This is a genomic window from Oceanibaculum indicum P24 (assembly GCF_000299935.1).
In the GTDB taxonomy this organism is placed as follows: Bacteria; Pseudomonadota; Alphaproteobacteria; order Oceanibaculales; family Oceanibaculaceae; genus Oceanibaculum; species Oceanibaculum indicum.
Genome location: NZ_AMRL01000010.1, coordinates 1 through 115,343 on the forward strand (window position 1 = coordinate 1; position 115,343 = coordinate 115,343).

At 67.2% G+C, this 115,343-nt stretch carries 82 protein-coding genes (1 of these 82 running past the window's edge); 32 read left to right on the top strand and 50 right to left on the bottom strand.

Features of this window, described 5'->3' with window-relative positions; genetic code table 11:
- The 6 genes from P24_RS20020 to P24_RS09460 form a co-directional block, all read right to left on the bottom strand.
- Window positions 1–11,400, bottom strand: an 11,400-nt coding sequence (locus P24_RS20020; RefSeq protein ID WP_008944484.1) for an SDR family NAD(P)-dependent oxidoreductase, incomplete at its 3' end; no start/stop codon positions are given.
- Window positions 11,397–12,731, bottom strand: a complete 1,335-nt coding sequence (locus P24_RS09440) for a flavin-containing monooxygenase (protein WP_008944485.1) — start codon at window positions 12,729–12,731, stop codon at window positions 11,397–11,399. The genes P24_RS09440 and P24_RS20020, both read right to left, overlap by 4 nt.
- Complete coding sequence (locus P24_RS20025; protein ID WP_008944486.1) at window positions 12,728–32,830, bottom strand: SDR family NAD(P)-dependent oxidoreductase; 20,103 nt, start codon at window positions 32,828–32,830, stop codon at window positions 12,728–12,730. Before P24_RS20025 ends, P24_RS09440 begins: the two co-directional genes overlap by 4 nt.
- Window positions 32,827–35,133: an ACP S-malonyltransferase gene (gene fabD / locus P24_RS09450; RefSeq protein WP_008944487.1), complete on the bottom strand. Its 2,307-nt coding sequence runs from the start codon at window positions 35,131–35,133 to the stop codon at window positions 32,827–32,829. Before fabD ends, P24_RS20025 begins: the two co-directional genes overlap by 4 nt.
- Window positions 35,130–36,782 (bottom strand): cyclic peptide export ABC transporter, encoded by a 1,653-nt coding sequence (locus P24_RS09455; RefSeq protein ID WP_008944488.1) that lies wholly within the window; start codon window positions 36,780–36,782, stop codon window positions 35,130–35,132. The genes fabD and P24_RS09455 overlap by 4 nt, the downstream gene beginning before the upstream one ends.
- On the bottom strand, window positions 36,782–38,431 hold the full coding sequence (locus P24_RS09460) for a cyclic peptide export ABC transporter (RefSeq protein WP_008944489.1): 1,650 nt from the start codon (window positions 38,429–38,431) through the stop codon (window positions 36,782–36,784). Before P24_RS09460 ends, P24_RS09455 begins: the two co-directional genes overlap by 1 nt.
- A 274-nt stretch (window positions 38,432–38,705) precedes the next feature.
- Here P24_RS09460 and P24_RS09465 point away from each other — a divergent pair, with 274 nt between their 5' ends.
- Both P24_RS09465 and asnB read left to right on the top strand, forming a co-directional pair.
- On the top strand, window positions 38,706–38,960 hold the full coding sequence (locus tag P24_RS09465; RefSeq protein ID WP_008944490.1) for an acyl carrier protein: 255 nt from the start codon (window positions 38,706–38,708) through the stop codon (window positions 38,958–38,960).
- Between the two features lie 2 nt (window positions 38,961–38,962).
- Window positions 38,963–40,933, top strand: coding sequence for an asparagine synthase (glutamine-hydrolyzing) (gene asnB / locus P24_RS09470; protein WP_008944491.1), 1,971 nt, complete (start codon window positions 38,963–38,965; stop codon window positions 40,931–40,933).
- A gap of 18 nt (window positions 40,934–40,951) precedes the next feature.
- On the opposite strand, the gene P24_RS09475 is transcribed toward asnB, so the two are convergent.
- The 7 genes from P24_RS09475 to P24_RS20630 form a co-directional block, all read right to left on the bottom strand.
- Window positions 40,952–41,701 carry an enoyl-CoA hydratase/isomerase gene (locus P24_RS09475; protein WP_008944492.1) on the bottom strand — a complete coding sequence of 250 codons (750 nt, stop codon included), beginning with the start codon at window positions 41,699–41,701 and terminating at the stop codon, window positions 40,952–40,954.
- Window positions 41,698–42,900 (bottom strand): beta-ketoacyl synthase N-terminal-like domain-containing protein, encoded by a 1,203-nt coding sequence (locus tag P24_RS09480; protein WP_008944493.1) that lies wholly within the window; start codon window positions 42,898–42,900, stop codon window positions 41,698–41,700. The genes P24_RS09475 and P24_RS09480 overlap by 4 nt, the downstream gene beginning before the upstream one ends.
- Window positions 42,881–43,126 carry an acyl carrier protein gene (locus P24_RS09485; RefSeq protein WP_008944494.1) on the bottom strand — a complete coding sequence of 82 codons (246 nt, stop codon included), beginning with the start codon at window positions 43,124–43,126 and terminating at the stop codon, window positions 42,881–42,883. The genes P24_RS09480 and P24_RS09485 overlap by 20 nt, the downstream gene beginning before the upstream one ends.
- 17 nt (window positions 43,127–43,143) lie before the next feature.
- Window positions 43,144–44,412, bottom strand: coding sequence for a hydroxymethylglutaryl-CoA synthase family protein (locus P24_RS09490; RefSeq protein ID WP_008944495.1), 1,269 nt, complete (start codon window positions 44,410–44,412; stop codon window positions 43,144–43,146).
- Window positions 44,409–45,656, bottom strand: a complete 1,248-nt coding sequence (locus P24_RS09495; protein ID WP_008944496.1) for a cytochrome P450 — start codon at window positions 45,654–45,656, stop codon at window positions 44,409–44,411. The genes P24_RS09490 and P24_RS09495 overlap by 4 nt, the downstream gene beginning before the upstream one ends.
- Window positions 45,653–46,486, bottom strand: coding sequence for an FkbM family methyltransferase (locus tag P24_RS09500; RefSeq protein WP_008944497.1), 834 nt, complete (start codon window positions 46,484–46,486; stop codon window positions 45,653–45,655). Before P24_RS09500 ends, P24_RS09495 begins: the two co-directional genes overlap by 4 nt.
- Before the next feature lie 82 nt (window positions 46,487–46,568).
- The gene (locus tag P24_RS20630) at window positions 46,569–49,061 is read right to left on the bottom strand and encodes an ABC transporter permease (protein ID WP_156816251.1); all 2,493 of its coding nucleotides are present in this window, start codon (window positions 49,059–49,061) and stop codon (window positions 46,569–46,571) included.
- A 156-nt stretch (window positions 49,062–49,217) separates the two neighbouring features.
- Here P24_RS20630 and P24_RS09510 point away from each other — a divergent pair, with 156 nt between their 5' ends.
- Window positions 49,218–50,285, top strand: a complete 1,068-nt coding sequence (locus P24_RS09510) for an SDR family oxidoreductase (RefSeq protein ID WP_008944499.1) — start codon at window positions 49,218–49,220, stop codon at window positions 50,283–50,285.
- A 1-nt stretch (window position 50,286) separates the two neighbouring features.
- On the opposite strand, the gene P24_RS09515 is transcribed toward P24_RS09510, so the two are convergent.
- The 4 genes from P24_RS09515 to P24_RS19220 form a co-directional block, all read right to left on the bottom strand.
- Window positions 50,287–51,597, bottom strand: coding sequence for a methyl-accepting chemotaxis protein (locus P24_RS09515; protein WP_008944500.1), 1,311 nt, complete (start codon window positions 51,595–51,597; stop codon window positions 50,287–50,289).
- Window positions 51,572–52,099 carry a PAS domain-containing protein gene (locus P24_RS09520; RefSeq protein WP_008944501.1) on the bottom strand — a complete coding sequence of 176 codons (528 nt, stop codon included), beginning with the start codon at window positions 52,097–52,099 and terminating at the stop codon, window positions 51,572–51,574. The genes P24_RS09515 and P24_RS09520 overlap by 26 nt, the downstream gene beginning before the upstream one ends.
- Window positions 52,100–52,305: 206 nt before the next feature.
- Entirely contained in the window at window positions 52,306–53,424 is a 1,119-nt protein-coding gene (locus P24_RS09525; protein ID WP_008944502.1) for a helix-turn-helix transcriptional regulator, read from the bottom strand.
- 451 nt (window positions 53,425–53,875) lie between these two features.
- On the bottom strand, window positions 53,876–56,104 hold the full coding sequence (locus tag P24_RS19220) for a PAS-domain containing protein (protein WP_008944503.1): 2,229 nt from the start codon (window positions 56,102–56,104) through the stop codon (window positions 53,876–53,878).
- 227 nt (window positions 56,105–56,331) lie between these two features.
- On the opposite strand from P24_RS19220, the gene P24_RS09535 reads away from it, so the two are divergent.
- The 4 genes from P24_RS09535 (at window position 56,332) to P24_RS09550 (ending at window position 58,442) form a co-directional block, all read left to right on the top strand.
- The gene (locus P24_RS09535) at window positions 56,332–56,856 is read left to right on the top strand and encodes a rhodanese family protein (protein WP_008944505.1); all 525 of its coding nucleotides are present in this window, start codon (window positions 56,332–56,334) and stop codon (window positions 56,854–56,856) included.
- A 37-nt stretch (window positions 56,857–56,893) separates the two neighbouring features.
- Window positions 56,894–57,757, top strand: coding sequence for an MBL fold metallo-hydrolase (locus P24_RS09540; protein WP_008944506.1), 864 nt, complete (start codon window positions 56,894–56,896; stop codon window positions 57,755–57,757).
- Window positions 57,758–57,840: 83 nt separating this feature from the next.
- Window positions 57,841–58,095, top strand: a complete 255-nt coding sequence (locus tag P24_RS09545; RefSeq protein ID WP_008944507.1) for a type II toxin-antitoxin system HicA family toxin — start codon at window positions 57,841–57,843, stop codon at window positions 58,093–58,095.
- Window positions 58,092–58,442 carry a type II toxin-antitoxin system HicB family antitoxin gene (locus tag P24_RS09550; protein WP_008944508.1) on the top strand — a complete coding sequence of 117 codons (351 nt, stop codon included), beginning with the start codon at window positions 58,092–58,094 and terminating at the stop codon, window positions 58,440–58,442. The genes P24_RS09545 and P24_RS09550 overlap by 4 nt, the downstream gene beginning before the upstream one ends.
- On the opposite strand, the gene P24_RS09555 is transcribed toward P24_RS09550, so the two are convergent.
- Window positions 58,412–58,984, bottom strand: a complete 573-nt coding sequence (locus tag P24_RS09555; RefSeq protein ID WP_008944509.1) for a DUF2478 domain-containing protein — start codon at window positions 58,982–58,984, stop codon at window positions 58,412–58,414. The two genes, P24_RS09550 and P24_RS09555, sit on opposite strands and share 31 nt — an antisense overlap.
- A gap of 195 nt (window positions 58,985–59,179) precedes the next feature.
- Here P24_RS09555 and P24_RS09560 point away from each other — a divergent pair, with 195 nt between their 5' ends.
- Window positions 59,180–59,590 carry a universal stress protein gene (locus P24_RS09560; RefSeq protein WP_008944510.1) on the top strand — a complete coding sequence of 137 codons (411 nt, stop codon included), beginning with the start codon at window positions 59,180–59,182 and terminating at the stop codon, window positions 59,588–59,590.
- A gap of 6 nt (window positions 59,591–59,596) precedes the next feature.
- On the opposite strand, the gene P24_RS09565 is transcribed toward P24_RS09560, so the two are convergent.
- The 3 genes from P24_RS09565 to P24_RS09575 all read right to left on the bottom strand — a co-directional run bounded on the left by P24_RS09565 (window position 59,597) and on the right by P24_RS09575 (window position 63,490).
- Window positions 59,597–60,838 carry an MFS transporter gene (locus P24_RS09565; protein WP_008944511.1) on the bottom strand — a complete coding sequence of 414 codons (1,242 nt, stop codon included), beginning with the start codon at window positions 60,836–60,838 and terminating at the stop codon, window positions 59,597–59,599.
- A 65-nt stretch (window positions 60,839–60,903) separates the two neighbouring features.
- Complete coding sequence (locus P24_RS09570; protein ID WP_008944512.1) at window positions 60,904–62,445, bottom strand: acetolactate synthase large subunit; 1,542 nt, start codon at window positions 62,443–62,445, stop codon at window positions 60,904–60,906.
- 103 nt (window positions 62,446–62,548) lie between these two features.
- On the bottom strand, window positions 62,549–63,490 hold the full coding sequence (locus tag P24_RS09575) for a DMT family transporter (protein ID WP_008944513.1): 942 nt from the start codon (window positions 63,488–63,490) through the stop codon (window positions 62,549–62,551).
- A gap of 142 nt (window positions 63,491–63,632) precedes the next feature.
- On the opposite strand from P24_RS09575, the gene P24_RS09580 reads away from it, so the two are divergent.
- Window positions 63,633–64,757: a DSD1 family PLP-dependent enzyme gene (locus tag P24_RS09580; RefSeq protein WP_008944514.1), complete on the top strand. Its 1,125-nt coding sequence runs from the start codon at window positions 63,633–63,635 to the stop codon at window positions 64,755–64,757.
- A 163-nt stretch (window positions 64,758–64,920) separates the two neighbouring features.
- Here P24_RS09580 and P24_RS09585 read toward each other — a convergent pair whose 3' ends face one another.
- Both P24_RS09585 and wrbA read right to left on the bottom strand, forming a co-directional pair.
- Window positions 64,921–65,637: a pirin family protein gene (locus P24_RS09585; protein WP_008944515.1), complete on the bottom strand. Its 717-nt coding sequence runs from the start codon at window positions 65,635–65,637 to the stop codon at window positions 64,921–64,923.
- A 59-nt stretch (window positions 65,638–65,696) separates the two neighbouring features.
- Window positions 65,697–66,293 (bottom strand): NAD(P)H:quinone oxidoreductase, encoded by a 597-nt coding sequence (wrbA, locus tag P24_RS09590; protein ID WP_008944516.1) that lies wholly within the window; start codon window positions 66,291–66,293, stop codon window positions 65,697–65,699.
- 137 nt (window positions 66,294–66,430) lie between these two features.
- On the opposite strand from wrbA, the gene P24_RS09595 reads away from it, so the two are divergent.
- The 5 genes from P24_RS09595 to grxD all read left to right on the top strand — a co-directional run bounded on the left by P24_RS09595 (window position 66,431) and on the right by grxD (window position 71,313).
- A complete protein-coding gene (locus P24_RS09595) occupies window positions 66,431–67,339 on the top strand; it encodes a LysR family transcriptional regulator (RefSeq protein ID WP_008944517.1) in 909 nt (302 codons plus the stop codon).
- 302 nt (window positions 67,340–67,641) lie between these two features.
- Window positions 67,642–68,331, top strand: coding sequence for a phosphoribosylformylglycinamidine synthase subunit PurQ (gene purQ, locus P24_RS09600; protein ID WP_008944518.1), 690 nt, complete (start codon window positions 67,642–67,644; stop codon window positions 68,329–68,331).
- A gap of 36 nt (window positions 68,332–68,367) precedes the next feature.
- Window positions 68,368–70,599, top strand: a complete 2,232-nt coding sequence (gene purL, locus P24_RS09605; RefSeq protein WP_008944519.1) for a phosphoribosylformylglycinamidine synthase subunit PurL — start codon at window positions 68,368–68,370, stop codon at window positions 70,597–70,599.
- A 43-nt stretch (window positions 70,600–70,642) separates the two neighbouring features.
- Window positions 70,643–70,879, top strand: coding sequence for a BolA family protein (locus P24_RS09610; protein WP_008944520.1), 237 nt, complete (start codon window positions 70,643–70,645; stop codon window positions 70,877–70,879).
- A 98-nt stretch (window positions 70,880–70,977) separates the two neighbouring features.
- Complete coding sequence (grxD, locus tag P24_RS09615; protein ID WP_008944521.1) at window positions 70,978–71,313, top strand: Grx4 family monothiol glutaredoxin; 336 nt, start codon at window positions 70,978–70,980, stop codon at window positions 71,311–71,313.
- A gap of 313 nt (window positions 71,314–71,626) precedes the next feature.
- Here grxD and rpsD read toward each other — a convergent pair whose 3' ends face one another.
- The 4 genes from rpsD to P24_RS09635 form a co-directional block, all read right to left on the bottom strand.
- Complete coding sequence (gene rpsD / locus P24_RS09620) at window positions 71,627–72,241, bottom strand: 30S ribosomal protein S4 (RefSeq protein WP_008944522.1); 615 nt, start codon at window positions 72,239–72,241, stop codon at window positions 71,627–71,629.
- A gap of 174 nt (window positions 72,242–72,415) precedes the next feature.
- The gene (locus P24_RS09625) at window positions 72,416–73,963 is read right to left on the bottom strand and encodes a DEAD/DEAH box helicase (RefSeq protein ID WP_008944523.1); all 1,548 of its coding nucleotides are present in this window, start codon (window positions 73,961–73,963) and stop codon (window positions 72,416–72,418) included.
- A 423-nt stretch (window positions 73,964–74,386) separates the two neighbouring features.
- The gene (locus P24_RS09630) at window positions 74,387–75,208 is read right to left on the bottom strand and encodes a universal stress protein (protein WP_008944524.1); all 822 of its coding nucleotides are present in this window, start codon (window positions 75,206–75,208) and stop codon (window positions 74,387–74,389) included.
- 166 nt (window positions 75,209–75,374) lie between these two features.
- Window positions 75,375–77,183 (bottom strand): ABC transporter transmembrane domain-containing protein, encoded by a 1,809-nt coding sequence (locus P24_RS09635; protein ID WP_408962316.1) that lies wholly within the window; start codon window positions 77,181–77,183, stop codon window positions 75,375–75,377.
- A gap of 192 nt (window positions 77,184–77,375) precedes the next feature.
- On the opposite strand from P24_RS09635, the gene rpmE reads away from it, so the two are divergent.
- Window positions 77,376–77,597: a 50S ribosomal protein L31 gene (gene rpmE, locus P24_RS09640; protein WP_008944526.1), complete on the top strand. Its 222-nt coding sequence runs from the start codon at window positions 77,376–77,378 to the stop codon at window positions 77,595–77,597.
- A gap of 102 nt (window positions 77,598–77,699) precedes the next feature.
- On the opposite strand, the gene P24_RS09645 is transcribed toward rpmE, so the two are convergent.
- Window positions 77,700–78,176: a DUF1465 family protein gene (locus P24_RS09645; protein WP_040707247.1), complete on the bottom strand. Its 477-nt coding sequence runs from the start codon at window positions 78,174–78,176 to the stop codon at window positions 77,700–77,702.
- Between the two features lie 325 nt (window positions 78,177–78,501).
- Between P24_RS09645 and P24_RS09650 the strand changes: the two genes are divergently transcribed.
- Entirely contained in the window at window positions 78,502–78,984 is a 483-nt protein-coding gene (locus tag P24_RS09650; RefSeq protein ID WP_008944528.1) for an Hsp20 family protein, read from the top strand.
- Window positions 78,985–79,304: 320 nt separating this feature from the next.
- Here the strand turns inward: P24_RS09650 and P24_RS09655 are convergent, their stop codons facing one another.
- The 12 genes from P24_RS09655 to P24_RS09705 all read right to left on the bottom strand — a co-directional run bounded on the left by P24_RS09655 (window position 79,305) and on the right by P24_RS09705 (window position 91,564).
- Entirely contained in the window at window positions 79,305–80,576 is a 1,272-nt protein-coding gene (locus P24_RS09655) for a M16 family metallopeptidase (protein ID WP_008944529.1), read from the bottom strand.
- A 3-nt stretch (window positions 80,577–80,579) separates the two neighbouring features.
- Window positions 80,580–81,986, bottom strand: a complete 1,407-nt coding sequence (thrC, locus tag P24_RS09660) for a threonine synthase (protein ID WP_008944530.1) — start codon at window positions 81,984–81,986, stop codon at window positions 80,580–80,582.
- 91 nt (window positions 81,987–82,077) lie between these two features.
- Window positions 82,078–83,580 (bottom strand): carboxypeptidase M32, encoded by a 1,503-nt coding sequence (locus tag P24_RS09665; protein ID WP_008944531.1) that lies wholly within the window; start codon window positions 83,578–83,580, stop codon window positions 82,078–82,080.
- On the bottom strand, window positions 83,577–84,335 hold the full coding sequence (locus P24_RS09670) for an SURF1 family protein (RefSeq protein WP_008944532.1): 759 nt from the start codon (window positions 84,333–84,335) through the stop codon (window positions 83,577–83,579). The genes P24_RS09665 and P24_RS09670 overlap by 4 nt, the downstream gene beginning before the upstream one ends.
- Complete coding sequence (locus P24_RS09675; RefSeq protein ID WP_040707225.1) at window positions 84,328–84,696, bottom strand: DUF983 domain-containing protein; 369 nt, start codon at window positions 84,694–84,696, stop codon at window positions 84,328–84,330. The genes P24_RS09670 and P24_RS09675 overlap by 8 nt, the downstream gene beginning before the upstream one ends.
- Before the next feature lie 31 nt (window positions 84,697–84,727).
- On the bottom strand, window positions 84,728–85,528 hold the full coding sequence (locus tag P24_RS09680; protein WP_008944534.1) for a cytochrome c oxidase subunit 3: 801 nt from the start codon (window positions 85,526–85,528) through the stop codon (window positions 84,728–84,730).
- A gap of 72 nt (window positions 85,529–85,600) precedes the next feature.
- Window positions 85,601–86,221 carry a cytochrome c oxidase assembly protein gene (locus P24_RS09685; RefSeq protein ID WP_051013121.1) on the bottom strand — a complete coding sequence of 207 codons (621 nt, stop codon included), beginning with the start codon at window positions 86,219–86,221 and terminating at the stop codon, window positions 85,601–85,603.
- 5 nt (window positions 86,222–86,226) lie between these two features.
- A complete protein-coding gene (locus tag P24_RS20030; protein ID WP_156816253.1) occupies window positions 86,227–86,370 on the bottom strand; it encodes a hypothetical protein in 144 nt (47 codons plus the stop codon).
- A complete protein-coding gene (locus P24_RS09690) occupies window positions 86,367–87,293 on the bottom strand; it encodes a heme o synthase (RefSeq protein ID WP_008944536.1) in 927 nt (308 codons plus the stop codon). Before P24_RS09690 ends, P24_RS20030 begins: the two co-directional genes overlap by 4 nt.
- An 84-nt stretch (window positions 87,294–87,377) precedes the next feature.
- Window positions 87,378–88,967: a cytochrome c oxidase subunit I gene (ctaD, locus tag P24_RS09695; protein ID WP_008944537.1), complete on the bottom strand. Its 1,590-nt coding sequence runs from the start codon at window positions 88,965–88,967 to the stop codon at window positions 87,378–87,380.
- A gap of 108 nt (window positions 88,968–89,075) precedes the next feature.
- Window positions 89,076–89,921 (bottom strand): cytochrome c oxidase subunit II, encoded by an 846-nt coding sequence (gene coxB / locus P24_RS09700; protein WP_008944538.1) that lies wholly within the window; start codon window positions 89,919–89,921, stop codon window positions 89,076–89,078.
- Between the two features lie 275 nt (window positions 89,922–90,196).
- Window positions 90,197–91,564, bottom strand: a complete 1,368-nt coding sequence (locus P24_RS09705) for a DUF3422 family protein (RefSeq protein ID WP_008944539.1) — start codon at window positions 91,562–91,564, stop codon at window positions 90,197–90,199.
- Window positions 91,565–91,672: 108 nt separating this feature from the next.
- Here P24_RS09705 and tldD point away from each other — a divergent pair, with 108 nt between their 5' ends.
- The 3 genes from tldD to P24_RS09720 all read left to right on the top strand — a co-directional run bounded on the left by tldD (window position 91,673) and on the right by P24_RS09720 (window position 94,799).
- Complete coding sequence (gene tldD, locus P24_RS09710; protein ID WP_008944540.1) at window positions 91,673–93,112, top strand: metalloprotease TldD; 1,440 nt, start codon at window positions 91,673–91,675, stop codon at window positions 93,110–93,112.
- A 90-nt stretch (window positions 93,113–93,202) separates the two neighbouring features.
- Window positions 93,203–93,505: a DUF1244 domain-containing protein gene (locus P24_RS09715; RefSeq protein WP_008944541.1), complete on the top strand. Its 303-nt coding sequence runs from the start codon at window positions 93,203–93,205 to the stop codon at window positions 93,503–93,505.
- A 136-nt stretch (window positions 93,506–93,641) separates the two neighbouring features.
- A complete protein-coding gene (locus P24_RS09720; protein WP_008944542.1) occupies window positions 93,642–94,799 on the top strand; it encodes a succinylglutamate desuccinylase/aspartoacylase family protein in 1,158 nt (385 codons plus the stop codon).
- Between the two features lie 76 nt (window positions 94,800–94,875).
- Here P24_RS09720 and P24_RS09725 read toward each other — a convergent pair whose 3' ends face one another.
- On the bottom strand, window positions 94,876–95,394 hold the full coding sequence (locus tag P24_RS09725) for a hypothetical protein (RefSeq protein ID WP_008944543.1): 519 nt from the start codon (window positions 95,392–95,394) through the stop codon (window positions 94,876–94,878).
- Window positions 95,395–95,646: 252 nt separating this feature from the next.
- On the opposite strand from P24_RS09725, the gene P24_RS09730 reads away from it, so the two are divergent.
- The gene (locus P24_RS09730; protein WP_008944544.1) at window positions 95,647–95,949 is read left to right on the top strand and encodes a DUF2312 domain-containing protein; all 303 of its coding nucleotides are present in this window, start codon (window positions 95,647–95,649) and stop codon (window positions 95,947–95,949) included.
- A gap of 203 nt (window positions 95,950–96,152) precedes the next feature.
- Here the strand turns inward: P24_RS09730 and pyk are convergent, their stop codons facing one another.
- Together pyk and P24_RS09740 are read right to left on the bottom strand one after the other, a co-directional pair.
- The gene (gene pyk / locus P24_RS09735; protein ID WP_008944545.1) at window positions 96,153–97,571 is read right to left on the bottom strand and encodes a pyruvate kinase; all 1,419 of its coding nucleotides are present in this window, start codon (window positions 97,569–97,571) and stop codon (window positions 96,153–96,155) included.
- Window positions 97,572–97,593: 22 nt separating this feature from the next.
- Window positions 97,594–98,877, bottom strand: a complete 1,284-nt coding sequence (locus tag P24_RS09740) for a glycerate kinase type-2 family protein (protein WP_008944546.1) — start codon at window positions 98,875–98,877, stop codon at window positions 97,594–97,596.
- A gap of 132 nt (window positions 98,878–99,009) precedes the next feature.
- Between P24_RS09740 and P24_RS09745 the strand changes: the two genes are divergently transcribed.
- From P24_RS09745 to P24_RS09755, 3 genes are all read left to right on the top strand, one after another.
- Window positions 99,010–99,855 carry an IclR family transcriptional regulator domain-containing protein gene (locus P24_RS09745; protein ID WP_008944547.1) on the top strand — a complete coding sequence of 282 codons (846 nt, stop codon included), beginning with the start codon at window positions 99,010–99,012 and terminating at the stop codon, window positions 99,853–99,855.
- A gap of 326 nt (window positions 99,856–100,181) precedes the next feature.
- Entirely contained in the window at window positions 100,182–101,543 is a 1,362-nt protein-coding gene (locus P24_RS09750; protein WP_008944548.1) for an amidase, read from the top strand.
- 127 nt (window positions 101,544–101,670) lie between these two features.
- Window positions 101,671–102,228, top strand: a complete 558-nt coding sequence (locus P24_RS09755; protein ID WP_008944549.1) for a PAS domain-containing protein — start codon at window positions 101,671–101,673, stop codon at window positions 102,226–102,228.
- A 22-nt stretch (window positions 102,229–102,250) separates the two neighbouring features.
- On the opposite strand, the gene P24_RS09760 is transcribed toward P24_RS09755, so the two are convergent.
- The 4 genes from P24_RS09760 to P24_RS09775 form a co-directional block, all read right to left on the bottom strand.
- Window positions 102,251–102,823 carry a cysteine hydrolase family protein gene (locus P24_RS09760; protein WP_008944550.1) on the bottom strand — a complete coding sequence of 191 codons (573 nt, stop codon included), beginning with the start codon at window positions 102,821–102,823 and terminating at the stop codon, window positions 102,251–102,253.
- Window positions 102,820–103,566, bottom strand: coding sequence for a FadR/GntR family transcriptional regulator (locus P24_RS09765; RefSeq protein WP_008944551.1), 747 nt, complete (start codon window positions 103,564–103,566; stop codon window positions 102,820–102,822). Before P24_RS09765 ends, P24_RS09760 begins: the two co-directional genes overlap by 4 nt.
- Window positions 103,567–103,685: 119 nt before the next feature.
- On the bottom strand, window positions 103,686–105,050 hold the full coding sequence (locus P24_RS09770; protein ID WP_008944552.1) for a glutamate--cysteine ligase: 1,365 nt from the start codon (window positions 105,048–105,050) through the stop codon (window positions 103,686–103,688).
- Between the two features lie 70 nt (window positions 105,051–105,120).
- Window positions 105,121–105,879 (bottom strand): 16S rRNA (uracil(1498)-N(3))-methyltransferase, encoded by a 759-nt coding sequence (locus P24_RS09775; protein ID WP_008944553.1) that lies wholly within the window; start codon window positions 105,877–105,879, stop codon window positions 105,121–105,123.
- Between the two features lie 49 nt (window positions 105,880–105,928).
- On the opposite strand from P24_RS09775, the gene ubiA reads away from it, so the two are divergent.
- The 6 genes from ubiA to P24_RS09805 all read left to right on the top strand — a co-directional run bounded on the left by ubiA (window position 105,929) and on the right by P24_RS09805 (window position 110,966).
- Window positions 105,929–106,873 carry a 4-hydroxybenzoate octaprenyltransferase gene (gene ubiA / locus P24_RS09780; RefSeq protein WP_008944554.1) on the top strand — a complete coding sequence of 315 codons (945 nt, stop codon included), beginning with the start codon at window positions 105,929–105,931 and terminating at the stop codon, window positions 106,871–106,873.
- On the top strand, window positions 106,870–107,523 hold the full coding sequence (locus P24_RS09785) for a class I SAM-dependent methyltransferase (RefSeq protein WP_008944555.1): 654 nt from the start codon (window positions 106,870–106,872) through the stop codon (window positions 107,521–107,523). Before ubiA ends, P24_RS09785 begins: the two co-directional genes overlap by 4 nt.
- A gap of 39 nt (window positions 107,524–107,562) precedes the next feature.
- On the top strand, window positions 107,563–108,255 hold the full coding sequence (locus P24_RS09790; protein ID WP_008944556.1) for a pyrimidine 5'-nucleotidase: 693 nt from the start codon (window positions 107,563–107,565) through the stop codon (window positions 108,253–108,255).
- A gap of 68 nt (window positions 108,256–108,323) precedes the next feature.
- Window positions 108,324–109,181, top strand: coding sequence for a 2,3,4,5-tetrahydropyridine-2,6-dicarboxylate N-succinyltransferase (dapD, locus tag P24_RS09795; RefSeq protein WP_008944557.1), 858 nt, complete (start codon window positions 108,324–108,326; stop codon window positions 109,179–109,181).
- An 11-nt stretch (window positions 109,182–109,192) separates the two neighbouring features.
- Window positions 109,193–110,389: a succinyl-diaminopimelate desuccinylase gene (gene dapE / locus P24_RS09800; protein WP_008944558.1), complete on the top strand. Its 1,197-nt coding sequence runs from the start codon at window positions 109,193–109,195 to the stop codon at window positions 110,387–110,389.
- Between the two features lies 1 nt (window position 110,390).
- Complete coding sequence (locus P24_RS09805; RefSeq protein ID WP_008944559.1) at window positions 110,391–110,966, top strand: hypothetical protein; 576 nt, start codon at window positions 110,391–110,393, stop codon at window positions 110,964–110,966.
- Here P24_RS09805 and truA read toward each other — a convergent pair.
- Window positions 110,952–111,716 carry a tRNA pseudouridine(38-40) synthase TruA gene (truA, locus tag P24_RS09810; RefSeq protein WP_008944560.1) on the bottom strand — a complete coding sequence of 255 codons (765 nt, stop codon included), beginning with the start codon at window positions 111,714–111,716 and terminating at the stop codon, window positions 110,952–110,954. The genes P24_RS09805 and truA overlap by 15 nt on opposite strands.
- 131 nt (window positions 111,717–111,847) lie before the next feature.
- On the opposite strand from truA, the gene P24_RS09815 reads away from it, so the two are divergent.
- Window positions 111,848–112,360, top strand: coding sequence for a PAS domain-containing protein (locus tag P24_RS09815; protein ID WP_008944561.1), 513 nt, complete (start codon window positions 111,848–111,850; stop codon window positions 112,358–112,360).
- Window positions 112,361–112,364: 4 nt separating this feature from the next.
- Here P24_RS09815 and fmt read toward each other — a convergent pair whose 3' ends face one another.
- Together fmt and def are read right to left on the bottom strand one after the other, a co-directional pair.
- Complete coding sequence (fmt, locus tag P24_RS09820) at window positions 112,365–113,288, bottom strand: methionyl-tRNA formyltransferase (RefSeq protein WP_008944562.1); 924 nt, start codon at window positions 113,286–113,288, stop codon at window positions 112,365–112,367.
- Window positions 113,288–113,815 carry a peptide deformylase gene (gene def / locus P24_RS09825; protein ID WP_008944563.1) on the bottom strand — a complete coding sequence of 176 codons (528 nt, stop codon included), beginning with the start codon at window positions 113,813–113,815 and terminating at the stop codon, window positions 113,288–113,290. Before def ends, fmt begins: the two co-directional genes overlap by 1 nt.
- A gap of 130 nt (window positions 113,816–113,945) precedes the next feature.
- Between def and P24_RS09830 the strand changes: the two genes are divergently transcribed.
- Together P24_RS09830 and P24_RS09835 are read left to right on the top strand one after the other, a co-directional pair.
- Window positions 113,946–115,118 carry a DNA recombination protein RmuC gene (locus P24_RS09830; RefSeq protein ID WP_008944564.1) on the top strand — a complete coding sequence of 391 codons (1,173 nt, stop codon included), beginning with the start codon at window positions 113,946–113,948 and terminating at the stop codon, window positions 115,116–115,118.
- Between the two features lie 4 nt (window positions 115,119–115,122).
- Window positions 115,123–115,343, top strand: the beginning of a protein-coding gene (locus P24_RS09835) for a YbaK/EbsC family protein (protein ID WP_008944565.1). 256 nt of this gene lie beyond the right edge of the window; only the first 221 of its 477 coding nucleotides appear in the window; the start codon lies at window positions 115,123–115,125; the stop codon falls past the right edge of the window.

Sequence of the window (115,343 nt, forward strand, 5' to 3'; positions counted from 1 at the left end):
GCCTTCCTGCAGCGTGCAGGCGACCGCCGCCATATCGCCCTCGACCAGCTTCTCCAGCGCCGCGCGATGGCGGGCCAGCAGCTCGGTCAGACGTTCGGGATCGCGGGCCGAGAAGGGGAAGATGGTTGGCCCTTCGAGCGGCACGCCCACGCGCTCCTGCCGGAATTCCTCGATCACCAGATGCGCGTTCGATCCGCCTGCCCCGAAGGAGCTGAGGCCGGCGAGGCGCGGCAGTTCCCGCCCGTCCACGACCGGCGCGCGCCAGGGAGCGAGGTCGCGCTGCACCCGGAACGGCGTCGCGGCGAAATCGATGCCCGGATTTAGTGTCGTCGAATGCAGCGACGGCACCAACCGCCCATGGCGCATCTGCAGCAGCAGCTTGGTGAGGCCGGCGATGCCGGCGGCACTCTCGCAATGGCCGATATTGGATTTCACCGAGCCGATGGCGCAGAAGCCAGTGTCGTCGGTTTCCTGCCGGTAGGCTTTGGTCAGCGCGGCGATCTCGATGGGGTCGCCCAGGCTGGTGCCGGTGCCATGCGCCTCGACATAGGAAATCGCGCGCGGCGACACCCCGGCGCGGTCCAGCGCGCGGCCGATCACATCCGCCTGCGCATTCGGATTCGGCACGGTATAGCCGTTGGTCTTGCCGCCATGGTTCAGCATGGAACCACGGATCACGCCATGGATGCGGTCGCCATCGGCCAGCGCGCGGTCCAGCGGCTTCAGCAGCACCGCGCCCACGCCCTCGCCCGGCACATAGCCGTCGCCGCCCGCCCCGAAGGATTCGCAGCGCCCCTTGCTGGACATGAAGCGGCCCTGCGACAGCGCCAGATACTTGTTCGGATGCAGCGTCAGATTCACGCCGCCGGCCAGCGCCACCGAACAGCCGCCACCGCGCAGGCTGTCGATGGCCAGATGGATCGCCGTCAGCGAGGAGGAGCACATGCTGTCCACCGCCAGGCTGGGGCCGTGGAAGTCGCAGAAATAGGAGACCCGGTTGGCGATGGTGGCGGCGGACCCGCCCAGCGCCATCGGCTGGCCCGCCTGGCTCTTCTCCGCGCCGTAGAGCTGATATTCCTCGTACATCACGCCGACGAAGACGCCGACATCCTGCCCGCCCAGGCTGGCGCGGGTATGGCCGGCATCCTCCAGCGTCTCCCAGGCGCATTGCAGGAACAGCCGCTCCTGCGGGTCCATGAACTCCGCCTCGCGCGGGGAGATGTTGAAGAACAGCGGGTCGAACTGGTCAAAACCGGAGAGGAAGCCGCCCCATTTGCTGTTGGTCTTTCCCGGCTTGCCCGGTGCGGGATCGTAGAAGCTTCTATGGTCCCAGCGTTCTGCCGGCACTTCGGTGATGCCGTCGCGCCCGGCGGCCAGATTGGCCCAGAATTCGTCCAGATCGCGGGCACCGGGGTAGCGCCCGGCCAGGCCGATGATGGCGATGGGCTGCTCGCCCGCCCCTTGCGCCAGCGGTTTGCCGCGCCGGACCGCCGGTTCCGCCCGCAAGGCTTGTGCCGGCCTGGCGGGCGAGGCTCCGGACAGCGCCGCCAGCCGCGCCGCGTGATGCTCAAGGAAATAACCGGCCAGCGCCGCCAGAGTCTGATGCTCGAAGAACAGGGTCTTCGGCAGCGGGCCGAAATCCGCCTCCAGCACATCGGTCAACCGCACGATCAGCATGGAATCGATGCCATAGGCCTCGAACGCGGCCTCCGGTTCGATCTGCGCCGCTTCCATGCCGATTTCGCGCGCCAGCACCCCAGCCAGATAGGTCTCCGCCGCCTGCCGCAGCGGAACGGCGGAGTCGGCCCTGGTCTCAGCCTCCGTCACGGGACGGGCCGCGACGCGCACGGTGAAGCCGCGCAGCCTTGCATAGAGACGGCCCTCGTCATCGGCGAGGTCGATATCGAATTTCAGCACGCTGCTGCTGCCGGGCCGCAGCCGCAGATACGCCCAGATGCCGTCGCCCGCCGCAGCGGGCAGCGGGCGCAGCAGTTCCAGCCGTTCCAGCACGAAGGGCAGGGCGGCCTTGGCTTCGCCACCTGCGCCACCAGCCAAAGCAATGCAGGCCTGGAAGGCGCCATCCAGCAGCGACGGGTGCAGCCCGAAGGCCTCACCCGATTGCGCCGCCGCTTCCGGCAGCACCAGATGCGCCAGCGCCTCATCCTTACCGCGCCGCAGCACGCGCACCGGCTGGAAGCTTGGCCCGTAGTCCAGCCCCAGCGACGCGTAGCTGTCATACAGCCAGCGCGGCGACAGTTCGTCCGGGCAGCGGGCGCGCAGGCCGGGCAGATCGAGCACCGGCGTCACGCCTTCCGCCAGCGGCCCGACCGTGCCGCGCACATGCAGAATCTCCTCCGGCCCGCTGGTCAACCGGAAGGCGCTGTCGCCACCCTCTGCCTGTGCCAGTGACACGGTGACGGTCAGCGGCGCCGTGACCATGACCGGCTGTTGCCACACCACCTGGCGCAGCAGCACCGACCGCTGAAGATCGTCACCGGCATAGGCGCGGCGGGCCAGTTCCAGGCTCATCGCGCCGGGCAGCACGCAGGCGCCCCGGAAGCGGTGATCGTGCAGGTAGAAGGACTCGGGATGCAGGGTCAGCGCATAGGGCGCGTCGGCAGTAACGGCCGGCGTCGCCGCGCCGGCGATGTTGTAGATATCCCGCGCGAAGGGATAGGTCGGCAGGTGCAGCCGCCGGCGCGGCCCGTTTTGCAGATTTTCCCAGGCAACGATCCCACCCGCGACCCAATGCCGGGCAATGTCCGCCAGCGTTGCGCTCTCCGGCAGCGTGCCGGCCGGTGATGCATCCCCGGCGGCAAGCCTGCCAGCAAAGACCCCGCTGCCCGACCCGGCAAGCCAGCCGGCCAGCCGCTCCCGAACTTCTGCCAGCGAGCCGGCGGTGAAGGCAAGGCGCTGGCGCATCGCCTCGCGCCCCACCTGCAGCGTATGGGCGATATCCGCAAGGTCGGCATCGCTGAATCGGCCCCCCTCCAGCGCCGCCAGCAGCTGTGCTGCCTGCTCGCGCAGCCGCACCTCGTCACGCGCCGACAGCACGATCAGCACCGGCCCCGCCTTCGCCTGAGCCGGTGCAGGCGGCACATCTTCCTCCAGCACGACATGCGCGTTCACGCCGCCGAAGCCGAAGGAGCTGATGCCGGCGCGGCGCGGCAGTTCGCGGCCCTGCGCATCGCGCAGCCGCGCCCAGGGCCGGGCCTCGCGCAGGATGCGGAACGGGCTGTCCGTGAGGTCGATATAGGGGTTCTGCTCGGCGCAATGCAGGCTGGCGGCCAGCGTGCCGTGGCGCATCTCCAGCAGCAGCTTGGCAAGCCCGGCAATGCCGGCGGCCAGTTCCAGATGGCCGATATTGCTCTTCACCGCGCCCAGCCAGCAGCCTTCATTCTCGTAAGACGCGTCGGGGCTTTCGGCATAGAGGTCGCGGAAGGCCGCTTTCAGCGCGTTCACCTCCACCGGGTCGCCCAGCGCCGTGCCGGTGCCGTGCGTCTCGATATGGGTGATGGTGCGCGGGTCGATGCCGGCGCGGCGATAGGCCTGCACCAGCAACGCCTTCTGCGCCGCCGTGTTCGGCGCGGTCAGCGAATTGGCGCGCCCGCCATGATTGACCGACGAGCCACGGACGATGGCATAGACCGCGTCGCCGTCGCGCCTTGCCTCGGACAGGCGTTTCAGGAAGATCATCCCGACGCCCTCGCCGCGGCCATAGCCATCGGCATCCTTCGAGAAGGTCTTGCAGCGCCCGTCCGGCGCCAGCATGCCGGCCTTGGCGAAATTGATGTGCGCCTCGGGCGTGACGATGCTGTTCACCCCGCCGACCAGCGCCATCTCGCAATCGCCGTTGCGCATCGCCTCCAGCGCGCGGTGCAGCGCAACCAGGGAGCTGGAGCAGGCGGTCTCCACCGGCTCGCTCGGGCCATGCCAGTCGAAGAAATAGCTGATCCGGTTCGGCCCGACCGAGGGCACCGCGCCGGTCGCCACATAGCCCTCGCCGCCGGTATCCTCGCCGATCATCTCGCGGTAGCCGCTGGAGGAGGTGCCGACGAACACGCCGACCGAGCGGCCCGCCAGGCTGCGCGGCGCGTGGCCGGCATCCTCGATGGCCTTCCAGGCATGCATCAGCATCAGCCGCTGCTGCGGGTCCATCAGCTTCGCCTCGCGCGGCGAGATGCCGAAGAACAGCGGATCGAACGCGAACACCCCGTCGATGAAGCCGCCCCAATGGATGTTGGTGCGGTTCGGCTCGCGCTTCGGATCGCCATCATAGGCGCGCCAGTCCCAGCGATCCGCCGGGATGCGCTCCATGCAATCGCGCCCGGCCAGCAGATTGGCCCAGAACTCATCGGCATCCGCCGCCTTCGGGAAGCGGCAGCTCAGCCCGACGATGGCGATGGGGTCGTCATCCCCGCCAAAGGACGGGGCCAAGGGCTGGACAACAGCCGGGGCGGGCGCGGGATCGGCAACGGGTTCTGCTGCTGGCATCTGCCCGGATATATGGTCCGCCAGCCGCGACAGGGTGGCGAACTCGAAGAAATCGGCCGGCGTCAACGACAGGCCAAGCGTCTCGTTCACCGCCGAGGCGAACACCGTCATGGTGATCGAATCGAAGCCGAACTCGCCCAGCTCCGTATCGGAATCGAGCACCGACGCCTCGACCTCCAGCACCCGCGCGGCCACCCCGGTCACCGCCGTCAGGGCGCGGGCGAGGCGCTCATCCTCACTCTCGGCGGCAGCGGCGGGCAGGGGCGGGGCAGGCGCCGGTTGCACCACAGGCGCGGCAGCCACCGGTATCGTCTGCGGGGCAGGCGCAGCCTGTGTGCCGACCCAATAGCGCGTGTGGTCGAACGGATAGCCCGGCAATGAGATACGGCGGGGCGGGCGGCCCTTGCGCAGGGCGCGCCAATCGACCGCCAGCCCGCCGGCCCAGAGCTGCAGCAGCGTGTCCGCCCGGCCGCGCTCCGCAAGCCCGGCGACGGCGGCGTTCAGTTCCGCATCGCTTTCCAGCACCGCCATCATCGCCCGGTTCGCTTTCACCTGCCCGACATGCAGGCCGGTTTCTTCGACGCGTCCGTCCAGATAGGCGGTCAGCCGGTCGAGCAGCGCCGGAACATCCGATGCCTGGAAGGCCAGCCGGTGCTCCATCGCGTCGCGCGCCACCTGCAGCGTCCAGGCGATGGCGGACAAATCGGCCGCCTCGCCCATTGCCGCCACGGCATCGCGCAGCAGCCGGGCGCTCTCGCGCAGCTGCTCCGGCGTGCGTGCCGACAGCACGATCAGCGCCGGGCTGCTTTCCTGGTCAACCGGCTGTTCGGGCGCGACATATTCCTCCAGCACCAGATGCGCGTTGGAACCGCCGAAGCCGAAGGAGCTGACCCCGGCACGGCGCGGGATCTCCCGTCTTGCAGCATCGAGCGTGCGCGGCCAGGGCCGGTTCTCGCGCACCACCTCGAACGGGCTGCCCGCCAGCTTCAGATAGGGGTTCAGCGCATCGCAATGCAGCGTCTTTACCAGCTGGCCGTGGCGCATCTGCAGCAGCAGCTTCAGCACGCCCGCCGCGCCGGCGGCCAGCTCCAGATGGCCGATATTCGACTTCACCGAACCGATTCCACAGGCCATCGAAACGCCCGGTCCGTACTCGGCTTCCGCCTCTTTCGCGAGATCGGCGAAGGCGGCCCGCAGCCCCTCCACCTCGATGGGGTCGCCCAGCTTCGTGCCGGTGCCATGCGCCTCGATATAGGAAACCGTGCGCGGATCGAATCCCGCCTGGCGATAGGCGGTGCGCAGCAGCTCGGCCTGCGCCTTCGGGTTCGGCGCGGTCAGCGAGCCGGCGCGGCCGCCATGGTTCTCCGCCGAGGCGCGCACCACGGCGAGGATACGGTCGCCATCGCGTTCCGCATCGGCCAGCCGCTTCAGGAACACCAGCCCCAGCCCCTCGCCGCGGGCATAGCCATTGGCCGCGTCCGAGAAGGGCTTGGAGCGCCCGTCCGGCGACAACATGCCGGCCCGGCTGAAGCCGATGAAGGAATCCGGCAGCAGCAGCGTGTTCACCCCGCCGGCAATGGCGGTGTCGCAGCCGCCGGAACGGATCGCCTCGACGGCGCGATGGATCGCCACCAGCGCGCTGGAACAGGCCGTCTCCACCGCCACACTTGGCCCGTGCAAATTCAGGAAATAGCTGATCCGGTTCGGCCCCAGCGACGGGGCGAGGCCGGTCATCGCATAGCCTTCGACCACAGCACCCGATGCCGCCGCCAGCCTGCCATAGCCGGTATCGGCGATGCCGACGAACACGCCGGTGCGGCTGCCCGACAGGCTGCGCGGGGCATAGCCGGCATCCTCGATGACGCGCCAGGCCTGGGTCAGCAGCAGGCGCTGCTGCGGGTCCATCATGCGCGCTTCCGGTGCCGACAGGCCGAAGAAGCCGGCGTCGAAAGCGCCGATGCCGTCGATGAAGCCGCCCCATTTCACATTGGTGCGGCCGGGCTCCTTCACCGGGTCGCCCCACACCGCGCGCCAGTCCCAGCGTTCAGGCGGGATCTCGCCGATGCAGTCGCGCCCCTCCACAAGGTTGCGCCAGAAGTCACCAACATCGGCAGCGCCGGGCAACACGCCGCTCATGCCGATGATGGCGATGGCATCGCGTGGCGTGTCGGACGCCATCGCCGGTTTCGGCGTGGGCTGGGGCTCCGGTTTCGAGGCTGGCGCTGCGGCTGGCGCCGCCACCGTCGCGGCCACGCCCAGCGCCGCAGCCATGCGGTCCGATTCGGCCGCCGCCAGATGCGCCGCCAGCCCGTCCAGCGTCGGATGCTCGAAGAACAGGGTCGGCGTCAGCTCCAGCGCGAACCGATCGTTCAGCGCATTGGCGAACTGGGTGAAGCTGATCGAATCGAAGCCATATTCGGTCAGCTCGATATCCGGCGCGAGGTCGTCCAGCCCGACCTTCAGCTGCGCCGAGACCATGCGCATCAGCGCGTCCAGCACCGCCGCGCGCAAGGCACCGCTATCGACCGAGGCGGCCGCCGGCTTTTGGAAGACGGGCGCCTCCGGTGCGTCGAGCAGGCGGCGGCGCAGCCGTGCAGCATCGCCCGGCGCCACCAGCAACCGCGCCTCATTTCCGGCCAGCGCGGCATGGATCGCCGCCAGTCCGTCCGCCGTCTCCAGCGGCACCAGCCCGGTGGTGCGGGTCATCAGCCGCTCGCTGGCCGCATCCATCTGCATGCCGCCCTCGCGCCAGAGCGGCCAGGCGATGGCGAGGGTGCGGCCCTGGCAGGCACCGGCGGCGCGGCGCGCCTCGCGCGCCTCCGCGAACCCATCGAGGAAGGCGTTGGCGGTGGCGTAATCGGCCTGTCCCGGATTGCCGAGCGCGCCGGACAGGGAGGAGAAGATCAGGAAGAAATCCAGCGGCTCCGCCCCGATGGCGCGGTCGAGATGGAACGTGCCGGCCAGCTTCGGCGCCAGCACCTCGGCCAGATCCTCCTGCGTCTTGCCGGCCAGCGCCTTGTCGCGCAGCAGCCCGGCGGCCTGGATCACCCCGTCTAGCCTGCCATGCTCGCGGCGGATGGCAGCAACCAGCGAGTCCACCGATGCGGCATCGGTCAGATCGACCGGCTGGAACGACACCCCGTCCGGCAAGGCCGCATCCGGCGCGCGCCGGCCCGCCAGCACGATGCGGGCGGCGGGCGCATGGGCGCGGATATCGTCTGCCAGCAGGCGCCCCAGCGCGCCCGCGCCGCCGGCAATCAGATAGACACCATTGTCGCGCCACGCGGGAGAGGCCTTGGCGGCAGCAACCTCGCGCCAGCCTTGCATGGAGGACACGCCGTCCCGGAAGCGCAGCAGCGCGTGTTGCGGCGTGCGGGCAGCCTGCGCCAGTCGTTCCGCCAACGCCGACGGGCTCAGCCCCGGCTCGACGCAGACCACCTGCCCCCAGAGATTACCATGCTCCAGATGTGCGCTGCGCAGCATGCCGGCCAGCGCCGCCAGCATCGGCGCCTCCGGCCCGTCCGGCAGCGCCAGTTGCACCAGCACCGGGGATTTCGCCGGCAGCAGCGCTTGCAGGAAACCAAGAAGCTGCCGGCTGTACGCCGCCAGCCCGTCGCCGGTGAGCGCCTGGCACTCCCAACCCGGTAGCGAAGGCGCTTCGAGGCCGATCAGCAGCGCATGGCGGGCAGCGAAGCCGGCGGGATCGAATGACGCCGCCGGCACGAGCAGCCAGTCCGGCGCGAAATGCAGCACGGAGCCCGTTGGCTGCGCCTGCAGGATGCGCGTGGCGAAACCGCGCAGCCGCACGCAGACCATACCCTCCGCATCCAGCAGGTCGAGATCGAGGGTGCGCACCCGCTCCCCCTGCCCTTCGGCGGCGGGACGGATGGCGACCCAGCAATCGGCGGGCACGGCGCGCAGCAGCTCGACCGACTCCAGCGCGAAGGGCAGTGCCGCCCCGCCTTCCGACGGCGTGCCATCCGGGTTCAGCGCCATGCCGATGGCCGCCTGGAAGGCGCCGTCCAGCAGGCTGGGATGCAACGCAAAGCCGCTTTGCGCCACCGAGTCCGCCACGGAAGCGGGCAATCGCAGCCGCGCCAGCACGCCTGCCTCACCGGTGGAGAGCGAGACCAGCGCCCGGTGCCCCGGGCCATACTCCAGCCCCAGTGCCACGAAGGCTTCATAGATGCGCGCCGCGTCATGGCTGTGCGGATACGCCGACCTTAGCGCCGTCAGGTCGGCGGGCTGGGGGGCATCGCCGGTAGACTCGGCCAGCAGCATCTGCGCGTGCAGGTCGCGCGCGTTCTCTTCGTTCAGGCTGGCGATCTCGATGCGGGTACCGCCCGACGCCCGATTCACCGCGACTTCGACCGTGACCGGTTCGGTCACGATCAGCGGCTTCAGCCAGACAATCTTGCGCAGATGCGTGGCGGGCAGGCCGGCCTTTTCGGCGGCGGCGCGCGCCAGCTCCAGATAGGCGACGCCGGGCAGCACCGGATTACCCTGCACGCGATGATCGGCGAGGAAGAATTCCGTGCCGGTGAAGCGCAACGTGTAGCGGTCCGCGCCGGCTCCGGTCAGCGTAAAGCCGCCGGTTTCCAGCTTTGCCTCCGCGACCTTGGCGTCACCCAGCGGCAGCCAGTATCGCTTGCGCTCGAACGGATAGGTCGGCAAGGCGAGCCGCCGCCTTGCCTGACCCTCATGCAGCGCCGCCCAGCCGATGGTCGCCCCCGCCGCCCAGCGCGACGCGATATCCGCCAAAGCCATACCGGCAGGATCGAGCGCCTCTCCCTTGCCGACGCGCGGCGCGGTGCCTCGGTGCGCGGCCTGCCCATCTTTCAGGAAATCATCGATCTGGCGCAGCAGGTCCGCACCGTTGCTGGCAACGAAGGCGACCCGCTCGCGCATCGCATCGCGGCCGATCTGAAGCGTGTAGGCGAGATCGGCCAGATCGGCGGTTTCGGCGAACGGCCGCAGCTGCTCCACCGAAACCCGCAGCGCGGTCGCGGTCCGCGCCGAGACGGGCAGCAGGAACGGCCCGGCAGCCTCAGCACGGGCCGGCGCGGCGGCGGGGATATATTCCTCCACCACCAGATGCGCGTTGGCGCCACCCGCCCCGAAGGAGCTGATGGCCGCGCGGCGCGGCTGCTCCACCCCGTTGATAGTGGCCCGCACCCACGGGCTTTCCTTGTCCAGCAGATGGAACGGCGTGCCCGTGAGGTCGATCAGCGGGTTCGGCGTCTCGCAATGCAGGCTGCGGTAGCGCGTGCCGTCGCGCAGCGCCAGCAGCACCTTGATGAGGCCAGCCACGCCCGCTGCCGTCTCGGCATGGCCGATATTGGACTTCACCGAGCCAAGGCCACACGACGCGACATCCGGCATCGGCAGGCCGCGCTCGCGATAGAGTTCGGCGAAGGCCAGCTTCAGCCCCTCGATCTCGATCGGGTCACCCAGCTTGGTGCCGGTGCCGTGGCATTCGATCAGGCCGATGCTGCGCGGATCGATGCCGGCGGCGCGGTGCGTCTCCACGATCAGCCTTGCCTGCGCCTGCGGATTCGGCGCGGTCAGCGAGGTGGCGCCGCCGCCATGATGCTCCGCCGAGGCCAGGATCACGCCGAGGATCGGGTCGCCGTCGCGTTCCGCCGCATCCAGCCGCTTCAGCAGCACAGCGCCCACGCCATCGGCGCGGGCATAGCCATTGGCGGCGGCGGAGAAGCTCTTGCAGCGCCCGTCCGGGCAGATCATCCCGACCTGCGAGAACATGATGTGCTGCATCGGCGACAGCATCAGGTTGGAGCCGCCGGCAATCGCCATCTCGCAGCCTTCATGGCGGATGCTCATCACCGCGCGGTGCACCGCCACCAGCGAGCTGGAGCAGGCGGTGTCGATCACCTGGCTGGGGCCGTGAATATCCAGCAGGAAGGACAGCCGGTTCGGGCAGAAGGCATGGCCGAGGCCGGTGAGCTGCTGCGCCTCCATCACCCCGGCGCGGTTCGCCATCTCGGTGTAGTCCAGCAGGTTGATGCCGAGGAACAGCCCGACCTTGCGCCCGGCCAGCGATCCGGGGGCATGGCCGGCCCCTTCGATCAGCTTCCACACGCATTCCATGAACAGCCGGTGCTGCGGGTCCATCAGCTCGGCTTCTTTCGGCGAGATGTTGAAGAAGCCGGCATCGAACAGATCGTGGCCCGGAACGAAGCCGCCATATTTCACATCAGTGAACGGCCCCTTGCGCGGGTCGCCATGAACGGCGCGCCAGTCCCAGCGGTTGGCCGGCACCTCCTCGATGCAATCCTCGCCGCGCCGCAGATGCTCGGCGAAGCGGTCGAGGTCCGGACTCTTCGGGAACATCCCCTCCATCGAGATGATGGCGATGGGGGCAGCGGCATCCGGAACCGATTGTTTCGGCTGGGCGGGAATGGCATCTGGTTTTGGCGCCTTCGCCACCGCGCGGTGCCGCGCCATCCAGCCGGCGACCTTCGCGGCTGGCTTTACTTCCGGCACGGATACAGGCGCGGGCGCAGTCTCGACCTTCGGCGCGTAATGGGCGGCGATGGCCTTGCCGTTGCGTTCCGCCAGGATACGCGCGAGATCGTTGAGGTTCTTCGCCTCGAAGAAGGTGGTCGGCGCGACCGAGATGCCGAAGCGCCGCGAGATCTGCACCATTACCTCGGTGATGGCGATGGAATCGATGCCGTAATTGGCCAGATTCTCGGTCGGGTCCAGCTTCTCTTCGGGGATGCGCAGCGCCGCCGCCGCGATGGCCAGCACGTCGCCAGCCAGCCGGCCGAGGCCGCCGCCAGAAGAAGCCGTTTCCGCTGCTGCTTCCGGCGCGGACGGCGCGATGCCGGCGCGGCGCATCAGCTCCTTTTCCAGCGTCTTGCGGATATCGGGACGGTCGGTCATGAGGCCATCGCCTCCCGCGCCCCGTCACCGGCCAGCATGTCGCGGTAGCGCCGCATCTGCGCCAGCAGTTTCCAAAGATCGGCCTCCCACAGATGTCGGTAGGACGGCACGAAATAGCCCTGGCCGATATCGGGATTATCGGTCTGTTTCGCCTTCAGGAAGGCCTCCAGCCCCCTGGTCCGCCCGAACAGCGCGCGGGCATAGGTCAGCGCGTACAGGCCTTGCGTCTTCAGCCCGTCGCCCAGACCGCCGGCGGCATTGATGAAGCCCATGAACAGCAGATTGTCGTGGTTGCGCGGCGTCGAATGCAGGAACAGGTCGGGGATGCCCGACTTCCATTCCAGCAGCGCCTTGTCCAGGAACGGGAAGTCGCGCTTGTAGCCGGTGGCGTAGAGGATGACATCGAACTCCGCCGTGCTGCCGTCAGTGAAGCGGACAGTGCGCCCCTCGAACGCCGCGACATCGCCCTTCGGCACCACATCGCCATGGCCGATATGATAGAGGATCTGCGAATTCATCACCGGATGCGCGGCATCCAGCGGATAGTCCGGCGCCGGCAACCCGTAGGCGGCGCCATCATAGCCGGCGAGGCGGAACACTTCCGCGATATAGGCCAGCGTATCCTCCTTGCGCGGGAACTTGTTGCCCAGCTCCATCATCCATTGCGGGGTCGGCTTCCCATCGATGAATTTCGGCTGGTAGTAATAGCCGCGCCGCGTGCTGTGATGGACGGAGGCCGCGTGATGCACCGCATCCACCGCAATGTCGCAGCCGGAATTGCCGCCGCCGATCACCAGCACCCGCTTGCCGGCGACCTGCCGGCCCGACTTGTAGTCCATCGAATGCAGCACCTCGCCCGCGAAGCTGCCGGGATAGGCCGGGTCCGGCAGATGCGGCACACGCTGCAGCCCGTTGCACACGATGACCAGCGGATAGAGCGCGTCATGCCCCGCCGCCGTGACCAGCCGCCACTGGTCGCCGACCGGCTCCAGCCGCTGCACCGGCGCCTCGAAGCGGGTGCGTTCGTACAGGCCGGAGGCGCGCGCGAAATCGCGAATATAGCGCAGCATCAGCCGGTGGTTCGGGTAGGGCGGGTAGTCTTCCGGCATCGGGAAGTCGGGCGCCTGGGTGTTGAATTTCGGCGAGATCAGATGCAGCGACTCATAGGCGCGCCCGCAGGCCGCATCGGCATTCCACACACCGCCGAAATCCGATTCCGCCTCGTAGAGATCGACCTCCACGCCGCCGGCCACCAGCTCGCGCGCCACGCCGATGCCGGTTGGCCCGCCGCCGATGATCGCGACCTTCGCGTTTCTCGTCACCGCCGTCATAGGGCATCCTCCTCAAACCGGATTTCCGCCAGCGCCTCGTGCGGCGCGGTCAGCACGCCATAGAATGTCAGCAGCGTCTGCCCCCCGGCGTCATGCAGCGACAGGGTCCAGCCCTCATCCGCCGCGCGACGCGACAGGCGCAGCCAGAGCGCTTCCGGCAGGCCGGCCTGCGCCGCCGGTTCCAGCGTGAGGCTTTCCAGCGCATAGGGGAAGGGCAGCGCGCCACTCTCCCCATTCTCCGCAAAAGCCAGCACCCGCCAGACCGCATCGAGGCAGAGCGGGTCCATGACCATGCCACCCGATCCGCCGGCGGCACGCGTCAGGCGCGCGGTCAGCATGTCTCCATCGCGGCGCAGCGCCTGCACGCTGGCGGCTTCCGGTGCCGGCGGGCCGGAATGGGCGGCGCAGCGCGCAGCGAACTCCCGGAAGGAAGGCAGCGTATCCTCGCCGGCCTGCATGCTGGCGGGATCGAGCGAAGGCGCGCGGAAGGCTTCGGCCTCCGGCGGCAGCGCCTCGCCCAGATGGCAGGGGGCCATCTCCTCGCCATCCGCCATCACCTGATAGAACAGCCCCGCCGCATCCTGCCGGATGGCAAGGCTGAGCCGGCGCGGATGGCCGTTCACCGCGACCGGTCGGCCCCAGACCAGATGGCGCAGTCCGGCCACACTAGCCCCTGTCTGGCGGGCCAGCGCGGCGCGCGCCAGCTCCGGCAGGAACAGGCCGAGCGACAGCCGCGTCTCGCCGGTGGCGTGGTGCGTCAGCCAGGGCTCCTCCGCGCGCAGGGTCAGGCCGACGTGCAACCCCTCCGGCGTCACAATCACCTCCTCCAGCAGCGGATGCCCAGCGGGAGCCAAAGCGGGTGCTGCCGGTTTTGCGGCGACCACCCAGTGCCGGTCCCGCGCGAAGGGATAGCCCGGCAGCCGGATGCGGCGGCCTTTCGGTAGGCGGTCCGGCGGCAATCCTGTGAAATCGACATCGCGGCCGGCGACCCACAGTCGCGCCAGACCGTCGAGCGTGCCGGCATCGGCATTCCCATCGGCATCGCGCTGATCGAAGTAAACGCCTTCCGCTGGTTGCCCGGCAGCGACGGAGGACAGCGCCCGCAGCAGTTCCGTCCGGTCGCGGAAAGTGAAGGCCAGCCTCGTGGTGAAGGCGCTGCGCGCGACCCGCAGCGTGTAGGCAAGGTCGCCAAGATCGAGCGCCGGATTGGCGGCGACAAAACGCTCCATCGTGGCGGCATAGTCGGTCAACCGTTCGCGGTCGCGCGCCGACAGCACGAACAGATAGGGGCCAGGCGCGCCACTGCCAGACCCGGCTGGCGGCGCTTCCTCCAGCACCAGATGCGCGTTGGTACCGCTGAAGCCGAAGGAGCTGACGGCCACGCGGCGCGGGGTACTGCCGGCCGGCCACGGCTTCAGGCTGGGATTCACCCGGAACGGCGCACCGGCCAGGCGGATATGCGGGTTGAGAGTCTGGAAATTCACCGCCGGCGGCAGTTCGGCCCGTTCCAGCGCCAGCATCGCCTTCATCGCCCCCGCCACCCCGGCAGAGGCCAGCAAATGCCCGACATTCGCCTTCACCGAGCCGATGACGGTGGCGCCTTCCGAAAGACCGCTGCCGGCGAAGGCGTCGCACAGCCCCTCGATCTCGATGGGGTCGCCCAGTGCTGTGCCAGTGCCGTGGCATTCGATCAGCCCGATACTGGCCGGGTCGATGCCGAACTTGCGGTGGACGGACTGCATCAGCCTCGTCTGCGCCTGCGGGTTGGGCGCGGTGATGCCGTTGGTGCGCCCATCCTGATTGGTGCCCCAGCCGCGGATCACCGCGCGTACCGGGTCGCCATCGGCCAGCGCATCCTCCAGCCGCTTCAGCAGCAGCACGCCCACACCCTCGCCCGGCACGAAGCCGTTGGCGCGCGCATCGAAGGTGAAGCAGCGCCCGTCCTTCGACAGCATGCCGACCTTGGCGGTGTCGATGAACATGGACGGGCCGATCAGCACGCAGGCGCCGCCGGCCAGCGCCAGGTCGCAATCGCCCAGCAGCAGGCTGTTGCAGGCCTCGGCAATCGCCACCAGCGAGCTGGAGCAGGCGGTGTCGATGGACAGGCTGGGGCCGCGCAGATCGAGCAGATGGGCGATACGCGCCGCCAGGATGGAGCCGGAACTGCCGAGCAGGCTGTAGGCGTTGCGCTCCGCGATCAGATCGGCATAACCGCTGGGGCCGGCGCCGACGAACACGCCGCAGGCCGCCCCGCCCAGCTTCAGCGGGTCGAGCGCCGCATCCTCGATGGCTTGCCAGGCATGCTGCAGGAACAGCCGCTGCTGCGGGTCCGTCAGCTCCGCCTCGCGCGGCGTCATGGTGAAGAAGCCGGCATCGAACCGGTCGATCCCGTCGATGGCCCCCATCCATTTGCAATAGCTGGTCTCGGGATGCTGCGGGTCGGGATGGTAATGCCGGGCGATGTCCCAGCGGTCGGCGGGCACCTCCTCGATGCAGTCGCGGCCGCTGCGGATATTCTCCCAGAAGGCTTCAAGATCGGCGGCCTTCGGGAAGCGCCCGGAGGCACCGATGATCGCCACCGCACCCCGCGTCTCGCGACTTGGGCGAGGCGCCGGTGTTGGCAGGATCGCCGGTGTTGCGACCACAGGTTCCGCAACCACAGGGGCCACGACGGCAGGTGCCGGCGCAGGCTCAGGCTGTGCAGGCGGCTCCGGCTGTGCGGCCGGCGCCTCATCCGGCAGCAGCCTGGCGACATGGGCGGCCAGGTCGCCGACCGTCGGATGGGCATAGACGCTGGTTGCCGGCAGGTCGATGCCGAACAGCCCGTTCAGCCGGCGCAGCCAGGTGACGGCGAGGATCGAATCGAGACCGAGATCGAGGAAGCCGGAGGAATCGCGGATGTCCGAGGCCTCGATCATCAGCTCCTCGGCAAGGGTGGCGGCGATCTCCCCGCGCGCCCGCGCCAGCCGGGCCGCGCCATCGGAAACTGTGGGCTTTGCCGGTTCCGGGGCTTCGGCGGCGGGGGCCTGCGGGAAGGCCTCGGCGATGCGTTCGGCCACGCGGGCATTGCCGATGAAGGTCGTCTCGTGCATCGCCACCTCACGGGCGAGCACATCCCCCAGCCGGTCGGCCAGCGGCTTCGCCAGCGCCGATTTCGCCTGCACCAGCCAGCCGCGCGGGCGGGCAGCCAGCGCGTGCGCCATCGCCAGCGCGCGCGGCAACACCTCGACGGCGGGCAGCGCGATCAGGCCGGGGCGGCGGGCAGCCAGTTCGCGGCCCTTGTACTCGCGCGCGGTGAACAGCACCTCGCGCCCCAGATCGTCGCCCAGCCGTTCCGGGAAGATCAGCGTCGCCCCCGCGCCCGGCGTGAAGCCGAACCAGAGATAATTACTGTGATAGACGCTCTCCGCCCCGAACAGCGCCAGGTCGCAATACATGCCGAGCGACCAGCCGGCGCCGATGCCATGGCCCTGCATTGCGGCGATCACCGGCAGTTCGCATTCCAGCGGCAGGCTGTATATCTTCAGGTCGGTGAAACGGGTGGCCCCGCTCTGCAGCTCGGTCAGCCCGTCGCGCGTGCCGCCGCAGGCGAAATAGCCGTCATGCCCGGTCAGCACCACGACCTTCGCCTCGGGCAGGGTGGCGACCGCCGTGAAGGCCTCCTGGATGCCGTCCATGAAGGCCGGGGTGAAGGTGTTCTTGTGCTGCCTCTCGCACAGCCGCAGCAGCGCCACGCCATCGGGCCAGATTTCCAGCTCCACCACCGGACTGGCCAGCGCGATGCGGCGCGGATTGCCGGCGGGAGCCGTCGCCCCCTCGCCGATGGCGGCCAGCAGCGGATGATCGCCGGACGGCAGGTCGGTGCGCGGCGGCAGGGCATGGCGCATGTGGCGCTTCAGCTCGACGAGGCTGAGGCGCGGTGCCTGGGCGATCTGCGCCGCCAGCGCCGAGGCGGTACGGGCGATATCGCCAGCGGGCAGCACCTGCATACCCGCACCGCGCGCACGCAGTTCGGCACCGCTCAACGCACGGCCTTCGGCCAGCATCAGATGCGCCGCCTCGCGGCCCAGCCGCTGGTCCATGAGTGCGCTTGCCGGCGCAAGCCCCGGCTGGCCGGCATAGGAACCATCCGCCGCCAGCAGCAGGAAATCCGCCTGCAGCGCCGCCAGCAGCCCGGCCCCCTGTGTGGAAGCCGGCAATGCCGCCACCACCGGCACGGCGCAGTCGAGCGCGGCGGTCAGCCCGTCACCTGTCGTGGCGGTGCCGTCCCAATCGCCCGTCACCAGCACCGCGCGCACGCTGTCGTCCGTTGACGCCGCCGCCAGTTCCCCGGCCAGCTTTGCCTGCTGAGCATCGCTCCAGCTTCCGGAGAGTTCCAGCCGTCGCACGCCATCCGCATCCGGCAGGCGGCGCAGAGTGCCGGTCGGTGTGGCCGATACCGCCGCCGGGGTAGCCGTCAGCGGTGCCAGCCGGATCTTCGGCGGCGCGACGGATGAGGCAACCGGCTGCTGTATTGCCGCCGGTTCGGGCAGAGTAATGGCGGGTTGCTTAGCGGCAGCCGCGACCAGTGCCGGCTTCGGCTGCTCCGCACTCTTCACCCAGTAGCGCTTGCGCTCGAACGGATAGGTCGGCAGCGGCACCCGGCGCGCGCCGGCCGGGCAGGCCGCGCCATAGTCCAGTTCGTCGCCGGCCAGATAGTGGCGGGCCAGTGCCGGCAGCAGTGCCATCGGGTTAGCGGCGGTGCGGATCGCGGCGATCAGCGCCTCCCCCTCCGCCTGCCGGGCGGGGTCGGCGCGACGGTCCTTCTCGTCCAGCTCCGCCGTTTCGACGCCACTGTCCGCCGTGCCGTCCAGCCAGAGGCGCAGCCGCGCCGCGAGGTCCGCGCGATCGAATGCGACCAGCGCCAGCCGGTGATGCAGATGCCGGCGGCCGGCCAGCAGGGTGAAGGCAATATCCGCCAGCTCCTGCGCCGGCTGGATGTCGAGATGGGCCAGCAGCTTTTCCGCCTGCCGCCGCAGACCGTCCGGCGTCCGCGCCGACAGCACGATCAAGCCGCCCTTCGGCAAACCGGTGCGCGGCGGCAGGGCGGGCGCTTCCTCCACCACCGCATGGGCGTTGGTGCCGCTGAAGCCGAAGGAGCTGATCGCCGCCCGGCGTGGCGCGCCAGCCGAAGCCTTCCAGTCCACTGGATTCTCGCTGGCGAAGAACGGGCTGTCATCCATGCGGATTGCCGGATTGCCGCTGCCGACATGGATGGTCGGTGGAATGGTGCGGTGGCGCAGCGCCAGCAACAGCTTCGCCAGCCCGGCGATGCCCGCCGCCGTGGTGGCGTGGCCGATGTTCGACTTCACCGAGCCCAGCGCGCAGAAGCCGGTGCGCTCGGTATAGTGGCGGAAGGCGCGGGTCAGCGCCGCATGTTCGATGGGGTCGCCCAGTACCGTGCCGGTGCCGTGCGCCTCCACAAGCCCGATACTGTCGGGGTCGATGCCGAACCCGTCATAGACGCTGCGGATCAGCCGTTCCTGCGAGGCGGCGCTGGGCGCAGTGATGCCGTTGGTCGCCCCATCCTGATTGGTGCCGCTGGCGACGATGACGCCCTGGATAGTGTCGCCATCGGCCAGCGCCTCAGCCAGCGGGCGCAGCAGCACCGCCCCCACCGCCTCGCCTGGCACGATGCCGTCCGCCCCGGCGCCGAAGGCGGCACAGCGCCCGCTGGGCGACAGCATCTTCGCCTGGTTGGCCGAGCGGTAGAAGCGCGCAGTCGCATGCACGAACACGCCGCCGGCCAGCGCCATCTCCGCCTCGCCATTCCACAGGCTCTGGCAGGCCAGATGCAGCGCCACCAGCGAGCTGGAACAGGCGGTATCGACGGCGACCGCCGGCCCCTTCAGGTCCAGCAGATAGGCGATGCGCGCCGGAATCAGCGAGATGGTGTTGCCCCAGAAGGCCTGGCCCGGCGCCTCCTCGCCCTCGAACAAATCGTGATAATCGCCGGCACTGCAGCCGACGAACACGCCGACCCGCCGCCCGGCGATATCCGCGCCGGCATGGCCGGCATTTTCCAGCGTGTTCCAGGCCTCCTCCAGGAACAGCCGCTGCTGCGGGTCCATATAGGTGGCTTCCAACCCGGAAATGCCGAAGAATACCGGGTCGAACTGGTCGATCCCGTCGATGAAGCTGCCGTGCCTGCCATAGGTTCCCGGCGTGGAATCCCGGTACAGACTGTCGAGGTCGAAGCGGCTGACCGGCTCCACCAGATCGCGGCCTGCCAGCAGATGCCCCCACAGCGCGTCCATGTCCGGCGATTTCGCGAAACGGCCGCTGGCGCCGATGATGGCGATCGGTTCGCGGCTCTTCTCCTTCGGCTCGGAACGCCGCACCGCCGGAGCAGCAACCGCAGGTGCCGCCGGTTCCGGCGCCGCGCCGAGGCTGGCGACAGCCGCCGGGTACTCCGCCGCGATGAAGCCTTCCAGCTGCGCCACGCTGGCGAAGTCGAACAGCCTTGTCTGGTCGAACTCGATATCCAGCGCGCGGCGCAGCCGGTGCACCAGCTCCATGCCGAGGATCGAATCCAGCCCGTAATCGGCGAAGGACTGCGTCACATTGATGCTGGCCGGCGTCACGTTCAGCGTCTCCGCCAGCAGCCGCAACAGCACATCGCGCAGGCTGCCGGAAGGCTGCGCCATGACGGGCGTTTCCGGCGCTTTCGGTGTGGCGGCAACCGGCGCCGCCGCAGTAACCGCCGCATCCTCCGGCAGGCGCGCGGCGATGAGCTGCTGGCCGAGCGCCAGCTCTTCCTCCGGCGAGCCGGCGACCCAGACCAGCCCGGTTTCTTCCAGCAACGTCCGCCAGGAGGAAGGCGTCAGGCTGGGCGTGCCGGGAATCCGCACCTCCGGGTCGGTGAAGCGCCACCAGCCCTCCAGCAGGCCGAAGGTGACATGGGTGAACAGCGTCGCCGCGCTGGTCTCGTTCGCCAGCAGCAGCCCGCCCGGCGCCAGCGTTTCGCGCACAGTGGCCAGCGTGCGGCGCATGTCGGATGTCGCGTGCAGCACATTGGCGGCGATCACCAGATCGTAGCCGTGCGGCGTGACCGCCTGCCCGGCCAGCGGCTTTTCCACATCGAACAAAGCCGTCGCCAGATTGGGCGCGCTGTCGGCGTAGGAGCGTTCGGCATGGATCAGGAAGGCGCGCGAGACATCGGTGTAGAGATATTCGGCAATGCCGGCGCGGTGCGGGGCCAGCGCCCGGAACACGCACACGCTGGTGCCGCCGGTCCCGGCGCCGATTTCGAGGATGCGCAGGCGCCGGTCCGGTGCTGCCGCCAGCCGCGCCGCAACGAAGGCAGAAGCCGCTTCGGCCAGCCCGTCGCTGAAGCGCGCGGCCACCGGATTATCCTTATAGACGCCCTCGACCAGCCCCATCCCACCATCCGGGAACATCACGGCGGTCGGCTTCACCCGCCCGGCCAGAATGTCCGGCAGGGCGCGCAAGGTCGCGCCGGCCAGCGCGATGCGGGCGGCCAGCGCCTTATCCTCCCGGTGCGCCGCCGCGAAGCTGTCCCAGTCCGCCACCTCGCCCGCCGGAGCCGATGCCAGCAGCGCCAGGGCGGCCTGCCGCCAGCGCCGCAGCTCCGGCACCACATCCTCTTCCGGCAAGTCCTCCAGCACGGCGCGCAGCACCGGCGCAATCCGGCGTTCCAGCAGGTCATTGCCGGCCTCCAGCGCCGCCCGGCCCGCCGGGCTGTCCGTCAATGCTGCCGCGACTGCCGCTTCCACCGTCTGGGCCGGCCTGGGTATCCAGAAACGCTGACGCGCGAAGGGATAGGTCGGCAGCGAGACGATGCGCCCGCCCGGCACGCCCGGCCAGTCGATCTCCTGCCCCTTTGCCCAGAGCGCGAGCGCCTTGCCGAGCCTGCCTTCGGCCAGCCAGCGCGCCGCCAGCTCCCGCGCTTCCGTCGCATCCAGTAGCCCGGCGAGCGCGGCGCGGTCGGCCTTCGCATTGCCTTCCTGCAATCCCGGATGATTCTGCCGCCCGGCCAGCCAGGCGCGCAGCGCCGGGGCCAGTTCCGCAAGCGAGGCAGCCTCAATAGCGAGGCGGCACTCCAGCGCCTCCCGCCCGATCTGCAGCGTGTGGGAAATGTCCGCTAGCGCCGGCACGGCACCGCTGCCCGCTGCCACAACCGGGCCGGCAAGCTGCCGCAGAGTCGCCGCCGGGGTAAAGCGGGCGGCGTCCAACGCCTGCCCGAAGCGATCCTCCGCCCAGCCTTTCAGCGCCAGCAGTTGCGCCAGCTCTATGCCGTAGGACTCCAGCGGCTCGTCAGCGTCGATCTCGGCTTCCCCAACCGCCAGCAGTTCCGCCAGCTTCGCGCGCCAGATGGGCAGCACATCGCCTGCCGGAACGGGGCGCTCAGCCTCGACAAAGGCCAGCAGCCGCTCGGCCATTTCGCGCAGCCGCTCGGGATCGCGCGCCGACAAAAGCACCGGCAGCGGCGCGGTGCCCCCCGCCTGCCTTGGCGCTTCCGCCACCGGGAAAGAGGGCGTCGGCCATTCCTCGATAATCGCATGGGCGTTCGCCCCGCCCGCCCCGAAGGAGGACAGGCCGGCGATGCGGGGGCGGCCCTGCCAAGGTGCGAGTTCCTGCTGCAACCGGAAGGGCGAGTCCGCCAGCGCCAGGTTCGGGTTCGGCACGCTGGCGTGCAGCGTCGGCGCCAGCTGACCGTGGTGCATCTGCAGCAGGATCTTGGTGAGGCCCGCGATGCCCGCCGCTGCCTCCAGATGGCCGATGTTGGACTTCACCGAGCCCAGCGCGCAGAAGCCGCTGGCACCAGTGTCCTTGCGGAAGGCCTGGGTCAGCCCGTCCAGCTCGATCGGGTCGCCCAGCGCCGTGCCGGTGCCATGCGCCTCGATGCAGGTGACTTCATCGGCAGACAGGCCGGCCTTCTCCAGCGTCTCGCGGATCAGGTCGCGCTGCGCCGCCGGGCTGGGCACGGTATAGCCGTTGGCATGGCCGCCATGGTTGATCGAAGTGGCGCGAATCAGCGCATGGATGCGGTCGCCATCGGCCAGTGCCCGCGACAGCGGCTTCAGGATGACGCAGCCCACACCCTCGCCCGGCACGAAACCGTCGCCGCCCGCGCCGAAGCTCTTGCAGCGGCCTTCCGCGCTCAGCATGCGGGCGGCACTCAGCTCGACGAAATTGGCCGGGTGCAGATAGAGGTTCACGCCGCCGGCCAGCGCCACCTCGCAACTGCCGGCACGCAGATGGGCGCAGGCCTCGTGGATCGCGGTCAGCGAGGAGGAGCACATGGTATCGACCGGCAGGCTGGGGCCGGAGAGGTCCAGCGCGTGCGATACCCGGTTGGCGACCGAGGCGAAGGAGGTGCCAGGCCGTACCATCGCCCCGCCCTCGCTGCGGAACGGCCCATGCAGCGCATAGCCGGTCTTGGTCACGCCGGCAAACACGCCGACGCGGCCATGATGCTGGCGCGCCAGCCTTGTCGGGCCATAGCCGGCATCCTCGAACGCCGCCCAGGCGGCCATCAGGAACAGCCGCTCCTGCGGGTCCATCGCCGCCGCGTCGCGCGGGGAGATGCGGAAGAAGAACGGGTCGAAATCGGCGAAACCCTCCAGGAAGCCGCCCCATTTCGCATAGCTGCGGCCGTTCGCCACCGCCTCATCGGCATTCGCCTGGAAGAAGCCTTCCATGTCCCAGCGCTCGGGCGGAATCTCGGTGATGGCATCGCGGCCCGCCGCCAGATTGGCCCAGAAGGCGTCAAGGTCGGGCGCACCGGGATAACGCCCGCTGAGGCCAATGATGGCGATGGGCTCGTCCTGGGAAACCGGCGCGGCTGTAGCGCGCGCCACCGGCTGGGCGGCAACCGGTACGGAAGCGGCGGCCATATTCAGACCGGTCCAGCGCCGGCACGCGTCCGTCTTTGCCGCTGCCAGATGCGTGGCCAAAGCGGCCAGCGTGCGATGCTCGAACAGCAGCGTCTTGGGCAGCGCGCCGAACGGTCCTTCCAGCGCCGCATTCAGCCGGGTCACCATCAGCGAATCGATGCCGTATTCTTCCAGCGGGCGGGACGGATCGATGCCGTCCGCCGGCAGGCCGCTGGCCTCCGCGAATATCTGGCGCAGCCGCTCCGCCACCCGGTCGCGCAGCGCGGTATCCGAGGATGTCATCGGTGCGGCCTGCGGCAGCGCCGGCCGGTCGGCGGCAGCAAAGAAGCTGCGAATGCGCTCCCCCTCCCCGGCGATCACGGCAAGGCGCAGCAGGCCGGCGGCCAGCGCGCGGCGCAGCAGGCCGAGCCCGTCCGCCGTTTCCAGCGGGCGCTGGCCCATGCGGCGGAACAGCTCCGCCTCGACCGATTCATCGACGCGCATGCCGCCCTCGCGCCACAGCGGCCAGTCGATGGCCAGCAGCGGCGCGCCCTGCTGCTCCGCCCCCTCGCGTTCGGCCAGCGCATCCAGGAAGCCGTTGGCGGCCGCGTAATCCGCCTGTCCCGGATTGCCGACCGCCCCGGCGAGCGAGGAGAACAGCACGAAGGACGGCTTTACCGGCAGGTCGCGGCAGGCGCGCCACAGCGCCAGCGTGCCCTTGAGCTTCGGCGCCAGCACGGTCGCGAGATCCTCTGACGATTTGCGCAGCGCGTAGCCGTCGCGCAGCATGCCGGCGGCCTGCACCACCCGGTCGAGACGACCGTGCGCCGCCGCGACCTCCCGCACCAGCGCGGCGACGGCGGCCTCATCGGCGATATCCACCTGCCGGTATTCGGCCTTTGCGCCCAACCGCCGCAATTCCTCAAGGAAAGCCTGTCGCTCCGCATCCAGCGCCGCGCGCCCGGTCAGCACCAGAACGCTCCCCGGTGCGGATTCGGCAATATCGCGCGCCAGCAGCCGGCCCAGCCCGCCCATGCCGCCGGCAATCAGCGTGACCGCGCCTTCCTGCCAGGACACGCCTTCGGCGGGCAGGATCGCATCGTTCCAACTGCGCACGCAGCGTTGGTCGGCGCGGTAGCGGACATGGCGGTCGCACGGGCCTGTAGCCTCCGCCGCCAGCAGCCGGGACGCCTCGGCCGGCGCGATACCGGCGGGCAGGGTGATGGTTTGGCCGAGCAGCCGTGGATGTTCGGCGGCGATGCTGTCCAGCATCGCGCCAAGGCCGGCAAACAATGCAGCTTCACCCGCATCCGGCACGGCAAGCTGCACGAGCACCTGTCCCTCGCCCGGCGCGCGCAGCGCCTGTTGCACCGTGCGCAGCAGCATATCCGCCAGCGCGCCATAGGAAGCGCCGATCTCCGCAGGCAGGGACGGGGCAATAAGCTCAACGCCCGGCAACGTCGCAATGCCGATGCCGCCCGCCACCATGATATGCCGCGCGTGTGCGGTGCCGGCTGGAACCAGCGGCGCCTCAACCCAATGCGGCACCAGCGCCGTCACCGTTTCCGCCTGTACGCCCGGAATCCAGTAGCGCGTCTCGGCGAAGCGGTGCGGTGGCAGGGGCTGGCGGCGCGGCGCGGAAACCGGCTCATAGGCTTCCAGCACGACATGCGCGTTGCTGCCGCCGAAGCCGAAGGAACTGATTCCGGCCCGGCGCGGCAGGGTGCGGCCCTGCGCGTCGCGGCGCACCGGCCAGTCCTGAGTCTCCACCGCCAGCCGGAAGGGCGAGCCGGCAAGCTCCAGATGCGGGTTGGCCACGGCGCAATGCAGCGAGGCCGGCAGCCGGCCCTGCCGCATCGCCAACAGCATTTTCACGACGCCGGCCAGCCCGGCAGCAGCCTCCAGATGGCCGATATTGGATTTCACCGAGCCCAGCAGGATCGGCGGCAGGCTAGCGGAATTTCCGCCGGTCAGCGTGTCATAGGCCAGCCGCAGCCCGTTCGCCTCCACCGGATCGCCCAGCGCCGTGCCGGTGCCATGCGCCTCGATACAGGCGATGCTGGCCGGATCGATGCCCCGCATGGCGCGGACCACCAGATCGGCCTGCGCCTTCGCATTCGGCGCGGTCAGCGAGCCGGCGCGGCCGCCATGATTCTCCGCCCCGCCGACCAGCAGCCCGAGGATGCGGTCGCCATCGCGTTCGGCAGCGGCCAGCGGCTTCAGCAGCAGCGCCACCACGCCTTCGCCGCGTGCATAGCCATCGGCCCCGGCGCCAAAGCTCTTGCAGCGCCCCTCCGGGCTCAGCATGCCGGCCTGATGCGGCCCCTCGAACCCTTCCAGCGCCAGCGTCAGATTGACCCCGCCGACCAGCGCCGCGCCGCAGCGCCCCGACCGCACCGCATCGGCGGCGCGCAGCAGCGCCACCAGCGAGCTGGAACAGGCGGTATCCACCGCCTCGCTCGGCCCGTTCAGATCGAAGAAATGCGACAGCCGGTTCGCCACCATCGCCAGCGAATTGCCGGTGGCGACATAGCCGTCGCTGGCGACGCCATGGTCACGCAGCAGGGCGGCGTAATCCTGCGCCGTCACCCCGACAAAAACGCCGGTGTCGCGCGGCAGCTCCTCCGGGCGGTAGCCGGCATCCTCCAGCGCCCGCCAGGCGGTCTCCAGCATCAGACGCTGCTGCGGGTCCAGCCGCTCCGCCTCGACCGGGGAGATGCGGAAGAAGCCGGCATCGAACCGGTCGATATCGACAAGGAAACCGCCGCGTTTCGGAAAGCCCGCCCGTTCCAGCCGCGCGCGGTAATCCGCGCCATAGCGCGCCAGCGGCAATTCACCGGTGAGGTCGTCGCCGGCCAGCAGCCGGGCGAAGAATTCCTCGGCCGTTGCCGCGCCGGGGAAGCGACCGGCCAGTCCGATGATCGCCACCGCGCCGTCCGGCGGAGACTGGCGGGCCGTGACCGCCGGCTGCGCGGCCACCTTCAGCGGCACCACGGCGGGCTTTGGTACCGTCGCTCCCGCCGCAACGCGGTGACGGCTGGCGAGGTGGGCGGCCAGCGCCTCGATATGCTCGCACTCGAAGAACACCGCCGGCGACAGCGTGACCTTGTAGGCCTCCGAAATCTCCCCGGCAAAACGGGTCAGCGAGATTGAATCGAAGCCCAGCTCGTAGAACAGCTCGCGCGGGTTCAGCTCCTCGGCGGGGAATTTCAGGATCGCCGCCGCCAGCGCGCGCAACTCGCCCACCAGCCCATCGGCGGCATTCGCCGTGGCCAGCACCGGCGCAGGGGCCGCACGATCCAGCGCATCGGCCGCCGCGAAGCGCACCCCGTCCAGCGCGCCCAGCACCGCGCCGCCGGCATCGAACAGCCGCACCACATAGGCGCCGTCGCCCTGCGGCCGGACCAGCAGCCGCGCGGTCTCGTCCACCCGGTCGCCCAGCACCGCCGACGCGATCCCGGCCAGCAGCGGCGGCGTCTCCGACGGCGGCGTATCGAACAGCACCGCCTGATAGAGCGCGGCCAGCACGCGCGGCGGCAGCTGCATATTGCGCTTGAAGATATCCTGCTGCGGATGTTCCCGCGCGAGGTCGCACAACATACCCCCGCCGGTCAGGTCCAAGGCGCGTTCCACCACTTCCAGATAGGGGCCGAAGCCATAACCGCGTTCGGCCAGCCTTGCCGTGAAAGCCGCGCCATCCAGCGCCTCGCCGGTTGCGGGCACGCTCTCCGGCGGCAGGGCGGTGGAGGCCGCCTGCACCAGCGCCTCGGCATAGGGTGTGCGGGTGCCCGCCGCATCCGCCATCTCCAGCCGGACCAGCAGCCCGTCGCCCTGCGGATCAAGCGCGGCATGCAGTTCCGATCCATCCGCCCAGGCCGGCGCGCCGCGCACGGCAAGGTCGCGCAGCGACAATGGCCCGGCCAGCCCTGCGACGCGACCCAGCACCAGCGCGATCTCCACCGCGACGGTCGGCAGGATGCTGCGCGTCCGGCCCTGCGTGAAGCTGTAATCCAGCAGCTCGCCCGGATGGATCGCGGTCGTATAGCGCAAACCCTCCAGGCCGGAGCGATTCACGCCGATAAAGGGATGCAGCTTCGATGCCGAGCCCAGCGGATTGACCACCGAGGGCGCATCGGCAAATTCCGGATACCAGCAGCGCACCCGCTCGAGCGGATAGGCCGGCAGCGAGATGCGGCGCGGCTGCCGCCCTTCGTGCAGCATATCCCAGTCGATGCTGGCCCCCGCCGCCCAGGCTGCACCCACCCGGTCGAGCGCCCGCGCACCGATATCCTGCCGCAGCCGCGCCGCATCAGCGGGCGGCTCCACCTCCAGAATGCTGCGCACAAAATGCCAATGCGGGGCGGGGCGCGGGTCCGGCCCCGGCGATGCCATGAAAGCCGCCAGCAGCGCCGGGACGCTGGCGATATCGTCGGCCACCAGCGCCAGCCGGCAGGGCAGCTCGTTGCGGCCGGTCTGCAGCGTATAGGCAAGGTCCGCCAGCACCAGGTCCGGATGGGCTGCAACATGGTCCCGCATCCGCGCCAGCAGCCGGATCAGCGCCGCCTCCGACATTGCGGAGAACACCAGCAGCTCCGCTCCTGCCGGCATATCCAGGCGCGGCGGTGCGGCATGTTCCTCGATCAATATGTGCGAGTTCATGCCGCCGGCACCGATTGAGGTGACACCGGCACGGCGCGGCAGTTCCCGCCCGGCGGCATCGCGCGGACGGGTCCAGGGCGCCAGTTCGCGCTGTACCCGGAACGGCGTGTCGGCGAATGGGATGTTCGGATTCAGCACTTCGGCATGCAGCGACGGCGCGATCTGGCCGTGGCGCAGCTGCGCCAGCACCTTGGCGATGCCGGCCACCCCGGCGGCGGCCAGCAGATGCGCGACATTCGACTTCACCGTGCCCAGCGGGCAGAAGCCCTTGGCATCCGTGTACTTGCGGAAGGCCTGGGTCAGCGCCTTCACCTCGATGGGGTCGCCCAGCGCCGTGCCGGAGCCGTGCCCCTCCACATAGGAGATGCTGGCCGCATCGATGGCGGCATCCTCTAGCGCCTGTTCGATGGCGGCGGCCTGCTGGTGCGGGTTCGGCACGGTGAAGCCGTTGCGCACGCCGGCATTGCTGATGCCGCTGCCGATGATGACGCCGTAGATATGGTCGCCATCGCGTTCCGCATCGGCCAGCGGCTTCAGCACCAGCGCGCCCACGCCCTCGCCGAGGATGGTGCCGTCGGCGCCCAGCCCATAGCCCCTGATCTTCTCCGCCGTCTTGCTGGTGAAATGCTCCTGCGAGGTGGCGATCAGCTTCTGCGGATGCAGCAGCAGGCTGACCCCGCCGGCCAGCGCCATCTTGCAGCGCCCGGCGCGCAGCATATGGACGGCCTCATGCACGCAGGTCGAGGAGGCCGAGCACATGGTGTCGAGAAAATAGGACGGGCCGGTGAAGCCGTAGAAATAGGACACCATGTTCGGCACGGTGCCGGTATAGCTGCCGCTGGCCAGCGCGCCGCGCACCAGCATGTTCTGGAAGCCGTAGAGGTCGTACTCGTTGGTCATCGAGCCGACCAGCACCGCGACATCGCCGCCATAGCGCGCCTGCATGTACTCGCGCGAATAGCCGGCATCCTCGAAGGCTTCGACGCTGGCCTCCAGGAACAGCCGCACCTCCGGCGACATCAGTTCCGCCTCATGCTGCGAGATGCGGAAATAGCGCGGATCGAACCTGTCGATATCCTTCAGGAAGGCACCGGTCTTCACCACCGTCTTGCCGAGCACGTCGCGTTCCGGGTGCAGCAGTGCCGCATGGTTCCAGCGCTCGGCGGGATAGGCCTCGAACCCGTCCAGCCCGTTCGACAGCATCTCCCAGAACTCGTCCTGGCTGGCGGCGCGGGCGACGCGCAGCGACAGGCCGACGATGGCGATGTCGTGTTGGTCCTGCTGCTGTCGATCATCCGGGCGCGGCGCGGCGGAAACTTTAGCGGGCGGCTCGGCGGTTAGCGCGGCAGCCGGCGCCGCTTTCGGCTTTGATGCGCCCGGTAAGGCGGCCATCAGCGCGGCGCGGCGCTCCTCCACCAGATGCGCGGCGATGCCGGCCAGATCGACATATTCGAAGAACAAAGTCTTGGAGAGCGGCCCCAGCGCCTCCTCCAGCTGCGCCGTCGCCTCGACGATGGTGATGGAATCGAGGCCGTATTCCTCCAGCTTCCGGTCGGCGCGCAGCTGCGCCGGGTCCATCTGCAAACGCTCCGCCAGCACCTCTTTCAGGAAGGCGATGGTGCGCGCGGTAAGGTCGCCATCGTCGGTGGGGATCGGTTCAGCGGCAGGCGGCGGCGTTTTCTCCGCAACCGGTGCCGGCTCGGCCAGCAGTGCACCGATGCGGTCGCGCGCACCATGCAGCACCACCTGCCGGGGCGCAGCAGCCGCAAAGGCGCGGTCCAGCGCCCCGAGGCCCGCCGCCGTCGGCATCGGCACCGTGCCGAAGCGCCGGGCAAGCGCCGCCAGCCCTGTTGCATCGACGCTCATGCCGCCCGCTTCCCAGAGCGGCCAGCCGATGGAAAGGGTAACACCGTGACGCTCCCCAGCCTCGGCAAGCCGGGTGCGATGCTCGGCGAAACCGTCGAGGAAAGCATTACCGCCGGCATAATCGCCCTGTCCGGCATTGCCGAAGCTGGCGGCGATCGAGGAACAGAGCAGCAGGAAATCGAGGTCGCTATCGCGGGTCGCGCGGTCGATGTTCAGTGTGCCGGCGATCTTCGGCATCAGTACCGGCGCGATGCTGTCCGCCGCCTTGGTCAGGATATAGCCATCATCCAGCAGGCCGGCGGCATGGATGATGCCCTTCAGCGGCCCGATATCGGTTTCGATGCGCGCCACCGTCCTTGCCACCGCTTCCGCATCGGTGACGTCACAGGCTTCGAGATGCACCTCGGCACCGCCCGCGCGCAAGGTCGCCAGCGCCGCTTCCGCCGCCGCGTCCGGGGCGATCCGGCGGCCCGACAGCACGAGGTGCCGCGCGCCGCGCGCCGCCAGCCAGCCGGCGAGGATCAGTCCCAGCCGGCCCAGCCCGCCGGTGATCCAGTAAGCAGCCTCGGGATTCAGCGTCGGTGCATTACCCACTGGTGAAATTTCTTCCGGCTGCCAGGCGAAGCGCGTGCCGGCGGCATTATGGCGCAGCTCGGCGGCATCATCGACGGCTGTAGCCTCCACCGCCAGCACCCCGGCCAGCCGGTCGATATCCGCCGCACCTTCCACCGCCACCAGCGCGCCGGAGAATTTCGGATTCTCCTGCGCTGCCGTGCGCAGCAGCCCGGCCAGCGGTGTCGCCAGCCAGGCCGGCGCCTTCGGTCCGGCCAGCACGAGGAAGCGCTGCGGCAGCGCCGGCTTGGCCCGCATCCGCGCCGCCAGCGCGCCATGCAGATGCCGGAACCAGCCGGTGGCACGCGCGGCAGGATCGGGAGCCTCTGGCAGTGCCTCGACCGGCAGGCCGGTGCGCGCGGCAAGCTGTGCCGCCATGTCCGACGCGAAACCGGCGAGGTAGATATGCGTCTCGCGTGGGATGGGGTCTGCCTGTGCGCGCCGTTCGACCCAGCGCCCGGCCAGATGCACGGTCGGCGCCTCGGCGCTTTCCGCCGCCGGCACCATCTCGTCCATCGTCTTAGGCGCGACCAGTCGCAGCGCCAGATCGCGGAAGGCAAGACAGGGCTTGCCGTCCTTGTCCGTCAGGTCGATGTCGAGGCGCACCACCGCATCGCTGCGTACCGACCCGGCGACGCGGCGGACATGGGCGTGCATGACCGGCGTGCAGGGGCCGTGCATCTCGATCCGGCCGCAGGCAAAGGGCACGGCGCTGCCGGTGGGGGTGTCATTGTCCAGCGCGATCCAGGCCTGAATGGCGGCGTCCAGCAGCACCGGATGCAGCGGCAGCTGCGCCAGCGTGCCATGCAGCAGGCGGCCCAGCCGCAGCTCCGCCAATACGCCCCCGGCACCGCGTCTTACCGCGCGCAGCGCCTGGAAGGCGGGGCCATGGGCAACGCCGCTCGCCACCAGCCGGCGATAGCACTCGGCGGGATCGATGGTTTCCGGCAGCGAACCGGCCAGTGCGGCGAGGTCCAGCGCCGGCAGCGGCTCCAGCAGTGCCAGGCGCAGCACGCCCTGCGCGTTGGTGGCACCCTCCGCTGTGGAGATTGTGAAGCCGAAGCCGCCTTCTGCCTGCGGCTGCAGCCGTGTCTCCACCGCGACCGGAACGGACCCGGCGCGAATCGGGCGGGTCCAGCTCACCTGCTCGAAACTCAGCCCCTCGGTCAGCGGCGCGCCGCCGCGCGCCTGTTCCAGCGCCGCTCGGGCCGCCTCAAGGCAGGCGACGCCGGGCAATATCTGCTGCCCGCCGACATGGTGATCGGCCCAGTAGAAAGCCTCGCGCCCAAGCTGCGAGATGTAACGCGGCCCGTCGAGACCTGACAGGTTGCGCTGCGCCAGCGGGTGCGGGAAGGCTTGCGTATCCTTGCCGGCGAGCGAGGCATCCATCCAGTAGCGGTGCCGCGCGAAGGGATAGAGCGGTGCATGGATGCGGCGCGGCGTCTGGCCGTCTGTGTAGAGCGCGGACCAGTCCACATCCTCCCCGGCGCGCCAGCGCGCGGCGAGGTCGGCATGAGGAGCGTCCTCCAGCGCGTTACCGGCGAGGAAATTTTCCAGCGCTTCGAGCAGCCCATCCCGGTCGCTGGCGACGACAGCGGCGCGGGCCTCCATCGGCTCTCGCGCGGTCTGGAACGTGTAGGCGAGATCGGCCAGCGAGAGGCTGTCCGGCGCATCCCGCAGCCAGTCGCGCAGCCTTTCCGCATAAGCCGCGAGACGGTCCTCATCGCGGGCCGAGATCGGCAGGATGACGGGACCGTCAAAACCACCCGCATCGGTGCGGACAGGCGCTTCCTCCAGCAGGGCATGGACGTTGGCGCCGCCGAACCCGAAGGAGCTGATGCCGGCCAGCCGGGGCCGATCAGGATCGTGGGGCCAGTCGCGCCGCTCCGCCTGGATGCGGAAGGGCGAGCCGCTGAGGTCGATCAGCCGGTTCAGCGTCTGGAAGCCGACATTGGCCGGCAGCGCGCCATGGCGCAGCGCGGCCAGCAGCTTGGCGATGCCGGCAACGCCCGCCGCCCCTTCCAGATGGCCGATATTGGTCTTCACCGACCCGATGCCGCAGCTTTCCGGCGCGGGCTCGGTGTCCGCCGCCGCATGCAGCGCGGCGAAGGCCTGCTTCAGTCCGGCGATCTCGATCGGGTCGCCCAGCGGCGTGCCGGGGCCGTGCGCCTCGATATAGCTCACGCGGTCCGGCGTCACGCCCGCGGCGCGATGCACGGATTCGATCAGCGACGCCTGTGCGTCCGGGCTGGTGACGGTCAGCGAGCTGGTGCGCCCGCCATGATTGACGCCGATGCCGCGGATCACCGCATGGATCGGGTCGCCATCGGCCAGTGCCCGGTCCAGCGGCTTCAGCAGCAGCACCCCGCCGCCTTCGCCACGCACATAGCCATCGGCGCGGTCGTCGAAGGCCTTGCCGCTGCCCTCCTTCGACAGCATGCCGGCCTTGGAGAAGGCAACGAAATGGTTCGGCGACCAGGCGAGGTTCACGCCGCCGGCCAGCGCCATCTCGCAATCGCCGGCGTCGAGCGCACGCACCGCCTCGTAGATCGCCGTCAGCGAGGCGGCGCAGGCGGTGTCGTTGGCGATGCTGGGGCCGTGCAGATCGAAGAAATGCGACACCCGGTTGGCGATGATCGAGAAGGCGATGCCGGTCGGCATATAGGCGTCGGTCTGCGCCAGGTGCTTTTCCAGCAGCTCCGCATAATCCCAGTGGCACACGCCCATATAGACGCCGGTGCGGCTGCCGGCGAGCTGGGAGGCGCGATAGCCCGCATCCTCGATGGCGTGCCACGCCATCTCCAGCGCGAAACGCTGCTGCGGGTCCATCCAGGCGGCCTCGCGCGGCGATACGCTGAAGAAGGGCGCATCGAAGCAATCGGCCTCCTCGATGAAGCCGCCCCAGATGCTTGCTGTTTTATTCCCGGACGCCGGATTGCCGTGCAGGGCCGCCTTGTCCCAGCGCCCCTCCGGCACTTCCGAGATCAGCGAGCGGCCCGCCGCCAGATGGCGCCAGAACTGGTCGAGCGTATCGGCCTTGGGCAGGCGCAGCCCGATGCCGATGATGGCGACGGGGCGGCTCATGATCCGCCCTCCCCCAGCAGGATGGAGAAGCGGCGGGAAAGCAGGCTGGCGGTCTCCGCCATCAGCCGGTCGGCGATGATGTCGGGATGGCGGTTGCGCCAGCTTGCCAGTTCGCTGCCCGCGACCCACTGGTTGAACGCCCCCAGCGCCGGGCCGCAATGCACCTGGAAATCGACCTTGTGCTCCAGATCGCCGGCCAGTGCCCAGCGCGTGGTGTCGCGGAAATAGCGCTTGAAGACCAGCGCCATGCGGTGCTTGGGCTGGCGCTCGGCGCGCTCCACCTCGGCGGCGCGGTAGCTCGCCTTCACATCGGCGAACACCTCGTCAAAGCTGCGCTTGAAATAGCGCTCCTCGATCTGCCGGCGCAGCGCCGGCTCGATCTCCTCCAGCGATTCGTGCTGGCGGTACAGGGAGACCAGCTTGTTGGCGCGGGCCGGGAAGAACAGCCCCTTCTTCAGCACCTGCACCTTGGAGCCCATCTCGAACATCTCGCCGGAGGGGGCGTAGTCTGTATCATAGACATTCATGCCTTCCAGCATGTCCTTCACCGCGTCGCTGGTGCCGGCCTCCACGGTGCACTGGTTGATCGATCCGGTGAGGATGAAATCGGCCCCCAGCACGAAGACGGCAGCCGCCGCCTCTGGCGTGCCGATGCCGCCGCCGGCGCCGACATGGATGCGCGCGAAACCGGGGAAGCGCGCCTGTGCGTCATCGCGCACCTTCAGGGTCGCCGGGATCAGCGTGAAAGGCATGCCCTGGTCGGTATGGCCGCCGGAATCGGACTCGACGCACAGCGCATCGGCCATCGGCACTTCGCGCAGCAGCGCCGCCTCGTCCGGCGTGATGCCGCCCGACTCCAGCAGGCGGGTCAGCAACCGCTCCGGCGCCGGGGAGAGGAACTGCGCTGCCACATCGGGCCGGGAAATCTTGGCGACGATGCGGTTGGCAGCTTTTATCTTCCCGCCCTCGCGGCTCAGCCCCTTGGCGCGGTAGCGCACCAGCGCCGGCGTCACCTCCATGAAGGCGGAGGCCTCGATCACCCGCACCTCATGGCGCAGCAGCAGGTCGGCGAGGTCGTCCTCCAGCTGCGGGAAATTGGCATGGGCGATGAAATTCATGCCGAAGGGCGCGCCCGGCGGAATCTCCGACCGGATGCGCTGGATCGCCTGTTCGACCGCCGGCATCGGCAGCCCACCGGCCCCGAAGAAGGCGAGCAGCCCGGCCTTCGCCATGCGGATCACCAGCTCCGCCGAGGCGATGCCCTGATACATGGCGCCGGCAGCATAGGCGTATTTCACGCCGAAATCCTCGCGGAAACTTGCCGAGCCCAGCGTCGCGGCGCCGAAGCCGGCGGCCTTGTGGCGCGTGCCATTCATGCGTGTGGGCGCTTCCACGGTCGGCGCTTCCGCTGTCTCTTCCGCTGCCAATTCGGCGGCGTCCAGCGGCCCGGCCTCCAGCTGGGTGCGCTTCACCATCGGCTTCACCACTGCACCGCCGGCCGGTCCCAGCTCCTCGAAATCCTCGAAGGCGAGGCCCTTGGCCAGCAGGTAGCGGATGCTGTCGCTCCAGCGCACCGGGGCGGTGATCTGCTCGGCCATCAGCCGGGCAATCGCGTCTGGCCTGTGCGGGCGCGCGGTCACGTTGGAGATCACCGGCACTTGTGGCGCGCGGAACTCGATATCGGCGAGGAACCGGGTGAAGGCGTCACGCGCCGGCTGCATGAAGGGCGTGTGGAAGGCGCCGCTGACCTGCAGCACACGGTAATGCGAGGCGCCGGCCTCCAGGAACAGCGGCTCGGCGGCCACCACCGCCTCGCGCTTGCCCGACACCACGATCTGCTTCGGCGTGTTCACATTGGCGGCGAAGATATCGGTCAGCCCATGCCGGCGGATGATATCCTCGACCTGCGCTGCCTCCAGTCCCAGCACCGCCGCCATGCCGCCGCCCGTCGCCTCGGCCATCAGCGCGCCGCGCTTCTGCACCAGCCGCAGACCAGTCTCGAAATCCACCACGCCGGCGGCGAACAGGGCGATATATTCGGCAACGCTGTGGCCCAGCAGGTAATCGGCCTTCGCCCCGTCCGCCACGCGCTTCAGCCAGGTCAGCGCGCCGACGACATAGAGCGCAGGCTGGGTGAACTGCGTTTGCGTCAGCCGCTCCATCGGGCCGGTCAGGCACAGCTCACGGATCGAGTAGCCGAGCACGGAATCGGCACAGGCGGTCTGTTCGGGGAAGGCCTCGAACAGCCCCTCCCCCATGCCGATGCGCTGAGCGCCCTGACCCGGAAACAGGAAGGCCTTCATGGCGCCTCCATCTCGCTGCCCTGGCGCTGCCACTCGACCCTGCCGAGATCGAGCTTTACCACCCGATCCGCCAGATGCCAGTAGCGCTCATCATGGGTGACCGCGATGACGGTCTTGCCCTGCGCCTTCAGCCGCTTCAGCACAGTATTGTAGAAATAGGCGCGGAAGTGAACGTCCTGCTCGGCCGACCATTCGTCGAACACATAGATCGGCCGGTCCTCCAGCAATGTCGCGATCAGCGCGAGGCGCTTGCGCTGGCCGGTGGACAGATGCGTGGTCGAGAAGCGCCCGCCCTCATAGCGCACCTTCCCGGCCAGCCCCATCTCCTCGATCATCAGATTGACCTGCTCGGCCGGCACATTCTCCAACCCGTACAGCCGGTCGAACAGGTGAAAATCGACGAAGATGGCCGCGAACAGCTCGCGGAAGCCGGCCACGTCGCGGCCGACCATCGGCGTCTCATCCACGCGGATCGATCCGGCCTCCGGCGCGTACAGCCCGGTCATCAGGCGCAGCGTCGTCGATTTGCCGCTGCCATTGCCACCGACCAGGAACAGCGTCTCGCCACGCTGCACGGTAAGGTCGAGCGGCCCCAGCGTGAAGGTGCCGGCCCCGGTCGCATCGCGGTGGGTGAAGGTCAGCGCCGAATAGCCGAGCGTCCGGAAATCGCGATAGGCCGCCGCTGCCGTGCGCGCGTCGGACGGGCTCAGCATGTCGGCGGCGCCCAGCTGGCGCTCGATCTCCAGTACGCCCTGCAGGCTGACCTCGGCGCGCACGAACATCGGCGACTGGCTGACGATCTTGGCAAACGGCGCCACGCAGAACAGCAGCACCGGGATCAGCTGGAAGACGATGTCCCCGTGATTGCCGACGAAGTGCGGGAAGCCAAAACCGACAATGCCCAGCATGGCGAAGATGACCGCGCTGCTGAGCAGGATCATCGCGGTCCATTGTTCGCCGGAATCGATCAGCGTCGCTTCCGTGGCGCGCGACAGCTTGCGGTAGGACTGGAACACCGACTCGTTCTTTCGGCTGTTCAGCCGCAGTTCCTTGCTGCCATTGATGATGTCGCCGATGGCGTCGAGCAGGCGCGCCTGGAAGCGATGCAGCCGGCGCAGCGTATCGCCCATCCGCTCGTTGATCCGGTGATAGGCGATGACGCCGGCAAACACACAGATCAGGAAGACCAGGAAGGCCGCCGGCGACAGGTACAGCAGATAGGCCAGCGAGATGACCAGCAGGATCGCCTGCTGGAAGGAATCGACCAGCAACGGAAAGGTCACCGACAGGTAGTTGGTTTCCTGCGACACCAGCGTGTAGAGCTGGCCACGCCGCAGCTGGTCCACATCGCGCAGCTCGGCCCGGCGCAGCCGGTCCATGACGCCCAGCCGCAGCCGGTTCAGCAGCACCTCGATGATGTGGTTGGCGCGCAGCAGGGCGAATTTGTTGGCCTGGTAATAGGCCACGAAGGCCAGCACGAACACCAGCGCCGTGGTCAGGTCCGGCCGTTCGGCCACCGCCACATGCTGCGCCACCTCATTGACGATCACCACCAGCAGCGCATTGGCCAAGCCGGCGATCACGGTCAGCAGGCCCATGATCTGCAGCGGACGGCGGCCGGCCCGCAGGATGAAGTCGAGCAGCGCCATCAGCTGTCCCCCATCCCATCCCCGACCGGGCTCATCTTGCCGAGGTCGAGATGCAGGCGGCGGTCGCAGCGATGCCAGTAGCGGTCGTCATGCGTGACCGCCAGCACCGCCTTGCCGCGCCGCTTCAGGTCGGGCAGCAGCTCGCTGTAGAACACGTCGCGGAAATGCGCGTCCTGGTCGGCCGCCCATTCGTCGAACAGATAGATTTCGCGGTCTTCCAGCAGCGCGGCGATCAGCGCGAGGCGCTTGCGCTGGCCGGTCGAAAGCTCGGTGCTGGAGAAGCGGCCATTCTCGAACCGCACCTTGTCCGCCAGCTCCATGCGCGCGATCAGCGCGGTCACCCGGTCGGGATCGACATCCTCCAGCCCGTGCAGCCGGTCGAACAGGTGGAAGTCCGGGAAGATGGCGGAGAACAGCTCGCGATATTCCTGCCGGCTTTCGTCTGTCACCGGCACCCCATCGACCAGGATGCGGCCGTCATCCGGCGCATAGAGGCCGCATACCAGCTTCATCGCCGTCGATTTGCCGCTGCCATTGCCGCCGGTCAGGAACACGATCTCGCCATGGCGCAGCGCGAAATCCCATGGGCCGGAGGTAAAGCTTGGCGTGCCGTCCGGGCCGCGATAGGTGAAGCGCACCGCCTCGAAGCTGATGGTCCTGAAACCCCGGAAGCGGGACTCCTCAGGCGCCGTCACCGCATGGCCGGCGCCGCCCAGCCGGTTGTCCAGCCGCCGCTCCAGCCGGAACACATGGCCAAGCCCGACATCCGCCTTGGAGAAGATCGGTGCCGCCGCGGTCAGCCCGGTCACCGGCCCGACGCAGAAGATCGACACCGCCACGATCTTGTAGACCGTGTCCGAATAGCCCTCGAAGAACATCGGCAGGATGAAGACGACCAGCCCGACCAGCGCATAGAGGAAGGCGTTGGCGAACTGCAGCAGCACGACCCATTTGCCGCCGACGCCGATCACCGTCGTCTCCAGCCGGTCCAGCACGCCGGCGAAATGCCGGAACAGCGAATCGTTCTTGTCGGCGTTCAGGCGGATTTCCTGGAAGCCCTCGGTGAAGTGCGACACCGATTCCAGCATCGCCGCCTCACAGACATAGACCTCCTCCATCGCCTCGGCCAGCACCTTGCGGCGCAGCCAGAAGATGTACAGGCCGATGATGGTGAAGGCCGTCATCACCAGGAAGGAGACCAGCGACAGGGTGGCGATGTAGAGCAGGCAGAAGATCAGCAGGAAGACGCCCTGCGCGGCATTCACCAGCAGCGGGAAGCTCTGCGAGAGATGGTTGATCTCCTGCGCCACTGTCGCATACAGGTCGCCATGGCCCAGATTCTCGATGGCGCGCAGATCGGCCCGGCGGATTTTGCCGACGACGCGCAGCCGGAGTGCGCTCAGCCGGTGCTGGACGAACTGGTTGGCCTGGCGCAGCGAGGCTCGGTCGGCGACGTAATAGAAGGCGAAGACGCAGAGATAGAGCAGCAGCATCTGCAGGCCGACCGGCACCTGCTGTTCCGCCTGCTCCGCGACGTGATTGATCAGCGCGATCAGCACGACGTTCGACAGGCCGGACAGGCAGGTAACGAGCAGCAACCCCCGATAGGCCTGGGGCGATCCGCTTTGAAGCAGGCGCAGAATATACATGCGTGCGGGCCGACCCCAATTCCCTGACAATCACGGTTCTTGCCGGAACGCAGCGTGCCACGCCCCGGTGCCGAGTACACGAGTATTAACCCATTGGCAAAAATGCGCAAAAAATACATTTGTGATAAATAGATAAAAAGCCGCTTGACGATGCCGCGCGGGCTGTCCGGGCCCTTGCCGGCGCAGACAGGCCGGACGAACCGCTGTAGAATTGATCCTGCTGCCCCGGAGTGCCGACTTCCCTCAACCGACTTTCCCGGAAGCTTTTGAGAACATGGAAAAAATTCGCGCCTTCATCGAGGAACAATTCCTCATCGAATATGACGAGAGCTTCCCCGAGGACACCAACCTGTTCAAGGAAGGGGTCATGGATTCCTTCGGCTATGTGCAGCTCTGCCGCTTCCTGGAGCAGGAGTACGGCTTCCGTTTCACCGAGGCGGAGATGACCGGCAATGTGCTGGTCAGCCTGACTCAGATCCGCGACTTCGTGGCGCGCAAGACCGCCCCTACCGCCAGCTCCGGTAACTGACCATGTGCGGCATCGCCGGATTTCTGGGGGCGGCGCATGAGCCGGCGGCATGGCCGGAGACGATCCGCACCATGCTGACCGCCATCGGCCATCGCGGACCGGATGCCATGGGCCATATGCTGGACGACCGCGCGGCGCTGGGCACCGCACGATTGTCAATCATTGACATAGCCTCTGGCATCCAGCCGATGGGCGACCCCAGCGGGCGCTACTGGCTGGCCTATAATGGCGAGGTCTATAATTACCTGGAGCTGCGCGCCGAACTGGAAGCCGCCGGGTGCGTGTTCGAGACCCGCTCCGATACCGAAGTGGTGCTGCAGGCCTGGCTGCATTGGGGCGCAGCCTGTCTGCCCCGCTTCAATGGCGGCTTCGCCTTCGCGCTTTATGACCGTGCCAGCGGCCGGCTGGTGCTGGCGCGCGACCGCTATGGCAAGCGGCCCTTGTTCTATCTGCGACGCGGCGGGGAATTCTATTTCGCCTCGGAGATGAAATCCTTCTTCGCCGTGCCCGGCTTTACCTTCGAGCAGGATGCCGAACAACTGGCCTCGATCCTCGCCTGCTGGACGCCGCTGCCCGACCAGACCGGCTTCAGGGGCATCGACAGCCTGCCGATGGGCGAGTGGATGAGCGTCGAGAACGACACCGTCAACCGCCATCGCTATGAGGCGCTGTCCTTCGATACGGCGGAGAGCGTAGCCAGCGAAGCCGAGGCGCTGGAGCTGATCCGCGAGCGGCTGCGAGCCAGCGTCGCCCTGCGGCTGCGCAGCGATGTGGAGGTCGGCGTCTATCTGAGCGGCGGCGTCGATTCCGCGATCACCGCCCTGCTGGCGCAGCGCGAGAGCCGGCATGCGCTCTCCACCTTCTCGGTCGCCTTCGAGGATGCCGCCTTCGACGAATCCCCACAGCAGCGCGAGATGGCGGACTTCCTGGGCAGCCGCCATCAGGCGCTGACCATCAGCCATGGCGATATCGCCAGCGCCTTGCCGGATGCCGTGTTCCATGCCGAGGTGCCGGCCTTCCGCTGCGCCTTCGTGCCGATGTACCTGCTGTCGCGCCTGACCCGCGATGCCGGCATCAAGGTGATCCTCAGCGGCGAGGGGGCGGACGAGGCCTTCCTCGGCTACGATCTGTTCAAGGAGGTGCTGCTGCGCCGCGCCTGGAACCATCTTGGCGAGGATGTGCGGCGCGACCGGCTGGGCAGGCTCTACCCGCACCTCGCCCATTACGGCCCGCAGGAGATCGCAGCCCTCACCGGTCTCTACCAGCAATTCGCCGAGGAGCGGATGCCCGGCCTGTTCTCGCACGAGATGCGCTTCCAGAATGGCCGCTTCGCCGCGCGTCTGCTGCGCGATGCCGGCGACCCGTTCGCCGCGATTTCCCGGCTGGTCGCCGGGGCGCCGGGCTATGGCGCGATGAGCGATATCCACAAGGCGCAATGGCTGGAATACCGGACGCTGCTGGCGGGGTATCTGCTGTCCACCCAGGGCGAGCGGATGAGCCTGGCGCATGGCGTGGAGAATCGCTGCCCGTTCCTCGACCCGGCGGTGGTCGCGGCGGCCAGCGCCACCAACCTGCGCTTCGATGACGGGGTCGAGGAAAAGCGCCTGCTGCGCCTCGCCTTCGCCGACGAACTGCCCGCTTCCATCGTGACCAAGCGCAAATTCCCCTATCGCGCGCCGGACAGTGCGGCCTTCGCCAGCGCCCGGCCGGACTATCTGGAGGCGCTGCTGTCGGAATCCGAACTAACGAAGCTGCCCTTCCTGGATGCGAAATTCGCAAAACGCCTGACCGACAAGGTGCTGAACCGCCCGGCCGGGGAGATCGGCACCAAGGAGGACCAGTGCTTCGTCTTCCTGCTGTCCATCGCCCTGCTGGACCGCTACTTCGTCCGCCGCGAAGGTGCGGGCCTGACCCGCGTGGTGCCGCCGCAATCGCGCGCCATCGATCTGCGCGGCAAGCCGCTGGCGGCCTGAGGCTTTACGCTTCCCCCTTTATGCTTCCCAGGGGAACTTCATCTCCGTCACATAGCGGCGGATGTTCCGCTGCACCTCGGCATCGGCGAACATCTCGCGGTTCGCGGCCAGCGCCGCATCGCGGCCGCGCGCCAGACTGTCGTCGGTCGCCGCGCGGTGCGCCTTGTAGCGCGCGATGGCGGGCCGGCCCAGATGGCGTAGCCGCTGCAGATGCCGGCGCAGCAGCGCCTCCGCCTCGTCGCCCAGCGCATCGACCAGCCCCCAGCCGGCGGCCTCCTCGGCGGGCAGCGGGCGCGTCATCAGCGTCATGTAATGGGCCTTCTGCGCGCCGATGCGCCGCGCGAGGAAGGGCAGCACACAGGCCGGGAACAGGCCGAACAGCATCTCCGACAGGCCGAAGCTGGCGCTGCGGTCGGCCAGCACGATGTCGCAGGCGGCGGCCAGCCCGACTCCGCCGGCATTGGCCCGCCCGCGCACCAGCGCCACGCTGACGAACGGGCCTTCCGCCAGCCGCCGCCAGAGATCGTAGAGCGCCGCCGGGTCGAGCGTCTCGCCCGAGGCCGTCGCCTCGAAATCCCCGCCGGCACAGAAGCTGTCGCCCGCCCCTTCGAGGACCACAATCGTCGCCCCCTCTGCCTCGCAGCGCGCCAGCTCGGCGCCGAGGTCCGCCACCATCTGGGCGTTGATCGCGTTGCCGGCCTCCGGCCGGTCGAGCCGCAACCGGGCGATGCCCTTGTCGATCTCCAGCCGGATTGTCTCGCAGTTCATGCCCCCTCCCTTATCACCAGCGCCGTATCCACCCCGCCGAAGCCGAAGGAGAGTTTCAGCGCCGTGCGGATGGTGCGCTCCTCCGGCGCGCCGCGCACGAAGCCCATCGCCGGGTCCTGCGGGTTGTCGAGATGGCGGGTCGGATGCAGCCGCCCGTCGCGCATCTGGATCAGCGTGGCCGCCAGCTCCACCGCGCCTGCCGAGGCCAGCCCATGGCCGATCAGCGACTTGGTGGCGTTGATGCGGGCATGGTCCAGTCCCGCCGCACGGAGCGCCGCCAGCTCGGTCGCGTCGCCCAGCGGCGTGCCGGTGGCGTGGGCGTTCACATACTCGATATCCTCGGGCGGCAGTCCGGCCATCGCCAGCGAAGCGCGGATTGCCGCCAGTTCGCCCTCCATTGAGGGTTCCGGCCCGCGATTGCCGCTGGCCAGATGCGCCCAACCGGCCAGCGTACCGTAAGGCACCTCAGTGGCAATATCCGCCCGGCACAGCACCAGCGCCGCTGTTGATTCGCCATAGACGAAACCGGCATGGTCGCGGTCGAAGGGCCGGCAGACTTCCGCCAGCGCACCCAGCGCCTGGAAACCCTGCAGATCGAGGCAGGAGACATCCTGCAGCGCCCCCAGCGCGATGCAGGCATCGACCCGCCCGCTGCGCACCGCCTCCGCCGCCTGGATCACCGCGACCGCGCCGCTGGCCGACGCCCCGCCGACGCTCATGGTGAAGCCCCGGATCGGAAACGCCGAGGCGCACAGCCCGGCGATATCGGTATCGAGGAACATATGGCCGTGGCGCGGCGGCCAATAGGCCATGCGGCCGGCATAGTCGCGCTGCGCCAGCATCTGCTCGCGCGCCATTAGGTTGCTGCCGCCGACCACCAGCCCGATGCGCGCCGGGTCGAGCGCCTCCAGCCCGGCCTCGCGCCAGGCCTCGTCCAGCACGGCGATGGCGGCGCGGCCCGGCAGGCCCGCCGTACGCGCGATGCGGGCCGGCAGCAGCTCCGGCGGGTCGGGCAGTTCGAGACCGATGAAGGAAGAGGTGCCGTCCGGCAGCTGCCGCCCGTCGCGGCGCAGCGGACTGATGGCGGGCGCCTCCCCGAACAGCACGTCGCGCAGGGCTTGCTTGCCATAGCTCCGGCCGGCGGCAACGCCGATACCGGCAATGACGATGGAAGCTGGATTACCCTGCGCGCTTGGCATGCAGCAGATCGGCCAGCTCGCCGATATTGCGCGGCCCGTGCAACTGCACCATCGGGATATCGAGGCCGAGTTCCTCTAGCGTCGCCAGCACGATCTCGCTGCGCTCGATAGAATCGAGGCCGAGATCGGCCATCGCATCGGCACGGCCAATGGGATGGTCCGCGAGATCCGGCACCACAATGCGGATCTGCGAAATGATGATGCTGAGGATGGCGTCGCTGTCCAAATCCCGGCCCTTCCGTCCTAGATCCAGTCGTAGAGCCGGTGATACCCTTCGATGGCGCGCAGGACAAGCCGCTGGCCATTAGAACCGCCGCCCTCATACACTTGCCAGGCACCCGGCACGATGCCGCGGTCCGGCAGCGCGTCGCGCAGGCCGAAGCGCAGCGTGCTGTTGCCGCGCAACAGCCGCTCATACTCCTCGATGGACAGGCGGTAGCGGGCATCCATCGCCGCATCGATGCCCATCGCGCGCAGCCGGCGCTGCCCGTCGGATGTGGCCACGCCGCTGTAGAATTCCGAGCAGCAGCCGGAGCCGTAGGAGAAGAAGCCGATGCGCTGCGGGCTGGCGAAATCGCCGGTCGCCAGCGTGCCGGCCAGCCCGAGGAATACCGACGCCCCCGCCGTGTTGCCGACGCGCTGGCCATAGGCCAGGCTGCCCGCCATGCGGCGCTGGAAATCCGCCTCGATCTCCGGCGGCGGGGTCTTGTAGAGCTTGCGCATCAGGTGCCGGTGCGCGCCCTTCACCATGCCGCCGAACGGGGTGTGGAAGCACAGATAGCCGAAGGTCTCGCGGAAATCCGCCCCCTCGACCCGGCGGGCATAATCCTTGTAGGCCTTCTCGCAGCAATCGAGATAGGCCATCAGTGAGAGGTCGGCGTCGCCGGCCTCGGTGTCCGGGCCGGGGCGGCAGGTATCCATCACCTCGAAGCCGTGATTGCCATAGGCGCCGGGATCGATGGCCAGCAGATGCGGCGTGTCGCTGACCAGCAGCGCCACCGCGCCGGAGCCGGAGCTGGGCTCGGAATAGGCCCATTCCTGGATCGCCGATTCGTCGGCCAGCGCAAAGCGCGAGATGTCGGTCGCCACCACCAGCGCCTTGGCGCCGGGCGAGGTCTGCGACAGCACGAAATTCACCGCCATCTGCAAGCCCGCCGTGCCGGAGTAGCAGGCCTGCTTGATCTCGAACAGGCGGCAATTGCCCGGCAGCCCCAGATAGTGGTGGATATAGGTGCTCATCGACTTGCCGAAATCGATGCCGGATTCGGTGCAGGCCACCACCATCTCGATGCGGTTGCGCTCCGCCGGGTCCAGCCGGTCGAGCAGCGGTTTCGCCGCATTCACCGCATAGCTGACAGGGTCCTCATAGGGCAGCGCTACCGTCTTCTCGCGCATCAGCAGATTTTCGAAGCGCGGCATGTCCAGCCCGCGATGCACGCAAAGTTCGCGCACATCCAGGCTGGCAGCACCGGCATAGACGTTCAGCGCCTCGATTCCGACAGCTCCGCTCACGCCGCTTCTCCCAGTTTGACGGGCAGGCTGGCAAGGCCGCGCGCGTTCAGCCGGTCGAGCCGCCATTCCGGCTCGCCCGCCAGTTCCATCCGCGGGTAACGGCTCAGCAGGCTGGTGAAGGCGATGCGCCCTTCAAGCCGCGCCAAGGGAGCGCCGATGCAGACATGCACGCCGCCGCCGAAGGTCAGGTGCGCGTTCGGCCGCCGCCCGACATCGAAATCGTCCGGCCGCTCGAACCGGCGCGGGTCACGGTTGGTGGCCCCGATCAGCCCGATCACCGGCGATCTGGCGGGAATGATGGTATCGCCGACCGGATAATCCTCGATGGCGACGCGCAGGATCATGTTGCCACCGGGCTCGCAGCGCATGAATTCCTCCAGCGCCGGGCGGATCAGCGCCGGGTCGGCACGCAGCCGCGCCATCTGGTCCGGGTGGCGCAGCAGCAGCAGCAGGCCGTTCCCAACCAGCGTCACCGTGGTCTCGTGCCCGGCCACCAGCATGGAGACGAGGTTGGTCAGCGTCTCCTCCTCGTCGGTGGTGCCGCTGTCATGCGCGCGGATCGCCATGTCCATCAGGCTCTCGCCCGGCCGCTTGCGCCGCTCGGCAATATGGCCGCGCAGGAAATCCTTGAACTCGGTCAGCGCGTTCAGTGCCTCCTGCTTCTGCTCCGGGGTCATCAAGATGTCGCCGATGCGGATCAGCGAGGCGCTCCAGCGCGCGATGGTCTCATCCATGCTCTGCGGCATGTCGAACAGATTGCACAGCACGCGCAGCGGCATCGGCCCGGCGAAGCCGTCGATCATGTTCACCGTGCCACCACGCGGTAGCGCGTCCAGCAGCCGGGCGGCCTCCGCCTCGATCATTACTTCCAGCGCCGTCATCGCCTGGGCGCGGAAGGCCGGCTCGTACACGCCGCGCATGCGGCCATGGTCGGGCGGGTTGGCGTTGATCATCTGCGGCTGGAAATCGCCGAACAGCCGGTAGCCGACCGGGTCATTCTGGCGGTAGGACTCCTCATACCAGCCGCCGCGCCACAGGCGGGTGTCGCGCCCCATCTCCGGCGCCTTCAGGATGCGCGAGAATTCCTCATGGCCGAGCACAAAATAGATGCCGCTGGCGGTGTCGAAATGCACCGTCCGCTGTTCACGGATCCGGTGCAGCGCCGGATAGGGATTCTGCAGGAAATCCCGGCTGGTCAGCAGCCCCCACCAGTCGATGGCGGCGGCCTCATCCGACAGGCTCACCTTTTCCCCCCGGTCGCCCCACGGCTGGCATAGATGTGGAACACCGGCGCGCCGCCCTGCGACAGCGGATGGCCGCCAATGCTGGTGCGGTAGCCGCGCCGCTTGAGGTCAGCCTCGATGGCCTCGGTTTCATCGCGGCCCAGATGCACCTCTACCATCAGCTGGCGAATCTTCGGCCAGTCGGACTCGGCGATGCCGGCCAGCACCTCCTTCTCCGCCCCTTCGGTGTCGATCTTCAGCAAATCGATGCCTGCCAGCCCGCGCGCGGCCAGCTGGCTGGACAGGGTGTCGATCTCGGCGGTCACACGCTCGGTGCGAAACAGGCTGTCGAGGAAATCGGCCTCTTCCATCCGCTCCGTCGTGCCGATGCGCTCGACAATTTCCCGCACCGCCTCGGAGGCACCGCTGCCGGCAAGGACTTCCCGCAGCCCGGCGGAGAGCTTCTCGCCAACCGCGCGGTTCGCCGTGGACAGGGCGGAGATGCCGGGGAAATAGTCGAATTCCAGCGTACCCGGCGCCCGGCCCAGCCCCAGCGGGATCGCCTCCGCTGGCGGCGTCAGCGCGGCGGCATTGCCGGCAAGGGCGGCAAAGGCAGCTGGCATCGGCTCATAGGCAAAGATACGGCCCTGCGCGCAGCGGTCGCGCAGATAGATCGCGAACAGCCCGATATTGGCGCCGACATCGAAATAGACGCCCTCCGCCGGCAGATCGATGCCGTGCGCGGCGAAATCCTCGGAGAAGATTTCATGCACCGAGAAATCCACCTCATACGGGTTCACGCACTGGATGGTGCGCCCGTCGGGAAGGGCCGTCGTCGTGGTCGCGCTCAAAGGGTTTCTCCCGCCGAAAATTCCCCCGAACGCTATCATGCGGAGGCGTCGCGGCAAGCAGAAAGCTTTGTGACGGCGTGGCCTAGCCCTGCCGCAGCATAAGGGCCGGCGACCGGGCGAGCGCGCGGTTCAGGGCGGCAAGCCCGGCCAGTGCCATGACCGCTGCCGCCCCGGCGAGCCAGGGCAGCGCACCGACCAACGCCGGGCGGAAATTGAGCCAGCCGCCAATCGCTGCCCAGGCGGCGAGATTCCCCAGCAGCAGCGCCGCCAGCCCGGCAACAACCGCGATCAGCCCATATTCCAGCAGCGCCGCCACGGCCAACTGCCGGCGCGTCGCGCCCAGCATCTTCAGCAGCACCGCCTCCTGCACCCGCCGACGCTGTCCGGCCAGCACGGACCCCATCAGCACCAGCAGGGTGGCCAGCCCGCTCGCCGCCGCCAGCGCCGTCATCGCCGTTCCGCCGCGCGCGGCCACCCCGGCGAGGAAATCGATCACCTCCGCGACCTTGATCGTCGGCGATTCAGGGAAGGCATCGGCAAGGACCGCCCGCACTGTCTCCAGCGCCGCCTCATCCGCCAGCCAGAGCGCGGCCACCTCCCGATGAGGCGGCGGATCGGCCGGCGGTGACAGCAGGATCGGGAAGTCCAGGTCGAGCCCCGCCCAGTCCACCTGGCGCAGATTGGCGATCCGCCCTTCCAGCGGTTCGCCCAGCACGTTCAGCGTCAGAGTATCGCCGACCGCGACGCCAAGCCTGTCCGCCACGCGCGCATCGACCGACAGCAGCGTCGGCCCGTCATAATCCGCCGGCCACCAGTCGCCGGCCACGACGCCGGCGGCGGGCGGATCGGCCCGCCAGGACAGGCCCCGGTCGCCGCGGACGACGAAGCCGACTTCCGCCGGGATGCGCAGCTCGGCGACCGGCACGCCCCCGACACGGTCGAGCCGTCCATGCAGGAAGGGGGCCCGCGTCCAGCGCGCCAGCGCGGGCTGCGCCGCCATCAGCGTATCGAAGCGTGCGGCCTCCTCCGGTGGCAGGTTCAGCAGGATCAGGTCCGGGGATGCCGCCGGCAGCGTGTCTTGCAGATGCGAAGCCGCATTGCCGCGCAGCGACGCAGCCGCGACCAGCAGCGTCAGGCACAGGCCCAGCGCCAGCACCAGCGATGCCGTCGGCGCGCCGGGCCGGTGCAGGTTGGCGAGCGCCAGTCGCAGCAGCGGATAGCGGGTTCGGCCTGCAAACCGGCCGGCGCCCCACATGACAATCCGTCCGAGGGCAAGGAACCCCAGCACCGCGAGCGCCGCCCCGCTGGCGAATAGAGCGGCCACCACCGGCAGCGGCGCCGACCAGACCAGCAGCAAAAGGAGCAGCACCGCCAGCAGCGCCAGTGCGGAGAGCGTCCGCCAGCCAGGGCGCTGCCGCTCGCTTGCCACCAGATCGCGCAGCAGGTGTTGCGGCGGCAGCTGCGCCGCCCGCGCCAACGGCCAGAGCGCGAAGATCAGGCTCGCCAGCAGCCCGAAGCCGGCGGCGCTTGCCAGCGGCAGCGCCCGAAGCGCCGGATCGAGCGGCAGCCAGTCGGCCAGCAGCGGCGTTGCGGCGCGCGCGGCGGCGATGCCGAGCGCCAGCCCGAGGGCGACACCGGCCAGCGACGCCGCCATGATCTGCATGAGGTAGAGCCGACGTATGGTGGCGGTGGTGGCGCCCAGCCCCTTCAGGATGGCGATGGTGTCGCGTTTGCGGTCGAGATAGGCATTGACCGCGCCGCCGACGCCGACGCCGCCGATCAGCACCATGCCGAGCGACAGCAGGATCAGCAGGGAGGTGACGAAACCCATGCTGCGCTCCACGCCGGGCACGCCATCCGCGGCATCGATAATGCGGTAGCCGGCCTCCGGGAAGCGCTGCCCGAAATCGCGAATCCAGTCGCCCGCCGCAAGCTGGTCCCGCAGGCGCACGCGGCTGTACCAATAGGTCTGGGTGCCGGGCGCCACCAGCGCGTTTTGCTCGATGGCCGGCAAGGCGACGATCACCCGTGGCCCCAGCGTGAAGCCGCGCAGCGCACGGTCCGGCTCGGCGCAGATTATTGCCCGCATCTCGAAATTCTGGCCGCCGATCATAATGCGGTCGCCCAGCACCAGCCCCAGCACCGCCAGCAATTCCTCGCCCACGACAGTGCCCCGGATGCCGTCGCGTTTCGCCAGCGCTTCGGACAGCGGCATCGAAGGCTCCAGCACCACATCGCCATAGAGCGGATAGGCGGCATCGACCGCTTTCATCTCGATCAGCGTGCTGTTGCCGCCGCCATGCGCCAGCGGCCGCAGCTCGGCGGTCAGGCTCGCGGTGCCGGCTTCCGCGAACAGCGCCAGATGGTCAGGCGGCGGCGGACGGTGATAGAGCCGCAGCGAGACATCGCCGCCAATGCCGGCCCGCGCGCCGGCCTGCACGCCGTCCAGCACCATGCGCGACAGCAGGCCGGTCGCCGCCATCGCCGCCGTGCCCAGCGCGACGCACAAGATCAGCAGCCAGAAACCGCCCATCGCGCCGCGCAGATCGCGCAAGGCCAACCGCAGAATTGTCACGCCGCCTGTTCTCCCCGCTTTACATCCCCCGGGGGATATAGACCGTTTCAGCCGCTCATCGAAGGAAAAGCCAGACAAACGGGGAAGCTTGCCTTCCGGCCCCGGCAATGCATGTCCTATAGGCCGTGGGGAACCAAAAAGAACAGGGGGCAAGAAATGACCGGAAAAAAGAAGGCCATCGTCGTCGGCGCGCTGGGTGTCATCGGGCGCTATATCGTGGAGCGGCTGGAGGCCGAGGGCGGCTGGGAGATCATCGGCCTGTCGCGCCGGCAGGGCGAGAGCCGGGGCGATGTGCGCTATGTCGCCGTCGATCTGTTGGACGAGCGCGACGTGGCCGCAAAGATGGGCGCGTGCGCGGACGCCACGCACATCTTCTACGCCGCCTTTCAGGCCGTACCCGGCCATGCGTCAGGCTATGCCGCCAACATCGCGCCCAATCTCGACATGCTGGTGAACTCGGTCAGCGCCGTGGAGGCGCTTTCGCCTAATCTCGAACGGGTCGTGCTGGTGACCGGCACCAAGACCTATGGCGTGCATATGGGCCCCTACAAGACGCCGGCGCGGGAGAGCGATCCGCGCCACATGCCGCCCAACTATTACTTCAACCAGGTGGACTGGCTGACCGAGCGGCAGAAGGGCAAGCGCTGGGACTGGGTGGAGCTGCGTCCGCAGACCCTGTGCGGCTTCGCGCCCGGCACGCCGATGAGCATCGTGCCGGTGATCGGCGTCTATGCCGCCTTCTGCAAGGAGCTTGGTTTGCCCTTCCGCTTTCCCGGCAAGCCCGGCGCCTACACCTCGGTCTATCAGGTGACGGATTCGGCGCATTTCGCCGATGCCTGCCTGTGGGCGGCGTTGGAGCCGCGCTGTTCCAACCAGGCCTACAACATCACCAATGGCGATTATTTCCGCTGGTGCCATCTGTGGCCGGTCTTCGCGGATTTCTTCGGCCTGCCCTATGCGCCGCCGCAGACCATCTCGCTGACGCAGATGATGGCGGACAAGGAAGATCTCTGGAACGCCCTCGTCGCGAAGCACGGTCTGAAGCCCTATGGCTTCGACGAGATCGCTGCCTGGCCGTTCGGCGACTATGTGTTCGGCGCCGACTGGGACGTGATGTCGAACGTCACCAAGTCGCGCCAGCACGGCTTCCACAATGTCATCGACAGCGAGGAAATGTTCCTGCGGCTATTCCAGCGCTTCCGCGACGAGAAGATCATTCCCTGAGCTAAGCCGAGCGGGCTGCCCCCAGATAGCGGTCCACCTCTGCGCGCAACACCTCGGCCTGGCGCGACAGCTCGCCGGCGGCGTTCTGCACGTCGCGGGCGGCACTTTCGGTCTCGCCGGCGGATTCCAGCACCAGCGTGGTGCTGCGCGCGACCTCCGCCGTGCCGGCCGAGGCTTCCTGCACATTCTTGGAGATTTCCGATGTCGCCGCCGCCTGCTCCTCGACCGACAGGTTCACCGAGGCGGAAATCCGGCTGACATCGTCGATGGCGGTCACGATCTCGCCGATCGCGTGGACCGCCTTGCCGGTCGCCGTGCGGATGCCCTCGACCTGATCCTGAATGCGGGCCGTCGCCTCGCCGGTCTGGTTGGCCAGGCTCTTCACCTCCGACGCGACGACGGAGAAGCCCTTGCCCGCCTCGCCGGCCCGCGCCGCCTCGATGGTCGCGTTCAGTGCCAGCAAGTTGGTCTGCTCGGCAATCTCGCGGATCAGGGTGATGACGCTGCCGATCTCCTCGGCGGCCTGGCTCAGCGTCGCGACCTGGTCGTTCGCCAGCTTCGCCTTGTCGTTCGCCGCCTGGATGGTGCGCAGCGAATCGCCGACCTGCCGGGTGATCTCGCCGATGGAGGCCGACAGCTCCTCCGACGCCGAGGCGACCGCCCCGACATTGGCCGAAGCCTCTTCCGTCGCGGCGGCGACGGCGGTGGTCTGGGTCATGGTGCTGTTGGCCAGCCCGGTCAGGCTGGAGGAGGTTGCCTGCAGCTGCGTCGCCGCCGAGGCCACCACCTCGACCACGCTGCCGACCTGGCTTTCGAAGCCGTCGGTCAGGCTGGCGAAATGCGTCACCTTGGCGCCCATGCTCTCCGTGGCCTCGTTGATCCGGTTGGCGCTGACGAGGAAATGCCCGCCGAAGCCCTGCGGCTGGATCTTGCGGAAGAAGCGGCCCTTGGCGACATAGTCCATGGCGGCCCCGGCCTCGCGCACGAAGGCGTCGGTCACATCGACCAGATGATTGACCGCACGCAACAGCGCCAGCATCTCTCCGCCCTCGTCGAGGCGCGTCAGCCGCTGCTCGAAATCGCCGACCGCCACCGCGGTGCAGACTTCCTGCGTGCGCACGATCCAGCGCCGGGCCTTCGCCAGAAACAGCATCGTCGCCACCGCGCACAGCGCCGACAGGGCGGCAGCGGCGCTGGCATAGAGGCCGGCTTCAGCGACCGGCAGCCAGGGTAGCAGGGCTGCGGCGGCGGCGGTCAGCACCGCCAGCAGGGCGGCGGTGCCGGCCCTAGAGAGAGAGGACGAATTCGTCATAGCCGAGTCCCTTTTCCTGCAGCATGGCGGTCAGGCGCTCCTGCGCGGCCTTCAGCCCGTCCTTGCGGTTGGCCGGCTGCTCCTCGATGGCGCGCAGTTCCTTGTAGATCGGTTCGATGGCCGTGAGCGCAGCCGCTTTCGGAAAACGACGGTTGGAGTGATAACCCAGAATCCGCCCCTGGCCGTCCAGGCTGGGCGTCACATGCGCCAGCACCCAGTAATGGCCGCCGCTCTTGGTGCGGTTCTTCACATAGGCGAAGATTTCCTGGCCGGCCTGGATCCTGTCCCACAGCAGCTTGAAGACGCTGCGTGGCATGTCGGGATGACGGATGAAGCTGTGCGGCTGGCCCAGCGTCTCCGCCTCGCTATAGCCGGAAACCTTCATGAACACATCGTTGCAATAGGTGATGCGGCCCTTCGGGTCGGTCTTCGAGACGATGATCTCGTTCTCGCCGAAATCCACCCGCTCCCCTGTCACCGCCACTGCCGGCTGTCTGGCCATTCTCGTCCTCCCCCGGCTTTCTGCCGGCCGGTTCTGCGTGCGTACCCTTCCGGATGTACCGCTTGAAAAATATCATTTCAAGGATTGCGGACAGGAGGGCACATGCCCGAAAGCCGCCGCAAACCTAGTCGGCGAACGGCAAGCCTAACAGTGGTTTATCTAATTTAGGATAAAATAACGTAAAGCTTGATCAAGCGCGCCGGCGTTCAGCGCAGGAAGATATCGTGCGACAGCGTCTGGTGGACGAGCCGCGACAGCTCCGTCGATTTGTTGATCCGGAGTTTCTCGTAGAGCCGCTGCAGGATCGTGCGCACCGTGCTGACCTTGGTCTGCCGCAAGCGGGCAATATCCTCATGCGACATGCCGCGTGCGACCCCCAGCGCCACCACAGCCTCCGCCTCGGTGAGGGCCAGCCGCGCGACCAGCAATTCCTTGTCATCCGCGCCGGCAGCCTCGGCGTCGAGCACCTGCAGGACGATGCAGTTCTGCGTCTGCCCCGCAGTCAGGCCGGACGGGCGCGACAGGATCAGCGAGAGCGGGCTTCCATCCGCCATACTGCTGGAAAGCTGCAGGAAGACCGGGGCTTCGCGGCCCGCTTCCAGCGCCGCCAGCGCGGTGCGCAGGTCGTTATTGTCGCCGGCCTTGGAAAAGACCAGCCGGCCCCGCAGCAGCTGCAGCCGCGGGTCGGACTGGGCGATCCGCCGCGCCGCCTCGTTCGAGGCGAGGACCGAGGTATCGGCGTCGAGAATGAAGATCGGCTCCTTCAGCCGGTCGAACGCCAGAACCTCCAGCTGCGATTGCCCGCTGGCCAGGATACTACCCTGATGCAGCCGCATGACGGTGCGCAGCAGCTGCTGCATCGCCCCCAGCGTCGCCTTCTCCCGCGCATCGAACGGGCGCTGGGCCTCGGCCCGGACGATCGACAGGCGCACGCGCGGAAAGCCCGGCAGCTTGCCGTCATCGACGATGGAGACCAGCGTGCGCCCGATCTCATAGGGCTTCAGGTAATCATTGTAGAATTCGCTGCGCCGCAGATCCTCAAGCGGCAGCAGCTCGTCCGAAACGATCAGGCTGCCCTTCGGCGGCAGCCCGTCGCGGGTCGCGGCCTGCGTCCAGACATCCAGGCTGCCGTAATAGGCGGCATATTCGTTGAGCGCTTCCTGCGGTATGCCCGTGGCCGCCCACACGGCCCGCGGATCGGACGGCGCCAGATGCGGCGTATAGAGCGTGATCGCCCGCGCCTCGATCAGCCGCGTGATATCCGACAGGACGGATTGAAAATCCGGCGCGAACCGCTCGGACCTGGCCTCGGCTTGCATATTCATCCCCATCCCCGCGCTGACGCGTCCTGTCCTGTCTTGGCCCGTTTCCGCTCTTTTCGTTGAATACGCACGCATGAAACAGGCCGCACATCTCTAATGGATGAAAGCCCCTATATCCATAGAATTTGTGTGGTCATTACTTTGTGCGTATCGATGCGATATTTTTGATGACGAGCGAACGATACAATTGATGCATATCATCATATGCACTGATTAACATCAAGCATTTGCGAATGTGTTTTAATTTCGTATTTACGGTAAATTCTTATATTTCGTGCTTGTCATCCGCTTGCCTGCAGAAAGGCCAGTGGGTGGCAGTCAGTGCCTCACAGCGCCAATTGCCGGCCTATGGCGCTATTCGGAATCTGATTGAATGCCACGATCATGGAATATTCAGCGGGCACCTGCCTGTCGCCCATAGCGCAGGAATTCCGCATGACGCCGCGCCGGAAGCTTAGCGCCGCTCCTCCGGGGCGGCCCTTGGCGCCGCTGGCTGCACACGCTCTCGCGGGAAACGGATGCTGACGGTCGTGCCGTCACCCGGCACGCTGTCGATCACCGCGTCCGCCCCGAAGGCCTCGGCGAAGCGGCGCACCAGGGCGAGGCCAAGCCCCGCCCCTTCATGCTTGCGCGCCATGCCCATCTTCAGCTGCACGAAGGGCTCGAAGGCGAGGCGCGCCTCCTCCTGCGTCATGCCGACCCCGTGATCGACTACAGACAAGGTCAGCGCCTCGGCCTCCTCCGCTATCGTCACGGTAACCTCCCTGTCGGGCCCGGAGAATTTGATCGCATTGCCGATCAGGTTGATCAGGATCTGCCGGATTCTCCGCTCATCCGCCAGCAGCGCGGGCGCAGTCGCCGGAATGGCGTTCACCAGCCTCACCTGTGCCCGGTCAGCCGCAGGGCGCAGCATGGTGCAGCACTCCCCGGCGATACGATGCAGGTCGATATGGTCCTGCTCGAAATCCAGCTTGCCGGACTCGACGCGCGCGAGGTCCAGAATGTCCTGGATAATCGACAGCAGGTGTTCGCCGCTGAGCCTTATGTCGCCGGCATAGTTGCGATAGCGCGGGGGCAGGTCGCCGAACATCGCCTGCTCGATCATCTGCGAGAAGCCGATGATGGCGTTCAGCGGCGTGCGCAGCTCATGGCTCATATTGGCCAGGAATTCGGATTTGGCGTTGTTCGCCAGCTCCGCCTCTTCCTTCGCGCGCACCAGCCCTTCTTCCAGCGAACGCTGCTGGGTGATGTCCATGAAGGTGACAATGAAACCGCCGGAGGGCAGCCTGATGCTGCGCACCATCAGGAACACGCCATTAGGCCGGCGGTGCTGGTAGGGGTCGGTGCCGGTCCGAAACCAGTCCAGCCGTTCCTTGACCTTCGCCGCGACATCCGCTGGCGGGCCATATTCCCCGCGTTCGGTCAGATAGCTCAGGATATCCGCCGCCGCCGTGCCAACCCGGCACAGATCATCGGGCAATGTCACCATCTGCTGGAACGGGCTGTTGCAGAACCGCAAGCGTGCCTCCGCATCGAAGACCGCCAGCCCCTGCGGCAGGTTCAGCAGCACGGTTTCCAGCAGTTCGCGCTGCTCCTCGATCTCGCGCCGGATCGCCACCTCGCGGGTGACATCCCGGCCGGTTCCGCGATAACCCTTGAACCGCCCGCGCCGGTCGAATACCGGCACGCCGCTGATGCGGAACCGGATATTGCCCTCCCGGTCTGACCGGGAGCCCGGAATCCGGAAGGTATATTCCAGGTCGCGATACGAACTGTGGCTCTCTATAGCCGCAAGATATTCCCGCCGGAATTCCGCATTCTCGTCGCCAGTGCCGAACAGCTCCGCCCGCTTGCGCCCCAGGAAGCTGGACAGCGGCAATCCCGTCACCAGCAACAGCCGTTCCGAGCAATAAACGAAGCGGTCTTCCCGGTCCGTCTCCCACACCCAGTCGGCGGACATGTCGGCAATGTCCCGGAAGCGCGCTTCGCGCTCCAGCCCCTCGGCTTCCAGGCCGGCGAGCCGCCGTTGCAGCCGCTTGCCATAGATCAGCGTCATCAGGGCCAGCAGCGCGCCCAGCACCACCAGTCCCAGGACGAACCAATGCCGGACCGCACGCCCAATCGCGTTGACCTGCTCGGCAAACCGGTCCTGCACCTCGGTCATCCGCGCATCGATCGCCAGCAGCCTTGTGGTGAAGACGGCGTTGCGTTCGCGATTCCAGGGCCCTTCCTGGATTGCCTCATGCATGTCGGCGGCCACCTGCTCGATCTCCAGCAGCAGCGCGTCTGACTCGCTCCAGCTCTTCACGCTGGGCTGCAATAGCGCTGAATCCCCGAACAGCCGGAAGACCCAGGCGATGCCGGGCACATCGCCAGGGTGGTTCAGGCCGGCGGCAAGGTCTGCATAGCTGTCCCGCACCGGGCGGTCCGGGTCTTCGAGGATAAGACGGGCCGACCGGTCGGCCAGCGGCACGGCCATATCAGCACGGTAGGCAGCAAAATCCGCCGCGTCCCGGCTTTCGCCATAGCGCAGCAGGGCCAGCACCGCCGCCTTCTGATACCGGGAGTAATAATTCGCGCCGGAGGTGTAGGAGCGCGCCACATCGACGAACCAGATGCCGGCCAGGCCGAAGGAAACGGTTACCAGCAACGTGACGATGAAAACGGCGGCCAGCCCCGTCATCGCGATGGTCGTGACGGTGCGTCGCGTACCGCCGGACGCCTCCGCAGTGTCTTGCCGGTCCAGCAGGGGCCTTCTCCCTCATGCCGATGGTCTTTTTATTTTTAAGAGTACTCTCCTGCACGAATTCGACAAGAAATTGTGCAAGGCAGCCTGCCGGGTGACGAAAAGCTTGCGGGAAAGCGAGTCGGCATTATATATCTTCAAATAATTGCAGATAAGGAGTTCACATGCTGCGCCCCCTTGCCCCCGACGCCCTTCAGCAGCGCCTTGCCAGCGGCGAGATGCTGCTGATCGACATCCGCGAACCCGACGAATATGCCCGCGAGCATATAAGGGGCGCGCGGCTGATTCCGCTGAACGCCATCGACGCCGAGGATCTGACGGCCGAGCAGCGCCGCCCGGTCTGCTTCACCTGCCGCAGCGGCAACCGCACCGCCTTCAACGCCACGCGGCTGCTCGCGAAGGGCTTTCACGAGGCCTATGTGCTGGAAGGTGGGCTGGACGGCTGGAAGAAAGCCGGTCTGCCGGTGCATTTCAACCCGCGCGCACCGCTCGACCTGATGCGCCAGGTGCAGATTGCCGCCGGCGCGCTGGCGCTGGCCGGCGCGGTACTGGCCGCGACCGTCTCGCCCTGGTTCATCCTGCTCAGCGGCTTTGTCGGGGCCGGCCTCGTCTTCGCCGGTGTAACCGGTTTCTGCGGCATGGCAAGGCTGCTGAAGCTTATGCCCTGGAACCGCGCCAGCATTGGCTGAATCCGCTATCCTGAACGCATCAGAACAGGAGGACGCCATGCGCCCCACCGTTGACAGCTTCTTCGATGAGGCGACCAACACGGTCAGCCACATTGTCGCCGACCCGGCGACCGGCAAGGCCGCCATCATCGATTCGGTGCTGGATTTCGACTCCGCCTCGGGCCGGACCGACACCGCCTCGGCAGACAAGCTGATCGCGCATATCAAGGCGAAGGGCCTCACGGTGGAGTGGGTGCTGGAGACGCATATCCATGCCGACCATCTGACCGCCGCCCCCTACCTGCTGGAAAGGCTGGGCGGAAGCCTGGGAGTCGGCGGTGCCATCGCCCAGGTGCAGCGGACCTTCGGCGAGATTTTCAACGTCGGGCCCGGCTTCGCGCGCGATGGCAGCCAGTTCCACCGCCTGTTCCGGGACGGCGAAACCTTCCGGCTGGGCGACATCGAGGTCCGGGCCATCCACACGCCGGGGCATACGCCGGCCTGCATGACCTATGTCATCGGCGATGCCGCCTTCGTCGGCGACACTTTATTCATGCCGGATTACGGCACGGCGCGCTGCGACTTTCCCGGCGGCGATGCCCGCCAGCTCTACCGCTCGATCCAGAAGATTTTCGCGCTGCCGCCGGAGACGCGGCTGTTCCTGTGCCATGATTACAAGGCGCCGGGCCGCGACGAGTACCGCTGGGAAACCAGTGTGGCGGAGGAGCGCGCCAGCAACATCCATGTGCATGACGGCGTGACGGAGGAGGAGTTCGTCGCCATGCGCACCGCGCGCGACGCCACCCTGTCCATACCGCGCCTCATCCTGCCCTCGGTGCAGGTGAACATGCGCGCCGGCCATTTCCCGTCCGCCGAGGAAAATGGCGTCAGCTACCTGAAGCTGCCGCTGAACGCGCTTTAGCAATTACGCTGCAACTGAATATGGTTGCATCATTCTTCTGGCTGCTTATATCCTAAGCGTCTGGACACAGGTTCTGAAAGCATATGACCCGTCGGGACAAGCTGGTCGCCCGGCTGAAAGCCCGCCCGTGCGACTTTACCTGGGCGGAGCTGGTCAGAGTGCTGGAAGGGTTGGGCTATAATGAAGTTGCCACCGGCAAGACCGGCGGATCGCGGCGGCGCTTTGTGCATAAAACCGCACCGGCCTTGCTGCTGCACAAGCCCCATCCCGGCAACATCGTGAAGATGTATGTGATCGATGAAATCATCCGAACCCTCGGCGAGGCGGGGCTGATATGAGCAAGCTACTGGAATACAAAAACTATTTCGGCTCCGTCGAGTTCAGCGAGGAAGACGAGGTGTTTCACGGCAAGCTGGAATTCATCCGCGATCTCGTGACCTTCGAGGCCACGGACGCAAAGGGCCTGAAAGCCGCCTTCCAGGAAGCGGTGGATGATTATCTTGCCTTCTGCGCCGAACAGGGGCGCACCCCGGATATTCCGCTGAAAGGCAGCTTCAACGTCCGGCCCGGCCAGGAACTGCACCGCCGGGCGATGCTGCTCGCCGCACGCAAGGGCCTGAACCTCAATACGCTGGTCAGCGATGCGCTGCGGCGCTATCTGGACAAGGAGGAGAGCGCCGCTTGAGGGCCTGGCCTGACGGCGCGCTGGCACCAGTCCAGCACCGCCTCTGCCTCGGCCGGCAGGCTGGCCGCAAGCCCGCCATGGAAATTGGCCCAGGCCGGGGCGTAATCCTCGCGCACCGGCACCAGCACCGGAATATTGTCGGCGATTGCCCGCGCGATCACCGGGCGCAGGCCGGACCCGTCCGCCTCCGCCTTGCCGAAACGGTTCACCACCAGCAGGTCGGCGCCAGCCTCCAGCGCCGCCTCAAGCCGGCCCGCCGCCTCGGTCAGGGCCACGGAATCGAGCCGGCAGCCCTCGGAAAACCGCCCCAGATCCTGCGATATACCCATGACGCCGCCGCCGGCAAGATCGCGCAGCCGCATGGTCGAGCAGGCATCCGCCCCGACCTCGCCCCCTAAAAGGGCCGAATCATCTTCCTGCAGGAAGCCGATGACGCGCACCCCGTCCTGGCGCAGCCGCTCAACCACCGTCGCCAGCAGCGCATCAATTGGCGCGCGGCCCTTGAAGGGGATATCGGCAATCGGTGTCGCGCTGTCAGTCACGGCGGGCCGTCCTGGCTGTTTTCCCGTCCCCGAACGCTATCCGAAAGCCGGTCCCGGCACCAGCGCGCAGGATGGTTGAACGGGCAAATGACGGAATGATCCGGGTTGATATGGGTCAATGTCTGTAACAGGAGAATCCGTATCTTCAAATATGAGAGGTATCCTAAAAGCGAGGCCAAAAGGAGGAGCGACAAAATGTACAAGAACATTCTGGTTCCCATCGACCTGACGCAGGCGGAAAAGGGCACGGCCATGCTTGCCGTTGCCGCCAAACTGGCCGATCAGGGCGCCAAGATCACCGCGATCACCGTGGTGGAGGATTTGCCGGGTTATGTCCGCGCGGAACTGCCGACCGGCCTAGTCGAGAAGAATTTGAAGGCCGCGCAGGAGGAGATGGCGAAGCTGGTGAAAGACAGCGGCGTCGCCGCCAGCGTGCAGGTCAGCGATGGCAACCCATCGCGCGAAATCCTGGACCATGCCAGCAAGATTGGCGCTGACCTCATCATCGTCGCCTCGCACCGCCCCGGCATGCAGGATTACTTCCTGGGTTCGACGGCGGCCCGCGTCGTCCGCCACGCCGCCTGCTCGGTGCTGGTGACGCGCTGAATAGGGTCAGGCCGGCGCCGCCGCGCGCCGGCCACCGCCCAGCCTGAGCAGGAAGAACAGCGCGATGGCGATGTTCGCGAGGTTCCAGGCGAAGCCGTTCAGGAAGGCGGCCTCGTAGGACAGCGTCAGATCGTAGATCGCGCCCGACATCCAACCGCCGACCGCCATTCCCAGCAGCGTCGCCGACAGCACGAGGCCGATGCGCGCGCCCGCCTCCGATGCCGGGAAATATTCCCGCACGATCATCGCATAGGTCGGCACGATGCCGCCCTGCGCCAGCCCGAACAGGGCGGAGACGATGAACAGCGGCGCCAGCCCGTCGAACGGCAGGAACAGCAGCAGCGAGAGCGCCTGCAGCCCGCTGCTCGTCAGCAGCGTCCAGAGCGGTCCGATACGGTCCGCCAGCCAGCCGAAGAACAGCCGGCTGATAATGCCGGTCGCCAGCATGAGGGAGAGCATCTGCGCACCCCGCGCCGAGCCGAAGCCCAGATCGGCGCACAGCGCCACGATATGGACCTGCGGCATCGCCATGGCGACACAGCACAGAACGCCAGCCACCACCAGCAGGCCTTGCAGCAGGCGCGGCGAGATACCGGGCGAGACTGCGACCGTCGGCGTACCTGCCGGCACCGGCCTGACCACCGGTTCAGGCGCGCGGCGGCGCAGCAGCAGCGTCAGCGGCAGGATGGTGACGAGGCAGAACAGGCCGATTCCGACGTGGGTCGTGCGCCAGCCCACAGTTTCGATGAAATGCTGAGCGATCGGCGGCCACACCGTACCGGCCATGTAGCTGCCGCAGGCGCAGATGGCGACGGCGATGCCGCGATGCTTCGTGAACCAGCGCGAGATGTCAGCAATCATCGGGCCGAAGGTGGCGGAGCTGCCGAGCAGCCCGATCAGCACGCCATGCGCCAGCGCGAACTGCCACAGCGTCTGCGCCTGGCCGGCCAGGATATAGCCCAGCGCCAGCATGCAGGTGCCGCCGACCAGCGGCGGCAGCACGCCGAACCGGTCGGCCAGCCTTCCCATCAGGATGCCGCCGACGGCGAACCCGACCATCAGTAGTGTGTAGGGCAGGGCCGCATCGGCGCGAGCAACCTGGAATTCCGCCTCCACCGCCGGCAGCGCCACGACGACCGACCACAGGCCGACACCGCCGATGGTGGTCACCAGCAGCGAGATCGCTAGACGAAACCAGGCATAGGGCGGATCGCCCTCCGGATGGAGGGCGTCTGCACGGTCGCTCATCGGGCGGTTCCTCCCGGCCCCTTGCAGGGGCGGCGCTCTTCTCCGGCGCCTGCCCCGGTTGCTTCTTACATAACGACTTCGATCAGATGCGGCCCCTTGGCGCGCAGCGCCGATTTCATCACCTCGGCCAGCCGCTCGGCACTCTCGACCCGCGTCGCATCGACGCCAAGGCCGCGCGCCAGATTGACCCAGCCAATATCGGGATCGGCGAGGCTGAGCATGTTCAGCGCCTTCGGCCCCGGATTGTTGGCGCCGACATTGGCCAGCTCGCCGCGCAGGATGTTGTAGCTGCGGTTGGAGAAGATCAGCGTCAGCACGTCCAGCTTCTCGCGCGCCTGCGTCCACAGCCCCTGCACCGTGTACATGGCGCTGCCATCGGCCTGCAGCGAGACCACCTTGCGGTCCGGGCAGGCGACCGCCGCGCCCGTCGCCATCGGGATGCCGACGCCAATCGCGCCGCCCGACAGCTGCAGCCAGTCCATCGGGCCCGACGCATGGGTCGAGGGGAAGAAGCGCCGGCCGGTGGTGACCCCCTCGTCGCAGACGATGGCGTTTTCCGGCAGCAGCGCACCGACAACGGCGCCGATGGTCTCCGGCGTCAGCGCGCCGGTCGGGATGGCAGGCCGCTCGCGCGACGGGATCACCAGCTTCTGCGTGGCGCCCACCGCATCGGCAAGGCGCGCCAGCGCTTCCGGCTGATCCTCTGCCGGGGTGGCGACCATGATGACGTTGCAGCCTTCCGGCGCGATGAGGCTGGGCTTGTCCGGATAGGCGAAGAAGGCGACCGGATTGCGCGAGCCGATCAGGATCAGATGTTTCACCTCGGCCAGCACGGCGACCGCCTGATCGACCGGATAGGGCAGCCGCTCGATGGCGACACGGCCCTGGCCGCGTTCCATGCGGGCGTTGCTGGTCTCGGCCAGCAGGCCGGCGCCGGTCTTCTCGGCAATGCGGGCCGCCAGTTCCAGCCCCTCCGCGCGGACCGCCTTGTCGCCCAGCAGGATCATCACCTTCTCGCCGGACTTCAGCGCCTTGGCGGCGGCCTGGATGGCGGCTTCATCGGCCTTGGCGCGCTCCGGGATCGCCGGCACCGCGGCAATGCCGGCGCCTTCCTCCCAGGTCGCGTCGGCCGGCGCAATCAGCGTGGCGATCTGGCCCGGCGCAGTGCGCGCGGCGGCGATGGCGTCGGCGGCGTCGGCGGCAATGGTGGCGGCGCTGGCGGAGGTCTTCACCCAGTGCGAATAGGGTTTCGCCGTGCCTTCAATATCGGCGGTCAGCGGCGCGTCATACTGCACGTGATAGGTTGCATGCTCACCGACGATGTTGACCATCGGGCTGCGCGCCTTCTTGGCATTGTGCAGATTGGCGATGCCGTTGCCCAGCCCCGGCCCGAGATGCAGCAGCGTCGAGGCCGGCTTGTCGGCCATGCGGGCATAGCCGTCCGCCGCACCGGTCGCCACGCCCTCGAACAGGCACAGCACGCAACGCACGCCATCGACCCGGTCGAGGGCCGCGACGAAGTGCATTTCCGAGGTGCCGGGATTGGTGAAGCAGACATCGACTCCGCCCGCCTTCAGGGTACGAACCAGACTTTCAGCGCCGTTCATGGTGGTATCTTTCGCGATTATTCGAGGTGGTTGCCATCCGGGGTAGCGCCCCGCCGGACGGCGGTCAAGTTGCAAACTTCATTGACATTCTGTCGTGCCCTACTCAGCTCCGGCGAAGACGTTCCGCCAGGGCGATGCCGCCCAGCACAAAGGCCAGCGCCAGCGCATGATAGAGCTGGAAGCGCTCGCCCAGGATCAGCACCGCCAGCAAGGCGGAGAAGATCGGCACCAGATTGACGAACACGCCGGCCCGCCCCGGCCCCACCAGTTCCACGCTGCGCAGGAAGAAGATCTGCGCCAGGAAGGACGGGAACAGCGCAATAAAGGACAGCACCGCCCAGCCGGTCAGGCTCGGCCACTGGAAGCGGCCCATCGCCGCCTCGATGCCGACCAGCGGCAGCGAGGTCAGCAGCGCCGCGACCGCCATCACCGAGAACATGGCAAGCCCCGACACTGCCGGACGCTTGCGCAATGCCACCGTGTAGCCGGCATAGAGCAGGCAGGCCAGCACCATCAGCAAATCGCCATTGTTGAAGGCAAGCTCGGCCAGCCGGGCGATGTCGCCCTGCGCCGCGATGATGGCGACGCCCAGCATGGTCACCGCCACGCCGGCGAATTGCAGGCCGGTGACCGGGGTGCGATAGGCCGCATAGGCGCCCATCAGCACGAAGACCGGGATCGAGCCCTGGATGATTCCGATATTGATCGCCACGGTGAAATGGGCGGCGATATAGAACAGCGCGTTGAAGCCGGTAAAGCCCAGCGCGCCCAGCGCGAACAGGTAGGGCAGGTGCCGGCGCAGCACCGGCCATTCCGCGATCAGCCGGTGGCGGGCGAACAGCGCGATCAGCACTACCACGCCGGTCCAGCGCAGCATGGTCAGCGCCATCGGCGACACCTCGCCGACCGCCAGCCGACCGGCCACGGCGTTGCCGCCCCAGGACAGGGTGGTCAGCACCAGCAGCAGATAGGCATTGCCGAACAGCCAGCCGACCGGACCACCGGCGGAGCCTGTTGTCTCCGGCGGCGTGGAAACCTTGTCCACTTGTTGTTTCTCCGCGCCTGTTGGCGATTATCTCCCCGCCCTCTTTATCGCCCCCGCCGCCGCTTGTCACGCCGTGCGGGCGCAGGCTAGGCTCCCTTGCGGCGCAATGCTGCCCGCCTCCCACCGCGCGAGACATGAACCCATGCCCCAGCCTGCCCCCGCCGCCCTTGGCGATCCGCTGTACGAGGTGGATACCCCGGCCCTGATCCTCGACCTCGACGCGTTCGAGGCCAATCTGCAGCTGCTGGCCACCGCCGCGCAGGCCGCCGGGGTGCGGCTGCGCCCGCACGCCAAGACTCATAAATGCGCGGAGATCGCCAAGCGCCAGATGGCGCTGGGCGCCATCGGCATCTGCTGCCAGAAGGTCTCCGAGGCCGAGGCCATGGTAAATGCCGGCATCGACAATGTGCTGGTCAGTAACGAGGTGGTGGGCAAGGCGAAGCTGGACCGGCTGGCCGCCCTGCGCAAGCGCGCCTGGGTCGGCGTTTGCGCCGACGATGCTGGCAATGTCGATGATCTGGACGCGGCGGCGGCACGTGCCGGCGTGCGCCTGCCGGTGCTGGTGGAGATCGATGTCGGGGCGGGGCGCTGCGGCGTTGCCCCCGGCGCGCCGGCGGTGGCGCTGGCCCGGCACATCGCTTCCAAGGAGAATCTGGAATTCGCCGGGCTGCAGGCCTATCAGGGCAAGGCCCAGCACATCCGCGGCATTGGCGAGCGCCGCGCCGCCATCGACAAGGCGGTGGCGATGGTGCGCGAGACGCTGGATGGGCTGAAGGCCGCCGGCCTCGACTGCCTGATCGTCGGCGGCGCCGGCACCGGCACCTTCGAGATGGAGGCGGCGTCCGGCGTCTATAACGAGCTGCAGGCCGGCTCCTACGTCTTCATGGATGCGGATTATGCCCGCAACCTGAAGGAGGACGGGCAGTTCGTGGACACCTTCCGGCACGCGCTGTTCATCCATACCACGGTGATGAGCCACCCGGCGGCGGAGCGCGCCTATCTGGATGCCGGGCTGAAGGCCTTCAGCGTCGATTCCGGCCTGCCCACGGTCCATGAACTGGAGGGGGCGGAGCTGGTGCGCGCCTCCGACGAGCATGGCGCGCTGGCGCTGTCCAACCCCGGCAACAGGCCGAAGCTGGGCGACAAGCTGCGCCTCATCCCCGGCCATTGCGATCCGACGGTGAACCTCTATGACTGGATCGTCGGCATCCGCGACGGCCGCGTCGAGGCGCTGTGGGAGGTCACCGCGCGCGGCGCGCTGGCATAACAAAACCCTCTCCCCCTTGCGGGAGAGGGCTGCGAAGGCTTACGAGCGAAGCGAGTTAGGCGAAGCTGGGTGAGGGGTAGGCCAATGACAGCGCCGCCCCCCTCACCCGGTTCGCTACCGCTCACCACCCTCTCCCGCCAGGGGAGAGGGTGACACGAGCGTCCTACGCCGCGACGGCGTCCAGCCCCGGCGCATCCACCAGCACCACCTGGGTATCCTCCAGCGCCTTGATCTCGACGCTGTCCAGATCGCTGATGGCGACGCCATCGCGGGACTCGGCGCGGGTGCCGTTCACCTCGATCTTCCCATCGGTCGAGACGAGGTAGAGGTAGCGCCCCTTGCCCAACGTATAGGTCGTGCTGTCGCCGGCCTTGAAGCTGCCGCCCAGCACAGCCGCATCCTGGTTGATCGGCAGCGCGTCCGTGTCGCCCGTCCGGCCGCTGGCCAGCACGGTCAGCCTGCCATTCTGCTCCTTCGGGAAGGTGCGGGCCTCCCAGTAAGGCTCGGCATGGCGCTTGTTGGGCATGATCCAGATCTGGAAGATCTGGGTGTCGTCCGGCTCCTGATTGTACTCGGAGTGGACGATGCCCTTGCCGGCGCTCATCACCTGCACGTCACCCGCCTCGGTGCGGCCGACATTGCCCAGCCGGTCGGTATGGGTGATCGCGCCTTTGCGGACATAGGTGACGATCTCCATGTCGCGGTGGCCGTGCGGGTCGAACCCGGTGAAGGGCGAGATCGTGTCATCGTTCCAGACACGCAGCGCGCCCCAGCCCATGCGGGACATGTCGTGGTAATTGGCGAAGCTGAAATGATGCTTGGCCTTCAGCCAGCCATACTCGGCACCGCCAAGGGTGGAAAACGGACGAACGTCAATCATGACAGTCACTCCTTGCCTCGCCTGCGCCGGCATTGTGGTCCGGGCAGGCCGTAAAAACGTTACTTCACAAGCTTCGCGGCGATCCCCGCGACATGGGCGCCCTGCTTGCGGGCGATGGTCAGCTCGACCTCGCTGGGCTGACGGCTGCCGTCAGGCCCAGCCACGGTGCCGGCGCCATAGGCGGAGCCGCCGCGGAATTCGCTGATATCGGTCAGCTCCTCGATCGAGTAGGGCGCGCCGACGACGACCATGCCGTGATGCATCAACGTCGGGATGAAGCCCAGGATGGTGCTCTCATTGCCGCTGCCGGTACCGGTCGAGGTGAACACGCTGCCCACCTTGCCGACCAGCGCGCCCTTCATCCACAGACCGCCGGTCTGGTCCATGAAGTTGCGCATCTGCGAGGCAACCGTACCAAAGCGCGTCGGCGCGCCGAAGATGACCGCGTCATACTCGGCCAGCTCGTCCGGCTTGGCGATGGGGGCGTCGTGATCCAGCTTCATGCCGGACTTCTTCGCCACATCCTCCGGCACCAGTTCCGGCACACGCTTGATCGTGACCTCAGCACCGGCGCCCTTGGCGCCCTCGGCGACGGCCTTCGCCATCGTCTCGATATGGCCGTAGGAGGAATAATAGAGAACCAGAACCTTCGCCATGTACCTGCTCCTTCGCATCTGTTGTGGCCGTCTGGCGGCCGGACCAATCTGATGGGCAGGATATAGCGCGGAAGGACTGTCTCTTAAATCCGGCCCATGGCACAATACTGTTTCCAGACAGAAACGATGGAGCCGATATGCAGGATCTGAACGCGATGCTGGTCTTCGCCCGGGTGGTGGAGGAAGGCGGGTTTTCGGCGGCGGCGGAGAAGCTGACCCTGTCGAAATCCGCCGTCTCCAAGCAGGTGGCGAAGCTGGAGGACCAGCTGGGCGTGCGGCTGCTGAACCGCACCACACGCCGCATCAGCCTGACCGAGGCGGGCGAGCTGTTCTTCGTCCGCGCGCAGGAGGTGGTGGCGGCAGCCGAAGCGGCGGAACAGGCGGCGACCAGCCTGCAGGACGCGCCGCGCGGCACGTTGCGGCTGAATGCGCCGGTCAGCTTCGGGCGGCAGCATCTGGCGCCGGCCCTGCCGGATTTCCTTTACGTCAATCCCGACGTCACCATCGACATGACGCTGACCGACCGCTTCGTCGATCTGGTGAAGGAAGGCTATGACATGGCGATCCGCATCGGCGCGCTGCCGGATTCGACGCTGATCCAGCGCCGGCTGGCCGATGCCCGCATGCTGACCGTCGCCTCCCCCGACTATCTGACGCGGCGAGGTGTCCCGCAGACGCCGCTCGACCTGCAGCGCCATGACTGCCTGTGTTACGCCTATCAGGCGACCGGCGACGAATGGCGCTTCTCTGGCCCGGAAGGCATCATCCGGGTGCGCGTGGCCGGCCAGTTGCGGGCGAACAATGGCGATGTCCTGATGGAGGCCGCCATCGCCGGCCTTGGCATCATTGTGCTGCCCAGCTTCCTGGCTGGCGACGCGGTGCGCGGCGGCCAGCTGACGCCGATCCTACGCGACTACAAGCTTTCCGAAGGGGCGATCCATGCGGTCTATCCGCATGCCCGCCACGTCTCCGCCAAGGTCCGCGCCTTCACCGATTTCCTCGCCAGGCGCTTCGGCGGCAAGCCCTATTGGGACCGGGATTTGTAGGAACGTATCTGCCATTCCTCCCCCTACGTCATGGCCAGTTTCCCTCCTTTCAACTCCGCCCGTCACCCCCGCACTTGTTGCGGGGGTCTAGGCTTCCGCTTTCTGGATGTCTGCCCGAGTAGGCTGAACCCTGGATTCCCGGCACAAGGCCGGGAATGACGGTTGGAGAAACGGCACCGCCATGTGATTCTATTCTCTTGTCTTACCCCCGCTTCCGCTTGCCTTTCGGCGCTTCCGGGCATAGTGTCGCCCCGATTTCGCACCCCCATTTCGCACTCACGGTCGCAAGGGGCGACAGCGCCATGAAATCCGCCATCATTCTCTTCCCCGGCACCAACCGCGAGCAGGACATGCGCGCGGCGCTCCGCCAGTCTTCCGGCGTCGATCCCTACCTCATCTTCCACCGCGAGACGGAAGTGCCCGAGGTCGATCTGATCGTCATTCCCGGCGGTTTCGCCCATGGCGATTACCTGCGATGCGGCGCGATGGCCGCGCGCTCCCCGGTGATGCGCGACGTGGTCGCCAAGGCGAAGCGCGGCGTGCCGGTGCTGGGCGTGTGCAACGGCTTCCAGGTGCTGACCGAGACCGGCCTGCTGCCGGGTGCGCTGATGCGCAACGCCGACCTGAAGTTCGTGTGCCGCAATGTCGATCTGCGCGTCGAGAGCAGCCAGTCGCTGTTCACCAGCGGTCTTAGCGAAGGCCAGGTGATGAACGTGCCGGTCGCCCATCATGACGGCAATTACTTCGCCGACGAGGCGACGCTGGACCGGCTGGAAGGCGAGGGCCGCGTGGCCTTCCGCTATTGCGCGCCGGACGGCGCGGTGGACGGGCGTGGCAACCCGAACGGTTCGGCCCGCAACATCGCCGGCATCTTCAACGAGACCAAGAATGTGCTGGGCATGATGCCGCATCCCGAGGATTCGGTTGAACCGATCCAGGGCGGCACCGACGGGCGCGGCCTGTTCGACGGCATCGTGCGTGCCCTCTCCTGATCCCTTAAATCCCAGCAGTACGGAAAGCGTCCAGGCATGACCGCAACCGAGGCCAGCCGGCGGAATGTCGCCATCACCCCCGAGATCGTCGCCGAACATGGGCTGACGGCGGAGGAATATGACCGCGTCCTGAAAATCATGGGCCGCGAGCCGACGATCACCGAGCTTGGCATCTTCTCGGTGATGTGGAGCGAGCATTGCTCCTACAAATCCTCGCGGATCTGGCTGAAGACGCTGCCGACCAAGGGGCCGCGCGTCATCCAGGGGCCGGGCGAGAATGCCGGCGTGGTCGATATCGGCGACGGGCAGGCGGCGATCTTCAAGATCGAGAGCCACAACCACCCCTCCTTCATCGAACCCTACCAGGGGGCGGCGACCGGTGTGGGCGGCATCCTGCGCGACGTGTTCACCATGGGCGCGCGCCCCATCGCCAACATGAACGCGCTGCGCTTCGGCGAGCCCAGCCACCCGAAGACAAGGCATCTGGTGTCCGGCGTGGTGTCGGGCATCGGCGGCTACGGCAATTGCGTCGGCGTGCCGACGGTGGGCGGCGAGACCAATTTCGACCCGTCCTACAATGGCAACATCCTGGTCAACGCCATGACGGTGGGCGTGGCGCGTACCGACCGCATCTTCTATTCCAAGGCGGCGGGTGTGGGGAATCCCGTGGTCTATGTCGGCGCCAAGACCGGGCGCGACGGCATTCACGGCGCCACCATGGCGTCGGCCGAATTCACCGACGACAGCGAGGAGAAGCGCCCGACCGTGCAGGTTGGCGACCCGTTCACCGAGAAGCTGCTGATCGAGGCCTGCCTGGAGCTGATGGCCGAGGACGCCATCGTCGCCATCCAGGACATGGGCGCTGCCGGCCTCACCTCCTCCTCCGTCGAGATGGCATCCAAGGGCGAGCTTGGCATCGAGCTGGAGATCGACCGCGTGCCGATGCGCGAGACCGGCATGACGCCCTATGAGGTGATGCTGTCGGAAAGCCAGGAGCGCATGCTGATCGTCCTGAAGCCGGAGGCGGAAGCCAAGGCCAAGGCGATCTTCGACAAGTGGGAGCTGGATTTCGCCGTCATTGGCCGGCTGACCGACAGCGGCAATCTGGTGCTGAAGATGCACGGCGAAACCTATGCCGACATCCCGGTCGCCCCGCTGGTCGCCGAAGCCCCGGAATATGACCGCCCATGGGTTCCGACCGAAAAGCCGGCAACCATCGCCGCCTCGGACCTCACACGCGACATCGGCGTGCTGGACGCGCTGAAGGAGCTGGTCGGCGGGCCGCACCTTTCCAGCCGGCGCTGGATCTGGGAGCAGTACGACCATCTGGTCATGGGCAACACCATCCAGCGGCCGGGCGGCGATTCCGCCGTCGTGCGCCTTGAGGGCAGCAGCAAGGGCATCGCGATCACCACCGACTGCACGCCGCGCTATTGCTACAGCCATCCGGAGACGGGCGGCGCGCAGGCGGTGGCCGAGAGCTGGCGCAACCTGACCGCCGTGGGGGCGGAGCCGATTGCCGTCACCAACAATCTGAATTTCGGCAACCCGCAGCGCCCGGAAATCATGGGCCAGCTGGTCGGCTGCATCAAAGGCATGGGTGAGGCCTGCCGCGCGCTCGACTTCCCGGTCGTGTCCGGCAATGTGTCGCTGTACAACGAGACCAACGGCAAGGGCATCCTGCCGACCCCGGTGATCGGCGGCGTCGGCCTGCTGCCGGATGTGGCCCAGCAGGCCACGCTGGCGCTGCGCAAGGCGGGCGAGACGCTGGTGCTGATCGGCGATCACTCCGGCTGGCTGGGATCGTCGCTCTATCTGCAGGAGATCGAGAAGCGCCGCGAGGGCGCGCCGCCGCCGGTCGATCTGGCCGCCGAGCGCCGCACCGGCGATTTCGTGCGCGCGCAGATCAGGGCCGGCAGCCTCAGCACCGTGCATGATCTCTCCGATGGCGGGCTGCTGGTCACTGTCGCCGAGATGGCGATGGCCGGCGGCACGGGCGCCGCGCTGGAGCCGACGGCCAAGGGCAAGGACCTGACCGCCTGGTGCTTCGGCGAGGATCAGGGCTGCTATGTCGTCGCAACATCCGATCCGGCCAGCGTGCTGGCGGCGGCGGAAAAGGCCGGCGTCCCGGCGAAACGTATCGGTACGACCGGCGGGGCCGAATTGACAGTGGCCGGCGCCGGTGCCATATCGGTGGAAGCGCTGCGCCGGGCCCATGAGGACTGGTTCCCGTCCTACATGGATCAGGCGGCGGCAGGGAACGCGTAAGCTTACCGGCGACGACAGCCAGCGACGACAGGGAGACAGGCAGATGCCGATGGATTTGGGCGAACTTGAGCGCATGATCAAGCAGGCGCTGCCCGATGCCACGGTGACGATCGAGGATCTGCGCGGCGATGGCGACCATTACGCCGCGCATGTCGTCTCTTCATCCTTCGCCGGGAAGAGCCGTGTGCAGCAGCACCAGATGGTGTATCAGGCGCTGCAGGGGCGAATGGGCAACGAGCTGCATGCGCTGGCGCTGCAGACCTCGGTGCCGGAAGCCTGACAAGGCAAGCCTAACCGGGAACCACAGCCAGCCGCCGGCTTTGCTGGCGCAACGCACCAGACGCCGGCCGTGCCGGTGCAAGCAAAGGAATTGGAACCATGGACGCTTCGGTTCGCGACCGCATTCAGGGCGAGATCGACAGTAACGACATCGTGCTGTTCATGAAGGGCACGCCAACCTTCCCGCAGTGCGGATTCTCCGCCGTCGTCGTGCAGGTGCTGAATCACCTGGAAGTCGACTACAAGGGCATCAACGTGCTGGAAGACCCCTCGGTGCGCGACGGCATCAAGGAATTCTCCAACTGGCCGACCATTCCGCAGCTCTATGTGAAGGGCGAGTTCATCGGCGGCTGCGACATCGTGCGCGAGATGTACGAGACCGGCGAGCTGACCGACCTTATGGCCACCCGCGGGATCGCCGTCGCGGCGGAATAACCGCTCCATACACTACCGGATACCGGAAAGGCCGCCTGAAAGGGCGGCCTTTTCCTTTTCTTCCCTCTCCCCTTGCGGGAGAGGGTTGCGGAGCCTTATGAGCGAAGCGAGCTAAACGAAGCTGGGTGAGGGGTACCCGCACTGGCGGAGCCGCCCCCTTACCCGGACGCTTCGCGTCCACCCTCTCCCGCAAGGGGAGAGGGTTTAGGGACAGGCGTCTCGAAGCATAGGGCGGCTTAAAGAAAATTCCCCCCAAACGAGAACGGCCCGGCGTGATGCCGGGCCGCGTCGTAGTCGGGATGTTCCGTACCGGTTAGCGCGAGTAGAACTCGACCACCTGGTTCGGCTCCATCGACACCGGGTAGGGCACGTCGGCCAGCTTCGGGATGCGGGTGAAGGTACCCTTCATCGCGCTGTGATCGACATCCAGATAGTCCGGCACGTCGCGCTCGCCCGACGAGCTGCCTTCCAGCACCAGCGGCAACTGGCGGGACTTTTCCTTCACCTCGATCACATCGCCCTCGCGGACCATGTAGGAGGGGATGTTCACGCGCTTGCCATTGACCTTGATGTGGCCGTGGTTCACGAACTGGCGCGCCGCGAACACGGTCGGCACGAACTTCATGCGGTAGATCACGGCATCCAGGCGGCGCTCCAGCAGGCCGATCAGGTTCTCGCCGGTGTCGCCCTTCAGGCGCACAGCCTCCTCATAGAGGCGGCGGAACTGGCGCTCGCCGATATTGCCGTAATAGCCCTTCAGCTTCTGCTTCGCCATCAGCTGCACGCCGTAGTCGGTCGGCTTGCGGCGGCGCTGGCCATGCTGGCCCGGGCGGTAGTCGCGCTTGTTCAGCGGGCTCTTCGGCCGGCCCCAGAGGTTCACACTGAGGCGGCGGTCAATTTTATACTTGGATTCCTGACGCTTCGACATTCTCTAAACCTTGCTCCGTTTATACGGATGATGATGTCCCGGTAGGTCCTGCGGTCCGTTTCCGAACCCGGACGGGAATGGGCGCGCGTAAACGCCCATTCCGCATTCCCGGGAATGAAGGCGCGCAGTATAGGGATCGGCGCGCCCGAGTCAAACCAAGAGTCGCTAAGGCTGTTAGCCCGCCTTGCGGCTGCGCCAGGGGCGGCCGCCGCCCTTGCCGGCGCGCTCGCCAGAGCGCTCACCAGCACCCTCGCTCTTGCCGGCATGGGAGGAGCGATTGCCGTTACCGGCCTGCGGCGGGCGCTTCATGAAGGACATGCCGGCCATCGAGTCATCGCCCTGGCTCCGGCGGCCCTCAGCACGGTCTTCGCGCTGACCGCCAGCATGGCCTTCGCCCTGACCACCAGCATGACGGGGACGCTGCGGCTTCTGGCCGTGACCATGATTGGGACGGCCACCCTCGGGACGCCCCTCGGAACGTCCATGCGGACGGCCCTGATTCGGACGGCCTTGCGGACGCCCACCCTGCGGACGGGGGCCACGCTCGCGGCGCGGCTCCTCGGCCGTTGCGAGCGTGCCTTCCGGAAGGGCACGCTGCAGCTCCGGCACCTTCTGGCGGGTCAGCTTCTCGATGTCGCGCAGATAGGCCCGCTCCTCCCGGTCGCAGAAGGAGATCGCCATGCCGTCCGCCCCGGCACGCGCGGTGCGGCCAATGCGGTGGACATAGCTTTCCGCGATGTTCGGCAGATCGTAGTTGATGACGTGGGTGACGCCATCGACATCGATGCCGCGGGCGGCGATGTCGGTCGCGATCAGCACCTTGCAGGCGCCGTCACGGAAGGCCAGCAACGCGCGTTCGCGCTGGGACTGCGACTTGTTGCCGTGGATCGCGGCGGACACGATGCCCGCCCCTTCCAGATAGCGCACAACCTTGTCGGCGCCATGCTTGGTGCGGGTGAAGACCAGCGTGCGGCCGAAGCCCATCTGGGCGTCGGACAGCAGATCGGCCAGCAGCGCGCGCTTCAGCCCGGTCGGCACGAAGATCACCTGCTGCGACACGCGCTCCGCCGTGGAGGCGACGGGTGTCACCGCGACCTTTGCCGGATCGTGCAGCAGTTCGCCGGCCAGCGTCTCGATCTCGCGCGGCATGGTGGCCGAGAAGAACAGGTTCTGACGCTTCGCCGGCAGCGTCTTCACGATGCGGCGGATCGGCTGGATGAAGCCCATGTCGAGCATCTGGTCGGCCTCATCAAGCACAAAGATCTCGACCTGGTCGAGGCGCACGACGCGGTTCTGCAGATGGTCAATCAGCCGGCCAGGCGTGGCGACGACGATATCGACGCCGCGCTGCAGCGCCTTGGCCTGCGGCCCGGCAGACACGCCACCGAACACGGTGGCGACGGACAGGTTCAGGAACTTGCCATAGACCCGGAAGCTCTCGGCGATCTGGCTGGCCAGCTCGCGCGTCGGGCTCAGGATCAGCACGCGGCAGGAACCGCGCGGCGTCTTGATGTGGTTGCCCTCTTCCGTCAGCCGGTTGAGGATCGGCAGCGCGAAGGCCGCCGTCTTGCCGGTGCCGGTCTGCGCAATACCCATGAGGTCGCGACCGGTTAGCACCGGGGGAATGGCCTGCGCCTGGATCGGCGTGGGCGTCTCGTAGCCTTCGGCGGTGACCGCCTTCAGAATCGGGGCGGACAGGCCGAGGTCAGTAAATTTCGTCAAAATGGAAAACTTTCGCTCAAGGCCCGCAAACAGCGGCCGGCCGACTCGCTGTCGGCCTTGCGTCATACCATCGCGGGCATTTCAGGGACGCCCCGCGTGGCCTGGGCGATCAAATGAAATCAGCGGCGCGCGACAGTACCGGTTGCCTGGAGAAGGCAGCGTTCACGCGGTCGGCGCGCCAAGGGCCGTTTCATGCGGCAGTGCACAAATGCGCCCTAGGCGGCCTAATGTCAAGGAAATCAACCAGAAATGTAATTTACCGGCTGAAGCGATGGTTGCTGTTTTCTCTTTCTTGTCATTGCCGGGCTTGACCCGGCAATCCAGGGGCCGCGATCTGAGGCGATGCAGGCAGGGCACCGCCCCTAGACCCCCGGATCAAGTCCGGGGGTGACAGAAGGGGATATTTGCAGCGGCTTCCATCCTCTACCGCGACAGCATGACCGGGACGGTCATGTGGTCGAGGATGGTGCGGGTGCTGCCACCCAGCACATATTCCCGCAGGCGCGAATGGCCATAGGCGCCGATGACGATGAGCCGCGCATCGCGGTCCGCCGCCAGGTTCAGCAGCACGTCGCCGGGGTCCAGCTCGGTCGAGGGCTCATGCTGCAGCGTGACTTTCAAATCATGGCGGGCGAGATATTCCGCCGCCTCCTCGCCGCTGACCACCGCGTCGCCGCCGACCGTGACCAGCGTCACCTTGCCGGCCAGCCGCAGCATCGGCAGTGCGTCATGCAATGCGCGCGCCGCCTCGCGCCCGCCATTCCAGCCGACCAGCGCCTCGCCGCCGGCAATCGGCTTCGCACCGATATTGGGGACCATCAGGATCGGCGTGGAGGCGTTCATCACCAGGTCGCCGGCCAGCATCGCCACATCGTCGGGCACGTTATCGTCCACCGGCTGTCCGATGACGATCAGGTCGGCGCAGCGCGCCGCCTCGGCCACCGCCATCGCCATCGGCGCGGCATAGACCCGCCAGTCGCTGCGGGCCGCCCAGTCGGCCAGCTTCACCTGATGCTGGAACGCCTCGCGCAGCTTGCCCAGCCGCTCATCCTCGGCGCTGTCCAGCTGCTCCAGCACCGTGTCGGGGATCGCCCCCATGGAATAGACCGGCACGGCAATCGGACGCTTCACGCCGACGCCGACCAGATGGGCGTCCAGCCTTTCGGCAAGGTCGAGGGCGGTACCGACAACGCGTGCGGCCTCATCGGCTTCTGTGATGGTGACGACGATGGTCTTGATGGACATGATCGCTTTCCTCCTGGTGGTGGCGTCCTTACGGAAGCCCTCCTTGCGGGTGGCGCCAGAGCCTGAAACATCAGTCTGGGGCGTCATGATGCGGAGGACATCATACGCCCCTTTCCGTGACATTGATGTGCATCAAGAAGGACGCAGCCTTTCCCGCAGGGCAGGATCATGCGCCTGCGGCAGCATCCGGCAGGTGCTGGTCGAACTGCAGCGTCGCCAGCCGGGCATAGAGCCCGCCCTGACGCATCAGCTCAGCATGGCTGCCGGTGGCGGCGATGTGGCCCTGGTCCAGCACCACGATGCGGTCCGCCTTCAGCACAGTGGCCAGCCGGTGCGCGATGATCAGCGTGGTGCGCCCGGCCATCAGCCGGTCCAGCGCCGACTGCACCAGCCGCTCGCTTTCGGAATCCAGCGCGCTGGTCGCCTCGTCCAGCAGCAGCACGGCGGGATCGCGCAGGATCGCCCGCGCGATGGCCAGGCGCTGGCGCTGGCCGCCGGACAGGCGCACGCCCTTCTCGCCGAGGAAGGTGTTGAACCCGTCAGGCAGCCGGTCCAGGAACTCGGCTGCCGCCGCGGCCTCGGCAGCGGCGCGCACATCTTCATCGCTGGCACCGGGCCGGCCATAGCGGATGTTCTCGAAGGCATTGGCGGAGAAGATCACCGGCTCCTGCGGCACCAGGCCGAGGCGGCTGCGCAGCGCCCTGGGATCGGCCTGCCGCACATCGACGCTATCCAGCCGGATTGTCCCGGACTCCGGATCGTAGAAGCGCAGCAGAAGCTGGAACACGGTGGTCTTGCCCGCCCCGGAGGGGCCGACCAGCGCCACCTTCTCGCCCGGCTGGACGGTCAGCGAAAACTCCTCCAGCGCCGCCCGGTCGGGACGCGCCGGGTAATGGAAGCGTACGCGGTCGAATTCGATGCCGCCGCGCGGCGGTTCCGGCAGGGCCACCGGCAGCGACGGTACTGCGACCGGCGACGGCGCGGCCAGCAGCTCCATCAGCCGTTCGGTCGCCCCCGCCGCGCGCTGCAGATCGCCGATCACCTCGGAGATCGCGCCGACCGCGCCGGCCACCACCACGGCGTAGAACACGAAGGCCGACAGCTCGCCGCCGCTGATCGTGCCGTCGATGACGCTGCGCCCGCCCAGCCACAGGATGGCGGCAACGGCGCTGAACACCAGCATGATGACGGTGGCGGTCAGCATGGCACGCGCCGCGATCCGGCGCACCGAGGTGGCGAAGGCGCGCTCCACCTCACCGGCGAAATTCGCACGGTCCTCGCCCTCATGGGTGAAGGACTGCACGGTGCGGATCGCGTTCAGGCTCTCCTCGATATAGGCGCCGACATCGGCCAGCCGGTCCTGGCTGTCGCGCGACAGCCGGCGCACCTTGCGGCCATAGATCAGGATCGGCGCGACCACCAGCGGCACGACCAGAAAGACCAGGCCGGTCAGCACCGGGCTGGTGATGACCAGCATCACCGTGCCGCCGACGAACAGCAGCGTGTTGCGCAGCGCGATGGAGGCCGAGGAGCCGACCACCACCTGCACCAGCGTGGTGTCGCTGGTCAGGCGGGACAGCACCTCGCCGGTGCGCGTCGTCTCGAAGAAGCCGGGGCTCAGGCTCAGCACATGGTCGAACACCGCCTTGCGGATATCGGCCACCACGCGCTCGCCGATCCAGGAGACCAGGTAGAAGCGCACATAGCTGGCGACGGCCAGCACCAGCACCACGCCGAACAGCACGATGACTGCCTGGTCCAGCAGCGCCGGGTTGCCGGCACCGAACGCGCCATCCACCAGGTAGCGCAGCCCCATGCCAAGTCCCAGCACGGTGGAGGCGGCGATGACCAGCGCCGTCAACGCGCCGGCGATCTGCCCCTTGTAAGGGGCGAGGAAGCGCAGCAGATGGCGCAGCGGCCCCAGCCGCTTGCCGCCTTCCGGCATAGTCCTGTCGGCCCGTTCACTCATCGACATTCGGCACTGCCCTTTTGTCTCTATATTTCCCTTGCCGTACAGCAATTTTCCGGCCATTTCCAGCAGCGCCGCCGCGGCCTCGCGTCACGGTCGGAAATCGCGGTGCGGATGGGGCTTGCCTCGCCGCACCGGCTTCTGTATATACGGCGGCTCGCATATTTGGCCCCTTACTCCCGACCGGCGGACTTGGCTATGAAGCAGGAAATCCATCCCGACTATCACGAGATCACGGTCGTGATGACCGACGGCAGCACCTACAAGACTCGCTCCACCTGGGGCAAGGAAGGCGACACGCTGCGCCTCGAGATCGACCCGAAGTCGCACCCGGCCTGGACCGGCCAGCATCGTCTGCTGGACAGCGGCGGTCAGGTCGCGAAGTTCAACAAGCGCTTCGCCAATCTCGGCATCGGCTGAGCAGCGCTGCAAACACCTGCGGATCAGGCGCCGGTCTTTCCGGCGCCTTTTTCGTTGCGCGCATTTCCATAAAATAGTTGTACGGGGAATAACTGTGCAGGATCAGCTGGCGTCCAGCATGCGGTCCAGCCGCTCGATGCGCTGATAGACGCTGAGGCTGCGGTCCATCAACCGGCGCAGTTCCGGCGGCATGTCGAGCGCTTCGGAATGCCGCTCGGCCAGGCACACCTCCTGGCCGCCAAGCCGGTAGCGTTCCTCGCTGGCCTCGGCCGAAGTCAGCTCGCCATGATGCACCGCCTTCTGCACCATCAGCCAGGCCATCGCCTGGGTCAGGCGCGAGGTCATGCGCATGGTCTCGCAGCTGAGCTGCGCCTCATCGACCCGCGCGGCCATGAAGCGCACCCGCTCGATATCCAGCCCCCTATCCTGCCTTGGGCCGGAAGGCGCCATAAAGTCACCGCGCGCCGGCTGGCGGCGCAACCGCGCCTTCTGGGATGCCTGCAGGTAATCGCGCGTTTCGACGATCAGGTCGAAAAGCTCGCTATAGGTCCGCTCCAGAAGCAGCGTCGTCTGTTGCATCGCGCCCATATTCGCGACCTGGCCCACCTGTAATTGCCACCGGAAATCATTCCGCCTGTGAAACAGTATGGCGGCAAAATCGAACTATTCCAAGCCCCTAGGCGCGCATATTCCAAAAAGCTTCATTAACCATTCTAGCCGTTGAAAAGGCCGGATGCCTGCGGACAGCGGCCCCTGCGGCTGGGTTTCTCCACCCTCTTGAAGCCGCTTTCCGGCTTCCCATATCTGGAACGTGGATCGCCACTGATGGGGTCCACGGACGATTACCGGTCAGACCCATGGGGTGGGCCGTACACAGAACATGTTGCTTCAGGAGGACATGACAATGCGCAGTTTCGATCTTTCCCCGCTTTTCCGTTCGACCGTCGGCTTCGACCGCATGATGCGGCTGCTTGATGAGAGCATGCGCAACAGCGTCCAGCAGGCGCCGAGCTATCCGCCCTACAACATCGAGAAGCTGGAAGAAGACCAGTACCGCATCACCATGGCGGTGGCCGGCTTCGCCGAGGGCGACCTCGATGTGACGGTGCAGAACAACACGCTGGTGATCAGCGGCCGCAGCGAGCAGAACGAGGAGGAGAACGCCCAGGAAGGCCGTTTCCTCTATCGTGGGATTGCCCGCCGCGCCTTCGAGCGCCGCTTCGAGCTGGCCGAGACCGTGAAGGTCTCCGGTGCCCGCATGGAGAATGGTCTGCTGCATGTCGATCTGGTGCGCGAGGTGCCTGAGGCTGCCAAGCCGCGCAAGATCGAGATCACCGGTTCGGCTACCAGCACCAGCAAAGTCATCGAAGGTAAGAAGGCCGCGTAATCCCGGCGCGACCTGATAGTTCCCGTTTTCCCTGACGGGCGCGGCCGCATCCAGAAATGGATGCGGCCGTTTCTGTAGGTGCCCCTCTCCCCTCGCGGGAGAGGGGTGCGTAGGCTTATGAGCGAAGCGAATTAGCCGGAGCTGGGTGAGGGGGAATTGCTTTCCGGCCATGTCCTTCGAGACGCGCGCCCCGAGACCTCGGGGCGCGCTCCTCAGGACGAGGTCATTGTTGGAATAACGGCGGTGCCTCCTGGTGACCTCATGCTGAGGAGCCGGCTGGAAGCCGGCGTCTCGAAGCATAGGGCAGCGCGATGAACCCGTTACGCCGCCAGCCGTTCGGCGACGCGGTCCAGCGTCTCGACGTGATCGACCGGGCCGATGCTGGCCAGCGTCGGGCGGGAGGCGAGCAGCCGGGCGACCACGCGGTCCACGGCGGCGGCATCGACCGCCTCCACCTTTTCCACCAGCTCGGATGGCGGAATGGCGCGGCCATAGACCATGAGCTGCTGGGCCACCTGCTCGCAGCGGTTGCCAGTCGATTCGCGACCCATCAGCAGGCCGGCCTTCAGCTGCGCGCGGGCGCGGCCCAGCTCCGCCTCCGTCAGGCTGCCGGCCACGGTCCGGAAACTGTCGCACAGCACCGGCACCAGTTCGGCCACCTGCTCCTCACCGGTGCCGGCATAGATGCCGAACAGCCCGCCATCGCGGAAGGCCGACTGGAAGGAATAGATCGAATAGACCAGCCCGCGCTTCTCCCGGATCTCCTGGAACAGGCGCGAGGACATGCCGCCGCCGAATAGGGTGGAGAATACCGACAGCGCGTAATAATCCGGATCGTCATAGGACAGGGAATCGAAGCCCAGCAGCAGATGCACCTGCTCCAGGTCGCGCTCCTCGCGCCGCTCCCCGCCATTGTAGGCGGCGGCGGGCTCCGGCTTTTCGGCGGTCGGCTTCAGATCGGCGAAGGCATTGCCCACCATCTCCACCATGCGGTCGTGATCGACCTTGCCGGCAGCCGCGAACACCATCTTCTGCGGCCCGTACTGCTGGCCGATATAGTCGATCAGCGTCTCCCGGCGCATGGCGGTGACGGTCTGTTCCGTGCCCAGCACCGGCCGGCCCATCGGCTGGTCCGGATAGGCGGTCTCCTGGAACAGGTCGAAGATGATGTCGTCCGGCGTGTCGTTCGCCTGGCCGATCTCCTGCACCACCACCTGCTGCTCGCGGCGCAGTTCCTCCGCATCGAAGGTAGAATGCTGCAAGATGTCGGAAAGGATATCGACTGCCAGCGGAACGTCATCGGCCAGTACCTTGGCGTAATAGGCGGTGTTCTCGCGGCTGGTATAGGCGTTCAGCACGCCGCCCACGGCCTCTATCTCCTCGGCGATGGCCTGCGGGCTGCGCTTTTCCGTGCCCTTGAACGCCATGTGCTCCAGCAGGTGCGAGATGCCGTTCACCTGCGCCTCCTCATGGCGCGTGCCGACCCCGACCCAGGCGCCGAGCGAGACGGACTCGACATGCTCCATATGGTCGGTGGCGACGCGCAGCCCGTTGGGCAGGGTGGTGATGCGCACGCTGTCGCTGTTCTTCATGGGTCAGACGGCCTCCTTCCGGCCGGTCTTCTCGGAAATGTAATCCTGCACGGTGGCAAGGTCGTTGGGCAGCACGGCCACCCGCTCCTCGCGCTCGAACAAATCGGCAAGGCGCGGCGGAAGGGCCGGGCGGATGCCGGTCGCCGCCTCCACCGCATCCGGGAACTTCGCCGGATGGGCGCAGGCCAGCGCCACCACCGCGATATCGGGATCGAGCGATATGGCACGCCCCGCGCCAACGCCGACGGCGGTATGCGGATCGAGGATTTCCCCGGTCTCGCCATGCACGGCGCGGATCACCGCCTTGGTCTCCGTATCGTCGATCCGGTGCGCGGCGAACAGCGCCGAGGCGCGGCCCAGCTGGTTGTCGCCAACCTTGAAGCTGCCGGCCGCCCGGAAGCCCTTCATGGTGTCGGCGACCAGCGCGCCATCGCGGTCCAGCAGATCGAACAGCAGCCGCTCGAAATTGCTTGAAACCTGGATGTCCATGGACGGGCTGAGGCTGGGTTCCACCCCCTCGATCTTCATCTCGCCGGAGCGGAAGAAGCGGGTCAGGATGTCGTTGCGGTTCGACCCGACGATCAGCTTCTCGACTGGCAGGCCCGTCTGCTTCGCCGCATAGGCAGCATAGACATTGCCGAAATTGCCGGTCGGCACGGAAAAGGCGATGCGGCGGTCCGGCGCGCCCAGCGCCACCCCGGCAGCGATGTAATAGATGATCTGCGCCATGATGCGCGCCCAGTTGATCGAATTCACCGCCGACAGATTCTGCCGCGCCCGGAAGGCCGGGTCGTTGAACATCGCCTTCACCTGGTCCTGGCAATCGTCGAAGGTGCCTTCCAGCGCGATGTTATGGACGTTGGACGACAGCACGCTCGTCATCTGCCGGCGCTGCACCTCGGAGGTGCGGCCCTTCGGGTGCAGGATGAAGATGTCGATCGCGGCACGGTCGCGGCAGGCCTCGATGGCGGCGGAGCCGGTATCGCCGGAGGTGGCGCCGACGATGGTCACCCGCTCCCCGCGCCGCGTGAGCACATGGTCGAACAGCCGGCCCAGCAGCTGCAGCGCGACATCCTTGAAGGCCAGGGTCGGCCCGTGGAACAGCTCCAGCAGCCAGAAATTGCTGTCCAGCTGCTTCAGCGGCGTGACCGCCCTGTGATCGAAGGTTTCGTAGGAGTCCCGCACGATGCGCGCGAAATCGGCATCGGAAATGGCGCTGCCCAGGAAGGGCCGCATGACGCGCTCGGCGATCTCGACATAGGAAAGCCCGCGCATCGCGCGCAGCTCGGCGGCGCTGAAGGCCGGCCATTCCTGCGGCACATAGAGGCCGCCATCCTCGGCGAGGCCCGCCAGCAGCACCCCTTCAAAATCGAGGACCGGGGCGCTTCCGCGCGTGCTCACATACTTCATCGGGCAGGCTCCAAGGCTCACGCCAGCCAAAGGCGGTTGATCGAAGCGCACAACCTAATGCCGGACCGGAGACTCTTCAAGGCGGGGCGGCTTATGCCCCCAGATAGCGCCGCTGCAGATGCGCCTTGAAGGCGGCGGTGGAGAGCGGTGCACCGGTGGCGCGGTCCAGCAGCTCGTCGGCGGAATAGCGCGAACCATGGGCATGCACATTCGTGCGCAACCAGCCGACCAGCGGCGTGAAATCTCCGCGCGCGATGCCGGGCAGGATATCGGGCTGCTGCTCGGTCGCGGAGGCGAACAGCTGCGCGGCCATCATCGCGCCCAGCGTGTATGTGGGGAAATAGCCGATGGCGCCATCATACCAGTGGATATCCTGCAGGCAGCCCATCCGGTCATCCGGCGGCGTCACGCCCAGCAGATCGCGCATGCCGTCGTTCCAGGCGCCCGGCAGGTCGGCAACGTCGAGATCGCCGGCCACGATGGCGCGCTCCAGCCGGTAGCGCAGGATCACATGCAGCGGGTAGGTCACCTCGTCCGCATCGACGCGGATGAAGCCGCGTTCGACGCGGGTATAGAGACGGCGCAGCATGTCCGCCTCATAGGCCGGGCCGGATACGCCGAAAGCCTCGCGGATCAGCGGCGCCGCGAACTCCAGGAAGGCGGGCGAGCGGCAGGCCTGCATCTCCACCAGCAGCGACTGGCTTTCATGCACGGTCATGCCGCGCGCCTCGCCGATCGGCTGGTGCCGCCACGGTGCCTCCGGCAGACCCAGCTCATAGAGCGCGTGGCCGGTCTCGTGCAGCACGCCCATCAGGCTCTGGGTGAAATCGCCCTCGTCATAGCGCGTGGTGATGCGGATATCGTCCGGACCGCCGCCGCAGAACGGATGCAGCGAGACATCCAGCCGGCCGCGATTGAAGTCGAAGCCGGCGGCGGCCATCAGCCGGCGGCCCAGCGCGGCCTGTGAGTCGACCGGGAACGGCCCCTGCGGCAAGACGAGCGGCGCCTCGGCAGCCTGCCGTTCCAGCACCGCCTCCAGCAGCGGCGGCAGGAAAGTAGCGAGATCGTCGAACACCGGGTCGATGCGCTCTGCGCGGTTGCCGGGATCATACTGGTCGAGCAGCGCATCATAAGGATCGAGCCCCAGCGCCGCCGCCTTGATCTCTGCCATCTCGCGGGTGAGCCGGACGACCTCCCGCAGATGCGGCAGGATAGCAGCGAAATCGCTGTTCTTGCGGGCCGTGCGCCAGGCCATCTCGCACTTGGAGCAGGCCTTGGAGCGCGCCTCCACCAGATCGGCGGGCACGGCGGTGGCGTGCGCATGCTGGCGGCGCATCAGGGCGAGGTTCGCCGCTGGCCAGTCCGCAAGACCCTCCGCCCCGGCAGCGTCCAGCAAGTCGGCCATGTCAGGCGCGGTCAGCAGTTCATGCGACAGCACGCTCAGCGTCGCCAGCTGCTCGCCGCGCGCCTCCGCACCGCCATCGGGCATCATCACCGACTGATCCCAGTGCAGGATGCCGCCCACACCGCCCAGCACGGAGAGGCGGTGGAAGCGCCGTTCCAGCGCCTTGTATGCGCCGGCCGCGTTGCTCATTGCCTGGCGTCTTGCTCCTCGCGTTCCGTGCGGCGGTGCCACAGCACATAGACAGCGATCAACCCGAAGGCCATGGCGAACCAGGTGATGGCATATTGCAGATGTTCGTTGCGCAGCCCGATCATCGGATCGGCGCCAATCGGCAGCTGCGGGCCGCTCTCGCGGCGCAGCTCGTCGATGTAATAGTCCGGCACGTCCTCGCCCTCGGCCTTGGCATAGGCGGCCATCTCCGGCACATCGACATAGAACCACATGCCGCGGCCCGGCTCATTGTCCGGGGTGAAGGAATTGCGCAGGCCGGCACGGCGCACGATGCCTTCCACCGTCACCGTGCCCGTGGGCTGGCTTTCCGGACGACGCGCCGGGTCCTTGCGGTCATCGGGAATCCAGCCGCGGTTGACCAGCAGCACGCGCCCGTCATTAGTGCGCAGCGGCGTGACGATGTGATAGCCGACCGTGCCTTTTTCCGGGCGGCCGATCAGCGGCATTTCGTACTGATGCAGCCATTCGCCGGTGGCGGTCACGCGGCGGAACTCGATTTCCTCGATATCGGCGCCAGCGGCGGGGGCGGGAATGGCGGGCGCCATCATCCGCGTCTCCAGCCGCTCGATCAGCCCTTCCTTCCAGGCCAGCCGTTGCAGCTGCCAGGCACCAAGCCCCAGCATGACGACGATCATCGGCAGCGAGATCAGCGTCGGCCACAGGCGCGGGCGGAAACCCAGGGTGCGGTGCAGGGCGGATCGTGTGTCAGTCATGCGCGGTCCCGCGATGCTTGTATTGCAGGGCGACGAGGACGCCCTTGAAAAGCCGCAGCAGGCCAAGCGCGCCGGCCAGGATCACCAAGGACCACAGCACGGCATGCAGCCAGAGCGGCGGCTGGAAAACGGTTTCGACCCACAGCGCGAGCGGCACGACGATGATGCCCAGGGCGAAGATCACGAACACCGCCGGCCCGTCGCCGCTGTCATGATTGCTGAGGTCCAGGCCGCAGACCTCGCAGCGTTCCGCCACCTGCAGCAAGCCGGAAAAAAGCCTGCCGCGTCCACAGCGCGGACAGCGGCAGGCCAGACCGGTCAGAACAGGCGATAGAGGCGGATAGGACGGGCTGTCGTTCATCCTCTGCTCGGTTGTTCCGGGCAGCGGGGGATTACGCCCCCCACCAGTAGATGCAGACGAACAGGAACAGCCACACCACGTCAACGAAGTGCCAGTACCAGGCCGCCGCCTCGAAGCCGAAATGCTGTTCCGGCGTGAAATGGCCCTGATAGGCACGCACCAGGCAGACCGCCAGGAAGACAGTGCCAACGATGACATGGAAGCCATGGAAGCCGGTCGCCATGTAGAAGGTCGAGGCGTAGATGCCATCGGTGAAGCCGAAGGCGGCATGGCTGTACTCGAACGCCTGCAGGGCGGTGAAGGACATGCCCAGCAGGACGGTCAGCCACAGGCCGCGGATCAGGTCACGGCGATTGTTCTCGATCAGCGCGTGATGCGCCCAGGTCACCGTGCAGCCCGAGAGCAGCAGGATCAGCGTGTTGATGAAGGGCAGCTCGAACGGATCGAAGGTGACGATGTCCGCCGGCGGCCAGATGCCGCCAATGGCCTCGGTCGGGTAGAAGGCCGAGGCGAAGAAGGCCCAGAAGAAGGCAGCGAAGAACATCACCTCGGAAGCGATGAACAGGATCATGCCGTAGCGCAGGCCGAGCTGCACGACCTTGGTGTGATACAGGCCGCTATTGGCCTCGCGTACCACGTCGCGCCACCAGAAGAACATCGTGGCCAGCACCAGGGCGAGGCCGAGGAACAGCACCCAGTAGCCCTGGTCGTGCATGGCCATTGCACCGCCGATGGCGGTCACGAAGGCCGCGACGGACCCCACGAAGGGCCACGGGCTCGGATCGACGAGATGGTACGGATGCTTCTGGTGCGTGGCGTGTGCTTCGCTCATCCCTCAAAACCCCTTCGGCTTACGGACGGTTGGCCATCCGTCGGCATGTTACCCCAGTTTAACTCAATACGATCAATTCACCCGCGCGCCGTCGCCCGCAGGCTTCAGCTCGCTGGTCTGCCGGACACCCGCCAGCGACTGGTCGGGTGCCGGGAAAAAGGTATAGCTCAAGGTGATCGTCGTGACATCGTCCAAATTGCGGTCATCGACGATCGCCGGATCGACGAAATAGGACACCGGCATCTCGATGCTCTCGCCCGGCTGCAGAACCTGCTCGGTGAAGCAGAAGCACTGCAGCTTGTTGAAGTAGATGCCTGCCTTGTGCGGCGTCACGCTGTAGGTGGCGGTGCCAACCACCGGCACGTCGCCATTGTTCACCGCCTTGTAGAAGGCCAGCCCGTTTTCGCCGACATGCACCTTCTCCGACACCTGCATCGGCTTGAAGCGCCATTTCAGGTCCGGGCTGGTATTGGCGTCGAAGCGCACGGTGATGACGCGCTCGCCCATATGGTCCGGCAGGGCGTCGGCCTGCTGCGTGGTGCCGCCATAGCCGGTGACGCGGCAGAACATCTCGTACAGCGTGCTGCTGTAGGCGGTCAGCGTCGTCATGCCGCCCAGCACCAGCATCACACCGCCCACCGCGATCCAGTTGCGGCGGTTGCCCTTAGGCTTGTTCTGTTCGGTTTCGCGCATGCGCTTCACCCCATTTTCACGATGGTGATGGCGTAGAACAGGGCCACAAGCCCCAGCAGCACCCAGAGCAGCGCACGGTTGCGCGGGCGACGGCTGCGCCGGAAGCTTTCGCGGTCGCGGTTTTCCGTATCCTGTTCCATGGCGCTCACATCCAGCCTCCCAGCGAAATCAGATACCAGGTCCGGTCCAGGATCAGCAGGCTGAAGATCAACAGGAGATAGAGGATCGAATAGGCGAAAAGATGACGCGCGGCCAGCTCGGCGCGCGGCCCGTCGCCGGCCCGCCAGATGCGCCAGGCACCGGCCAGGAACAGCGCGCCCAGGATGATGGCGCCCACACCATAGAGTGCGCCCGAGGTGCCGAGCGGCCAGGGCAGCACCGCCAGCGGCGCCAGCAGCACGGAATAGATCAGGATCTGGCGGCGCGTCTCCCGCTTGCCCGCCACCACCGGCAGCATCGGCACGCCGGCCCGGGCATAATCCTCGCAGGCGAACAGCGACAGCGCCCAGAAATGCGGCGGCGTCCACATGAAGATGATGGCGAACAGCACCACCGAATCGATGCTGACGTCGCCGGTCACCGCGGCCCAGCCGATCATCGGCGGGAAGGCGCCGGCGGCACCGCCGATCACGATGTTCTGCGGCGTGCTGCGCTTCAGCCACATCGTATAGACGAAGACGTAGAAGGCGATGGTCAGCGCCAGCAGCGCGGCCGCCGCCCAGTTGACCGCCAGCCCCATCACCATGACAGAGAAGCCGGACAGCACCGCCCCGAAGGCAAGGGCGGCTTCCGGATCGACCCGGCCGCGCACGATCGGGCGGCCCTGGGTGCGGCTCATCACCGCGTCGATGTCGCGGTCATACCACATGTTGATGGCGCCCGACGCACCGGCCCCGATGGCGATGCACAGGATGGCGATGAAACCGAGGACCGGATGGATCGAGCCCGGCGCCAGATACAGGCCGACGAACCCGGTGAACACCACCAGCGACATGACGCGCGGCTTCAGCAGCTCGACATAGTCGGCCACGCCCGGTACGCCCAGCGAGGGCCCTTCGGCCCCCGCTTGCATGCCTGCCCGCATGGTCGTTTGAAGCTGGGTATCGCTCACCTGGCTAACCGCCTGCTCTGCTCAACAATCTAGGGAGTCCCCAGGTCACTTGACCTGGGGGATTTCCTCGAAGGTGTGGAAGGGCGGCGGAGAAGACACCGTCCATTCCAGCGTATCGGCGCCCTCGCCCCACTGGTTCGCCGGCACCTTGGCCCCCGAGGTGAAGGTCCGGTAGCAGACGAACAGGAAGAAGAACATAGCGGCGATGGAGATGTACGACCCGATGGAGGAGACGTAGTTCCAGCCGTGGAACGCATCCGGATAGTCCGGGATACGGCGCGGCATGCCGGCCAGACCCAGGAAGTGCATCGGGAAGAAGGTCAGGTTCACGCCGATGAAGGTCATCCAGAAATGGATCTTGCCCAGCGTCTCCGGATACTGGCGGCCGCTCATCTTGCCGATCCAGTAGTAGAAGCCGGCGAAGATCGCGAACACGGCACCCAGCGACAGCACGTAATGGAAGTGGGCGATCACGTAGTAGGTGTTGTGCAGCGCCACATCCACGCCGGCATTGGCCAGCACCACACCGGTCACGCCACCGACGGTGAACAGGAAGATGAAGCCGACGGCCCACAGCATCGGGGTGTCGAACTTGATCGAGCCGCCCCACATGGTGGCGATCCAGGAGAAGATCTTGATGCCGGTCGGCACCGCGATGACCATGGTCGCCGCCGTGAAGTAGGCGCGCGTGTCGACGTCGAGGCCCACCGTGTACATGTGGTGCGCCCAGACGATGAAGCCGACGAAGCCGATCGACACCATCGCGTAGGCCATCCCGAGATAGCCGAACACCGGCTTGCGCGAGAAGGTCGAGACAATGTGGCTGATGATGCCGAAGGCCGGCAGGATCATGATGTACACCTCGGGATGGCCGAAGAACCAGAAGAGGTGCAGGAACAGGATCGGGTCGCCGCCGCCGGCCGGATCGAAGAAGCTGGTGCCGAAGTTACGGTCGGTCAGCAGCATGGTGATGGCACCGGCCAGGACCGGCAGCGACAGCACCAGCAGGAAGGCGGTGATCAGCATCGCCCACACGAACAGCGGCATCTTGTGCAGGGTCATGCCCGGCGCGCGCATGTTGAAGATGGTGGTGATGAAGTTGACCGCGCCCAGGATCGAGGACACGCCGGCCACATGCAGCGACAGGATGGCGAAATCGACCGCCATGCCCGGATGCCCGTTCGGGCCCGACAGCGGCGGATAGATGGTCCAGCCCACGCCGGCGCCGCCATCCACAAAGGCCGCCAGCAGCAGCAGGGCGAAGGCCGGGATCAGCAGCCAGAAGCTGATGTTGTTCATGCGCGGGAAGGCCATGTCCGGCGCGCCGATCATCAGCGGCACGAACCAGTTGCCAAAGCCGCCGATCAGCGCCGGCATGACCATGAAGAACACCATGATCAGGCCGTGCGCCGTGATGATGACGTTCCACTCCTGGCCGCCCGACATGTACTGGACGCCCGGATCCTGCAGCTCCATACGCATATAGAGCGAGAACAGGCCGCCAATGATGCCGGCAACGATGGCGAAGATCAGGTACATCGTGCCGATGTCCTTGTGGTTCGTCGAATAGACGTACCGCCGCCAGCCGCTGGGATGATGATCGTGATGGTCGTGCGCTGCCGATGCCTGCGCCATGGATCAACCTTTCCTTGCTTTCAAAGGCGTCCCGCCAGCCTGGGCGGAGAAACCCTCAGTCTCGTCCTCGTTGCGAGGGCGGCGCGCCTGCGCCGCCCCACTCCCGAATTACTGCGCGGCCACTGCCGCGACCTTGCGGTCGCCATTATCCGCGAACTTGTCCTGCGCCTGCTTCACCCAGGCCTCGAACTCGGCCTCGCTGACAGCCTCGACCTTAACCGGCATGTAGGCATGGTTCACGCCGCAGATCTGGTTGCACTGGCCGTAATAGGTGCCCGGCTTGTCGATGCGGAACCAGGTCTCGTTGATGCGGCCCGGGATGGTGTAGAGCTGCACCCCGATGGCCGGCACCAGCCAGCTGTGCATCACGTCAGCGCCGGCAACCAGCACGCGGATGTTCTTGCCGGCCGGAACGACCAGCGCATTGTCCACTTCCAGCAGGCGCTTCTGCCCCGGCTTCAGATCCTCTTCGGCGATCATGTAGCTGTCGAAGGCGAAATCGCCATGATCCGGATAGGCGTAGTTCCAGTACCACTGATGGCCGGTGACCTTGATGGTCATGTCGGCTTCTTCGGTACGGTCGAGATAATAGAGCAGCCGGAAGGACGGCACCGCGATCACCACCAGGATGATCACCGGGATGACCGTCCACAGCACCTCGATCAGCGTGTTGTGCGAGGTCCGCGACGGGTTCGGGTTGGCCGAGGCCCGGAACCGGACGATCACATAGATCAGCAGCGCCAGCACGAACAGCGTGATGGCCGTGATGATCCACAACAAAATGTCGTGCAGCGAATGCAGGCTTTCCTTGCCCGGCGAGACCGGCGTCTGCATGCCGAGCTGCCAGGGCTGCGGCTCTGCCGCCCAGGCGCCCGTCGTTAGCCCCACTCCCGCCAGCGCGGCGAGGAGAATCCCGAAGAACACGGTGGCGATACGCTTCCTATTGCTCGGCATCCTACCCTAATCCCTAGACACAAAATCCGTCCGCCCCCCGGAAGGCGCGGCATGGACGAAAGGCTTCGCCTGCCCATTCAGGGCAATGAGGCGAAACCTGGCCCGAACCGTTGCGGCACGTCGCCAACGGAATTACCGCTGCGCTGCGCACGTTGGCTGTCTATCCATCTTATTCGGATCGGGCAAGCGCGAATTGTGACCAGATGTCGCATCCTGCCGCTTTTTTGCCATCAGTTTGACCCTTGTCGAGGCCCGGTTTTTCCTGTCCCCTATCCTCAGGCGTCTTCTTTTTCCAGATCGCGCGTCAGCCGTCGGCGCATGCGCCGCACGCCGAACCACACCAGCAGGAAAATGACCGGAATCGCTGCCCCGACAACGACCTCGGGCGAGAGCGGCAGCCCCGCGCCCAAGGGCGTGTCCTTCAGCCCCTTCGCGGCATAGCCCAGCAGCCCTGCCGCGTAATAGCAGATGGCGACGACCGACAGCCCCTCCACCGTCTCCTGCAGGCGCAGCTGGATCATGGCGCGCCGGTTCATCGAGCGCAGCAGATCGCGGTTCTGCGCTTCCAGCTGCACATCGACACGTGTGCGCAGCAATTCGCTGGTGCGCGCCACCCGCGCCGCCAGCGCATCGAGCCGCTGCTGCACCGAGGTGCAGGTGCGCATCGCCGGCAGGAACCGCCGGTTCATGAACTCGCCCAGGGTCTGCATTCCTTCAAGGCGCGATTCACGCAGCTCCTCAGTGCGTTGCGCCACCAGCGCCGTATAGGCCTTGGCCGCCCCCAGCCGGTAGGCGACGCGGGCGCCGATGCGCTCCACCTCCGCCGCCAGGCGGGTCAGCTCGTCCAGCAGAGCGCGGTCGTCGCGGCTGTCCTGCCCGGTGGCCAGCGCCGTGGTGATGTTCGATATCTCCTCGCCGACCTTGGTCAGCGCCGGGCCGGCATCGCGCGCCAGCGGGAATGCCAGCAGCGCCATCATGCGGTAGGTTTCCAGCTCCAGCAGCCGCCGCACCAGCCGGCCGGTGCGGCGCGGCCCCATCTCGTAATCCTGCACCAGGATGCGACTGAACCCGTCCGGCCCGATGGTGAAGTCGGTCCAGGCAGCCGCGGCACCGCTGCTCATCAGGCTGCCGGCCGGCGCATTGCCGCCCAGCAGCGCCGCCGCTTCCGACGCGCCATGGCGGGGGCCGCCGCGCGCCTCCACTGCGACATGGATGGCCACGATCATCTGGCCGGGGATGGCCTCCAGCCAGTCCGGCGGCACGCGGCGGATCACCGGATCGGCGAAGGCTTCCTCGAACTTGCCTTCCAGGATGAAGCCATAGGTCGAGAATTCGGTATGCCGCTCCCAGCGCAGCAGGAAGCCGCCCATGTCGATGATGATCTGGGTCGCATCGTCGGGCGGCGGCGGCACCTGAAAATGCGCGCACAGCCGTGCCAGATGCGCACGCTCCTGCCTTGCCGTCTGCTCGCCCGTCAGCACCGCCAGATGCGATATGCGGGCCGGCGCCACCATCGGCTCGAACGGCCTTGCATGTACCTCGTCATTCAGCGCATGGCGCAGCGGATGCTCGTCCGGCAGGCGGCCCAGGGGTGGTACAGCAGACTCGGCGGCCCCCTCTCCTGACCTTGGCTTTTCCACCATGCCGGCGCGCCTCCCATCCCCTAATGCCATGCCGGTGCTGGTTGCGCCGGGCAATCCTGCCTATATCCTTGTCGATAGCATTGCATGCCGCAACCACAAGGATAGGACATGACCGTTCTCGCGCAGACCGACGAGCTGTTCTTCACCCGCGCGGGCCTCGACCGCAGCCGCATCGAGCGGCTGGTCGGCGAGGCGCTGTCGGGCGCCGATGACGGGGAACTCTACCTCGAATACAGCCAGTCGGAGAGCCTGGGCTTCGACGATGGAAGGCTGAAGGCGGCCAGCTTCGACACCGCGCAGGGTTTCGGCCTGCGCTCGGTGATCGGCGATGCCGCGGGCTATGCCCATGCCGCCGACCTGTCGGAGGAGGCGATCCGCCGCGCGGTCACCACCGTGCAGGCGGTTAAGGCCGGCCATGGCGGCACGCTGGCCGAGGGGCCGATCGGCACCAACCGGCAGCTCTATACCGATGCCAACCCGCTCTCCGCCGTGCCGTTCGAGACCAAGGTGAAGCTGCTGCAGGACATCGACGCCTATGCAAGGGCGAAGGACCCGCGCGTGCGCCAGGTCTCGGCCTCGGTGGCGGGCAGCTGGAAGGCGGTGCAGATCATCCGCCCGGACGGGATGCGCGTCGCCGACATCCGCCCGCTGGTGCGCCTGAATGTGCAGATCGTCGTCGCCGAGGGCGACCGCATGGAAAGCGGCAGCAGCGGCGCCGGCGGGCGCACCGGCTATGACCTCTATCTCGACCCGCGCACCTGGCAGGCGCAGGTGGATGAGGCGCTGCGCCAGGCCGTCGTGAATCTGGGCTCCATCCCCGCCCCCGCCGGCGAGATGGAAGTGGTGCTCGGCCCGGGCTGGCCCGGCGTGATGCTGCATGAGGCGGTCGGCCACGGGCTGGAGGGCGACTTCAACCGCAAGCAGACCTCCGCCTTCTCCGGCAAGATCGGCCAGCAGGTGGCCTCGAAGGGCGTCACCGTGGTCGATGACGGCACGATGGAGGACCGGCGCGGCTCGCTCACCGTCGATGACGAGGGCACGCCCTCGCAGCGCACCGTGCTGATCGAGGACGGCATCCTGGTCGGCTACATGCAGGACCGGCAGAATGCCCGCCTGATGGGCATGAAGCCGACCGGCAATGGCCGGCGCCAGAGCTTCGCGCATCATCCGATGCCGCGCATGACCAACACGCTGATGCTGGGCGGCCAGCACGACCCGCAGGAGATCATCGCCTCGGTGAAGGGGCGCGGCCTCTATGCCGTGAATTTCGGCGGCGGGCAGGTCGATATCACTTCGGGCAAGTTCGTGTTCTCCGCCTCCGAGGCCTACCTCATCGAGGATGGCAAGATCGGCCCGGCGGTGAAGGGCGCGACGCTGATCGGCAACGGCCCGAAGGCGATGACCCAGGTCTCCATGATCGGCAACGATCTGAAGCTGGATGACGGCATCGGCACCTGCGGCAAGGACGGCCAGGGCGTGCCGGTGGGTGTCGGCCAGCCGACCGTGAAGATGCGCGGCATTACCGTCGGCGGCACCCAGGCCGCCTGACGCCGTTCGGCATCCCAACACACCCTTTACAGGCCAGCCCCCAGACCCGACATAGGGGGTAGCCTATTCCACCGATACAGGAGGAAAGCCATGAGCCAGATCGACGAGAAGACCCGCACCGAGCTTGAAGCCGCCGCTTTCCGCACGCTGGTCGATCATCTGCAGACCCGCACCGACGTGCAGAATATCGACCTGATGAACCTGGCCGGCTTCTGCCGCAACTGCCTGTCGAAATGGTATGCCGCCGCCGCCAAGGACAAGGGGCTGGATGTCAGCTATGACGAGGCCCGCGAGAAGGTCTATGGCATGCCCTACGAGGACTGGAAGGCGAAGTACCAGTCCGAGGCGAATGCCGAACAGAAGGCGATGTTCGAAAAGATTCACTCTCACTAATGGGCGCACTGATTGGCGCACCGAAAGGCGGCGCTCTCTATCCGCCTTGAGCAGAACGCATGGCTGGCGACTTTCCCGCGTGGTAAGGAATTTGGCGTAACGCCGCCATCACTTACCAACAGGAGAGGCCCAGCCGATGCCCCGCTCGGTCGAAAAAATCACCCTCGTCAGCCCGTCCCCCGGTACGGAGCGCCATATCGCCGTGCACCGTTTCGGCACGCCCGGCGCGCGCCCGAAGGTCTATCTGCAGGCGGCGATCCATGCCGACGAGCTGCCGGCGATGATGGCGCTGCACTATCTGCGCCCGATGCTGGAAGAGGCTGACGCCAAGGGCCAGATCAAGGGCGAAATCGTCGTCGTGCCGGTCGCCAACCCGGTTGGCCTGGCGCAGAACATCGCCGGCTATCACCTTGGCCGTTTCGACCTGGTCAGCCGCGAGAATTTCAACCGCAACTTCCTGCCGGTCGCCGAGGGCATCGCCGAGGAGGTGAAGCCGAAGCTGACCAACGACGCCACGAAGAATGTGGAGATCGTGCGCAAGGCCGCCGTCGCCTGGCTGACCGCGCAGCAGCCGCGCAACGAGAACGAATCGCTGAAGTTCACGCTGCAGCGCCTGGCGATCGATTCCGACATCTGCCTCGACCTGCACTGCGCCGGCGAGGCGACGATGCACCTGTTCATGCATCAGGACAGCTATGACGAGGGCGGCGCCGAGCTTTCAGCCCAGATCGGCAGCATGGCAACGCTGGTCAGCCGCCATGCCAGCGGCGGCGCGCGCGCCTTCTCGCAGGGTATCGGCGGTCTGTGGTCCGACCTGCGCGGGCTGATCCAGGACGAGGCCAAGCCAGTTCCGCAGGCCTGTATCTCCGCCACCGTGGAATATCGCGGCCGGGTCGATGTGACCGATGGCTTCGGCAAGCCGGACGCGGAAAACCTGTTCAAAGTGCTGCAGCGCTATGGCGCCATTGCCGGCGATCCCGGTCCGCTGCCGAAGCCGCTGTGCGAGGCCGTGCCCGTCTCGGCTATGGAAGTGGGCTACGCCCCGGTCACCGGCGTGCTGACCTACCACAAGGCGCCGGGCGACATGGTGAAGAAGGGCGAGGTGGTGTGCGACATCATCGACCCCTATGCCGAGGATCAGACCAAGGCGCGCGTGCCGGTGCAGAGCCTGGCCGACGGCATCCTGTTCGGCCGCCGGCCGGAACGCATCGCCCGGCCCGGCATGGTGATCTTCCGTATCGCCTCCGACAAGCCGCTGGCGCACCGGATGAACCGCCCCGCACTTGACGACTGAGCGGCCACCGGCACAAACGGCAACAAAAAGGGGCGCCAACCGGCGCCCCTTGCTTTTCCCCTACCGCTTATCCGGCTCAGCGCACCATCGCCGGCAGGCCGTCCTTGGCATGCTTTTCGTTCTTGGGCGCGGTATCCAGCGGCTTTGCCTTGGTCGGGCCGGTATGCTTCACGCCGCCCGACAGCAGGATATTCTCCAGCGACTTCTCCGTGCCGACACGGAAATCGGCCGGCGCGCGCAGGCTGATCGCCTTCTGCATGAACTGTCGGATTTTCGCGACTTCCTTGTCGCGGGCCTCCTTGTCGTCGGCCAGCGCAGCCGCCATGGCGCGATGCACCGCCATGTCGGTCGCCTTGATGTTGGCCGCGCATTCCAGCTTCTGCGCTTCTTCCATCGCGTACTTACGGTAATCGCCGGGCAGCTTCGGATTCTTGGCCAGTTCGACCAGACGCTGGGCGGCGCGTTCGGCCGAGGTAGTCTCGGCCTTTTCCGCCATTCCTGCCAGCTGATGTATCTGTGCGTCGCAGCGGGCCTTCAGGGCCTCTATCAGGCGACGTTCGGCCTCCGGATCCGACTTCTTCGATGCGGAAAACATTGGCGTTACTCCCCAAGGTATTAACCTTAATAACAGTTAAGGCTGCACTTCGTATACAAAACGTTAACGAAACTGAATATTTTTTGCAATCAAATCACTGTCGGAAAGTCTTCAGTATTTTCCTTAAATCTTTATACAATCTCTTCTGACAGCTCTTGAGCAGCATCGCCAGGCATAGTCCGCTTGCGGCCATGGGGGGCTTCCGGCTATCGTCGCGGACAGCACGACACCCCTTAATGCAGAGGATGATCCATGCCTGACGTCGGCGGCATCGCGGGCGAGCGCCTGCGTTCCTTTATCGAGCGCATCGAGCGGCTGGAGGAGGAGAAGGCGGCACTGGCCGCCGATATTCGCGAGATTTTCGCCGAAGCCAAGGGTGTGGGCTTCGACACCAAGATCATGCGCCAGGTGCTGAAGCTGCGGAAGCTGGACCGCGAGGACCGGCAGGAGCAGGAGACGCTGCTCGACCTCTATCTGCAGGCGCTCGGCATGGCGCCCGGAAGTGCTGCGGAAGCCGGCGACATGGGCGACGGCCAGGACCAGGCCGCGGAATAAGGCGGGCTTTCAGGTTTCTACTGCGCATAGGAGGCAAATCGTATTCCGGCCCATGTCCTTCGAGACGCCTGCTGACGCAGGCTCCTCAGGACGAGGGGAGAATGGGAATACAGACAGTGCCTCCTCGTGACCTCATGCTGAGGAGCCGGCACCAAGTCCCTTGGGGCCGGCGTCTCGAAGCATAGGGCAAACCCAAGAAACCCTCACACCCGGGCGATGCGCAGCACGTTGGTGGCGCCCGGCGTGCCGAAGGGAACACCGGCGGTAATCACGATCTTGTCGTCCTTGTGCGCGAAGCCCTCGCGCAGGGTCACGGCCTGGGCGCTCTGCACCATGTCGGAGAAGCTGCGCACGTCGCGCATCGGCACCGGATGCACGCCCCAGGCAAGCACCAGCCGCCGCGCCGTCGCCTGGCTGGCGGTCAGGCACAGGATCGGTACCGGCGGCCGCTCGCGCGACGCCCTCAGCGTCGTCGAACCGGAAGTGGTGTAGGTCACGATGGCCGCCGCACCGATGGTCTCCGCCACGCTGCGCGCGGCAGCGGTGATTGCGTCCGGGCTGGTTGCGTCCGGCGTGCCATGCACAGCATCGAGGATGGTGCGGTAGAGGTCGTCGCGCTCCACCCGCGCGATGATGCGGTTCATCATCGCCACCGAGTCGACCGGATACTGGCCCGCCGCCGATTCCGCCGACAGCATGACCGCATCGGCGCCGTCATAGACCGCCGTGGCCACGTCGGACACCTCGGCGCGGGTCGGGGCCGGCGCGGTGATCATCGATTCCAGCATCTGGGTGGCGACGATCACCGGCTTGCCGGCCATGCGGCAGGCGCGGACGATACGCTTCTGCATCGGCGGCACATCCTCCGGCGCCATTTCGACGCCGAGGTCGCCGCGCGCCACCATGACAGCGTCGGTCTGTTCGATGATGGCATCCAGATGCTTGATCGCCGAGGGCTTCTCCAGCTTGGCGATGATGGTGGCCCGTCCGGCGATCAGCTTGCGCGCCTCGGCGATATCCTCCGGCCGCTGCACGAAGGACAGCGCCACCCAGTCCACCCCCTGGTCGAGGCCGAACTGCAGGTCACGCCGGTCCTTGTCGGTCAGCGGCGACAGGTCGAGCAACGCGTTCGGCACATTGACGCCCTTGCGGTCGGACAGCGGGCCGCCGGAGATCACCTCCGTCTCCGCCGACTTCGCATCGCAGGACAGCACCTTCAGCCGGATCTTGCCGTCATCCAGGAGCAGCGCATCACCGGGATGCAGCGCCTTGAAGATTTCCGGGTGCGGCAGGCAGACCCGCTTGTCGTCGCCCGGCGCCTTGTCGAGGTCGAGGTTGAAGTGCCGGCCCGCATGCAGCTCGATGCGGCCATTCTGGAAGGTGCCGATGCGCAGCTTCGGCCCCTGCAGATCCATCATGATGGCGATGGGCCGCCCGGTTTCCTGCTCCAGCGCGCGCAAAATCTTCACGCGCTCGGCATGGTCGGCATGCTCGCCATGGCTGAAATTCAGCCGGAACACATCCGCCCCGGCGGCGAACAGCGCCCGGATCTGCTCCGCCGTCGAGGAAGCCGGCCCAAGCGTGGCGACGATCTTGGCGCAGCGCTGACGTCGCATGGTCATTCCCTCTCGTCCGTTCATCTCATCAGGCATCGGGCATCACCAGGATGGCCCGGAAATCATTCACATTGGTCAGCGTCGGCCCGGTCATGACCAGATCGCCCAGCGCCCCGAAGAAGCCATAGCCGTCATTGTCGGCCAGACGCTGTTTCGCCGATACCCCCTTCGCCGCGGCCCGGGCGATGCTGTCCGGCGTCAGCACCGCACCGGCATTATCCTCCGTGCCGTCAATGCCGTCGGTATCGCCGGCAACCGCCCAGATGCGCGGATGCCCACCCAGAGCCACGGCAAGGCCCAGCAGGAATTCCACATTGCGCCCGCCGCGGCCCTTGCCGCGCACCGTCACCGTGGTCTCGCCCCCCGACAGCAGGACGCAGGGAGCGGGCGCCGGCTGGCCGTGCCGCGCCACCTGGAATGCAATGCCAGCCATGACAGTTGCAACCTCGCGCGCCTCGCCTTCAATGGCATCGCCCAGAATGACTGGCGTGATGCCGGCCTTGCGGGCGAGGTCCGCCGCCGCCTCCAGCGAGGCCTGCGGACGGGCGACCATCACCAGCTCGGCATTCGCCAGGCGCGGATCGCCCGGCTTGGCGCTTTCCTCCACCCCTGCTTCAAGATGCCTGCGTACCGCCTCCGGCGGTTCGATGCCATATTTCGCCAGCACGGCCAGCGCATCGGCGAAGCTGGTTGGGTCGGGCACGGTGGGCCCGGAGCCGATCACCGCCGGATCGTCGCCCGGCACGTCGGAGATCGCCAGCGTCACCACCCGCGCCGGATGCGCGGCGACCGCCAGCCGCCCGCCCTTTATTGCGGACAGGTGCTTGCGCAGGCAGTTCATCTCGCCGATGGTCGCCCCGGATTTCAGCAGCGCGCCGGTGACCGCCTGCTTGTCGGCCAGCGTCAGCCCGTCCGCCGGCAGCGACAGCAGCGCCGAGGCGCCGCCAGACATCAGGCACAGCACCAGATCGTCCGGCCCCAGCCCCTGCACCAGCGTCAGCATGCGGCGCGCCGCCGCCTCGCCGGCGGCATCGGGCACCGGATGGCTGGCCTCCACCACTTCGATGCGCTCGCACGGCACGGCATGTCCGTAGCGGGTGACGACCAGCCCCTCCAAATCGCCTTCCCAGTTCAGCTCGACCGCGCGCGCCATGGCGGCGGCTGCCTTGCCGGCGCCGACGACGATGGTGCGGCCTTTCGGTTTCGGCGGCAGGTGGGCTGGCACGCAGGCAGCGGGATCAGCCGCCTTGCGCGCAACCTCGAACAGCGAGAGCAGGAAGGCGCGGGAATCGAAATCGGCGGGAAGAGACATGAAAACGGCGGACCTTTCTTATCGTTGCGTAAAGTATGCTACAGTCCTGCCCACAAACGAAACATCCCTCGTGCGAGGCACAGCGAACAGATGGCGCAAGACAGAGCGGACCGGATTGGCCGCGCGAGTCACTTGACGCTTGCCAGCGGCGGCGAGGACGAACCCCAAGCCCGGCGGCGCGGCCGTCCGGCCTCCGGCAATGCTACGCGCGACGGCGGCCAGGTGCAGTCGCTGACCCGCGCCCTGACGCTGCTGACGGAAATTGCCGGCAGCGATGGCGGCGCCTCGCTCAGCGAGCTTGCGCATCGCGCCGGCCTGCCACCCTCGACCGCGCACAGGTTGCTGAAGAGCCTGGAACAGATGGGCTTCGTGCAGCATGACCATCAGCGCGCGCTGTGGAATGTCGGCGTGCAGGCCTTCACTGTCGGCAACGCCTTCCTGCGCTCCCGCGATGTGGTGGAGATCGCCCGCCCCTTCATGCGGCGGCTGATGGAGGAATCCGGCGAATCGGTCAATCTCGGCGTGCTCGACGGGCGCGAGGTCGTGTTCCTCGCCCAGGTCGAATGCCGCGAGGTGATGCGCGTGCTTGCCCGGCCGGGCGGACGCTCGCCGCTGCATTGCTCCGGCCTCGGCAAGGCGCTGCTCTCGGCGCTGCCGGCGCAGACCACCCGCACGCTGATCGGCAATCACATCCAGCGCTTCACCGACAAGACCCTGGCGACGCACGAGGCGATGGAACGCGACATGGCGCTGTCGCGCCAGCGCGGCTATGCCATCGATGACGAGGAATATGCCGCCGGGCTGCGCTGTGTCGCCGCCCCGATCCATGACGAGTATGGCGAGCCGATGGCCGCCATCTCGCTGTCCGGCCCCAGCGCCCGCCTGACCGATGCCCGGCTGAAGCTGCTGGGCGAAATGGTGGCGCGCACCGCGCAGGCAGTGACCGGCGCCGTCGGCGGCCATCTGCCGGCGGAGTGAATGGGTGGGCGGATAGTCCATCTCCCCCTCACCTAGCTATCATTCGTTCTTTCAACTCCGGCCGTCACCCCCGCACTTGTTGCGGGGGTCCAGGCTTCCACCCGCTGGATACCCGCCCGTGTAAGCTGAACCCTGGATTCCCGGGACAAGCCCGGGAATGACGACAGGAGGGAAGGGAACCGCCTGTTGATGGTCGGCGCCTCGGATCAAGTCCAAAGGTGGTCCGACCATGACGAGGGATGAGGAATAAGGTCGCCCCCATTTGCGCTGGCATTTGCCGATATCGCCCCTAAGATGTCAGGATAAATGACAACCGGGAGGCTCCAATGGCGACCTACGATCCGCGCACGCAGAAACTGCTGACCTTTCATGATTCGGTGCCGCGCTTCCTGGACGGGCGGGACACGCCGCGCGCCTATCTGGAGCGCTGCCTCGACGTGATCGAGACCCGCGAGCCGGAAGTGCAGGCCTTCGTCGTGATGAACATCGACGGTGCCCGCGCCGCCGCCGACGAGGCCACCAGGCGCTATGCCGAGGGCAGGCCGCTGTCCAACATCGATGGCATGCCCATCGGCATCAAGGACCTGTTCGAGACTAAGGACATGCCGACGCAGATGGGCAGCCCGGTCTGGGCCGGCTGGGAATCCGGCCGCGACGCCGCGCATGTGCATGGGCTGCGCAAGGCCGGTGCGGTGGTGCTGGGCAAGCTGGTGACGACGGAGCTGGGCTTCTCCTTCCCCGGCAAGACCCGCAACCCGTTCGATCCGGGCCGCACGCCGGGCGGCTCCTCCTCCGGCTCGGCGGCGGCCATCGGCGCCGGCATGGTGCCCGCCGCCATCGGCAGCCAGGTCGCCGGCTCTGTCATCCGTCCGGCCGGCTATTGCGGCAATGTGGCGATCAAGCCGACCTATGGCGCGCTGAACCGCGGCGGCGGCCATTCCTCGCTCAGCCAGAGCCATATCGGTATCCATGCCGGCTCCATCGAGGATGCCTGGGCGACCTGCTGGCAGATCGCCAACCTGGCTGGCGGCGATGTCGGCTATCCCGGCCTGTATGGCGCGCTGGAGCCGATGGCACCGACGAAGCCGACCCGGCTGGTGCGCCTTGAGACTGTCCTTTGGCCCTCGGTGGATGACGAGAGCAAGGCCGCCTTCGAGACCGTCATCGAGCATCTGAAGCGCCAGGGCGTCACCATCATCAGCCGTGCCGAGGATGCCGATGTCGAGACCTATGAAGCCCTGACCGCCGACGCGCTGGAGCTGACGCTGCAGATCTGCCTGTTCGAGCTGCGCTGGCCGCTGGGCGCCTATCGCGAGCGCGGCCCCGGCATGCTGAGCGAGTCCATGCTGGAACGCCTTGCCGAGGCCGATAAGCAGACGCTGGACGATTACCGCGCGATGCTGGAACGGCGCGATCAGGTCCGCAAGGCCTATGCCGCCCTGAAAGCCAAGGCCGACGGCTTCATTGCCCTGTCCTCTCCCGGCCCGGCCCCGAAGGGTCTGCACAGCACGGGCAGTCCCGCCATGAACGCCGCCACATCGATGACCGGCACGCCGGTCTGGAGCCTGCCGCTGCTGGCTGCCGACGGCATGCCGCTGGGCGTGCAGCTGGGCGGATTCCCGCACGAGGATGCCAAGGTCACCGGCCATGCCCGGTGGCTGATGGACAGCTTCCTCACGCAAGGGTGAATTCCCTTTTGTGGATAAAGGGTTGTTCCGGCGCCACGATCGGAACATAGTTAATGAAAGGTTAATGAACGCTCCGACCGGGCCGGCTTTCGGGCCGGGCTCTGGTCGGAGCAGTCAGGATGGTAGAATGCCAGCCTTCCGCGACGTGATTTACACGGAGCAGAACCGGGCCATATACGACTACTGGTCGTCCCGCCTGGGTGGAAAGCCTGCGCCAAGCCGCGACGAGATCGACCCGACCGACATTCCGCAGCTGCTGCGCCACATCTATATGTGGCAGCTGGAAAAGGACGGCACCACGCTGACCGGGCGGTTGTTCGGCACCGCCTATACCGACTTTTCCGGCGCGGACTTCCGGGGCCGCACCTTCGAGCAGGCGCACCGCGAAAGCAATCCGCTGTTGTTCGAGCGGCTGCAGGCCGGCCATCTGCGCTGCCTGCGCGATTGCGATCCCTTCGTGGTGGTGCGTACCAACCACGCCTTCAACCGGCGCTACCGTGCCTATGAGGGGATGATCCTGCCGGTAACGGACGAGACAGGCCGGCCCTACATCCTGCTGGGCGGGCTGGTGCCGCTGTTCGGCCGGCCGACCGAGGTGCCGTCGGAACTGGATGTCGGGCGCTATGCCTCGGAGATGGTCGTGGAGAATGACGCCGTCATCGGCGGCTGCAAGCTGCAGTGCTGAACCAGTCTGAATGAGGCTCGGCTTAACCCAGCCGTGCCAGCATCGCTGCTGTATCCGTGACGGTGCAGTATTCGCCATCCAGATTGGCAAGCGACAGGGCATGCACCTCCTCCGCCTGCCAGAGCCGCCCCGACAAGTCATGGCGCGCGAAGGTGAAGCAGGCATCGCCAACCAGCCAGGTATCGAAGGACAGGTTGCCCGCCATACGCACCGTTGCCTCCACCGAATTGTTGGTGATGACGCCCGCCACGATCAGCATGTCGATGCCGGCCTGACGCAGATAATCTTCCAGCCCGGTGCCGATGAACGCGCTGTTCGTTTCCTTGCCGACGATTTTCTCGCCCGGTGCGGGCCTGGCTTCCGGCTTGAAGTCATGGCCCGGCTGCCCCGGCCTGTAGGTTGAGTCGGGGTTGACCGAATCGTGGCGCACATGGATGACCGGCCGGCCCGTACGGCGCCAGCCCTCCAGCAGGCTGGCGACATGCGCCTCGGCGCTGGGATTGTTGCGCGGTCCTGCTACTGCCCAGCGCGGGTCATCGATGGCCTGTTGCAGGTCAATCAGCAGCAGGCAGGCGGTCGGCGGCAGTGGGGTCACTCCGCTGCCTGCTCGATATCGCGGCGGCGCCGTTCCTTCTCGTAGTGCCCGAGAATCCAGCCGAGATGCGCCTCCATGGCGCGGGCTGCCTGATCCGGATCACGATCACGGACCGCCTCGTAGATGGCGCGGTGCTGCTCCAGCAGCGCCAGATCGTCGCGCTCGCTGGCCAGCAGCTCATAGCGATGGAAGGCCAGCATCTCGACCATGATATCGCGCAGCGTCTCCAGCATGTGCATATAGACACAGCTGGCGGTGGCCCGTGCGATCACCAGATGGAAGCGCAGATCGTCACTGGCCTTGTAGGTACGCACCCGGCAGGAATCCGCCATCGAGTCGAGGATCGAGGCCAGCTCGGCCACCTGATCCGGCGTCGCGTGCAGCGCTGCGCGGCGGGCCGCCCAGACCTCCAGCGCGCCGCGGATCTCCATCAGGTCGTGCAGGCTGGTGACATTCTCCTTCACCAGCTCGGTCAGCGGCAGGTCGAGATGGCGCACGCTAGACAGGACGCGGGTGCCGCCGCCCTGCACCGCATCGACCAGCCCCTGCGCCTTCAGCTGCTGCAAGGCCGCGCGCACCGAGACGCGGCTGACATTCATCATCTCGGCCAGCTGGCGTTCGCCGGGTAGCCGCTCGCCCGGCCCCAGCTCGCCGACAGCGATCAGCCGCCGCAGCTCGGCCGCGATGCGGTCAGCCACGCGCTGGCGCGGAAGCTCCTGAAAGCGCTCGTCGGACGGCTGCATGAGCGGAATCGGCTGCTGTCACTGGTCTGATTTTCAGACAGCTAGCCCCAGCCTGACACACAGGTCAAGGCAGTTTTCCAATAAAGCCAATAAGTTAGAAGTGTTCTAAATCGAAAGTGCTAATATGCGTATTCGCGGAACACCGGATCGACCGAACCGCCCCAGCGGCCTTCATAGGCTTCCAGCATCTCGTCGGACTGGGTGCGGTCGCCCTGTGCGATGGCGACCAGCGTGTCGAGGAAATGCGTCTCGTCATCGCCCATCGAATCGCGGAAGGCGCGGGCGCGCAGGCCGGCCCGGGCGATCTTCAGGCATTCCAGCGCCAGGTCGCGCACCGTACCACCGCGGAACGGCGTCCGCAGGCCGAGGCGCGGCACGGAATCGCGGAGGGTCTGGTGATCTTCCAGCGTCCAGTCCTTCACCAGGTCCCAGGCGGCGTTCTGCGCCGTATCGTCATAGAGCAGCCCGACCCAGAAGGCCGGCAGCGCGCAGATGCGCCGCCACGGCCCGCCATCGGCGCCGCGCATCTCCAGATAGCGCTTCAGCCGCACTTCCGGGAAGGAGGTGGTCATGTGGTCGGTCCAGTCGCCCATGCCGGGGATCTGACCGGGCAGGCCCGGCAGCCGGCCTTCCATGAAGTCGCGGAAGGACTGGCCGGCGACATCGATGTACTGCCCGTCGCGATAGACGAAGTACATCGGCACATCGAGCAGGTAATCGACATAGCGCTCGAAGCCCATACCGTCCTCGAACACGAAGGGCAGCACGCCGCAACGGTCGGGGTCGGTATCGGTCCAGATGTGGCTGCGGAAGCTCTGGAAGCCGTTCGGCTTGCCCTCGGTGAAGGGCGAGCTGGCGAACAGCGCCGTCGCCACCGGCTGCAGGGCCAGGCTGACGCGGAACTTCTGCACCATGTCCGCCTCGCTCAGAAAGTCGAGGTTGGTCTGGATGGTGCAGGTACGCAGCATCATGTCGAGGCCGAGGCTGCCCTTCTTGGGCATGTAGTCGCGCATGATCTTGTAGCGGCCCTTGGGCATCCAGGGGATGTCCTCGCGGCGCCATTTCGGGTTGAAGCCCAGCCCCATCATGCCGGCGCCGATCTCGCCGCAGACCTCCTTCACCTGCGCCAGATGCTGATGCACCTCCGAACAGGTCTGGTGCAGCGTCTCCAGCGGCGCGCCCGACAGCTCGAACTGGCCGCCCGGCTCCAGCGTGATCGCGCACTTGTCCATCGACAGCGCGATGATCTTGTCGCCTTCGCGGATCGGCTCCCAGCCGAAGCGCAGCATGCCTTCGAGAATCGCGCGGATGCCGGTCTCGCCCTCATAGGGCAGCGGCCGCAGACTCTTCAGATCGTAGGCGAATTTCTCGTGCTCGGTGCCGATGCGCCAGTCGGATTTCGGCTTCACGGCGGAGGCCAGATACTCGACCAGCTGGCGCTTGTCAGTGATCGGCTCGCCTTGACTCTCGGGCGGACGGGACATGCGGACGATTCCTCAGGCTCGAAAGATGGCTTCTGGGGCCGGATGGCCGATGGCGCTTATGCTCTTAAGCCTACCCCCGGAAATCCGGGCGTCCCTGCCGCCAGTCGCCGGCAATGGCCTGGAAGCAGGCGAGGGCCGCGAGGGCCGCCGTATCGGCGCGCAACACCCGTGGCCCAAGGCTGATCGCGGTAACAAAGGGAAGTTTCCGCAACCCGTCAAGTTCCGTTTCCGTGAACCCGCCTTCCGGTCCGATCAATACAGCATTTCCCCCAGAGACATTATCCGCCAGCGCTTCCGAAATGGGCCGGCCGCCGCCGGTTTCGTCGCAGACCAGCAGCCGCCGTCCGGCCGGCCAGTCCGCCAGTACCGCCTCCAGCTTGCGCGCGGGCATCACCTCGGGAACCGACAGCCGCTCCGACTGTTCGGCCGCCTCGACAGCATTGGCCAGCAGCCGCTCCTCATTCACGCGGGAGACGATGGTGCGCTGGGTGAACACCGGGCACAGGGCGGAGACGCCAAGCTCCGTCGCCTTCTCCGCCAGATAGTCGATGCGGGCATGCTTCAGCGGCGCGAAGACCAGCCAGAGGTCCGGCTCCACCGCCTGCGGGCGCAGCTGCTCCAGCGGCGTGACGAGGGCCGAGGCCTTGCCGAGGTCGGATATTTCCGCCAGCCATTCGCCGTCGCGCCCGTTGAACAGCGCCAGCCTGTCGCCGGGCGACAGCCGCAGCACGCTGCGCAAATAATGCGCCTGCCCCTTGGGCAGGGTCACGGCGACAGCCGCCGCGAGGCTCTCGCCAGTATGGAGGCGGGTCTGATACAAACGGGCCATGAGAGAACGACTCTCCAGGGGTCTAACAGGAATCGCCGCACGATAGCCCATGCAGAATGGACCCGGAAGTTCACGGCCCGATAATTCGCCCGATACGCGGATCGATATCCCGGCGGACAGCTGGATCGACCGGCTTATGCCCGGCTGGTCGCGCGCCTATCTGCGCCTCGGCCGCTTCGACCGGCCGATCGGCACCTGGCTGCTGCTCATTCCCTGCTGGTGGGGCCAGGCGCTGGCCACAAATGGCTGGCCCGACCCGCTGCTGATGGCGCTGTTCGTGCTGGGCTCCTTCGTCATGCGGGCGGCGGGTTGCGCAGTGAATGATCTGGCCGACCGCGATATCGACCGCAAGGTCGCGCGCACCCGCACGCGCCCGCTGGCCAGCGGCGCCCTGTCGGTTCGGCAGGCGCTGATCTTCATCGCCGTTATGTGCGCCATCGGGCTGGCCGTGCTGCTGTCACTTAATCCCTACAGCTGGGCGCTCGGGGCCGGTGTCGTCGGGCTGATCGTGCTCTACCCCTTCATGAAGCGCATCACTTACTGGCCGCAATTCGTGCTGGGCGTCACCTTCAACTGGGGCATCCTGATCGGCTATGCCGCCGTTGCGGGGGAACTGCATCTGCCGGCCCTGATCCTCTATGCCGCCAGCATCGCCTGGACGCTGGGCTATGACACGATCTACGCCCATCAGGACCGGGAAGACGACCTGAAGGTTGGGGTGAAATCCTCCGCCCTGGCGCTGGGCCGTAATACCAGGCCGGCGCTGTTCGCCTTCTATGCGCTGACCCTGCTGGGCATCGCGGCCGCCGGCTGGCTGGCGGACCTTGCCTGGCCGTTCTGGGCCGTCCTCGCCCTCGGCGCCGCGCAGCTTCTCTGGCAGGCCGGGCGGCTCGATATCGACGATCCGGCGGATTGCCTGCGCACCTTCCGCTCCAACCGCGATTTCGGGCTGATCGTGCTGGCGGCGCTGGTTGCCGGTCAGGTCCTTGCGTGATCGACGACCCGGAAGGCTTCGTCACCCGCAACACAAGCCGGCGGAGCGCCCCGCTGGTCCCGGAAATCCTGCTGCATCTGGCCGACGCCGTCATGCCGCTGTGGGAGATGACGGAGGCTGACCTTGAGCGCCAGGGCATTCCGCCGCCCTACTGGGCCTTTGCCTGGCCGGGCGGGCAGGCGGTGGCACGGCTGATCCTCGACCGGCCGGAACTGGTGAAGGGCAAGCAGGTGCTCGACCTCGGCGCCGGGGGCGGGATCGCCGCCATCGCCGCCATGAAGGCCGGTGCGGCGCAGGCGACGGCGAACGATATCGACGCGCTGGCGCTGGCCGCCATCGCGCTGAACGCGGCAGCCAACAAGGTCGCCGTCGATGTGCTGGACCGCGACCTACTGGATGATCCGGCACGCGGCTGGGATGTCATCCTGGCCGGCGACCTGTGTTACGAAAAACCCATGGCAGGCCGCGTCATGGGCTGGCTGCGCGCCGCGGCATCGCGCGGCACCACCGTGCTGCTGGGCGATCCGGGCCGGGCCTACGCACCGGCGGACGGGCTGTACAAGCTGGGCGACTTCGCGGTGCCGGTCAGCCGCGATCTGGAAGACCGGGACATCCGACATACCGCTGTCTGGCAGGTGCTGCCGGGATAGTCCATTCCCCTTCCGCATCCGCCGCCCTAGATTAGGGGCATGAACCAGACAAGTACCCTCAGCCAGATCGACCATTGGGTCTTCGATCTCGACAACACGCTCTACCCGGCGTCGTGCAACCTGTTCTCGCAGATCGACTGGCGCATGACCGGCTTCATCTCCGAGACGCTGAAGCTGCCGCCCGAGGAGGCCCGCGCGCTGCAGAAGGCGATGTTCCGCAAATACGGCTACACGCTGCGCGGCCTTATGCTGGAACATGGCGTGCCGCCGACCGACTTCCTAGATTACGTCCACGATATCGACTATGCGCCGGTGCCTGCCTGCAGCCGGCTGAAGGCGGCACTGGAAGCCCTGCCGGGCGAGAAGCTGATCTTCACCAACGGCACAGTGCGTCATGCCGAACGGGTGCTGGAGCGCCTCGGCCTCGATGGCTTCGCCGGCATCTTCGACATCGTTGCGGCGGACTATACGCCGAAGCCCGACCCCGCCCCCTATGACCGCTTCGTAAAGCGTCACGCCGTCGATCCGCGCCGCACCGCGATGGTCGAGGATATCGCCCGCAACCTGGTGCCCGCCGCCGCCCTCGGCATGACGACGGTGTGGGTCACGGGAAGTCCCGACTGGGCGAAGGACGGCAGCGAGGGCGACCATATCCACCACGCCACCGACGATCTGGCCGGCTGGCTGGAGACACTAACCGCGAAAGCCCCCGATACGCCCGGCGGCAGTTGACTTGGGAGGGTGGTCATACCATCCTCTCGCCCGCCTTTCAGACCGTACCAATTTCGAGGAAACCGGCCATGAGTGACGCCTCCCTGCAAGCCACCATCGATGCCGCCTGGGAAGACCGGGCCAATGTCGGCCTCACCACCAAGGGTGAGATCCGCGACGCCGTCGAGGCGGCGCTGGAGGGGCTGGATTCCGGCAAATACCGCGTCGCCTCGAAGGAGACCGGTTCCTGGGTGGTGCATCAGTGGCTGAAGAAGGCGGTGCTGCTGTCCTTCCGCCTCTATGACATGGCGCCGATTCCCGGCGGCCCGACCGACCCGGTGCGCGGCCCCTCGCCCTGGTTCGACAAGGTGCCCTCCAAGTTCTCCGGCTGGGACGAGGCGAAGTTCCGCGCCGCCGGCTTCCGCGCCGTGCCGAACTGCGTGGTGCGCCGCTCCGCCTATATCGCCCCCGGCGCGGTGCTGATGCCCAGCTTCGTGAACCTCGGCGCCTATGTCGACAGCGGCACCATGGTCGATACCTGGGCCACCGTCGGCTCTTGCGCGCAGATCGGCAAGAATGTGCACCTGTCCGGCGGTGTCGGCATCGGCGGCGTGCTGGAGCCGCTGCAGGCCGACCCGGTCATCATCGAGGATAATTGCTTCATCGGCGCGCGCTCCGAAGTCGTCGAGGGCGTGATCGTCGAGGAAGGCTCGGTCCTGTCCATGGGCACCTTCATCTCGAAGTCCACCAAGATCATCGACCGCAACACCGGCGAAATCTTCATGGGCCGCGTGCCGGCCTATTCCGTGGTGGTGTCGGGCAGCCTGCCCGGCAAGCCGCTGCCGGACGGCACGCCCGGCCCGTCGCTCTATTGCGCCGTCATCGTGAAGCGGGTGGATGCGCAGACCCGCTCCAAGACCTCGATCAACGATCTGCTGCGCGACTGAGGCTGATCCCGATGGCCCTCCAGGACCCTGCAACCGGGGCACTCGACCCGGTTTCCCTCGCCCAGGCGCTGATCCGCTGCCCCAGCGTCACGCCGGCGGACGAGGGCGCGCTCGACGTGCTGGCGCAGGCGCTGGAGGGCATCGGCTTCACCTGCGAGCGGCTGCGCTTCGAGGAGGAGGGCACGCCCCCGGTCGATAATCTCTATGCCCGCATCGGCACGGCGGGGCCGGTGTTCTGCTATGCCGGCCATACCGACGTGGTGCCGGTAGGCGATGCGGTGGCCTGGACCGTCGATCCCTTCGCCGCCGAAATCCATGACGGCGTGCTGTACGGGCGGGGCGCGGTGGACATGAAATCCTCCATCGCCAGCTTTGCAGCCGCCGCCCAGGCCTATATTGCGGCTGCCGGCACCCTGCCCGGCTCCATCGTGCTGCTGATCACCGGCGACGAGGAAGGTCCGGCGATCAACGGCACGAAGAAGATGCTGGACTGGATGGCGGCGCGCGGCGAGACCATCGATGCCTGCGTGGTGGGGGAGCCGACCAACCCGACAAAGCTGGGCGAGATGGTGAAGATCGGCCGGCGCGGCAGCCTCACCGGTCGACTGACCGTCTATGGCGCGCAAGGCCATGTCGCCTATCCGCATCTGGCGGACAATCCGATCCACCGGCTGGTGCGCATGCTGGCGCCGCTGTCGAAGACCTACATCGACGAGGGCAGCGATTATTTCCAGCCTTCCTCCGTGCAGATCACCACGGTGGATGTCGGCAACCCGGCCACCAATGTGGTGCCGGCGCAGGCGAAGGCGGTGTTCAACATCCGCTTCAACGATCTGTGGACCTCGAAGAAGCTGGAAGCCTGGCTGCGCCAGATTTTCGACGAGGGGCTGGGCAGCGATGGCGGCAGCTACGAGCTGAAATGCTCGGTCAGCGGCGAGAGCTTCCTCACCGAACCGGGCTGGTTCTCCGACCTGCTGCAGGATGCCGTCGAAGGCGTGACCGGCCTGCGCCCGGAACTCTCGACCACCGGCGGCACCTCGGATGCCCGCTTCATCCGCTCGGTCTGCCCGGTCGCGGAATTCGGGCTGGTCGGCCAGACCATGCACAAGGTGGATGAGCGCGTGGCGGTGGAGGATATCCGCCGGCTGGCCGACATCTTCAGGGCCGTGCTGACCGCCTTCTTCGCCCGCAACGAAGCGGTCCGCTAGCATGAACTTGCCGAGCCAGGCGGAGATCGCCAAGGCGCTGTACGGCGCCTGGCGGCTGGCGCGGTTCGATGCGCGCGGGCTGGAGTATTTCGACCGCAGCCTGGACGGCTTCTGGAAGAGCTTCTTTGCCGCCGCCATCGCGGCACCGGCGCATTTCGGCCTGCTGGCGCTGGCCGGCGGCGATTCGCCGATTGCTATTGGCGGGTTGTTTGGCCTGCTGCGCGAGGCGGCGATCTACGCGATCTCCTGGCTCGCCTTCCCGCTGGTCATGGTCTATGTGGCCCGCCATCTGGACCGGGAAGAACGTTATTTCGATTATATGGTGGCCTATAACTGGGCCAGCCTGCTGCAGATCGTCGCCTTCCTGCTGGTCTCCGCGCTGGCTGTCGGCGGCGTGTTCCCCGATGCGCTGGCCGGCTTCGCAACCATGCTGATCTTCGTCGCCATCCTGATCTATCAGTGGTTCATCGCCCGCACCGGCCTCGCCATCGGCGCCGGGGCCGCCGTCGCCGTTGTGTTCTTCGACATGGTGGTGGGGCTGATGGTACGGCTGCTCGGCCAGTCAGTCGCTTTCTGACAGCAGCTCCGACGGATAATCGACGCGGGTGAGATACAGCCCGTCCGGCGGCGCGGTCGGCCCGCCGGCGCGACGGTCGCGTGCCTCCAGCGCCTGGCGCAGATCGTCCTGCGTCCAGGTGCCCAGTCCGACCAGCGCCAGCGTGCCGGCGAAGTTCCGCACCTGATGATGCAGGAAGGAACGCGCTTCGACGACCATCTGCACCTCCTCCCCGATGCGTGACACCTCCAGCCGGTCGAGCGTCTTCACCGGGCTGGCCGCCTGGCATTCTTTCGCGCGGAAGCTGGAAAAATCATGCGTGCCCAGCAGCAGCTGCGCGGCCTCGTGCATCGCACCGGCATCCAGCGGACGGGGATGCCACCAGACCCGCCCCCGATCCAGCACCGGCCGCGCCCGCCGATCCAGGATGCGGTAGAGATAGGCCCGACCCACTGCCGAGAAGCGGGCATGGAAATCCTCATGCGCGTAGTGCGCGGCCAGCACGACCACGGATTCATCGCGCAGATGCGCGTTCATCCCGTCGCGCAGCCGGCCAGGCTCGATATCCTTGTCGATTTCCAGATGGCAGATTTGTGCGGTCGCATGCACGCCGGCATCGGTGCGGCCGGCAGCGGTCAGCTGCACGGTTTCGCCAGTCAGCCGGGTCAGCGCCTCTTCCAGCGCCTGCTGCACGGAGGGACCATTATTCTGCCGCTGCCAGCCGACATAGGGGCGTCCGTCATATTCGAGGGTAAGGCGATACCGTGGCATGGCGCTTTTTGTCACACCTGTCTGGAATGTCACAAGTCCGTAACGATTTGTTAGGCCCTTTGGCGCATTTTGCGCCGCAACAAAAGGCGCAGACCGCCTTATACCCTGATTTGAAGAAGACCGAGAAAGCGATGGACGATCCCAAACCGGGTGCCGTCGAGGAACCCGAATTGCAGAAGCTGCTCGCGCACTGGCACGAGATCCGTGGCGACCGGGTCCTGCCGACCCGCGCCGATCTCGACCCGGTGCTTTTGCCCTTTCCGCTGGACCGGCTGTACCTGATCGAGGTGCGCCGCGACCCGGAGGATTACATCATCCGCCTCGCGGGCGAAACCGTGCAGCGCTTCTATCGTGGCCGCGTGGCGGGCCGCAGCATCAGCGAGGTGACGCCGCGCGACTTCACCGCGCCGCTGATCCAGCACCTCAGCGCCGTCAGCCACACCCAGCGCCCGGCCTATGCGAAAAGCGGCTTTGCCGCGCGCAACTCCATCTTCCGCTATTCACGGCTGGTGCTGCCGTTCGGAGAGCCGGGCCGCACGACCCACCTGCTGGGGGCTGTTGTGCAGTATTTCTCGCTGGCCGAACTGGTTCATGTGAACCCTGACGCCGCCCGGCCGCTGCCGGACATCAGCAACGCCGCCTGAGCGGTCAGCCCAGAATCGTGCCCTTCGGCAGCGGATAGCCGCGTAGCAGCGCGTCTGCCTCCATTGCCGCCTTGCCCGGACGCTGCACGCGCAGCAGCCGCAGCGCCCCCGCGCCACAGGCCACGGTCAGGGCCTCGTCCAGCACGGTGCCGGGCGTGCCGCTGCCGTTGGCCAGTTCGGCCTTCAGAACCTTCAGCCGCTCGCCCTGATGCAGGAAGAAGGAGCCGGGCCAGGGATCGAAGGCGCGGATTTGCCGTTCCAGCTCAGCCGCCGGCTTCGTCCAGTCCAGCAGCGCCTCCTCCCTGGTCAGCTTGGCGGCGTAGGTGACGCCCGCTTCCGGCTGTGCCACAGGCTTCAGCGTGCCGGTATCCAGCCCGTCCAGCGCGGCGACGATCATCCGGCCGCCCATATCCGACAGTGCATCATGCAGGCTCTGGCCGGTGGTCTCCGCCGTGATCGGCACCGCCTCGCTGAGCAGCATCGGCCCGGTATCCAGCCCCTCATCCATCTGCATGATGGTGACGCCGGATTCGGCATCGCCCGCCTGGATGGCGCGCTGGATCGGTGCCGCCCCGCGCCAGCGTGGCAGCAGCGAGGCGTGGATGTTCACGCAGCCAAGGCGCGGCGCGTCCAGGATCGGTTTCGGCAGGATCAGCCCATAGGCCACCACCACCGCACAATCGAGATTCAGGGCGGCGAACGCCGCCTGTGCCTCCGCATTGCGCAGGCTCTTCGGCGTGCGCACGTCGATGCCCTGCGATTCCGCATAGGCGTGCACCGGCGAGGGGGTGAGCTTGTGGCCCCGTCCCGCCGGGCGTGGCGGCTGGGAATAGACGGCGGCGATCTCGTGCCCGGCCGCGATCAGCGCCTTCAGCGCCGGGACCGAGAAGTCCGGCGTGCCCATGAAGGCAAGGCGGAGTCTGGTCATTACGCGTTGGCCGGCTCGGCCATCGCCTTCTTCGCCTTCAGCAGCTTGCGCGCGATGATGCCGCGCTTCAGCGAGGAGAGGTGATCGATGAACAGCACGCCGTTCAGATGGTCGATCTCATGCTGCACGCAGACCGCCAGCACGCCGTCCGCCTCGATCTCGCGGATTTCGTTCTCATAGTCGATAAAGCGGATCTTCACGCTGGCCGGACGCTTCACCTCGGCATAATGCTCCGGCACCGACAGGCAGCCTTCCTCGTAGCTCTTGATCTCCGGCGATTCCCAGATGATTTCCGGATTCGCCATCTTGAAGATCACCGGATCCTCGTCCTTGCGGGCGATGTCCATGACGATGACGCGGTTGGAGATGCCGACCTGCGGTGCCGCCAGTCCCATGCCGTTCTCGGCATACATGGTCTCCACCATGTCATCCATCTGCTTGCGGATGGTGTCGTCCACACGCTCGACGGGCAGCGCCTTCTTCTTCAGGCGTGGATCGGGAGCAACGACGAGGGGCAGTACGGCCATGATTGGAACCATTCGAATAAACTTGCGTGAACGGCCATTACCTAAGCAGCAGCGCATGCAGCGTCAAGCTTTGCCGTAGTGTGTGCAGCATTGGTGGACGCCCCGTCCCGCGCCACGATATACAGTAGGGATGATGCTCGATTCCCTCGATCCCACCCTGATCATGCTGCTGGCCGGCGGCGCCGCGCTGCTGGCGATGGCGCTCGCCTTCTGGCTGGCCCTGCGCGACCGTGGCGGCAGCGAAGCCGAAGCGCAGGCGCGCGAACAGGCCGCCCTGATGTCGGAGAAGCTGATGGCGGCGCAGGCGGAGCTGGCCGGGCGGCTCTCGCAGCTTGCCGAGAGCCAGGCCGCCGCGCAGGCGCGCCTCGCCCAGCAGATGCAGGCGCAGGAACGCCAGCTCTCCAAATCGGTCGAGGAGCGGCTGGCCGACGTCACCCGCCGGGTCGGCGAGAGCCTGGAGAAAAGCTCCACCCAGGCGACCCAGTCCCTGACCGAGCTGAAGGAGCGCCTTGCCGTCATCGACGCGGCGCAGAAGAACATCACCGAGCTGTCCACCCAGGTGGTGGGGCTGCAGGACATCCTCTCCAACAAGCAGGCGCGCGGCGCCTTCGGCGAGGTGCAGCTGGAAAACCTCGTGCAGGCAGTGCTGCCGCCCAACGCCTACCAGTTCCAGGCGCAGATCGGCGACGGGCGGCGCGTCGATTGCCTGCTGATCCTGCCCAACCCGCCCGGCCCCATCGGCATTGACGCGAAATTCCCGCTGGAAGGCTACCGCGCCCTGCAGAACGCGGCGGACGATGCCGCCCGGAACGTCGCCCGCAAGGCGCTGGGCGCCTCTGTGCTGAAGCATGTGCGCGATATCCGCGACCGCTACATCGTGCCGGGCGAGACCGCCGATTCGGCGCTGATGTTCCTGCCGTCCGAGGCGATCTATGCCGAGCTGCACGCCAATCTGGGCGATGTGGTGGAGCAGTCCTACCGCGAGAAGGTGTGGATCGTCTCGCCGACCACGCTGATGGCGACGCTGAACACGGTGCGTGCCGTCCTGAAGGATGCGCGCATGCGCGAACAGGCGCACATCATCCAGCGCGAGGTGCAGCTGCTGGGCACCGATGTCGGCCGGCTGGACGAACGCGTCGAGAAGCTGCAGACGCACTTCAACCAGGCCGGCGAGGATATCCGGCAGATCCGAATCTCGACCGACAAGGTGACCAAGCGCGCCGGGCGGATCGAGGAATTGCAGCTGGGTCCGGCGGAGGAAACGCCGCTGGTGCCGCCGCCCGACCGTCTCGCCGGAGAATAGACCTATGAGTACGCTGAAACCGTCCGCGCAACGCGTCCAGGAAGCACTGGCCGCCCACGGGCTGGGGCTGGAAGTACGGGAATTCCCGGCCTCCACCCGCACCGCCGAGGACGCCGCCGCCGCCATCGGCTGCACCGTGGCGCAGATCGCGAAATCGCTGATCTTCCGCGGCAAGACATCCGACCGGCCCGTGCTGGTGATCGCCAGCGGCGCCAACCGGGTGGA

Bases quoted from the DNA above. Each gene is read 5' to 3' on its own strand.
- P24_RS09765 (WP_008944551.1), bottom strand. From the start codon at position 103,566: ATGCAGCCGTCCGACGAGCGCTTTCAGGAGCTTCCGCGCCAGCGCGTG.
- P24_RS09725 (WP_008944543.1), bottom strand. From the start codon at position 95,394: ATGTTTTCCGCATCGAAGAAGTCGGATCCGGAGGCCGAACGTCGCCTG.
- P24_RS09580 (WP_008944514.1), top strand. From the start codon at position 63,633: ATGCCCCAGCCTGCCCCCGCCGCCCTTGGCGATCCGCTGTACGAGGTG.
- P24_RS19220 (WP_008944503.1), bottom strand. From the start codon at position 56,104: ATGACGGGGCTGGCCGCCGTTTTCATCGTCACGTTGCTGGTAACCGTT.
- P24_RS09440 (WP_008944485.1), bottom strand. From the start codon at position 12,731: ATGACGGCGGTGACGAGAAACGCGAAGGTCGCGATCATCGGCGGCGGG.
- P24_RS09685 (WP_051013121.1), bottom strand. From the start codon at position 86,221: ATGCGCGAAACCGAACAGAACAAGCCTAAGGGCAACCGCCGCAACTGG.
- truA (WP_008944560.1), bottom strand. From the start codon at position 111,716: ATGCCACGGTATCGCCTTACCCTCGAATATGACGGACGCCCCTATGTC.
- P24_RS09755 (WP_008944549.1), top strand. From the start codon at position 101,671: ATGCCAGCCTTCCGCGACGTGATTTACACGGAGCAGAACCGGGCCATA.
- P24_RS09665 (WP_008944531.1), bottom strand. From the start codon at position 83,580: ATGAGCAACGCGGCCGGCGCATACAAGGCGCTGGAACGGCGCTTCCAC.
- P24_RS09475 (WP_008944492.1), bottom strand. From the start codon at position 41,701: ATGAACTGCGAGACAATCCGGCTGGAGATCGACAAGGGCATCGCCCGG.
- P24_RS09715 (WP_008944541.1), top strand. From the start codon at position 93,203: ATGAGCCAGATCGACGAGAAGACCCGCACCGAGCTTGAAGCCGCCGCT.
- P24_RS09720 (WP_008944542.1), top strand. From the start codon at position 93,642: ATGCCCCGCTCGGTCGAAAAAATCACCCTCGTCAGCCCGTCCCCCGGT.
- P24_RS09525 (WP_008944502.1), bottom strand. From the start codon at position 53,424: ATGAATATGCAAGCCGAGGCCAGGTCCGAGCGGTTCGCGCCGGATTTT.
- P24_RS09750 (WP_008944548.1), top strand. From the start codon at position 100,182: ATGGCGACCTACGATCCGCGCACGCAGAAACTGCTGACCTTTCATGAT.
- P24_RS09460 (WP_008944489.1), bottom strand. From the start codon at position 38,431: ATGTATATTCTGCGCCTGCTTCAAAGCGGATCGCCCCAGGCCTATCGG.
- P24_RS09815 (WP_008944561.1), top strand. From the start codon at position 111,848: ATGGACGATCCCAAACCGGGTGCCGTCGAGGAACCCGAATTGCAGAAG.
- ubiA (WP_008944554.1), top strand. From the start codon at position 105,929: ATGCAGAATGGACCCGGAAGTTCACGGCCCGATAATTCGCCCGATACG.
- purL (WP_008944519.1), top strand. From the start codon at position 68,368: ATGACCGCAACCGAGGCCAGCCGGCGGAATGTCGCCATCACCCCCGAG.
- P24_RS09540 (WP_008944506.1), top strand. From the start codon at position 56,894: ATGCGCCCCACCGTTGACAGCTTCTTCGATGAGGCGACCAACACGGTC.
- P24_RS09775 (WP_008944553.1), bottom strand. From the start codon at position 105,879: ATGGCCCGTTTGTATCAGACCCGCCTCCATACTGGCGAGAGCCTCGCG.
- P24_RS09675 (WP_040707225.1), bottom strand. From the start codon at position 84,696: ATGAACGACAGCCCGTCCTATCCGCCTCTATCGCCTGTTCTGACCGGT.
- P24_RS09770 (WP_008944552.1), bottom strand. From the start codon at position 105,050: ATGTCCCGTCCGCCCGAGAGTCAAGGCGAGCCGATCACTGACAAGCGC.
- tldD (WP_008944540.1), top strand. From the start codon at position 91,673: ATGACCGTTCTCGCGCAGACCGACGAGCTGTTCTTCACCCGCGCGGGC.
- P24_RS09740 (WP_008944546.1), bottom strand. From the start codon at position 98,877: ATGTCTCTTCCCGCCGATTTCGATTCCCGCGCCTTCCTGCTCTCGCTG.
- P24_RS09560 (WP_008944510.1), top strand. From the start codon at position 59,180: ATGTACAAGAACATTCTGGTTCCCATCGACCTGACGCAGGCGGAAAAG.
- ctaD (WP_008944537.1), bottom strand. From the start codon at position 88,967: ATGGCGCAGGCATCGGCAGCGCACGACCATCACGATCATCATCCCAGC.
- P24_RS09465 (WP_008944490.1), top strand. From the start codon at position 38,706: ATGGAAAAAATTCGCGCCTTCATCGAGGAACAATTCCTCATCGAATAT.
- P24_RS09455 (WP_008944488.1), bottom strand. From the start codon at position 36,782: ATGGCGCTGCTCGACTTCATCCTGCGGGCCGGCCGCCGTCCGCTGCAG.
- P24_RS09535 (WP_008944505.1), top strand. From the start codon at position 56,332: ATGCTGCGCCCCCTTGCCCCCGACGCCCTTCAGCAGCGCCTTGCCAGC.
- wrbA (WP_008944516.1), bottom strand. From the start codon at position 66,293: ATGGCGAAGGTTCTGGTTCTCTATTATTCCTCCTACGGCCATATCGAG.
- thrC (WP_008944530.1), bottom strand. From the start codon at position 81,986: ATGAAGTATGTGAGCACGCGCGGAAGCGCCCCGGTCCTCGATTTTGAA.
- P24_RS09790 (WP_008944556.1), top strand. From the start codon at position 107,563: ATGAACCAGACAAGTACCCTCAGCCAGATCGACCATTGGGTCTTCGAT.
- P24_RS09630 (WP_008944524.1), bottom strand. From the start codon at position 75,208: ATGTCCATCAAGACCATCGTCGTCACCATCACAGAAGCCGATGAGGCC.
- P24_RS09705 (WP_008944539.1), bottom strand. From the start codon at position 91,564: ATGGTGGAAAAGCCAAGGTCAGGAGAGGGGGCCGCCGAGTCTGCTGTA.
- fmt (WP_008944562.1), bottom strand. From the start codon at position 113,288: ATGACCAGACTCCGCCTTGCCTTCATGGGCACGCCGGACTTCTCGGTC.
- P24_RS09570 (WP_008944512.1), bottom strand. From the start codon at position 62,445: ATGAACGGCGCTGAAAGTCTGGTTCGTACCCTGAAGGCGGGCGGAGTC.
- P24_RS09545 (WP_008944507.1), top strand. From the start codon at position 57,841: ATGACCCGTCGGGACAAGCTGGTCGCCCGGCTGAAAGCCCGCCCGTGC.
- pyk (WP_008944545.1), bottom strand. From the start codon at position 97,571: ATGACCATGCGACGTCAGCGCTGCGCCAAGATCGTCGCCACGCTTGGG.
- grxD (WP_008944521.1), top strand. From the start codon at position 70,978: ATGGACGCTTCGGTTCGCGACCGCATTCAGGGCGAGATCGACAGTAAC.
- dapE (WP_008944558.1), top strand. From the start codon at position 109,193: ATGGCCCTCCAGGACCCTGCAACCGGGGCACTCGACCCGGTTTCCCTC.
- P24_RS09690 (WP_008944536.1), bottom strand. From the start codon at position 87,293: ATGCAAGCGGGGGCCGAAGGGCCCTCGCTGGGCGTACCGGGCGTGGCC.
- P24_RS09830 (WP_008944564.1), top strand. From the start codon at position 113,946: ATGATGCTCGATTCCCTCGATCCCACCCTGATCATGCTGCTGGCCGGC.
- def (WP_008944563.1), bottom strand. From the start codon at position 113,815: ATGGCCGTACTGCCCCTCGTCGTTGCTCCCGATCCACGCCTGAAGAAG.
- coxB (WP_008944538.1), bottom strand. From the start codon at position 89,921: ATGCCGAGCAATAGGAAGCGTATCGCCACCGTGTTCTTCGGGATTCTC.
- rpsD (WP_008944522.1), bottom strand. From the start codon at position 72,241: ATGTCGAAGCGTCAGGAATCCAAGTATAAAATTGACCGCCGCCTCAGT.
- rpmE (WP_008944526.1), top strand. From the start codon at position 77,376: ATGAAGCAGGAAATCCATCCCGACTATCACGAGATCACGGTCGTGATG.
- P24_RS09520 (WP_008944501.1), bottom strand. From the start codon at position 52,099: ATGGCCAGACAGCCGGCAGTGGCGGTGACAGGGGAGCGGGTGGATTTC.
- P24_RS09515 (WP_008944500.1), bottom strand. From the start codon at position 51,597: ATGACGAATTCGTCCTCTCTCTCTAGGGCCGGCACCGCCGCCCTGCTG.
- purQ (WP_008944518.1), top strand. From the start codon at position 67,642: ATGAAATCCGCCATCATTCTCTTCCCCGGCACCAACCGCGAGCAGGAC.
- P24_RS09635 (WP_408962316.1), bottom strand. From the start codon at position 77,183: ATGTCGATGAGTGAACGGGCCGACAGGACTATGCCGGAAGGCGGCAAG.
- P24_RS09680 (WP_008944534.1), bottom strand. From the start codon at position 85,528: ATGAGCGAAGCACACGCCACGCACCAGAAGCATCCGTACCATCTCGTC.
- P24_RS09480 (WP_008944493.1), bottom strand. From the start codon at position 42,900: ATGCCAAGCGCGCAGGGTAATCCAGCTTCCATCGTCATTGCCGGTATC.
- P24_RS09645 (WP_040707247.1), bottom strand. From the start codon at position 78,176: ATGCAACAGACGACGCTGCTTCTGGAGCGGACCTATAGCGAGCTTTTC.
- P24_RS09510 (WP_008944499.1), top strand. From the start codon at position 49,218: ATGACCGGAAAAAAGAAGGCCATCGTCGTCGGCGCGCTGGGTGTCATC.
- P24_RS09565 (WP_008944511.1), bottom strand. From the start codon at position 60,838: ATGAGCGACCGTGCAGACGCCCTCCATCCGGAGGGCGATCCGCCCTAT.
- P24_RS09585 (WP_008944515.1), bottom strand. From the start codon at position 65,637: ATGATTGACGTTCGTCCGTTTTCCACCCTTGGCGGTGCCGAGTATGGC.
- P24_RS09730 (WP_008944544.1), top strand. From the start codon at position 95,647: ATGCCTGACGTCGGCGGCATCGCGGGCGAGCGCCTGCGTTCCTTTATC.
- P24_RS09650 (WP_008944528.1), top strand. From the start codon at position 78,502: ATGCGCAGTTTCGATCTTTCCCCGCTTTTCCGTTCGACCGTCGGCTTC.
- fabD (WP_008944487.1), bottom strand. From the start codon at position 35,133: ATGAAGGCCTTCCTGTTTCCGGGTCAGGGCGCTCAGCGCATCGGCATG.
- P24_RS20025 (WP_008944486.1), bottom strand. From the start codon at position 32,830: ATGAGCCGCCCCGTCGCCATCATCGGCATCGGGCTGCGCCTGCCCAAG.
- dapD (WP_008944557.1), top strand. From the start codon at position 108,324: ATGAGTGACGCCTCCCTGCAAGCCACCATCGATGCCGCCTGGGAAGAC.
- P24_RS09610 (WP_008944520.1), top strand. From the start codon at position 70,643: ATGCCGATGGATTTGGGCGAACTTGAGCGCATGATCAAGCAGGCGCTG.
- P24_RS09670 (WP_008944532.1), bottom strand. From the start codon at position 84,335: ATGACTGACACACGATCCGCCCTGCACCGCACCCTGGGTTTCCGCCCG.
- P24_RS09595 (WP_008944517.1), top strand. From the start codon at position 66,431: ATGCAGGATCTGAACGCGATGCTGGTCTTCGCCCGGGTGGTGGAGGAA.
- asnB (WP_008944491.1), top strand. From the start codon at position 38,963: ATGTGCGGCATCGCCGGATTTCTGGGGGCGGCGCATGAGCCGGCGGCA.
- P24_RS09655 (WP_008944529.1), bottom strand. From the start codon at position 80,576: ATGAAGAACAGCGACAGCGTGCGCATCACCACCCTGCCCAACGGGCTG.
- P24_RS09805 (WP_008944559.1), top strand. From the start codon at position 110,391: ATGAACTTGCCGAGCCAGGCGGAGATCGCCAAGGCGCTGTACGGCGCC.
- P24_RS09550 (WP_008944508.1), top strand. From the start codon at position 58,092: ATGAGCAAGCTACTGGAATACAAAAACTATTTCGGCTCCGTCGAGTTC.